The following is a 115,343-nucleotide window of genomic DNA, read 5'->3' on the forward strand; positions in this document are numbered from 1 at the left end:
AGAAGCCGCTGGTCGACTGGAGGCCCTCCGTCCTCCACCCCAAACTGGGCGCCAATGAGTCCGTACGGACGGATCTGGCGGACAATCCGCCGGTCCGGGTGCTGGACCGCGACGGCGAGGAGCTGCGGCAGGGCCGCTATCCCTCGCTCGACCCGGTGCTGATCGCGCTGCGCGCGAGATACGGGGCCGACGCGGGTGGCACGGCCCGGGTGGAGGTCTCGGCGGTCAAGCCCGACGGGACCGCCGGAGCCACGCTGCATGTGGTGACGAAGGGCACCCCGGGCACGCTGCGCACGACTCTCGACGCCGGGGTGCAGAAGAGCGCGGAGAAGGCGGTGGCCACGCGCGACGGCGCCTCCGTGGTGGCGCTCAAGCCCAGCACCGGGGAGATCCTGGCGGTGGCCAACTCCGACCAGGCCGAGTTCAACGCCGCGTTGCAGGGGCAGACGGCGCCGGGCTCCACGTTCAAGATAGTCACCGCGGCCACCCTGCTGGAGGCGGGCAAGGTCAGCCCGAGCCGCCCGGTGCCGTGTCCGAAGACGGCGGCGTACGCACAGGGCATGACGTTCCACAACGTGGAGGACAGCGAGAACCCGGCCGCCACCTTCGCGCAGGACTTCGCGGCGTCCTGCAACACCGCGTTCGTCTCGCTCGCCGGGGCCGTGCCCGATGGCGCGCTGGCCCAGGAGGCGCGGACCGTGTTCGGGCTCGGGCTGAACTGGCGGGTGGGGGTCACCACCTTCGACGGCGAGGTGCCGAACGGAAGCGGCGACGACAAGGCCGCGGCCATGATCGGCCAGGGCACGGTCCAGATGAACCCGCTCACGATCGCCTCGGTCGCGGCCACGGCCCGGACGGGCACCTTCAAGCAGCCCGTTCTCGTGCCGCGCTCCGTCGACCACCGGGAGATCGCCACCAGCGACCGCAGCCTCGGCCCGGCCACCGTCTCGCAGCTGAAGGCCATGATGCGGCTGACCGCGACCAGCGGCACCGCCGCCCGGGCGATGTCCGGGCTCACCGGGGACATCGGCGCCAAGACGGGTTCGGCCGAGATCGACGGCCAGCCCAAGACCAACGCCTGGTTCACCGCCTACCGGAACGATGTAGCGGCCGCCGCCGTGGTCACCGGCGGTGGGCACGGCGGGGATGCCGCCGGGCCCGTCGTCCGCGCGGTACTCAAGGCGGGCTGAGCCTGCCGCTCAGCCCGCCCCCAGCTGCCCCGACGCTTCGTACAAGGGTTGGTCGAAGGGGTTGTCCATGGTCTGGCCCACACTCTAGCCTGGCGCGGCACCCGCGACACAGCAGTACCCGCCCACGCAGAGGGGATTCCGGCGTGAAGCGCACGTCCCGCGATATACGCACCGCCAACCGCTACGGGGTGCTGCGTCATATCGTGGCCCGATCCCCCGTCTCCCGGCAGGAGGTGGCCGCCGCCACCGAGCTGAGCCTGGCCACCGTCGCGAACCTCGTCGGGGAGCTGCTCGACCTCGGGATGCTGGTCGAGGTCGGCTACGAGGACTCCGACGGCGGCCGGCCGCGCGGACTGGTCGCGGTCAACTCCTCGGGCGGCGCGCTGATCGGCGTGGACGTGGCGGAGACGTACATCCATGTCGAGCTGTTCGACCTGGCACTGACCGTCCTGGCCCGCGCCGACGAGGAGTTGCGCCCGGAGGAGAACGACCCGGCCAAGGTGGTGGCGCATATCGCCGCCGCCGTCTCCTCGGTGGTCGAGCGGGCGGACGTGGCCGCGGACCGGGTGCTGGGCGTCGGCGTCAGCGTGCCGGGCCAGGTGGACCGCGAGGGCGGGGTCTCGGTCTTCGCCCCCAACTGGGACTGGCATGACGTCCCGCTGCTGCGGCTGCTGGCCGAGCACATCCCGCACCCCCTCCACCTCGACAATCCGCTGCGCGCCTGCACGGTGGCCGAGCAGTGGTTCGGGGCGGCGCGCGGGCGGAACGACGCCGTGGTGGTCAACCTGGGTACGGGCGTGGGGGCCGGGCTTGCGCTCGGCGGCACCCTGCACCGCGGGGTCAGCAACAGCGCCGGGGAGTGGGGACACACCACCCTCATCCTGGACGGACGACAGTGCCACTGCGGCAACCAGGGCTGTGTGGAGACCTATGTCGGCGCCCCCGGCATCATGCGGAATCTGCGCGAGCTGAGCCCGGACAGCCCGCTGCTGCACCCGGACGACCAGACGGCCACCATCGAGGCGCTCGGCCGGGGCCTCGCGGAGGGCGATCCGGTGGCCCTGAAGGTCGTGCGGGCCACCGCACGCTACCTCGGCGCCGCCCTGGCCGATCTCATCAACCTGCTCAACCCGGAAGTGATCGTGCTCAGCAGCTGGGTGGCGGCGGCCCTCGGTGAGCCGCTGCTCGCCGAGGTGCGGGAGGCGGTGGCGGTGCGCGCGCTGCGCCGCCCGCTGGCGAACACCGAGATCGTGCTGTGCCCGATCGCGTCCAACCCCGTGAGCCTCGGCGCGGCGACCTTCGCCCTGGAGGGCTCGCTCGCGTCGGTGGGCCTGAAGAACCGCCGCACCACGCCGAGGAACCGCGGCACAGCCTGAGGGGAACCACAGCCCGCGGGGTTTCGGCCTCGCTTCCATACCCCTTTCGTTCGACGCCTCGAACCGCCCGGCACCGTCCTGACGGGACGTCACCACCCTTACCGCGTCCACTTCGTCCAACCCCTTGCCGAAGTCTTCGTCTATGGCTAACGTCCCGCTGCACCAAGGAACGTGACGGAACCTGGCGGCGACGGAGACGAGGACGTCATATGTCGAACATCAGCAGAGGCAGAGGCAGAGACTGGGACCGCCGCGGCGTGCTGCGCGCGATGAGCGGAGTGGCGGCCCTCGGCGGACTCGCCGCCTGCGGTTCGAACACCGGCCGCTCGGGCGGCGGCGGTAAGTCGATCAAGCAGATGTACCACGCCTATGGAGAGCAGGGCACCCAGCAGGCCGCGAAGAAGTTCGCCGACGCCTACGACAAGGCCGAGGTCACCATCGAATGGGTGCCGGGCGAATACGAGTCGAAGCTGGCGACCACCCTGCTGGGATCCGGGGCCCCGGATGTCTTCGAATACCACCCCGATCTCCAGCTGGTGCGCTCCCGGCAGATCGTTCCGCTCGATGACATCGTCGCCGATGTCAAGGACGACTTCCTGCCGGAGGACATCACGGCGAATTCCGTGGACGGGAAGATCTACGGCATCCGCATGATCGACGATCCGCAGTTCTTCTTCTACCGCAAGTCCCTCTTCGAGAAGGCCGGGGTCAAGCCTCCGGCCACCTTCGACGAGCTGATCGACGCCGCGCACAAACTCACCAGCGGCAAGGTCAAGGGGCTCTACATCGGCCAGAACCTCAAGACCATCAGCAAGCCGCTGGTGTGGTCCACCGGCCCGCACTATCTGGACGCGGACCACAGAATCGCCTACCACACCGACAATCTCGTGGAGACCCTCACCAAGGCGCGGGAGCTCTACAAGAGCAAGTCACTGCTGCTGGGCGCCCCGACCGAGGTCTGGGACCCGGCCAGTTTCCTCCAGGGCCTGTGCGCCATCCAATGGTGTGGCATCTGGGCGATACCGGCGATCCAGAAGGCGTTCGGCGACGACTTCGGGATCTTCCCCTTCCCCAAGTCCGGTGCCAAGGGGCGCCAGGTGGTCTACAACGGCGGCTGGTCCACCTATGTGTCCGCCAAGGCCAAGGACGTCGACGCGGCCAAGGAATTCGTCAAATGGCTGTGGATCGACCAGAAGAAGTACCAGCAGGAGTGGGCGCTCGACTACGGGTTCCACATCCCCGCGCGCAAGAGCATCGCCGCCGGGGCGGACAAGCTCAAGAGCGGGGTGGCGGCCGAGGCGGTCGAGCTGTTCAACACCCACGGGGTCTTCGACGATCCGTACTGGACCGAGGGGATGTTCAACATCCTGCTCGACGCGGTGGTCAATTCGGTGCGCGACAGCAAGAATCCCGAAGCCGAACTGGACAGCGCCGACAAGAAGATCGAGCGCGCGCTGAAGCAGCTCGGATAGGCCGGCGACCGGAACCGTCATGGCGACCACCACACCCACCCACAGCGCCGCCAAGGGCCGAGCGCCCCGAGGAGCGGCCCCCGCCCGACGACGGCCGCGGGGACTCGGCGGCTCCCGCGGCCGCACCCTCAACTTCTGGCTGTTCACCGGCCCGTTCCTGATCGGGCTGATCGTCTTCGTCTATGTGCCGATCGGCTGGAGCCTCTGGCTGAGCCTGCACAACGCCCAGGGCACCGTCACCCCCACCGAGTTCGTCGGCCTCGGCAACTACGCCGATATGCTCGGCGACGGCGATTTCGTGGACAGTCTCGTCAACTTCACGATCTTCGCCGCGATCATCGTGCCGATCACCTATGCCCTCTCCCTCACCCTCGCGCTGCTGGTCCACCGCATCCGCTTCATGAAGGCGTTCTTCCGGTCGGTCTTCTTCCTCCCCACCGCGTGCAGCTTCGTCGTGGCCTCGCTGGTGTGGAAGATGTCGCTGTTCAACGGGTTGCGCTACGGGATGATGAACACCGTGCTGGGCTGGTTCGGCATCGACTCCGTCGCCTGGCTGGCCTCCCCGCATCCGCCCTGGTACTGGCTGGTGATCTGCTCCGCCCGGCTGTGGCTGCAATGCGGCTTCTACATGATCCTCTTCCTGGCGGCGCTGCAGAACATCCCGCGTGAGCTGTACGAGGCGGCTGCCGTGGACGGCGCGAAATCCGGCTGGCAGACATTCCGCCACATCACCCTGCCGCAACTGCGCGCCACCTCGGTCGCGGTCGTCCTGCTGCTGCTCATCGCGGCGTACCAGGCGTTCGACGAGTTCTACAACATCCTCGACGAGGGCCGGGCCACCTGGGGCCGGCCGCCCCTGGTCGACCTCTATCTCCAGGCGCTCGGCGCCAACCAGGACTACGGCCACGCCAGCGCGGGCGCCCTGATCCTCGCCCTGCTGATCGCCCTGGTGACCCTGGCCCAGGGCAGGTTCCTCGGCTTCGGAAGGGGTGATGAGAAGTGACCGTCACGACGCACGGCCCCACGGGGGCCCGCAAGCGCTCCGCGCGCTCGGTCATGGGCAACACCGGGCTGTACCTCGCCCTCGGCGTGGCGACGGTGCTGTTCCTGGTGCCCTTCTATCTGATCGTCCGCAACGCCCTGTCCACCGACGCGGACATCACCGGTGAGAGCTGGCGGTTCTTCCCCGCCGACCTCCAGTGGGGGAACGTCAAGGAGCTGTTCGACGACCCCTCGGTGCCGTTCGCGAAGGCCCTGTGGAACTCCACGGTGGTGGCCGTGCTGCACACCCTGGGCACCCTGCTGGTCTGCTCCCTGGCCGGATACGGGCTGGCCCGCATTCCGTACCGGCACGCGAACAAGGTGCTGTACGCGGTGCTGTTCACCCTGATGGTCCCGGCGGCCGTGACCTTCGTACCGAGCTATGTGCTGGTGTCCTCGCTCGGCTGGGTCTCCTCGCTGCGCGGTCTGATCATCCCGGGGCTGTTCAGCGGGTTCACGGCGTTCCTCTTCCGCCAGTACTTCCTCGGCTTCCCCAAGGAGCTGGAGGAGGCGGCCCGGGTGGACGGGCTCGGCTACTGGGGCGCGTACTGGCGCATCGTGGTGCCGAACTCGCTCAACTTCTTCGCCGCGATCTCGGTCATCACCTTCATCAGCGGCTGGAACGCCTTCCTGTGGCCCCTGGTCATCGGCCAGGATCAGAGTTCGTGGACCGTGCAGGTCGCACTGTCCTCCTATATGACCGCACAGACCATCAACATCCACCTGATCTTCATGGCAACGGCCGTATCGATCCTGCCACTTGTCCTGGTCTTCGTGTTCCTCCAGCGCTGGCTGGTGCAGGGTGTGGCACAGACCGGTATCAAGGGCTGACCGAGGAGAGTCGATGAGCTCCACGCAGCACACGCCACTGCCCTACTACGAGGACGTCTCCCCCGGCGCGGGAGCGCTGCCGCCCCGCCCCTGGACCCCATCCTCCGACGCCGCGCGGCTGAGCCTGAACGGGACGTGGTCGTTCCGGCTGTCGCCGACCGCCACCGCCGAGGACGACTCCTTCGCCCGCCCCGGCTTCGACGCCCGCGGCTGGGACGAGCTCCCGGTGCCCGGCCACTGGGTGCTGCACGGCCACGGAGCGCCGATCTACACCAATGTGCGCTACCCCTTCCCGGTGGATCCGCCGCGCGTGCCCGACGAGAACCCGACCGGCGACCATCTGCGCGTCTTCGACCTGCCCGGCGACTGGCCGGCCGGCGGGGACGCGGTCCTGCGCTTCGAGGGCGTCGAGTCCTGCGCCCGGGTCTGGCTCAACGGCGAGGAGCTGGGCACTTTCAAGGGCAGCCGGCTGCCGCACGAGTTCGCGGTCGGGGGTCTGCTCCAGCCGTCGGGCAACGTACTGGCCGTACGCGTCCACCAGTGGTCGTCCGGAACCTATCTCGAGGACCAGGACCAGTGGTGGCTGCCCGGGATCTTCCGTGAGGTGACGCTGGAGCACCGCCCCGAGGGCGCGCTCGACGACTACTTCGTCCACGCCAGTTACGACCACACCACCGGCGAGGGCACGCTGCGGATCGACGCCGACCCCGGCGGCCGGGTCACCGTGCCCGAGCTGGGTCTTGACCTGGCCACCGGGGAGAGCGCCACCGTCCCCGTCGAGCCGTGGACGGCGGAGACGCCCCGGCTGTACGAGGCGCGGCTGACCACCGTGGGCGAGAGCGTCTCGCTGCGGGTGGGCTTCCGTACCGTGGTGGTCGAGGACGGGCTGCTCAAGGTCAACGGCCGGCGGGTGCTCTTCCGCGGCGTCAACCGGCATGAGTTCCACCCCGAGAACGGCCGGGCGGTGGACCTCGCCACCATGCGCCGCGATCTGGTGCTGATGAAGCGGCACAACATCAACGCCGTGCGCACCAGCCACTATCCGCCGCATCCGGCCTTCCTCGGGCTCTGCGACGAACTGGGGCTCTGGGTCATCGACGAATGCGATCTGGAGACCCATGGCTTCGTCGACCTGGACTGGCGGAACAACCCGGTGGACGACGACCGCTGGACCCCGGCGCTGCTCGACCGCGCCGAGCGGATGGTCGAGCGGGACAAGAACCACCCGTCGGTGGTGATGTGGTCGCTGGGCAACGAGTGCGGCACCGGGCGCGGGCTGTCCGCCATGGCCGACTGGATCCGGGAGCGCGACCCGTCCCGGGTGATCCACTACGAGGGCGATCTGTCCTGCGCCGACACGGACATCTACTCGCGGATGTACGCGCCGCACGAGGAGGTCGACCAGATCGGCCGGCGCGCCGAGCCGCCGTGGGGCGATCCGGAGCTGGACGCGAAGCGCCGGGCGCTGCCGTTCATCGAGTGCGAGTACGCGCACGCCATGGGCAACGGCCCCGGCGGGCTGAGCGAGTACCAGCGGCTGTTCCAGGAGCATGAGCGCTGCCAGGGCGGTTTCGTCTGGGAATGGATCGACCACGGCTTCACCCGGCGCGCCCCCGACGGCCGCTTCTACCACGTGTACGGCGGCGACTTCGGCGAGGAGCTGCACGACGGGAACTTCGTGTGCGACGGGCTGGTCTTCCCCGACCGCACCCCCTCCCCCGGCCTGATCGAGTACAAGAAGGTCATCGAGCCGGTGCGGATCGAGGGCGACGGGCCCGACGGCACGGTCCGGATCACCAACGGCCATGACTTCGCGGATCTGTCCCACCTCGTCTTCTCCTGGACCTATGAGGCCGAGGGCGAGGCGATCGGCTCGGGTGAGCTGGCGGTGGAGCCGTTGCCCCCGGGCGAGTCCACCGTTGTGAAGCTCCCGGCGCCGCCCGACGCCGAGGCGGGGGCGGAGGCGTGGTGGACGGTCGAGGCGCGGCTGGCGACCGCGACGGCGTGGGCCGAGGCGGGCCATCCGGTGGCCTGGGCCCAGCTCCCCGCCGACGCGCCCGGCACCGGCCGGGCGCGCGCCCTCGCCTCCGGGGCGGCGCCGCGCCGCGACGGCGACCGGATCGTGCTCGGCCCCGGCGTCTTCGACGCGGCCACCGGCGCCCTGACCTCGCTCGGCGGGCTCCCGGTCACCGAACCGCCCCGGCTGGACATCTGGCGCGCGCCCACCGACAACGACAACGGCGCGTCCTGGCAGCCGGACGAGCGCTGGGGCCTGATCTGGCGCCGGTTCGGACTGCACCGGACGCGGCACCGGACCGACGCGGTGGAGACGACTGCGGACGGTGCGCTGACCGTCCGTACCCGCGTCGCGCCCGCCGCCGTGGACATCGGCCTGGAGACGGTCTACCGCTGGACCGCCGACGAGGACGGACGGCTGAGCCTGGCGGTCTCCGTCACCCCGCTGGGCGAGTGGACCTTCCCGCTGCCGCGCCTGGGTCTGCGGTTCGGAGTCCCGGCCGCGCTGGGCGACGCCGAGTGGTTCGGCGGCGGCCCCGGCGAGGCGTATCCGGACACCCGCGCCGCCGCGCGTGTGGGGCGGTGGGCGCTGTCGGTGGACGAGCTCCAGACGCCGTACGTCCGCCCGCAGGAGAACGGCGCCCGGATCGACGTCCGCTGGGTACGGCTGACCGCGCCCGACGGATCGGGGATGCGCATCGAGGGCGAACCGGCCTTCTGGTTCACCGCGCGCCGCTGGACCACCGAGCAGCTCGACGCGGCGGAGCACACACCGGATCTCGAGCCGTCGAACGAGACGGTGTGGGTGAACCTGGACCACGGCCAGCAGGGCATCGGCAGCCAGTCCTGCGGCCCGGGGGTGCTGGAGCCGTACCGGCTGCTCGCGGCCCCGGCGGAGTTCTCCTTCACTTTCAGCCCGCTGGGCTGACCCGGCGGTCACGGGCGCGGCGGTCCGGCGTCAGGTGTCCAGGACCCGGTGCAGGAACTGCTGGGTGCGGGCCTCGGCCGGGCTGCCGAAGACACGCTCGGGCGTGCCCTGTTCGAGGACGACACCGCCGTCCATGAAGACCACGTGGTCGGCGGTGTCCCGGGCGAACCGCATCTCGTGGGTGACGACCACCATGGTCATGCCCTCGTCGGCCAGGGACCGCATGACCCCGGTGACCTCGCCCACCAGCTCCGGGTCGAGGGCCGAGGTGGGTTCGTCGAAGAACATGATGGCGGGATCCATGGCGAGCGCGCGGGCGATCGCCACGCGCTGCTGCTGGCCACCGGACAGCTGGGCCGGATAGGCGTCCGCCTTCTCGGCGAGACCGACCCGGGCCAGCGCCTCCCGGCCGCGCTCCTCGGCCTCCTTGCGGCCCATCTTGCGTACCTTGCGCAACGCGAGAGTCACATTGCCCAGCGCGGTGTGGTGCGGGAACAGGTTGAACTGCTGGAAGACCATGCCGACATGGCCGAAGATCTCGGGTGCGCGCTTGCGGTCGTGCAGGGGGACTCCATTGACCCAGACCTCTCCGCGGTCGGAGCGTTCCAGGTCGCACATGATCCGCAGCAGGGTGCTCTTGCCGGAGCCGCTGGCTCCGATGAGCACCACGACCTCACCCGCGCCGACCTCGATGTCGACGCCCTTGAGGACCTCCAGCTCGCCGAAGCGCTTGTGCACGCCGGACAGGGCGACCTGGGCGGTGGTGGCGGGGGTCCGCTCCGCGGGGGATTTGGTGATCATCAGGCGGTCACGGCCTTTCTCTCCATCCGCCGGACGACGACCGACAGCGGGGAACAGATGACGAAGTACAGGACAGCGATCGCCAGGTACGCCATGCCCGGGTGGCCGTCCCGGTCCACGATGGCCTGGCCCTCGCGAAGCAGTTCGGCGTAGCCGATGACGACGGCGATCGAGGTGTCCTTGACGAGCGAGAGGTACTGCCCCACCAGCGGGGGCAGCACGATGGCCCGGGTCTGGGGCAGGATGACCGACCCGAAGGTCTGGATGCGGGTCAGGCCCAGGACCCGCGCCGCCTCCCACTGGCCGCGCGGGACGGCCTCAATGCCGGAGCGGAAGATCTCCGCGACGTAGGCGCCCTGGAAGAGGGTGAGCGCGAGAAGGGCGGCGCCGAAGACGGAGATGTTCCCGATGCCCAGGTAGGCGGCGCCGAAGTAGATGAAGAGCATCTGCACCAGCAGCGGGGTGCCCCGGAAGACCTCCAGGTAGCAGCGGGCGAGCTGGGCCAGGACCGGGATGCGGCTGGTGCGGATCGCCGCGATGACCAGGCCGAGCAGGGTGCAGGCGGCGATGGCCGCGACGGAGAGCTCGACGGTGGACCACAGCCCGGAGCCGTACAGATCCCGGTTGGACCACAGGACGGACCAGTCCATCACGCCTCCTTGCGGATCAGGACGAGGCGGCGGACCGCGGTCCGCAGGCCTGCCAGGACCGACTGACGGGCGCGGATCGGGCGCAGCGGCGGCTTGAAGGCCGCGCGGCCGATCAGCTCGGCCACCAGCACGACCAGGTTGGTGAGCACCAGGTAGAGCACGGCGGCGATGCCGAACACCTGGATGGTGAGCAGGTTGCGGGCGTTGATCACCATGGCGGTGCCGGTGAGTTCGGGGACGGAGATGGCCGACAGCAGCGACGAGCCCAGGATGATCTGGACGAGTTGGTTGATCACGGCCGGATAGACGTTGCGCAGCGCCTGCGGGAGCACGACGTGCAGGAAGGTCCGGAAGGGGCTGAGGGCCAGCACGCGGGAGGCCTCGCTCTGGCCGCGCGGGACGGCCTGGATGCCGGCCCGGAAAATCTCGGTGAGGTACGCGCCGACGTTGACGCCGAGCGCCGCGATGCCCGCCTGTACGGGGCTGAGCCGCAGCCCGGCCGAGGGCAGGGCGAAGTAGGCGACGAACATCTGGAGCAGCACCGGGGTGTTGCGGATGACCTCGACGTACACAGCGGCCGGGGCACGGACGAGGGCGTGGCGCGACCGGCGGGCCAGGGCGCCCAGCAGCCCGAGGGAACAAGCGAGGACGAAGGCGGCGAGGGACAGCTTCAGGGAGAGCCAGGCCGCTCCGAGGTAGGTGGGCCAGTCCTGGAGGGCGTAGGTCCAGTCGGCGAACATGGGGTTCCTCCACGGGGGGCGGCGGCCGGGGTGCCGCCGCCCGGCAGGGCTCAGTAGGACGGGTTGAGCGGGTAGACGGGCTTGACGCCGAACCACTTCTTGTAGAGGGCCGCGCTCTGGCCGGAGGTGTTGAACTCCCGCAGCCAGGTGTTGATCCACTGCGACCAGTCGGGGTCGCCCTGGCCCACCCCGATCGCGTTGTACTCCAGCGGTACGACCGATTCCTTGGTGACCTTGAGGGCGGGGTCGGCCTTGGCCTGGGAGTTGAGGAAGTTGGAGTCCTCGACCATGGCGTCGGCCTGGCCCTGCTTGACCGCGAGCACTGCCGCCGCCGAAGTGTCGTACTCCTGGATCTGCGCCTTCGGGTTGCCCTCCTTCACCGCGGCGCCGTTGGTGGAGCCCTTGGTGACCGCCACCTTCTTGCCTGAAAGATCCTTTATGCCTGATATGTCGCTGGACTTCTTCACCATCAGCACCTCGCCGGCGACGATGTACGGATCGCTGAAGGCGACCTGCTTCGCACGCTCGGCGGTGGTGGTGAAGTTGCAGATCACGGCGTCCACCTTGTGCGTGCGCAGATTGGGGATGCGGTTGGCGGAGGTGGTGTCGACGATCTTCGCCTTGACGCCCAGTGCCTTGGCCATGGCCTTGGCGACATCGACGTCGAAGCCCTGGGGCTGGTTGGCCTTGTCCGTCGAGCCGAAGGGCGGGAACGTCAGACAGCTGGCGACGCGCAGGGTGCCGCTGCGGGTCACCTTCTGGAGGGTGGAGTTCTGCCCCCGGGTGGCCGAGCTCTGGCTGGAGGAGCAGGCGGCGAGCAGGGAGGTGGTGGCGAGAGCGCTCACGGAGATCGCGGCCATCTTGCGGGCATGAAGGCGTCGTCGTCCCACGGCGGGACTCCAATCGGGGGTGAAAAGAGCGGGACAGATCATCGAGGCCGCGATCGGCGATGACCGTCGGGCTCTGGGGATTCTGCAATGCAGAATCGAATTCCGTAATGGGTGCGCACAAGCTAACCGAGCCGCTCAAGGCCGTCAATGGTTGATTTCGAATTCCGGCATCCGATGCTGCTATGCAAAATCATCGAGGTCGGCTACCGTCCCGGCATGACTTCTCGGCCGGACACCGCTCACGGCGGCCAGGACGACCGGCCCGCCGGGTCCGGACCTGGGCGCAACACCTCGTCGTCGCTGCGCCGCGCCCTGTCCATCGTGATGTTCCTGGCCGAGGACGGCGGGCATCCGCGTGGGCCGACCCTCACCGACCTGGCGAAGGGCCTGGGCCTGAGCAAGAGCACCGTCCTGCGGCTGCTGGCACCGCTGCGGGAAGTGCGCCTGGTGGATCAGGACGCCGAGAACGGGCGCTATCGACTGGGCCCTCAGAATGCCTTCCTCGGCCAAGTCTATTTGGAGCGGCTGGACTTCCGTGAAGCCGCTGCCCCGCATCTGCACGAACTCGTCGAAAGCATAGGGGAGACGATCCACTTGGTGGTCTTCGATCCACCGGAGATCGTTTATATCGACAAGGTCGAAAGCCCCCAGCCGGTGCGCATGCATTCACGCATCGGCAGCCGCCAGCCCGCGTATTGCACCGCCGTCGGCAAGGCGTTTCTCGCCCACTCCTCCAACGCCGTGGTGGAACAGGTGATAGCGCGGGGCATGCCACCCCGCACCCCGGCCACCATCACCTCCGCCGAGCGACTGCACGCCGAACTGGCCGCCGTCCGGGAGCGGGGGTACGCGATCGACGACGTGGAGAACGAGGAGGAGATCCGCTGCGTCGCCGCGCCGGTCTTCGACCACAGCGGGGCGGTCGCCACGGCGATCAGCGTCTCCGGACCCGCCTCCCGCGTCACCCGGGACCGCGTCGCCGAGATCGGGGAGCTCCTCCTCGACTCCACGAAGGCCCTGTCCGGGCGCCTGGGCGGGACGTTGCCGCCCGCTCCTGCCCCATAGTCCGAGTTAAACCGGGTCGTCAACCGGCGTTTTCGGGCAGACAACCGACGGCGACCGCGCTCGGGCCCACGCGGGCCCGCCGCACCTCGCCGTCCCACCAGGTGACCGTCACCAGATGGGTCCCGTCGTCCGCCGGGCCCGCCGCCGCGCGGACCAGGTCGGCCAGCGGGGGCGCGTCGGGGTCGGCCGTCAGGCGGGCGAGGCAGAGGAAGAGGTCGCCCCCGGCGCGGCCCGTCGTCTCTCCGGCCAGCGCGGGGGAGACGGCGCGCCGGGCGAAGGCCGTGGGGGCGGCGGGCAGAACGCCGTCCTTCATCAGGCCGTGGAGCGGCAGCAGTTCGGACCGCGGCCCCTCCTCCTCCGCCGGGGGATCCGCGACCGCCCAGCCCGTCTGGCGGACGGCCCGGCCCGGCGCGGCGCCGGTCACCAGGTGGATCCGGACCTCCACGGCGCCGCGCACCAGCACCAGCGAGGTGACGCACACCTCCTCGCCCTCCTCCGGCTCCTCCCCCACCAGCCGCGCCCGATGGCGCGAGGCGGCCCAGCCGTCGCCCGCGCCCAGCGGCTCAAGCGCGGTGCGCAGGGAGATCCGGCCGCCGTGGACCAGGCCGAAGTGGTTGTCGGGTGCGACGCCGTACGGGAAGGGGCCGGTGGCCGTGGAGTAGGCGAGACGGGCGTAGTGGGGGTCGTCCTGGTCGGGGTCGCCGGGCGGCGGGAGGTGTTCGCTGCCGTGGTTGTGGAGCCGCACCAGACCGTCGCCCGCGGTGGACTGGAGCAGCCAGTTGGGGCCGGGAACGGCGCGCGTCGCGTCCGCGCGCTCGGTGGGTCCCGGCTCCTCGCGCGCCGTCCAGACCTCGTGGTCGGCCGGGAGCAGCAGCCCCAGGAAGCCCTTGGCGGCCCAGTACGGTGAGGCGGGGCCGGAGTACGGCTGGAGGACGCCGTCGTAGGGGCCGTACCAGCCGAGCGAGAGCAGCCCCCGGTCCGTCGTCGCGCCCCGGTCGAGGAAGTGGCGCAGAACGCCGGAGGCGAGGCGGCGGGTGGTTCCGGGGGCGAGCGGGGTGTGGCCGGTGAGGGCGCCCAGCCACAGGGGCGCGGCGGCGGCGAAGCGGTACGTCAGGGAGCGGCCCTGGTGCAGCGGGGCGCCGTCGGCGCCGAAGAGGTGGGCGTAGTCGGCGAGGTGGGTGGCCAGTCGGCGCCCGTAGCGGGTGAGCCGCTCGCCGTCCTGGGACAGCCATGCCTCGAGCGCCGGATACAGGTGCAGGGCCCAGCCGTTGTAGTAGTCGAAGGCGCGGCCCGCGCCGTCGCTGTACCAGCCGTCGCCGGTGTACCAGGGCTCGATGCGCTCCAGCCCGCGCGCCACGGCGGCGCGGGCGGCCTCCGGCTCGATGCCCGCCTCGGCGAGGAAACCGCCGACGGCGACGGGGAACAGCTCCCAGTTGCTGGGCACGGGTTCGGCGGTGAGCGCGTCCACCAGCCAGGCTCCCACCCGCTCCCGGACGCCGTCGTCGAGCCGGTCCCACAGCCAGGGGCGGGTGAGCCGCAGCCCGAGCGCGATGGAGGCGGACTCGACCAGCGGCTGGCCCCGGTCGGTGATCCGGGGCCAGTCCTCGGGTCCGTCGCCGCCGGGGGGTGCGGTGCCGGGGGGTGCGGTGCCGAGGTGTGCGGTGCCGGTGGCGAGCCCGTCCGCGTACCGCTCCAGCAGTCCGCCGGGATCGGCGCCGTGTGCGCCCGCGACGCGGAAGGCGGCCAGCAGAAACGTCCGGGCGAAGCCTTCCAGGCCGTCGGAGCGGGGGCCTGACCAGCTCGGCCGGTCGCCGGGGAGCGGGTAGAGGGCGCCGCCGGGGGACGCGTACGGGGCGACGGCGGCGAGCAGTCCGTCGGCGGCGGCCTCCCAGTGGGCACGGGTCCAGCCGGTACGGGGGCTGAGGTCGCGGTCCTCCGGGGGCAGCGCGAGGTGCGGTGCGAGGTGCGGCGTACGGTGCGGTGCGAGGCCGGTCATCGGAGCACCCCCGCGGGGACGAGGCGCTGGGCACGCAGCTCGCCGAGCACCAGCCGCGCGAACTCGGTGGCCCCGTGGGCGGAGGTGTGGGTATTGTCGCGGGCCTCGTCGTAGAGGTACAGCCGCTTGGACCCCTCGGGGCCGAGCTCCTCCACGAGCCGCTTGGTGAGCGCGGTCAGATCGATGAGCGGTACGCCCCGCTCGGCTGCCAGCGCGCGCGTCTCCCGCGGCAGATTCACCCCGAGGCCGTTGACGTGCAGGGCGGTTGCGTTGTCGAGGGTGCCGTCGTCGTTGAACCAGCGGCGCACGATGGGGGTGACCAGTACGGGCTTGCCGCCGCGCGCCCGTACGCCGTCGAGCAGCGCGCCGAGGTTGGCGCGGTAGTCGGCGGCGGTCGTCTGCTTGTCGTTGTGGGCGAACTGGACGAGGACGGTGTCTCCCGGGCGGATCAGCGGACGCATGGTGCCGAAGAGCCGGGGGTCGGCGAGGAATGAGCCCGAACTCTCGCCCGAGTCGGCGTAGTTGGCGACCGACAGGCCGCGCCGGAAGAACTGCGGCAGCTGCTGGCCCCACCCGGTGTACGGGGCGGTGAGCTGGTCGCACACGGTGGAGTCCCCGGCGAGGAAGAGCTGGTGGTGGCGGCCGGGGGCGGCTTCGGTGACCTTGGACATCTCGCTGACCCTGGCGACCTCGGTGACCTTCAGACCGGCGAGGCGCGGCGCGTCACCGCCGAAGGCGAGGTCGAGCCCGGGGCTTCCGCTGGGCCCGGTGGGCTCCCCCTCCGGCTCCCGTACGTTCACGGTGAAGGAGCGGATGAGCCGCTGCCCGGCGGCGGTCGGCGTGGCGGCGAGCATCGTCCGCCGTGACTCGGCGGTGACGCCGGTGCTGCCCGCCCGGGCGCCGCCGAGGACCGCCGTCACGTCGTACGTCCCCGGCGGGACATCGGCATGGCAGACGATGGGCGCGGTGCCGGTGCACCGCGGGACGACCGCGGCCGTGGCTGGGCTTTCATCGGGCCCGGAGTCCCCGGCCCAGGCCGGGGCGACCGGCAAGGCGGCGAGGCAGGCGGTGGCGGCCAGCAGTGCGGTACCGGCGCGTCTCATGGAGGCTCCTCGGCTCGGCTCAGTTCGGCGATGGAGGTTCGCCGATGGCGGGGGAAGCTACGGTCGGCCGCCTGACCATACGCCGTGTCGGCAAGCGCTTGCTAGAGGGGCCCAAACGTCAGCGGGGGCCGCCCAAGAGGCGGCCCCCGCAAGGGTTTTCCGCCGGACGCGGACGGTCGTACGCGGCTTACCCGTTCCTGCCCCGCAGGGCATCGAGCGCCCGGTCCGCGTGCACGCCCATCCGGAACTCGCTCTTGACGATCTCCAGCACCTTGCGATCGGTATCGATCACAAAAGTGACCCGCTTGGTCGGCACCGCCGCGATCCCGCGCTTCACCCCGAACCGCTCCCGCACGGTCCCCTCCGGATCCGACAGCAGCGGATAGCCGAAGGAGTACGCATGGGCGAACTCCGCCTGCTTCTCGACCGAATCGGCACTGACCCCGACCGGCTGGGCACCGAGCTCCTTGAACTCCGCCGCGATGTCCCGGAAGTGGCACGCCTGTTTGGTACAGCCGGGGGTGAAGGCCGCCGGATAGAAGAACAGCACCACCGGGCCGTCCGCCAGCAGCCCGCTGAGCGAACGGACGGTGCCGCTCTCATCCGGCAGTTCGAAGTCCTCGACCACATCACCGATGTCCATGAGGGCACGCTACCGGCCGACGCGCCCGGCGGAGCATCAGTAGCGCAACCGGGCGGTGTGGCCGTCGATACGCAGGATGCATTCGGTGAACAGCGCCATCGACGGACTGTCGTCCGTGGGGACCAGCCGCAGCCCGAGGTCCATGATGGACCGGATGACCTGGGCGGTACGGCTTCCGTCGGGATCCTGCCCGCGCAGCGCGGACCACGCCTCGAACTGCGCCCGGACCGTTTCCCACGCCGGACCCGGCGTGAAGTGACATAGAAAAACCGGCTGGTCGACCCCGTACTGGCGTAACTCGCCGACTGCGGCCTCACCTTGCATAAGCCACCATGTGGCACTCATCTCGTCCCTAACTCCGTACACGGGAGTGGATACCCATCATACGGGTGCGGACGTCCAACGAGGACCGACTCCACATCAGGGGCCCGTCCCAGCAGCCGCTCGTCCGCTCCCGGCCGGGCCACGCACCGGCCGCCGCCGAACCACTGCCGGAGCCGCCCGGGGTGTGGTCGAGATCGTACGGATCGCGGGTGAGCCCGGGAGCGGTCACGGCGAACTCGGCGGTGACGGTCTTGACAAAGGCCTGGAGCGAGCCGGTCCAGTCGACGTAAGCCCCCCGGCCCGAGCCGGCCTGTAGTGCGTAGGCACCAGGGCACGTGCGTGGCTGGTCCGGGTGCACCAGGGGAAGACGGCGGCGGGGGACGATGCCCCGTCGGGGCGCCGGAGGGAAGTGTGGGAGGCGCGTGAATCCCGCGCGATTCCCCTTGCCTAGCGGTGTCTGGAGTGATCAACAGGTGGCTACATTTCTTTACCGGATCGGACGGTGGGCCTTCCGGCGCCGCCGGCTCGTGGGTGGTCTGTGGCTGGGTGTCCTGGTGCTGGCCATCGCCGCCGCCGGCATGGCGCCGGAGGGGAAGGAAGAGGACATCTCCATGCCCGGCACCGAGTCGCAGAAGGCATTCGACCTGCTGGACGAGCGCTTCCCCCAAAGCAACTCCCAGGGCGCCGAGGCCCGCTTGGTGTTCCAGGCGCCGGACGGGCAGCGGGTGACGGCCAGGGAGAACAAGGCGGCCGTCGAGAAGACGCTCGGCTCGCTGGACGGGGGCGATCAGGTCGCGTCGGCCACCGACCCCTATGAGACCGGCGCCGTCAGCGAGGACGGCACCATCGCCTACTCCACGATCACCTACAGCGCGGACGCCGTCGACCTGACCGAGCCGACGAAGAGCGCCATCGAGGAGGCCGCGAACCAGGCCCGGGACGCCGGGCTGACCGTGGAGATCGGCGGCTCGGCCCTGGACTCGGAGGCGGAACCGGGCGGTACGACGGAGATCATCGGCGTGGCGGTGGCGGCGGTGGTGCTGGTCCTCGCCCTCGGGTCGCTGGTCGCGGCCGGATTGTCGCTGCTGACCGCCCTCGTGGGCGTGGCCATCGCCTTCGGCCTGGTCTCCGCGCTGGCCGTTCCGCTGGGCCTGACGTCCACCGTCGCCATCCTGGCGCTGATGCTGGGGCTGGCGGTCGGCATCGACTACGCGCTCTTCATCACCACCCGCTTCCGCGACGAGCGCGCCGAGGGCAGCGAGCCGGAGGAGGCCGCCGGCCGGGCGGTGGGCACGGCCGGATCCGCTGTCGTCTTCGCCGGCGCAACCGTCTTCATCGCCCTGGTCGGGCTGGGGGTCGTCGGAATCCCCGAACTCACCAAGATAGGCATGGGCGGTGCGGGCGCCGTGGCCCTTGCCGTACTCGTGGCACTGACCCTGGTTCCCGCGCTGTTCGGCTTCTTCGGCCGCCGGGTACTGTCCCGCGCCGTCCGCAAGGCACCCTCGTATCGCCGGTCGGGAAGCGAGCCGCACCGGATGCCCACCGCGGCCGGCCGGCCTGGTCTCGGCACCCGCTGGGCGCGGTTCGTGCTGCGCCGGCCGGCTGCCGTGCTGCTGACCGCCGGACTCGGTCTCGGCGCCGTCGCCGTACCGGCGCTGAGCCTCGAACTCGGGCTGCCCGGAGACGAGTCCAAGTCGGTGGAGACCACCCAGCGCCGTGCCTACGACCTGCTGTCGACAGGCTTCGGCCCCGGCTTCAACGGCCCCTTGACCGTGGTCGTGGACACGTCGAAGTCCGGGGACACCCGGGCCACCACGGATCTGGTCGTCAAGACGATACGGGGAGTGGACGGGGTCGCGTCGGTCGGTGATCCGGTGCTCAGCCGGACCAAGGACACGGCCGTCCTCACCGCCGTCCCGCGGACCGCGCCGAACAGCGGCGAGACCAAGGATCTGGTGCACGCGATCCGGGGCGCGCTCTCCGGCGTCGAGGCCGACACGGGCGCCGGCATCCTGGTGACCGGCACCACCGCGATGAACATCGACATCTCCGAAGCCATGTCCGACGCCCTCATCCCCTATCTGACCGTGGTCATCGGCCTGGCGGTGCTCCTGCTGACGGTGGTCTTCCGCTCGGTCCTGGTCCCGGTCAAGGCCGCGCTCGGCTTCCTGCTGTCGGTGGGTGCCGCCTTCGGCGTCCTCGTCGCCGTGTTCCAGTGGGGCTGGGGGGCGGACCTGATCGGCATCGAGACGACCGGACCGGTCATGTCGCTGATGCCGATCCTCATCATCGGAATCGTGTTCGGTCTCGCCATGGACTACGAGGTCTTCCTCCTCAGCCGGATGCGGGAGGCCTACGCCCATGGCGCGTCGCCCGCTGAGGCGGTCGTGGGCGGCTTCCGGCACAGCGGACGTGTGGTGGCCGCGGCGGCGATCATCATGGTCAGCGTGTTCGCCGGATTCATCGGAATACACATGCCGACCATCCAGACGATGGGCGTCGGCCTGGCCGCCGCCGTCGCCTTCGACGCCTTCGTGGTCCGGATGGCGATCGTGCCCGCGGTGCTGGCACTGCTGGGCCACCGGGCCTGGTGGCTGCCCCCTATCCTGAACCGTGTGCTGCCGAATGTGGATATCGAGGGTGAGAAGCTGAGCCGGCGTGTCCCGGCCTCCGCGACCGAGCCGGACGCAGCGGTGCCGCCGCTCGCCATCGGCCAGCACCGGCACTGAGCCGGCCATGACGAACACGGGTGGCGGTGGCCCGCGACCACGCGGCACGTGGTGGCGGGAGGGAGCGATCATTGCGACGGCGTTCGCGCTCTGTCTGCTCGGCGGCGCGTTGCGGGACGGCAGCACGCTGTCACCGCCGCCTGCCGCCGCCTACTTCATCGCCTTGGTGTCCTGTGCCGTGCTGCCCGTGCGGCACCGGGCACCCCTGGCCGCCATGGCGGCCACGACCGCGAGCGGCGTACTGGCGCCGCAGTTGGGCCTCCTGCTGAGCCCGCTCATCGTGGCCCCCGCCGTGATCACCGCCTACTCGCTCACCGTGCGCACCGAGCGGCACGCGGCGAGCGCCTTGTCGGTCACCTCCGCGGCGCTGCTGGTCGCCTTCACCCCCCTGTTCGGGGCCCTCTCGTGGAAGGACGCGAGCAGGATGGGAGCGGTGGCGGCGTTCCCGCTGGTGGCCGGCGTACTCGGGCACTCGGTGCAGAACCGGCGGGCCTATCTGGCGGCCGTGGAGGAGCGGGCCCGGCAGGCCGAGAAGAGCCGGGACATCGAGGCGCGCCGGAGAGTGGCCGACGAGCGGGTGCGCATCGCCCGGGAACTGCACGACCTCGTGGCCAGTCAGATCACCCTGGCCAACGCGCAGGCCTCGGTCGCCGCCCACCTCTTCGACGCCCGCCCGGAGCAGACCCGCACGAGCCTGAAGGAGCTCATCGAGACCACCGGCCACGCGCTCGACGAACTGCGGGCCACGGTCGGTCTACTGCGTCAGTCCGGGGACGCGGACGCGCCCGCCGGACCGACGCCCGGCCTTTCCCGGCTTCCCACACTCCTCGAGTCCTTCCGCCGCGCCGGTCTGGAGGTGTCGGTGCACCAGGAGGGCACGGCCAGGCCGCTGCCGCCGGGAGTGGACCTCACCGCCTACCGCATCGTCCAGGAGGCCCTGACCAACGTGACCAAGCACGCCGGTACCGGTAGCGCCCGGGTGCGCCTCGTCTGGAGCCGCGATCGCGTGACCATCACCGTCGCCGACGACGGAGGGGGCGCCCGTACGGCACGGACCGCGGCCACGGGACGGGGTGGGTCCACGGGCCCGAGCGCTTCCACGGTGCCGGAGCGTCCGCCCGGTTACGGTCTGATCGGGATGCGTGAACGTGCCACCGCGGTCGGGGGACACCTCTCCGCGGGCAGGCGCCCGGAGGGCGGCTTCCTCGTCTCCACCCAGCTGCCCCTCCCGCCCGCCAAGACACGGAGGACTGACGGGGCGGCGTGGACTGACGGGGCGACAACCATCGAGGGGCGGATGGCCGACGGGGCGACGGGCGACGGAGGGGCCGGGGATGCGCCATGACGCTCCGGGTGCTGCTCGCCGACGATCAGGCCCTGCTGCGCGGTGCCTTCCGGATGCTTCTCGACAGCGCCGACGACATCACCGTGGTCGGCGAGGCCGCCGACGGCAGGGAGGCGGTGAGACTCGCCCGTGAGCTGCGCCCGGACGTGGTGATCATGGACATTCGCATGCCCGAGGTGGACGGTCTCACCGCCACGTCGGAGATCTGCGCGGACCCGGGACTGCGTGCCAGCCGCATCCTGATCCTCACCACGTACGAGACCGACGAGTACGTCGCCCAGGCGCTGCGCGCGGGGGCCGGTGGCTTCATCGGCAAGGGCATCGGGGCCGAGGACCTGCTGGACGCCGTGCGTACGATCGCCGCCGGCGACACTCTGCTGTCCCCCGCCGCGACCCGCTCCTTGGTCGCCCGTTTCCTGGCCACCCCCGACCACACCCCGCAGCACCACCCCGAACGGCTCGCCGTGCTCACCCCTCGGGAACGCGAGATGGTGGCCCTGGTCGCGACCGGCCTGTCCAACCAGGAGATCGCCGAGCAGATGTTCCTCAGCCCCTTCACCGTCCGCGCCCATGTGCAGCGCGCCATGACGAAGCTGGAGGCCCGCGACCGGGCGCAACTCGTCGTCATCGCCTACCAGACGGGGTTGGCCCACGCCGCCCCCGACGGCGGCACGGACCGCCTGTCATGACGTCTCGCCCGCACCGCCGCGCCGCACCTGCGTATCAGGTCACGGCATCGGGGCGAATTCGGGCAGCGTGAGGGCCGAGTGGGCCGGTCGTGGTGTCGCGGAGGGCATGGTGACGAGCCCACGCAGCATGGTGTTGCGTTGCTCCAGGGCCCGCGCCGTGGTGGGGAAGAGCGTGGCCGCACCGTTGTCGACCAGTGCCTGATTCATGGCGACGAACTCGCGGACGTCGCGCTCGTAGGCGGCGAAGGCCGCGGTGTGGTCCCGGTTCGTGGCCAGGGCGCCCGCGAGCATGTAGGCACCGACCAGCGCGAGGCTCGAGCCTTGTCCGGTGAGGAACGAGGGTGCGTACGCGGCGTCGCCGACGAGCGCGACACGGCCGCTGGACCAGTGGGGCATGCGGATCTGACCGGCCGTGTCGAAGAACAGGTCATCCGCGTCGCGCATGGCGCCCACCATGCCGGGGACCTCCCATCCCGCGCCCGCGAAGACCGTGGCGACCAGGTCCCGCTGGGCGTCGGGGTTCCGGAGGGCGTCGAACGGCGGCTCCGGTTGGTGAAAGGTCAGAAAGGCGTGCAGCTCGTCGTTGTCCCCGACGGCGTAGAGGGCCGCGGCTTTCCCCGGCGTGTTCCACATCATGACCTCATGGGCGAGCCCGAAGGTGTTCGGCATGGTGAATATGGCGAAGCAGTAGCCGAGGTAGCGGTGGAACTGTTCTTCGGGGCCGAACAGGGACTCCCGGGTGTGTGAGTGCATACCGTCGGCGCCGACCACCAGGTCGAACGTGCGCCGTCGCCCACTGTGGAAGGTGACGTCGACGCCTTGTCCGGACTGGTCGAGGGTGGCGATGGAGTCGTTGAACAGGAATTCCGCGTCGTCGCGGACTTCTCCGTAGAGGATCGCGGCCAGATCGCCACGACGCACCTCGAGATCCTGTCCCTCGACGCTGCCCGCCACGGCGTGCGCGTCGACCGAGGCCACTTCACCGCCATCGGAGTTGAGGAAAGTGCAGCGCCGCGAGTCGATGTGCGCGTCCCACAGCCGCGGCAGTATCCCCATCCGCCGGACCACCTCTATCGCGGTACCGCGGATGTCGATCGGGTAACCACCGTCGCGCAGCGCGCCTGCCTTCTCCACCACGGTGACCGCGCATCCGGACCGGTGCAGCCAGTACGCCAGCGCGGGTCCGGAGATACTGGCCCCGGAGATCAGGACTGTGCGCTTCGCGGTGGTACTCACATCCATCGGCAGACCGGTGGGTGTCATGCGTGGGCTCCCTTTTTCCTCGTGATACGGACGACGAGCAGTGACAACGCGGCGACGAGGCCGGCGACGGCGAACCCTGTGACGAAGCCCGATTCGGCAGGCAGACCCGTCGCCGAGTCGGCCCCGGCGTCGAGGATCGCGGCGGCGATCTGGGCGCCAAGGGCGAGGCCGATCACGCGTGTCACCACGAGCACGCTGGTGGCGATGCCGGTGTCCTTGGTCTCGACGGCGGCGGCAGCGCTGGTGAGCAACGCCGTGGTACCGGCGCCCGCGGCTATCGCGGCCAGCGCCTTCGCGAGGACGAGCTGCCATTCCGCGGTGTGCAGCGACACCAGGGCGATCATTGTGGCCGCCGTGACGACGGCGCCCACGCCGACCACGGCACGCAGACCGAAACGCCGCGCCGTGATCCCGCCGACCGAATCGCTCACCGCCCCGGCGATGGCGCCGGGAAGCAGGAACAGTCCGATGTCGGTGGTGCTGGCTCCGAAGCCGTACCCGTCGCCCGGTACCCCGAACAGTTGTAGGAGCAGAAAGCTGACCATCCCGAAACTGGTGGTGATGACGATGGTGAGCATGCACGCATGCCACATCGCGGGCTTTGCCAGCATGCGCAGGTCGACCATCGGCGAGACTGCCCGGCGCTCGACGACAACCCATCCGGTCGCAAGGGCGGACACGACCACCGCGAGGGCCCCGACCGCGAGTGGCGGCAGGCCGTCGTCGCCCGTCACCCGCACGAGCCCGAGCATGAACGCGAGCAACGTGCCGCTCAGCAGAACCACGCCTGGCCAGTCGAACCTGTACTCCGATTCGATCGGCGGATCATGCGGCATCAACCGGGCCACGACCAGAGTCATCGCGATGATCACGATCGTCGGCAGCGCGAACATCCAATGCCAGGAAAGTCCTTCCGCCATCGGCCCGGCAGTCAACGTTCCCACCATGGCGCCACCCGTGAACAGCGCCATGACCACCCCCATCCCCAGCTGTGACTCCCCTGCCGGGAGGTGTTCGCGCACCAGGATGAAGGAAAGGGGCAGCGCACCCACCATGGCGCCCTGCAACACCTGGCCGAGCAACAACACCGACATGTTCGGCGCCAGGCCGGCCAACAGACCACCGGCCGAGACCAGGGCCATCAGCCGGACCAGCACCCGCTTTCCGCCGTAGCGGTCGCCGAGCTTGCCCGCGACGGGTGCGACGGCGGCGCCGGTGATGAGCACCGCGTTGGAGATCAGTGCCCCTTCGCCGGAGCTGACCCCCAGCTCACGTTGCAGCAGCGGGAGCGCGGGATCCACCACTGTCTGGAGGGTGCCGAGGGCGAGTGCCAAGATGCCGAGGGCACCGATCGACAGCCTCCCGATGCGGACCGGGGGCGGAGAAACCACAGCTTGGGACATAGACGTCCTCTTCATCGTTGGTTGCGAGTTCATCGTTGGTCGCGAGCAGGTGCGTGAACCTGCTTGATGTGTGCGCGATGCGCGGGATTCACGCGCCTCCAACACTTCCCTTTGGCGCCCCGACGGGGCATCGTCCCTCGCCGCCGTCTTCCCCTGGTGCACCCGGACCAGCCACGCACATGCCCTGGTGCCTGCGCACTACAAGGCCGGCTCGGGCCGGTCGGACGGAGGGTGTATTGCCAGGAGCGTGCTCGCCCTCGTCGCGGGCATCGCCGTCGACGACGGACTGCTACGGCTGGACGAACCCGTGTGCGGCTCCGTGGAGTGGCCCCAGTGCGCGGATGAGCACGGGCGGCGGAGCACCTGGCGGCAGCTGCTGGACCAGACGGGCCGGAGGGAGGGCGAACCGTGGGGGAGGCCGACGGGTGGACGCCCAGAGCGTCCGCGAGGGGACGGAGTCGGCGGGCGGGCCGCCCGGTGAGGGGTGGGCCTACAACGATGTGCGGGTGAATCCGACGGCGCTCGCGTCCGGCGGCGGCCACTGGGGCGGCGGGCTGTGGATCAGCGCCCTCGACCTGGCCCGTATCGGCCAACTCTGACTGAACGGTGGGGAGTGGGCCGGGCGCCGGATCGTGTCACGGCGCTGGGTCGCGGCGCTGTGGACGCCGGGTGCCGTCAAGCCGGAGTACGGCCTGTCTCACGCTGGGATGCCGATGTGGAAGCCCGCGTCGCGGCGGTCTCGGAGGCGGTCCGCCCCTGCTGATGACACCCGCGAGAACACCGCTCAGCGGGCTTCCACATCGGCAGCAGGTGTCAGCTGCCGCCCGTCACCTTGACGTAGTCGACGACGAGCTGCTGCGGGAAGGAGGTGTTGCCGTCCGGGTCGCCGGGCCAGTAACCGCCGACGGCCAGGTTGAGGATGATGTAGAAGGGGTGGTCGAAGACCCAGCGGTTGCCGTTGAGGTCCGAGGGCGTGCGGGTCTGGTAGACGTTGCCGTCGACGGACCAGGTGATCTTGTTCGGCGACCAGTCGATGGCGAAGGTGTGGAAGCCGTCGGAGAACTTGCCGCCGTTGGGGAGGGTGTAGCCGGCGCCGATGCCGCCCGAGCCGGAGTAGCCAGGCCCGTGGATGGTGCCGTGGACGGTGCTGGGCTCGAAGCCCACGTTCTCCATGATGTCTATCTCGCCGCAGTTGGGCCAGCCCGCGCTGCCGATGTCGTTGCCGAGCATCCAGAAGGCGGGCCACATGCCCTGGCCCTGCGGCAGCTTCATCCGGGCCTCGACATGGCCGGAGGCCGTGGTGAACTTCTGGGAGGTGTTGAGGCGGGCGGAGGTGTACTCACACCGGCCGTACCAGCAGTTGTAGTTGGCCGGGTTCTCCTTGCGGGCGGTGATGACGAGGTTGCCGTTGCCGTCCAGCGCCGCGTTCTTGTTGCCGTCGGTGTAGTACTGCCGCTCGTGGTTGTTGACGTTGTCGCCGGTCTCCAGGCCCCACTTGGAGCCGTCGACCGCGCTGCCCGCCGCACCGTCGAAGTTGTCGGTGAATTCGGCCGCGGCGGCCTTGGTCCGGGCGGTCTCCGTGGTGGCGGTGGCCGGAGCGGTGAGCCAGGGGGTGGCGGCGAGTGCGGTCGCGGAGAGCAGACCGATCACGGTGTTTCGCAACGTACTTCTCATGGAAACGGTGGTGCCTTCCTGTGTGGGGGATGGGACCGGTGGGTGCCGGTCCGGTGGGGGAAGGTGTGCGTCCGGCGGTGGGGGCCGGGGCCGGGGTCCGCGGGCGCTACGGCACGGGCATACGGGTGATGGCGGCCGCGCGCGTCAGCGCTCCGGGAGGGCGACAGACGGGAGGGGGGCGCGTCAGCGCTCCTTGAGCGGAGGTGGTGGGGCGACGGGCGGGCCGGTGCGCGCCCTCCGTCAGGAAGTGGCGGACGGACAGGGCGGCGGCGCCGAGCGCCACGGCGTGGGGGGAGCCGTGGGTGATGACGCTCGCGGAGACGCCGGAGCCGATGAGCGCGACGACGGCGTGCTGGACGCCGCGGCCCGCGCCGAACCACATCTCGGCCCGGCCCGGGGCCTCCGCGCCGCGGACGGCGGTTTCCGCTCCGTGGGGTCCGGAGGCTAACGGGTAGACGGCACCGGCGCGTTGGGTGAGGGCGAGGTCGAACAGCCCGACGCGGACCCGGGTATCGGCGACCTCGGTGGTGGCGCCGAGCCCCGTTCGGCGGACGAGCTCCTGGCGGCTGAGCGGAGCGTGCAGGCGCAGCGTCCACGGCAGCGAGGAGCGGCTGCCGCGCCGCGGATCGCGCACGGTGGTGCGCAGCGAGGGCTGGGCTGCCTGCGCCTTGGCCGTCATCGGTCACCTCCGGGGAGACACAATGTCCAGCCCTGTTCGATGCATGTCAATAGGTCTGGACCTTCTTGCATCAAAGAATTTGATGCGGGGTCCGACCCAACTCCCCCTGAACCGACAGAAGTCGAACCCTCAGCGCGCTCCACCGGTGGCGAGGAAGTGCGCCAGTGGAAGTGTGGCCGCGCCCAACGCCACCGCATCGGGCCCCAGTTCGGCCAGCCCGATCTCGGTCTGCGCGTACGGCCGGCGCAGTGCGTAGGAGGCGGTGGCGGCCCGGATCGTGGGGAGGACGCGGCCGCCGAGGAGCAGTCCGGCCCAGCCGCCGAGGATGATCCGCTCGGGGTTGAAGAGGTTGATCAGGTCGGCGATACCGGCGCCGAGGTAGGCGGCGGTCTCCTCCAGCACCTCACGCGCCCGCGCCTCGCTCCCGGCGGCCCCCACGATCGCGGCGAACGCGGCCTGCTGGTCCTCACCGGCGCCGTCCACGCCGCCCGCACCGCTCTCGGCGACACCGTCCGCGCCGTCCTTACCGCCATCACCCGCGCCGCCCGCACCCGCTTCGCGCGCCCCGTGCCCGTAGCGGTCGAGCACCGCCTGGGCCCCGACGTACGCCTCCAGACAGCCGACCGCACCGCATCGGCACGCGCGCCCGCCGACCTGGACGACCGTATGCCCCCACTCCCCCGCGCTGCTGGTCGCACCCCGGTACGGCACCCCCGCGGTCACGATGGCCGCGCCGACACCGGAGCCGATCAGCGCGATCACCGCGTTGTCCGCGCCGCGCCCCGCCCCGAACCACATCTCGGCCTGCCCCTGCGCGGTGGCGCCGTTGTCGATGAACAGCGGCAGATCGGTGCCGGTGCGCAGCAGCCGCTCCAGCGGCACCGCGTCCCGCCCGGCGGTCGGGCCGTGGACGAGGATCTCGTCCCCCTGCTCGACGAGGCCGGGGACGCCGACCCCGACGCCGATGACCGTGCCCGGCGAGGCACCGCTCTTGTCGACGACCGCGTCGAGGCCGGTGAGGATGTGGCCGACGACCGGTTCCGGATCCCGCTCCAGCCCGCCCGGCGTCAGCGGATGCTCCCAGCGGGCCAGTTCCGTCAGGGAGAGGTCGAACAGCTCCACGCGGACATGGGTCTCGCCGACGTCGACCCCGATGAGATGGCCGCCGCCCGGCGCGACCCGCAGCAGCGTGCGGGGGCGGCCGCCGTCGGAGTCGACGGATCCGGCCTCCTCGACCAGTTCGTCGGCGAGCAGTTCGCCGACGACATTGCTGACCGAACCGGAGCTGAGCCCGGTGAGCACCCCCAGTTCCTGACGGCTCACCGGGCCCCGGAAGTACAGCTGGCGCAGCAGTGTCGAGCGGTTGCCGCGCCGCAGGTCGCGGACGGTCCGTCGGTTCATCTGACCCATCGGGCTCCTTCCCCCTGCCCGAACCTACCGGACGCGGCCGCTCTTGACGCCGACTGGTTTCACCGCTTAACTCACGGTCTGAATGAAGTCTCGCGCTTCACTTTTTGAACGGTCAAGGGCGGTTGACGGCCAACGGGGCGACTGAGTGGCACTGCCTCATGACCGCCGTACGGCTCACTGCTCCGCGCCCGGGGCCTCAAAGAGCGCGAGCAGATCCTCCCGCCCGAACATCCGCGCCGTCTCGACGGCCGAGGGCGATCCGGCGCGCGGGTCGGCGCCCTTGGCCAGCAGCACCCTCAGCACCTCCGCCTCACCCTTGAACGCGGCCCCCGCGATGGGGGTCTGACCCCGTTCGTTCACCCGATTGGGGTCGGCGCCGCGTTCGAGCAGGGCCGACACCGCGGCGGGATGGCCGTAGTAGGCCGCGAGCATGAGCAGGGAATCGCCCTTGTCGTTGGTGAGGTTGGCCGGGACGCCCGCGTCCACGTAGGCGGCGAGCGTATCGGTGTCACCCTGCCGGGCCAGGTCGAAGACCTTGGCCGCCAGCTGGAGCACCTCCGGGTCGTGGGCGGGCTCGCTCTCGGGGTTCGATTCGGTCATGGCCTGTCGCCTCCGGCTTCGCTGCCTGGGTATGTGATCACCCACCCTAAGGACGGCGGCCGGGACACCCGCGCAGGCGGCCACCCCGCCCCGGCGGCCGGTCGGCTCGTAGCGCCACGCCTCCATGGTGATGATTACACCGATAATCCACCCAATTGCACCTTTCGCCCGATGGATACATGCTGTGATCCTTGAACCACTCATGGTGACTGACCGTCCCCCATCAGCCAGGAGACCGTGATGATCCTGTCCATTTCCGGCGTCGTACTGCTCGGCATCATCGTCTTCATCTTCTTCCGCAAGGACGGCCTGAAGGGGTCGCACGCGGTCATCTGTGCGCTCTTCGGCTTCTATCTCGCGTCCACCGCGATCGCTCCGAGCATCAAGGCGGGTGGCGCGAGCCTCGCCAGCCTCTTGGGTGGGATCAAGATCTGACGTGGGCCGGAGACCGCTCCCCCGCCTCCGCCCCGGCAGCGCCGGGGGCACCCCGCTCGTCCCGCCCGGCCGCGGCCGGGCGTTCGCCCGCAGCACTGCCGACGGCGTCGCCGATGTGCTCCAGCCGCTGGTCGCGCTCTCGCGCGGGTTGCGCGTGCTCGCCGCCGCCGGGCGGCGCAAGTGGATGGAGCTGCCGGGCGACCGCCGCGGACCGGTGTTCACCCTCGTGGTCGCCTGCGGCTTCGTCCTCTTCCTGGTGCCGTACGGGCCACTGGCCGCGGCGATCAGCCTGATCGGCGCGGCGGGCTGGGCCGGGCGGGGGCGCGCCGGCGCCGCATCGGAGACGCCCGCCGACGGGACCGAGCGGCTGCGCACGCTCTACGAGGCGCTGGTGCCGTACTTCTCCGCCTCCGAGGACCCCAGCCCGCTCTACAGCCATGGCGGCGACTGGTCCGAGGCGTTCGACTCCTTCGCCTTCGACGAGAGCGGACGGCTCACCCGGCTGCGCCTCCACTACCCGGCGTACTTCACCGATGGCGAGCCCGCGGCCCGCACCCGGATCGAGCAGCTGCTGTACGCGAAGTCGGGACGCGGCCGTGAATATCTGTTCGAGTGGGACGAGGAGGCCAACAACCTCACCCTGACCGTGCTGCCCGCCCTGTCCACCGCGATCCACGCCCAGCGCTTCGTCACCGCGCCCGGGGAGACGGTGCTGGGCTTCACCGACCCCTCGTCGGTGCAGCGGACGCTTCCGGTGCTGACGGGGCCGGAGACGTGCGGGGAGGGCGAGGAAGGCGAGGGGAGCACGGAGGGTACGGGGGGTACGGGGGAGGTCGGGCTCAAGGAGGCGGCAGGGGACGGGCCGGAGACCCATGACGTACCGCCGGTGGTCTGGCGCACCGGCCCTCGCTCGACCGAACCGCATCTGCTCGCGCTCGGCCAGCCCGGCAGCGGCACCACGACCCTGCTGCGCTCGATCGCGCTACAGGCGCTGCCCCACGGCGAGGTGCTGGTGGTGGACGGCGGCGGCACCGGCGAGTACGCGTGTCTGAGCGGACGCACGGGGGTGCTGGCCGTGGAGTGCGGGCCGGCCGGGGTGCTGGCCACGCTGGAGTGGGCGGGCCATGAGACCGAGCGCCGGCTGATCGCGGCCAACCGCGCCCGCCAGCTGCGGCACGCGCCGCCTGAGGACATCCAGCGCCCGCTGTGGATCCTGCTGGACCGGCCGTCGGTGATGAGCCATCTCGCGGCGGCGGACGGCCGTACCGATCCACAGGACCTGCTGGCCGTGCCGCTGCGGCACGGACGGGCGGCGAACGTACGGGTGGTGGTGGCCGATCAGCTGGACGCCGCGGAGGCGCTGAGCGAGGCCGTACGGAGCCATACCCGGGCCCGGGTGGTGCTGGGCCCGGTCTCGTCCGAGCAGATCACGGCCGTCCTCGGGGCGCCGCCGCGCACCACGCCGACGCCCGAGATGCCTCCGGGCCGCGGCTATGCCCGTCTCGGCGCGGGCCCGGTGCACCGCCTCCAGGTGCCGGCCACGCCCGATCCGTACGACGAGGCGGCCGGCGAGGCCGAGCGGCAGGCGGTGCTCCGGCTGCTCCCGGCCCCGGACCCGGCGGCGCCCCCGGCCCCGGCACCCGTCGGGGCTTAGCCACCGAGGCCCCGTAGGGCTGCCGCACCGGGGCGGGTCACGGCGGGTCGGGCCAACGTCACGGCCACGGCGCCTTACAGCGAGTCAGGCCACATACGTCCGCGGCGCCTCCGCCTCGATCGTGGCGCCCGTGGCCACCAGGTCGGCGGCCGAGGCCAGCCGGGTGGCGGCCTTCTCGGCGACCGCTCCCCCGACCGTGAACGGCAGCCGTACGTACCCCTCGAACGCGCCGTCCACCCCGAAGCGGGGCCCCGACGGCACCCGGACCCCCAGCCGGGCGCCCGCCTCGGCGATGCGCGAGCCGGAGAGGCCGCCGGTGCGGGCCCAGAGGGTGAGCCCGCCGTGCGGGACGGTGAACTCCCAGTCGGGCAGATGGCGCCGGAGGGCGTCGACGAGCGCGTCGCGGTTGCCGCGCGCGAGCTCCCGGCGGATCTCGATGGCCTCCTCCCAGCCGCCGGTGTTCAGCAGCCAGGCGACGGCGAGCTGTTCGATGACCGGGGTGCCCAGGTCCGCGTAGGCGCGGGCGGCGACCAGGCTGCGGATGACATCGGGCGCGGCACGCACCCAGCCGATCCGCAGCCCCGCCCAGAAGGTCTTGCTCGCCGAGCCGACGGTGATCACGGTGCTGCCCGCCGGGTCGAAGGCACAGACGGGCCGGGGCAGCTCCACCTCGTCGTCCAGGCGCAGCTCGGCCATGGTCTCGTCGGCGATCAGGACCGTTCCGGCGGAGCGGGCGGCGTCGACGAGCTGGCGGCGCTGGTCCTCGGTGGCGAGTGCGCCGGTGGGGTTGTGGAAGTCGGCGACGACGTAGGCCAGCCGGGGCGCGGCGGCGCTGAGCACCTGGCGCCAGGAGGGGATGTCCCAGCCCGCGAGCCGGTCGGCCATGGCGACGGGGACGAGCCGGGCGCCCGCCTCGCGCATCAGCTGGAGGATGTTGGCGTAACTGGGCGATTCGACGGCGACCCGCTCCCCGGGCCGGACCATCAGCCGGCAGGCGGCGGCGACGGCCCCCATGGCGCCGGTGGTGACCATGATCTGCTCGGGCATGGTCGGTATGCCGCGGGCGGTGTAGCGGTCGGCGAGCGCCTGGCGCAGGGCGGGCAGCCCGGCGGGGTAGTCGCCGTGGGTGTGGGCGTAGGGCGGCAGTTCGTCCAGGGCTCCGCGCATGGCGCGGGTGAGCCAGGGCTCGGGGGCGGGCAGCGCGGCACAGCCGAGGTCGATCACGGAGGCCGCGGCCTCGGGCGGGAGCGGATCGAGCCCCCGAGTGGGCAGCGGGCTTCCGGCGGGCATGGCGGTCCAGCTCCCGGCGCCGCGCCGGGACTCCAGGAACCCCTCGCCGCGCAGCGCCTCGTAGGCGGCGGCGACGGTGGTACGGCTGACCGCGAGCGCCGCGGCGAGCTCGCGCTCGGCGGGGAGGCGGGCCGCGACCGGGACCCGGCCCTCCAGGATGAGCAGCCGTACGCCGTCGGCGAGGGAGCGGTAGGCGGGGACGCGGCGGCCCCCGGTCAGTGAGGCCGCGGCCCCGGCGGCCACGCCGTCGCGGGTGTGCTGTGACCCGAGCAGCCGGGCCAGTTGGGGTGCCCCGACAGCGGACGTCCATGGACTCATCGAATGCGGTCCACCTTTCGGAGATTGGCCGTGGAACTGGACTGGTTCCAGGCCCCAGAGTGACATGCCGCAGGCCACTCACACCAGGAGCACGCGTTGTCCGACCTTCCACGCCGCCGCCTTCCACGCCGCCTCGCCCAGCTCTACGTGGGGCTGGTGCTCTACGGCGTGTCCATGGGGCTCCAGTTGCGTGCCACGCTCGGTCTCGACCCGTGGGACGCCTTCCACCAGGGCGTCTCCGAGCACACCTCGCTGTCGATCGGCACGGTGACGGTCGTCGTCGGCGTCGCCGCGCTGCTGCTGTGGCTCCCGCTGCGCCAGCGGCCGGGTCTTGGCACCGTGTCGAACGTGCTGGTGATCGGGCCTGTGATGGACGGCACACTGTGGCTGACACCGGAGCCGGAGGCGCCGGCGGTGCGGATTCCGCTGCTGCTCTTCGCGATCGTGCTGTGCGGGGCGGCCACCGGGCTCTACATTTCGGCGCGGTTCGGGCCGGGCCCGCGGGACGGGCTGATGACGGGGCTGCACCGGCGCACCGGGTGGTCGATCCGGCTGGTGCGGACCGGGATCGAGCTGGCGGTGCTGGCCACCGGCTTCGTGCTGGGCGGCTCGGTGGGGGTGGGCACGGTACTGTTCGCGCTGGCCATCGGGCCGCTGTCGCAGTTCTTCCTGCGTGTCTTCGCGATTCCCGCACCCGCCGGGACGGGCTCTGGGATCGTGGCGCGCGGCGGCGCCGAGACCCAGGTCCGGGACCTGATTTAGGGCTGGGGCCGTCGGGGCGGTAGTGTACGCCCTTGGCCTACCAGGCGGACCGTTACTGCGCGCTAAAGTACCAGAAACGCTGGGTGACATCTGCTGCCAGATGTGACAAACCGGGCGCCTGTGGGTAGAACAACGGGGCGGCACGACGGGCGACGCATGTCCCAATACGGGAATCTTCACCGCCGACCGGACGTTGACCGGATGACGACGACAGCGACACCTGTCCTGTGGGCGACAAGCCCGGGAGGCACGATTCATGAGTGAGCGAGCTCTTCGCGGCACGCGACTCGTGGTGACCAGCTACGAGACCGACCGCGGCATCGATCTGGCCCCGCGCCAGGCGGTGGAGTACGCATGCCAGAACGGCCATCGATTCGAGATGCCGTTCTCGGTAGAGGCGGAGATCCCGCCGGAGTGGGAGTGCAAGGCGTGCGGCGCCATGGCACTCCTTGTCGACGGCGACGGTCCAGAGGAGAAGAAGGGCAAGCCCGCGCGCACGCATTGGGACATGCTCATGGAGCGGCGCACCCGCGAGGAGCTGGAGGAGGTGCTGGCCGAACGGCTGGCGGTTCTGCGCTCCGGTGCCATGAACATCGCCGTGCATCCGCGGGACACCCGTAAGTCTGCCTGAACCGAGCGGCAGACTTGAGATAACAACTGAAGCACAAGGGCCGGGGCCACTGCCGAGCAGTGGCCCCGGCCCTTGTGCGCCCTTCGCGGCGGCTGGGCCGTGGCTCAGTCGCGCGGCCGCAGCCCGGGGCCCGGCTCTCCGTCGCCGTCCCGGCCCCGGTCGTCCCCGTCCCGTATCACCTCGCCCTGGATGACGGTGCCCTGCTCCGGGCGCTCCTGCCCGTCCCGGCGCTCCCACTGCTCACGGGCCTGGCGGAACGGGTCGGACGGCGATCCGGGGACAAAGCCCATCCGGCGCGACAGCGCGCTCTCCGCGCGGCGCCGCAGCAGCGCCCGGGTCGGCGGGAACAGGCACACCAGCGCGGCCACGTCCGAGATCAGCCCCGGCACCATGAGCAGCAGCCCGCCGAGCATCGTGAAGGAGCTTCCCGGCCGCGCGGCGGGCTCCTCGGCGTCCGGCCGCATCGACCCGGCCAGGCTCTGCCACGCCCGGCGGCCACCGCGCTTGACCACGGCCCCGCCCACCACCACGCCCGCGACCAGCAGCAGGAAGACGGTCAGCCCGCCGGCGACGTCCGCCACCAGGGTCAGCAGCCAGATCTCCAGCACCAGCCAGGCGGCGATCCCCAGCGGTACGAAGGTGCGGGCGCGTGAGCGCTTCGGGCGGGTCGGGTCGCTCTGCTGCGATGCGCCGGTCATCATGCCTCCAAGTGTGCCGGGGCCCGTGACCGATGCGGAGCGCGGGTCGCATGGCCAAGGGGATCGAGGGGATCTCACCGGTTCCAACGCGCGAGGGGTCCCGATGAGTCCAGGAGTCCTTGAGGAGAACGGGCGGAATCCGCGAAAACGCGAGGTATCGGCGGCGGCGGGCCGGGTACCCGCCGCCGACGGAGGTGTCGAATGACGGCTGTGCTGGAGGTCCTCGTGTGGTGGGCGGCGCTGACCGGGACCTGGCTGGTGCTGATCAGCACCGTGGACCCCCTGGAGCTCCTGGCCGGGTCGGCCGCCGCGCTGGCCGCCGCCATGCTCGCGCGTGCCGGGCGCCGGGCGGTGACGGACCGTTGAGCACCTCCGACGGCTGGCTGGCGGCGGCGCTGGTGCCGCTGCTCGCGCTCGTACCGGTGCTGTGGCGGATCGCCCACGGCTCGCCGAAGGACCGGCTGATCGGCCAGAACCTCACCTCACTGCTGGCCGGTCTGGTGCTGCTGCTGGCGGCGCAGGGCTTCCACCGGACCTCGTACAACGATGTGGCGCTGGTGGTGAGCGTGCTCGGCCCCACCGGAACGCTGATCTACGCCCGCTTCCTGGACGTCCTGCCCGACTCCCGGCTGGTGCGCTGGACGGCGCTGGTGGGGGTGCCCGCCACGGTGCTGCCGCTGTGCGTGGCGACCGGGCCCGGCCGGGCCATGGTGAAGCTGCTGCTGATCGGCGCGCTGCTGATCGCGGGCAGCGTGGTGACCAGCGGCCGCGGCGGTAAGGGGGGCGTCACGGCATGACCGATGTGCTGATCGCCGTGGCGCTGCTGCTGGTCGCGGGCGCCGCCACCGCCGCCGTGCTCAACCGGGACCCGGTGCGGCAGGCGCTGGTGCTGTCCTTCCTCGGGCTGACGCTGGCCCTGCTGTTCACCTTCCTCCAGGCGCCGGACGTCGCGCTCTCGCAGCTCGCCGTCGGCTCCGCGGTGACGCCACTGATGATCCTGCTGACCGTGCGCAAGGTGCGGCGCCGCCCGGGGAGCGGCGGCGACGGCATGGACAAGCCGGCGGGCCGGAAGCGATGAGCTCCCGGGTCCGGCTGTGGGTCTTCCTGGTGGGCGCCGCCGGGTTCGCCGCGCTGTTCGCCGCGGCCTGCTCCGACCTGCCGGCGTTCGGCACCGTCCCCCATCCGTACGGCGCCCGGGCCGTGCACGCCGCCCTGAGCCATCACACGGCCAATGTCATCGCGTCCGTCAACTTCGATCTGCGCGCCTTCGACACACTCGGCGAGGAGACCATCCTCTTCTCGGCCGTCACCGGCACCGTGGTGCTGCTCCGCCAGGCCCGGGACGAGCGCCGTAAGGACCCCGAGCCCGCCACGGTCCGTCCCCCGGTACGCCGGTTCGCGCTGCTGACGCTGCCGTTCGCGCTGCTGGTGGGCCTCTATGTGATCGCGCACGGCCAGATCAGCCCGGGCGGCGGCTTCCAGGGCGGGGTGGTCACCGCCACCGCGCTGCATCTGCTCTACATCGCCGCCGACTACCGGGCCCTGGAGCGGGTCCGCCCGCTGACCCTCTACGAGATCGGTGAGGCCGCCGGGGAGGCGGCGTACGTGATCACCGGGCTCGCGGCCGTCCTCGCGGGGGCGGCGTTCCTGACCAACGTCCTGCCCTTCGGCACCCTCGCGACCCTGTCCTCCGGCGGCACGGCGATGGTGCTCAACGCGGCCGTCGGTCTGGAGGTCACCAGCGGGATCGTGGTCCTGCTGGCCCGATTCCTGGACCAGGCGGTGGAGATCGAGGAGCCCGGGGAAGACGACGGGAGCCCGCGGGACACAGGAGACAGCGGGGGCAACGGAGACGACGAGAGGGAGCCAGCGTGACGGTCCTGCCGTATCTGGTCGCCGGATGGATCTTTCTGATCGGTGTGTACGGGCTGGTGACCAGCCGGGACCTCATCCATGCCGTGGGATGCCTGGCCGTCACCCAGACCTCCACCTATGTGCTGCTGCTCGCCGTCGGCTACCGGAACGGCGGCACCGCCCCGGTCTTCGCCGACGCGCCCACGGACAGCCGCGTGGTCGACCCGGTCGTCCAGGCGCTCACCCTCACCGACATCGTGGTCGGCGCGACCGTGACCGCGCTGCTGCTCGCGCTCGTCGTCCAGCTCCGCAAACGCCATGGCACGGTCGACCCGGACGCCCTGTCCGAGCTGAAGGGCTGACCGGGTGGACACCGCACGACTGCTGCCCCTGGTGGTGGCGGTGCCGCTGCTGGGCGCGGCCGTGCTGGTGGCCACCGGACGGCGGCTGCCCCGGCTCGTCTCCGACATCGTGGGCTGCGCCTTCGCCGCCGCCACCGCCGCCATGGCGCTCCTGGTGCTGTTCCGGGCCGGTCATCCCGGACCGGGGACATATCCGGTGGAGTGGGTGGGCGGCTGGCAGCGGGTGGGCATCGTACTGGTCGGCGATCCGCTGGGGGCCGGGCTCGCGGCGCTGGTCTCGCTGCTCGTCGTCGCCGTCCTCGTCTACTCCTGGCGCTACTTCGAGGAGCCGCCGCGCCGTCACACCGGCTCCTTCCCCGCGCTGGTCCTGGTGTTCCAGGCGGGCATGTGCGGTTTCGCGCTGACCGGCGACCTGTTCAACGCCTTCGTCTTCTTCGAGCTGATGGGCGCGGCCGCCTACGCGCTGACCGGCTTCCGTGTCGAGGAGCCCAAACCGCTACAGGGCGCGCTGGCCTTCGGGGTGGTGAACTCCCTCGGCGGCTACGTCACCTTGCTGGGCATCACACTGCTGTACGCGCGCACCGGGGAGCTGGGGTTCGCCCAGATCGGGCGGAGGCTGGACACCGACGGGCCGGACGGGCTGGTGCTCACCGCGTTCGTCCTGGTGACGACCGGACTGCTGGTGAAGGCGGCCGCCGTTCCGTTCCACTTCTGGCTGCCCGACGCACACGCGGTCGCGCCGACGCCGGTGTGCATGCTGCTGTCCGGGGTGATGGTGGAGCTCGGTGTCTACGGGGTCGCCCGGGTCTACTGGACGGTCTTCTCCGGGCCCGGCGGGCTCTCCCACCCCGATTTCACCCGCGCCCTGCTGGTGCTGGGCGTCCTCACGGCGCTGCTGGGCGCGGTGATGTGCTGGCAGCAGCGCCATCTCAAACGGCTGCTGGCGTTCTCGACCGTGGCCCACACCGGGCTGTTCCTGATCGGCGTCGCCGTGCTGACCCCGGAGGGCATCTCGGGCACGGCGCTGTATGTGCTGGGCCACGCGGGTGTGAAGGCGTCGCTCTTCGCCTGCGCCGGGGTACTGCTGGACCGGTACGCGACCGTGGATGAGTACGAGCTGTTCGGCCGGGCCCGGGAGCTGCCGGTGGTCGGCGCGCTGTTCGGGTTAAGCGGGCTGGGCCTGTGCGGGCTGCCGCCGTTCGGCTCCGGGCTCGGCAAGGCCGCCGCGGAGGAGGCCGCGGGGCACACCGCCGTATGGCTGCCCGCGCTCTACGTGCTGGTGTCGGCGGTGACCGGGGGCGCGGTGCTGCGCGCCGGGCTGCGGATCTTCGGCGGAGTGGGCCGGCGGCCCCGGGACGAGGAGGAGGAGGGCGGCCCGGAGACCACCGGCGAGGAGGAGCCCGAGACCGCGGGCCGCCTCGGGCGCATCCCGGTGCCACTCCTGGCGGTGCCCGCCGCGCTGCTGGCCGCGTCGCTGGCGCTCGGGGTGATCCCGGCCGTCTGGTCCGCGGTCGGCCGGGCCGGGGCGCTGTTCACCGACTCCGGCGGCTACCGTCGGACGGTCCTCGACGGACCCGCCGCGGCCGCCCCGGCGCATCCGCCACCGCACTGGCAGCTGACCGGGATCCTGCTCGGGCTGCTCTCCGCGGCCCTCGCCATCACCCTGGCCACACTGGCGGTACGGCGGCCGGTCCACACCGGGACGGCCGCGCTACTCGCGCCCGTACGACGACTGCAGTCCGGGCATATCGGCGACTACGTCGCCTGGCTGATCGCCGGGACGGCGCTGCTCACGGTGTTGACCGTCCCGGGGGTCCGCTGAGCCGCCGGGACCGGGGCGCGCCCGGTCCCATGGGTCAGCGGTCAGCGGTGGCGCAGTGCCGAGATCAGCTGGCTCTTGGACATCTGGGATCTGCCCTCGATGCCCGCCTTCTGGGCCTCGCGGTACAGATCCTCCTTGGTCCGCGTCTCCATGCCGCCCGACTTGGCGCCCCCGCGGGCCGCCATGCGGCGCCCCGGCGTCTTCCCGCTCTTGGCGGTCGCTTTGGCCATGTTCCGCCTCCTTCCGCCTCAAGTGTCCGGTACGGGGCGGAACATCGCTCGCGGGACTACTCCGAGCGGAGCGTCGCCCGGTCGCGGGGTTCGGAGAACCGGGCCCGGAGTCCGGGGTTTCGGAGAACCGGGCCCGGGGTCCGGGCCTAGGACTCCCTGGAATCCTTGCGGCCCAGCACCTTGTTGACCCGCGAGCCCACACCCCAGGACATCACCCGCCAGGCCGCCTCCGTGACGATGTCGCGGCTCATCTTGCTCTCGCCGCGCTCGCGTTCGATGAAGGTGACCGGGACCTCGATGACGTGGAAGCCCGCCTTGATGGCCCGCCAGGCCAGGTCGATCTGGAAGCAGTAGCCCTGGGAGGCGACTTCGTCCATGCCGATGCCCTCGAGCGTCTCCTTGCGGAACGCCCGGTAGCCCGCCGTCATGTCGCGGATCGGGACGTCGAGGAGCAGACGGGAGTAGGTGCTGCCGCCCCGGGAGATGAACTCGCGGGACTTGGGCCAGTTGACGATGCGGCCGCCGGGCACCCAGCGGGAGCCGATCACCAGATCCGCGCCCTTGAGCGCGGTGAGCAGCCGGGGCAACTCCTCGGGCTGGTGGGAGCCGTCGGCGTCCATCTCCACCAGCACGCCGTAGCCGTGCTCGATGCCCCAGCGGAATCCGGCCAGATAGGCGGCGCCCAGGCCCTCCTTGCCCTTGCGGTGCAAGACCTTGACGTGGTCGTCCTCGGCAGCCAGCTCATCGGCGACCTTGCCCGTGCCGTCCGGGCTGTTGTCGTCCGCGACGAGGATGTGCGCGTCCGGAACCGACTCCCGGACCCGCGCGACGATCGGCTTGATGTTCTCCGCCTCGTTGTAGGTCGGGATGATCACCAAGGTCGTACCGAGCGGACCGTACTTCCGCCGGCCACCGTCGTCCTGGCCCTCGTTGCTACGGCGCGGCTCCTCGGCCTCGGCGCCGGTCTCCTCGGCCTTCGCGCTCGGCTCGTCGGCCTTGGTGCCAGGCTCCTCGGCCTCGCGTGCGTCGCTCACGGCTACTGCCCCTTCTTGTCCGTACGTCCCCGACGGCCGATCATGATCGCGGCCGCGCAGGACAGAACGCCCACCATAGCGAGCACCCACTCGGGGGTCGCACCGACGCGGTCGGCCAGGGTCTTGCCGTCACGCAGCGGGATGCGCGCGGTGAGCACATCTTGCGTGAATTCTTTCGTCCGCTGCTCGATCGTGCCATCCGGGGAGACCACGGCGCTGATCCCGCTGGTGGCCGCGGTGATCACCGGCCGACCGTGTTCGATCGCCCTCAGCTTGGACATGACCAGCTGCTGCTCGGGCTGGCCGCTGCGTCCATAGGTGGCGTTGTTGGTCTGGACGACGATCGCCCGGGCGCCCGCGTTGACCGTGTCGCGCACGATCTCGTCGTAGGCGACCTCGAAGCAGATCACGTCACCGAGCCGCGCCGGGCCGACGTTCAGCACACCGGTGTGGTCGCCGGGGTAGAAGTCGCGGGGCACCCGCTGCAGCCGGGTGATGACCTTGCTGAGCTCCTGGCGGAAGGGGACGTACTCGCCGAAGGGCACCGGGTGCTGCTTGGTGTACGAGGCGCCGGGGCCGCTCTTCGGGTCCCAGACGATGCCCTGGTTCTCCACATAACCCCGTTTGGTCGGATGGTCGACCAGGGCGCCGACCAGCACCGGAACGCCGATCGACTTCACGGCCTCGTCGATCCGGGCGTATGCCTCCCGATACTCGAAGGGATCGAGGTCGGAGGCGTTTTCCGGCCATATGACGAGATCGGGCTTGGCGATCCGGCCCGCCCTGACGTCCTTCGCCAGGTTCAGGGTGGCCTTCACATGGTTGTCGAGGATCATCATCGGGCGGCCCAGGAAGTCCATACCGGGCTGCTGCACATTGCCCTGGACGACGGCGATGTCGACCGAGTCGTCGGCGGCGGTGGGGATCGGCACCGCGAATCCGGCGGCCGTCACGGCGGCCGCGACGGCCACGGCCCCGGCGGCGGGCAGGGCGCGGCGCGGCGAGAAGCCCCCGGCGCCGCGCAGCCGCCACAGGGTGAGCGCGGCACCGGCCAGCGCCCCGCCCGTCAGGGCGACGCCGAAGGTGACCAGCGGAGCGCCGCCGAGCGCGGCGAGCGGGGTGTAGGGCGAGCCGGTGTTGGCGAAGGCCAGCCGGCCCCAGGGGAAGCCACCGAAGGGCACGCGGTCGCGGGCCCACTCCTCGGCGACCCACAGACAGGCCGTCCACAGCGGCCACAGGGCCGGTACGGGCAGCCGGGAGACCAGGGCCAGGCCCGCCCCCATCAGCGCGAGGAAGGCCGCCTCGATGACGGACAGGCCCACCACCGCGTCCCAGCCCACCACGCTGAGCCACTTCAGCAGCAGCAGGAAGAACGGCACCCCGAAGGCGAAGCCCGTCCAGGCGCCCTGGCGGGCGGTCCGGCCGTGGGTGAGCAGGGCCAGGGCGGCGACGGCCACCAGGGACAGCGGCCACACCCCGAACGGCGGGAAGGCGAGGCCGAGCGCGAGCCCGCTGACCGCCGCGAGGGCGCTGCGCCGTGCCTCCCGGCGGGCGAGCAGGCCGAGGCGGCGCAGCCGGCCGGGCCGCCGCTCCCCGGCGGACGACGCGGCGGACGCCTCGGGGGACGGCGCGGAGACGGCTGTGGGGGCGGAAGCGGCCCCGGGGGCGCTGGAGGCGGCACCGGATGCGCCGGCACCGGACGCGGCGGCACCGGGGCGGGCGGCCCCAGGCGCGGCAGACCCGGTCGCGCCGGATTCGCCGCCCTCGACGGCGTCACGGCCCCCGACGGCGTCACGGCCCTCGACGGGCTCACGTCCCCCCACGGCGTCACCGCCCTCAGCGCCATCGGCGCCCTCCGTGGGCGGCGTGGCGGCGGAGCCGGTCGTCCGCTGACCCGGTCGGTCTGCGTCCGGCCCGGTGGGGGCGGCTTCGGCGGTGGTGTCGGAACCCGATGGCACGGTGCGGCCTTCCTACAGGTCGTGCTGTGGTGAAGTGACCGTATAACGCGGGCGCGCGAAAGTGGTCCCGAGGTGCGGATTGTGACCTCGGGGTGGAGAAACGCTTCGGCCGTGACGGGGGTTCCCTCCCCCGGCGGCGGCCCCGCCCCCGCGTCGGGGGGCGGGCCGCCGGTGTGCGCGTGCGGAGTGGGGGCCCGACGCCCTTCGGGCCGACCTGGGACCCGCTGGCTGCGGATCGACCGAGAGCCGTTGTCTACTGAGCGTCCGGGCCCCTCCCGGGTCGCACCTGCCGACCCGGCGATCCCTCCCTCGCCCCCGTGCACTGGACCTGGCTCCCAGTGGTGGCGCACCACGGCGGCGCGTCTCCCTCTGGCCCAGCGGCGTTCGACGACTGCGTGAAGATTCCCCGGTCGGGCGTCCTGTGGTGGACGAGGCCGAACCTACCGGCCACCGACCGCACCCTGTCAACAGCCACATGACCTGCGCCGTTTCCTCAAATGACCAGGTCAGTACGGACGGTGTTCAGATGCCACGACAGGCCGGGGGCTCATCGTTCGGCGGTACGGGGCACCCGGGCGTCACTCGTCCGGCCGGAGGTGGACGGTGCGTCCGCCCACCACCGTGCGCACGCAGACGGGCAGTTGACCGCCGGGAGTGAGGTCGGGCAGACCGGGGGTGCCGGAGCGGGGATCGGTGGACCATCCGGCGACCCGCGTGTCGGGCACCTGCACGACGAGTTCACCGGTCCGCCAGATCGCGTAGTCGGCGGGCGCGCCGGGCGCCAGCACGCCCGCGTCGTCCCGTCCGACGGCCCGCCAGCCGCCGCGGGTGTGGGCGGTGAAGGCGGCGCGGACGGAGATCCGGTGCTCCGGGGTGCGGTGGAAGGCGGCGGCGCGCACGGTGCCCCAGGGGTCGAGCGGGGTGACGGGGCTGTCGGAGCCGAGCGCCAGAGGCACTCCGGCGCGCAGCAGCGCCGCGTAGGGGTTGAGGGTGCGGGCCCGCTCGGGGCCGAGCCGCTGGGCGTACATGCCGTCCTCGCCGCCCCACAGGGCGTCGAAGGCGGGCTGTACGGAGGCGGTGAGGCCGAGGTCGGCGAAGGCCGCGATGGTCTCGGGGGTGAGCATCTCGGCGTGTTCGACGCGGTGGCGGGCGGCGCGGACGCGGGCGAGCCCGACCGTGTCGGCGGCGGCCCGTACGCCCTCGACGACGGCGGTGACGGCGGCGTCGCCGATGGCGTGGAAACCGGCCTGGATCCCGGCCTCGGTGCAGGCGGTGACATGGGCGGCGACGGCCGCCGCGTCCAGGTAGGCGGCGCCGGTGTGCGGCGTGTCGGCGTAGGGCCGGTGGAGACACGCCGTGTGTGAGCCGAGCGCCCCGTCGACGAAGAGGTCGCCCGCCGCGCCGATGGCGCCGAGGTCGCGCACCTTGTCCAGGTCGGAGGCGCCGCTCGCGGCCTCGGCCCAGTAGCCGTACACCCGCGGCCCCGGCTCCCCGGCGGCGAGCTCGAGCAGCCCGGTGAGGTCGTCCTCGGAGGAGATGTCGGGCCCGGCGCATTCGTGGAGGGTGCCGATGCCGAGCGAAGCGGCGCGGGCGAGGGCGGCCCGCTGGGCGTCGGCGCGCTGCCGCTCGGTGATGACCGCGTGGGCGGCGGCGCGTACGGCGTGGTGGGCGGCGCCGGTCAGCGGCGTGTCGGGGTGGTGCCCGGCCAGTTCCGACACGCCGGGGACGAGGTCGAGCAGCGCGGTGGTGACGACGGCGGAGTGCACATCGATTCGGGTGAGATACAGGGGTCGGCCGCCGGTCGCCCGGTCCAGCTCGGCCCGGGAGGGCGGCCGCCCCTCGGGCCAGCGGGCGGCGTCCCAGCCATGGCCGAGCAGCACCCGGTCGGCGGGGTGGGCGGCGGCGTGGGCGCGCACCAGCTCCAGCGCGTCGGCGAGCGTACGGGCGCCGGTGAGATCGAGTCCGGTGAGGGCGAGCCCGGTCGCGGTGGTGTGCACATGCGCATCGGTGAAGGCGGGCGTCACCAGTGCCCCGTCCAGCTGGATGACCTCGTCGACACCGTCCGCGAAGCCGTCCGCGGCCCCTTCGGAGCCGACCCAGGCGATGGTGCCGCGCTCGACGACCATCGCGGTCGCGAATGGATCGGCGGGGCTGTGGACCTCACCTCCGCGCAGCAGGACGGTACGGCCTTCGGGGGCCTGGGCGGGGGTGGGGTCGTTCACGGCGGGCTGCCTCGATGGGGGTATGCGATGAGGGCGGTCGGACGGGCGTTCAGACGCGCGGCGGGCGGGCCTCGTAGGGCGTGGAGAGGACCACGGTGGTGCGGGTGGAGACACCTGCCAGCGAGCGGATCCGGCTGAGCAGGTGCTCCAGCTCCAGCGGGGTCGCGACGCGCACCTTGAGGATGTAGTTCTCGTCCCCCGCGACGCTGTGGCACGCCTCGATCTCGGGCACCTCGGCGAGCCGCTCGGAGATGTCGTCGGGCGCGCTGGGGTCGAAGGGTTTGACCGAGATGAACGCGGTAAGGGGAAGCCCGACGGCCTCGGGGTCCACGACGGCGGCATAGCCGCGGATCACGCCCCGCTGCTCGAGACGGCGAACCCGCTGGTGCACGGCCGATGTGGACAGGCCGGTGGCCTTGCCCAGGTCCGTGTAGCTCATCCGGCCGTCCTTGACGAGCAGCTCCACGATCTGTCTGTCCAACTCCTCCACAGCCGCTCACCTTATGTGGTCGGGAGGGCTCCGGCACAACGGGTGGGCACCGGGCGGGCACAGCGGACATAGACACCGCTACGCCGCACCTGCACCGGGCATGTGACGAACACCACATGCCCTCATGGGTGTCCTATGAGATGCGGCGATTACCTATGCGGCCGCGAGGGAAATGCTTGCTGTGGTCGAGGCCGACGCGCCTGGCCAGCCCACCCGAGGGGGAAACTCATGCCTCATCTCGAGCGCCTCGACGCAGGCGACATCGATACCCACGAGATCCACGACACCTATGAGATGTTCCGGGTGATCTGCCCGGACTGCGCGCGCCCCATCGCGCTCCTCGCCGACGAGGACGTCCTTCCCGAGCACGCGCTGTGCTCGTCCCCGTGGGACCCGTTCGGGCTCACGGTCTGCGCAGGCACCGGCCGCCGGGTGGCCGACGCCGAGCCCGCCGACGCGTCGCTGGACGCGCGCGAGCGGGACGCCGCGCTGCTGCTGACGCTTCCGGCGGGCCTGGACTGGCGGACGCAGCCGTTCTCCCACCTCGGCGGCCCCGGCTCCCGGCCCGTGCGCCTTTTCTAGGGCCCGGTTCTCCCTCAGCTACCGCTGGGAGGTGCCCCCCGGCCGGGGCATACGCGAAACGGCGGGGGGCGCGGGTCGCGCCCCCAACCGACACACCGGCCTCAGCCGACCTCAGGTCCCGCGAGAGCGCGGGCGATGACCACCCGCTGGATCTGGTTGGTGCCCTCCACGATCTGGAGGACCTTCGCCTCGCGCATATAGCGCTCGACCGGGAAGTCCGCCGTGTAGCCGTATCCGCCCAGCAGCTGGACGGCGTCGGTGGTGATCCGCATCGCGGCGTCCGTGCAGAACAGCTTGGCCATCGCCGCCTGCTTGGAGAACGGCCGCCCCGCGTCCCGCAGCCGTGCCGCCGTCAGGTACAGGGCGCGCCCGGCCTCGATCTGCGTGGCCATGTCGGCGAGCATGAAGCGCAAGCCCTGGAAGTCGGCTATCGGCCGGCCGAACTGCCGCCGCTGCGCGGTGTACGCGAGCGCCTCGTCCAGCGCCGCCTGGGCGACGCCGACGGCGCAGGCCGCGATGCCGAGCCGGCCCGCGTCGAGGGCGGACAGGGCGATCGCGAACCCCTGGCCCTCCTCGCCGATGCGGCGGGCGTCGGGGACCCGCACCCCGTCGAGGTGGATCTGGGCGGTCGGCGAACCGGCCATGCCCATCTTGTGCTCGGGTGCGGCCGCGGAGAGCCCGGGGGCGTCGGCGGGCACGAGGAAGGCGCTGATGCCGCGGGTGCGCTCGGGGCCGGTGCGGGCGAGCACGGTGTAGAAGTCCGCGATGCCGCCGTGGGTGATCCACGCCTTGGTGCCCTCGAGGGTCCAGATGTCCCCGTCGCGGGTGGCCCGGGTGGTGAGTCCGGCCGCGTCGGAGCCGGAGGAGGGCTCGGAGAGGCAGTACGCGCCGAGCAGTCCGCCGCCCAGCATCGCGGGAAGGTGCTCGGCCAGCTGCTCCTTGCTGCCGTAGCCGGCGAGGGCGTGGCAGGCCAGGGTGTGGACGCTGACGCCGAGGCCGACGGTCAGCCGGGCCGCGGCGAGCTCCTCGAGGACCTGGAGGTAGACCGCGTACGGCTGGTCGCCGCCGCCGAACTCCTCGGGGTGGACCAGCCCCAGCAGCCCGGACTCGGACAGCAGGGTGAACAGCTCGCGGGGGAAGCGCCCGGCGGCCTCCTCCTCGGCGGCCCGGGGCTTGATCTCCCGTTCGATCAGCTCGCGGACGAGCGAGATCAGGTCGCGGGCCTCTTCGGTGGGCAGCTCACGCTCCACCGGCTGTGGGCCGTGATCGTTCATGGCGGCGCTCTCCTCTCCCCTGGTCAGGCGCTTCGGCGGCGTGCGCCGGGGTGAGGCGGCGCCACCGGTGATGCTGCCGCCGGCTGGTCGGCCCGTCGGATCGCGAACGGCGATGACCTGCACTGCGGCGGTTGGAGTATGCCCGATCCGGAGCCTTCCGGTACCGGTCGCCCGATCTTCAACCAAATTCGCACATGGGCACCCACCACCTTCCTCCACGCACTCCCACCAACGTCGCACGCATGGAGCAAATTGGCCCAGACCATTGACCCCACTGGTCTAGTCCTTCTACCTTTTCCCCACCCTGCCCTGCGCGTTCATGTCAAGCTGTGGGCAGGTCGTCGGGCAGTTCACTCTCCCCTCACCCCCACCGAGGAGATTCCATGCTCAGACCAGGCAGACTGTCCGCCGCGCTCGCGGCGATCTGTACGGCGGTCCTGACCGCCACTCTGCTCGCGGGCTCGGCAGCGGCCGGTGAACCCCGGAGCGCCGACATACCCCAGGCCACGGCCGAGGCCGCCGAGACCCCCACGACGAAGGCCGCCGGGAACAAGGTGGTCGGCTACTTCACCGAATGGGGCATCTACCAGCGCAACTACCACGTCAAGAACGTCGAGACCTCGGGCTCGGCCGCCAAGCTCACCCACATCAACTACGCCTTCGGCAATGTCACCGGCGGCAAGTGCGCCATCGGCGACGCGTACGCCGACTACGACAAGGCGTACGACGCGGCGAGCAGCGTCGACGGCCGGGCCGACACCTGGGACGCGGGCGCCCTGCGCGGCAACTTCAACCAGCTGCGCAAGCTCAAGAAGCTCCATCCCGGCCTGAAGGTGCTGTGGTCCTTCGGCGGCTGGACCTGGTCGTCCGGGTTCACCGAGGCCGCCAAGAACCCCGCGGCCTTCGCCCAGTCCTGCTACGACCTGGTCGAGGACCCGCGCTGGGCGGATGTCTTCGACGGCATCGACATCGACTGGGAGTACCCCAACGCCTGCGGCCTCTCCTGCGACACCAGCGGTAAGGACGCCTTCAAGAACCTGATGTCCGCCGTGCGCGCCAAGTTCGGTTCGTCCAACCTGGTGACCGCGGCGATCACCGCCGACGCCTCCTCCGGCGGCAAGATCGAGGCCGCCGACTACGCGGGCGCCGCGCAATACGTCGACTGGTACAACCCGATGACGTACGACTTCTTCGGCGGGTGGGCCGCGCAGGGCCCCACCGCCCCGCACTCCCCGCTCAACTCCTACAACGGCATTCCGCAGCAGGGCTTCAACACCGACGCCGCCATCAGCAAGCTCAAGGGCCTCGGCATCCCGGCCTCGAAGCTCCTGCTGGGCATCGGCTTCTACGGACGCGGCTGGAGCGGCGTCACCCAGGACGCCCCCGGTGGCACGGCGACCGGCGCCGCGCCCGGCACCTACGAGGCGGGCATCGAGGACTACAAGGTGCTCAAGGGCTCCTGCCCGGCGACCGGCACGGTCGCGGGCACGGCCTACGCGCACTGCGGCAACCAGTGGTGGAGCTATGACACCCCCGCCACCATCGCCGGGAAGATGAACTACAAGCAGCAGCAGGGCCTCGGCGGCACCTTCTTCTGGGAGCTCAGCGGCGACACCGCGAACGGTGAGCTGATCAAGTCCATCAGCTGACCCCAGTCACACCAGCGCCCCTGATCGACGCGGGCGGGGAGCCATCACCGGCTCCCCGCCCGCTTCGTCGTGCGCGCCCGCGCACAACCCGCCCATCAGTGTCAAGCGTTCAAGCGGCGCACGAGGGGGCGCGAGGAGCGTATGCGGAGAAGGCCCCCCGATAACGCCGCGTATCCCCCGTGAACGCGCTCCGTCCGGGGCTCGTACCTCAACGCGGCTTGTTCTGGCTATTGCGGGGCATCCGCCCCACAAGGAAATCTGAGCGCACGGGTGGCCCGCTCCACTCCGCGCGCGTGAACCAAAGGAACGATCATGAGCTCCGAGCAGTGCCCGAGCTGTGGCGGCCAACTCGCCGTGAACCAGGACGGGTGGAAGATCTGCCACTCCTGCGGCTATGCCTCCCCGCCCGGGGTCGTCCCCGCGCCCTCCCTGCCCGCGCATACCTGACCTGCCGACTCCTCCCGCCGTCCGATCCGTGAAAGCCTGAGACCCCGCACCTCCCCGTTCCGCCCCTCCCCGTACCGCTGAGCGAGGCACCATGGTCAATCCCTGGCTGGCGATGGCGTCAGGCACCGACCCCGCTGAGCGCACCCGCGATGTGCGCCGCGCCCATGAGGCGTTTCTGACGGAGGGGGCGGTGAGTCCGGCCGTACGGCCGGTGGTCGCGGAGTCCTGGCGGCGCTCGGCAGACGCCCGGGTCACCCAGGAGTGCAAGGCGCCGATCGACCTGATGGACGACGCGCTGGACACCTACCGCGCGGACCATCCGCTGGCCCGGGTGATGCCGCTGTTCCGGGAGTTGCTGGGCACCATCGCCTACGACGGGGCCCATCTGCTCGCGGTCTGCGACGAGCAGGGCCGGCTGCTGTGGGTGGAGGGGCACGCGGGGGTACGGAACCGGGCCGAGGGGATGAACTTCGTGGCCGGGGCGCGCTGGGACGAGCGCCACGCGGGCACCAACGCGCCAGGAACGGCGCTCACCGTCGACCACGCGGTGCAGATCTTCGCCACCGAACACTTCAACCGCAGTGTGCAGCCGTGGACCTGTGCCGCCGCCCCGCTCCACGATCCGCACACCGGGCGGCTGCTGGGCGCGGTGGACATCACCGGCGGGGACCATCTGGCCGCCCCGCACAGCCTCGCCCTGGTCCAGGCGACCGCCCGCGCCGCCGAGGCCCAACTGGGCGCCGAGGCGCCGCGGACACGCGAGCCGCGGATCTCGCTGACGGCGCTGGGGCGGGACGAGGCGCTGCTGGTCGTCGACGGGCGGCGGCTGCGGCTCGGACGGCGGCACAGCGAGATCATGGTACTGCTGGCCGGCCATCCGGAGGGGCTGTCGGGCGACCGGCTGACGCTCGAGCTGTACGGTCCCCGGGCCGACGACCGCTCCCCGGTGACGCTGCGGGCCGAGCTGTCCCGGCTGCGCCGCCTGGTGGGCCCGCTGCTGGGCTCGCGCCCGTACCGGCTCTGCGCACCCGTGCGCACCGATCTGGGGGACGCCGCCGAGGCGTTGACCTCGGGCGACGCGTACACGGCGATACGGGCCTACACGGGGCCGCTGCTGCCGCTGTCGGAGGCGCCGGGGGTGTGCCGGATGCGGCGGGTGCTGGAGGACGGGCTGCGGCGCGCCGTGCTGTCCCACGGCGATCCGGAGCTGCTGCGGCGCTGGGCGCAGACGCCGTGGGGCGAGGACGATCTGGAGGTCGCGGAGGCGCTGCTGACCAGCCTTCCGGCGCATGCGCCCGGGCGGGCGGCTCCGGCGGCGCGGGTGCGGCGGCTGCGGGAGCTGTACGGGCTGCCGGGCGGGGCCCACCAAGTCGGCCATGAGGGCGAAGCCCTGCGCCGCCAAGGCGGCCATGAGCACGGAGCTCTGCGGCAAGGGGGCGTCCACCGGGACGCAACGTCGGCGCAACGTGGCCGCGCCTAGCCTCCCCGTCGGCTCCGCCCGTGTCGGCGCGGGCGGAGCCTGGACGCGCACACGAACGACGCGTCCGGCAAACGGGACCCACCACGCGTACACCAGGGAGGCCGCCCCATGACGCGTTTCGCAAGCCCCGGCTCCGAGGGCTCGGTCGTCACGTATCAGCCGCGCTATGACCACTGGATCGGCGGGGAGTACGTCACCCCGGCCCAGGGCCGCTACTTCGAGAACCCCACCCCCGTCAACGGGCAGCCCTTCACCGAGATCGCCCGGGGCACCGCCGAGGACGTCGAGCGGGCCCTGGACGCCGCCCATGCGGCCGCCCCCGCCTGGGGCCGTACGGCGCCCGCCGAGCGCGCCTCGGTGCTGCTGAAGATCGCCGATCGGATGGAACAGAACCTGGAGGCCCTCGCGGTCGCCGAGAGCTGGGAGAACGGCAAGCCGGTACGGGAGACGCTGGCCGCCGACATCCCGCTCGCCATCGACCACTTCCGCTACTTCGCGGGAGCCATCCGGGCCCAGGAGGGCAGCCTCTCCGAGATCGACCACGACACGATCGCGTACCACTTCCATGAGCCGCTGGGCGTGGTCGCCCAGATCATCCCGTGGAACTTCCCCATCCTGATGGCCACCTGGAAGCTGGCCCCGGCGCTGGCCGCGGGCAACGCGGTGGTGCTGAAGCCGGCCGAGCAGACCCCCGCCTCGATCCACGTCTGGATGGACCTGGTGGCCGATCTGCTGCCACCGGGTGTGGTCAACATCGTCAACGGTTTCGGCGTGGAGGCCGGAAAGCCGCTGGCGTCCAACTCCCGGGTGGCCAAGGTCGCCTTCACCGGCGAGACCACCACCGGCCGCCTGATCATGCAGTACGCGAGCGAGAACCTGATCCCGGTCACCCTGGAGCTCGGCGGCAAGAGCCCGAACATCTTCTTCGACGATGTGTCGGCCACCGACGACGACTTCATGGACAAGGCCCTGGAAGGGTTCACCATGTTCGCCCTCAACCAGGGCGAGGTGTGCACCTGTCCCTCGCGCGCCCTGGTCCAGGGCGGCCACTACCAGGCGTTCATGGACGCGGCCGTGGCCCGTACGGAGAAGATCACGCAGGGGCATCCGCTGGACACCGACACCATGATCGGCGCCCAGGCGTCCAACGACCAGCTCGAGAAGATCCTGTCGTACCTGGACATCGGCCGGCAGGAGGGCGCCCGCGTCCTCACCGGCGGCAGCCGCGCCGAGCTCGGCGGTGAGCTGGAGGGCGGCTACTACGTCGAGCCCACCATCTTCGAGGGCGACAACCGGATGCGGGTCTTCCAGGAAGAGATCTTCGGGCCGGTGGTCGCGGTGACGCGGTTCGGCGACTTCGACGACGCGATCGGGATCGCCAACGACACGCTCTACGGGCTGGGCGCGGGGGTATGGACCCGGGACGGCTCGACCGCGTACCGGGCCGGGCGCGCCATCCAAGCGGGCCGGGTGTGGACCAACTGCTACCACGCCTACCCGGCGCACGCCGCCTTCGGCGGCTACAAGCAGTCCGGGATCGGCCGCGAGACCCACAAGATGATGCTGGACCACTACCAGCAGACGAAGAACCTGCTCGTGTCGTACTCGCCGAAGAAGCTCGGCCTGTTCTAGCCGAGGCGCCGCCACGACCGTGCGGAGGGCGCCTGACCCCCAGGGGCCGGGCGCCCCAGCGCGCGCAGCGCGGAGCGGGCGGCGTTGTGGCCGCTCATGCCGTGGGCACCGGCGCCCGGTGGAGTGGCCGCGGAGCAGAGGAAGACCCCCGGCACGCCCGTACGGTACGGATCGGGGACCATCCGGGGACGCGTCACCAGCTGGAGCGGGGTATTGGCACCGGAGATGATGTCTCCCCCGACGTAATTGGCGTTGTACCGCTCCAGTTCCGCGGTCGACATGGCCGTCAGGGAGACGATCCGCTCCCGTGTTCCGGGTGCGAAGCGCTCGAACTGCCGCAGCATGGCCGAGGTGGCGTCTCCCGCGTAGCCGTGCGGCACATGCGCGTAGGCGGAGACGGGGTGGATGCCACCGGACGAGCGGCCGGGGTCGGCCAGGTACTGCTGCGAGACCAGCATGAAGGGCCGTTGGGGCATCCGGCCCCGGTGCACCTCCCGCTCACCATGGGCGATCTCCTCGAAGCTCCCGCCCAGGTGCACGGTGCCCGCCCGGCGGCAGTGCTCGGCGCGCCACGGGATCCCGCCCTCGACGGCGAGGTCCAGCTTGAACGCCCCGGGGCCATGGCGGAAACGGGCGTAGGCCCGCCGGACCCGATCCGGCAGCCGGTCGCCGATCACCTCCGCCGCGGCGGCCGGGACCAGGTCGAGCATGACGGCGTCGGCCGGGGGCAGCTCCTCGAGGGAGCGGACCCGCACACCGGTCTCGATGCGCCCGCCCGCCTCGGTGAGGAGCGCGGCCAGTGCGTCGGTGATGGCGCGTGAGCCGCCCTTGGCCGCCGGCCAGCCGAACCGGTGCCCCATCGCGATGATCATGAGCCCGATGGCTGCCCCGACCGGCTGGGTCAACGGGCCGAACAGGTGTGCCGCCACCCCGCCGAAGACACCGCGCGCCTCGTCGGTGCGGAACCGCTTGGCCACCAGCGTCGCGGGTTGAAGAGCACGGAGGCCGAAGCGGACGAGCCGGAGCGGATGGCGGGGCGCCCGTGCCAGGGGGCGCATGACCGCGTCGGCGAGCACCTCCGCGTCCGCCGCAAGCGGCCCGAACAGCCGCCGCCAGGCGTGGCCGTCCGCGCCGAGCCCGTCCGCCGTCCTCCCGACCGACCGGTACAGCGCGCCCGCGCCACCGGAGTCCAGCGGATGCGCGAGGTCCACCTCGGGCCACAGCCACTCCAGCCCGTACGGCTTCAGGTCCAGCGAGCGCAGGAACGGCGAGCCGGCGCCCACCACATGCGCCGAGGAGCAGTGGTCGAACACCACACCGGGCACGCCGAGTTCACCGCTACGGGTGCCCCCGCCGATGGTGTCCGCCGCTTCGAGCACGGTGACCCGGAAGCCGCTGAGGGCCAGGGTGACGGCGGCGGCCAGCCCGTTCGGACCGGCCCCCACCACGATGGCTTCGCCGCTTCCCGTACGGGACCTCATGGGTCCAGTCTGGCAGCTCACACGGGCATGTCCTCCTTGGCGGGGCTGTTGTGGTACGCGGCGACGCGCCACTCGCCGTCCTGCTTGACCAGCGCCCAGGTGGAGCGGATGGCGTTCTCCGCGGTCACCTCCGTCTCTCCGGCCGTCAGCACGGCCCCACGGACGACGGCCACCGCGGCGCTGTCGCCCAGCAGCCGCACCTCCAGGACGTCACCGACTATCCGACTGCCCTTGTACGGGCCCTGGAACGCCTCCCCCATACGGGTTGCGATCTCTTCCCGGCCCTTGCGCAGATACCCGAAAGCGATCATGGTCGCATCGGCGGTGAACACATCGCCCAGCGCCCGCGCGTCCAGCTCCGACCAGGCCGCGCCCAGCCGCTCCAACGCGGCGACCACGGCCTTCTTCTCGGTCTCGGTCTCGGTCTCGCTCTCCACCATCGGGGTCCTTCCCTCGTACGTCTCGTCCGTGTACGCCTCGTCCGTGTACGTCTCGTCCGTGTACGTCTCGTCCGTCGTGGGTGCGGGGAGTCCGGTGTGCTCGGCGGGAAGGTCGTACCGCGCGGGATGGCGAGGGCCTCGCAGCAGCGCCCTGAGCGTGCGGGCGTTGAACACCTCCCGGGGCGGGGTGGTGAGGGTGAGCGCCTTGAACAGGGCCTGGGAGGCGACCGGATCACAGGCGGCGGTGATGCGCAGCCGGTCCGAGCAGCGCCGCAGCACCTTTCGCCGCGCGGACGGCGCGGGCCCCTTCGCCCCCGGATAGCGAAGGTCCTCGTTGGACGCCATCGCCCACGCGATGTCGGTGGCGCGGATCACCGCTTCCTGAGTCCGGCCGTAGCCCTCCTCGTCGAGCGGGCCCCGCGCGAGCTCTTCGCGCAGGGTGACCGCGCTCAGCGCCGCCGCGGTCACGCCCTGGCCGTACAGCGGGTTGAAGGTGGTGGCCGCGTCGCCGAACACCAGGAAGCCGGTGGGGCGGGTCCGCAGCCTGTCGTAGTGGCGGCGGTGATTGCCGGTGTTCTGGAAACCGGAGATCCGGCTCATGGGCGTGCCCTGGGAGATGAGTTCGCTCATGAGCGGGTGGCGCAGGGTCTGGGCATAGCGGAGGAAGCCTTCCTCGTCCAGGGGAGGGTGGGCGCCCCTGGTGCCCGCCAGGGTCACCATCCACGTCCCGTCCTCGACGAGCATCATGCCCCCGACCCGGGCCGGGCCACCGCTCCGCGGGTCGCCCTGCAAGGCGATCAGGGGGAACCTGCGCCCGGTGGCCTCGTCCGGAGGGCGGATGACACGGCTCGCGTAGGCCAGCCCCGCGTCGACCACCGTGGCGGGCACCTCGGGCAGGCCCAGTTCGCTGAGCCACTGCGGCGCCTTGGAACCGCGGCCGGTGGCATCGATGACCAGGTCCGCGTCGACGCTCTCGCGCTCCCCGGTGCCGCGGTGGCGGATATGGGCCCCGGACACCCGCCGTGCGTCGCCGATCAGCCCGGTGACCTCGGCGCCTTCCAGGATCCGGACGTGCGCATGGCCCAGCAGGGCACGGCGCACGATGTGTTCGGCCAGAGGTCTGCTGACTCCGACCGTGAAGTGTTCGCCCGGATACTGGCGCATCCAGCCGTGCGGGCCGTAGAACAGCGCATGCGTCGGCATGGATATCCGGTGGGCACCGGCCGCGAAGAGGCTCTCCAGCGTGCCCGGGAGCAGGGTGTCGATGGCCTGGACACCGCTGGACTGGAGACCGTGGAGATGACGGCCCTGAGGCACGCCCTTGCGCACCTCGGGCCCGTCGGGCAGCCGGTCCCGTTCCACGACGGTGATGGTGTCCGCGTACTCGATGAGGGCGGCCGCGGCGAGCAGTCCGGCCACGCCGCCACCGAGTACGAGTGCGCTGACGAGCCTGCGCGAACCTTTCACACCATCACTTCCCTTTTCATGGTTGGTACCGGGCTGCTGCTGCCCGGCGGGCGGCCGGTGATCTCTTTCTCCGGGCCGCGCGTGTTCTCCAGGCCGCTCGTGTTCTTCGCGCCGCTCATGTTGTCCGGGCCCCTCGTCGGGGCCCGGTGGCGTCAACTCCGGCTCTGCTCCGCCCGGTTCATCGCCTCGATCAGGCTCTTGGGCCGCATGTCGGTCCAGTTCGCCTCGATGTAGTCCAGGCAGGTCTTGCGATCCGTCTCCTGGACCACGACCTCCCAGCCGGCCGGGACCTCCGCGAAGGCGGGCCAAAGCGAGTGCTGGCCCTCGTCATTGACCAGAACCAGGAAGGTGCCGTCGGGGTTGTCGAACGGATTGGTCATCGTCTGACTCCTCGGGTCAGGGCGGGCTTCACGAGCCGCTCGATTGCTTGTCTTCGGACCGGACCGATGGAATGTGCGTCGGCGGGCGCCTGGCCGCCACCCCTCACAGCCAGCCGCAGCGGACCGCCTGCACACCCGCCTCGAAGCGGCTGTGGGCGCCCAGGCGCGCCATGAGATCGGCCACCGCGCGGCGTACGGTGCGCAGCGAGATGCCCAGCTTGCGGCACATCGACTCGTCGGTGAATCCGCTGGCGAGGAGGCGCAGCAGATCGCGCTCCCGGGGCGAGAGCCCCTCCCGGTCCCGCTGCGCGGGCTCGTCCCAGGGAGTGGCCGTGACCCAGAAGTGTTCGAAGATCGTCCGCAGTGCCGCCACCGCCTCGTGCCCGTTCAGCTCGAGCGCGCCGCGGGTGGCGTCGTCGGGGTCCAGTGGCACCAGGGCGATGTGCTCGTCCACCAGCGCCATGGGGGTCGGGAGGACGGGGACGGTACGGATCCGCCCGCCGAGGGAGGCGAGCCACCGGGCGGCCCCCAGCTCCGTGGAATCGCCGCGGAAGCTGTCCTGATGAACGGCCCGGATGGAAATTCCGCGCTCCGCCACCACCCGCTCCCATTGGTTTCCCTGCTCCACGGAATTCGGAAGCTGGACATAGGAAGAGGAGAAGATGCGGCACTCCTTGGCGGCCCGTCCGCACAACTCGCGCAGCCGCGTATGCACGGCATCGGCCCCGTCGAACCGGCGGACGGCTCCGACGTATTCCTCACCGGCCTCGTAATTCCGGGTCACCGAGGAGACCATGGATCGGGCCTTCGCTATCTGCAACCGGCGCGCCGTGAGGTCGTCCCCGGATCCCAGCTCCTCGTGGAGACCCTCGCGGAGGTCTTCGCGTAGGCCTTCGCGGAGAGCGGAGTCCTCGCAGGTCAGGGTGGCTCGCCCGGCCACCAGCGGGTGTTCGGCCAGCTCCGCGTGGACCGCGCGGACTTCGGCTTCGGAAAGGTCCAGTCGGCGGGCGATCTCACCGACATCGAGTGAAGGTTGAACAAGCGAAAGCCGATACACGGCAACCGCACGCCATTCAAGTCCCCGTTCCTTGAGCATCCAACCCCCAGAAGATCACCAAGTCAATTCGATTATCACGTCGGACTCCTGGCGCCGCAACGAATGACAACCGGGATGAGCGGGCGATACCGGCCGCGGATCGCGAGTGGACCGCTCGGCTCTATGGACGTTCTCCGGCGATCAGCACATAACCGGGAAGCCCTCCGCCGGGCCGCACTTCCACGCCCTCCTCGGGCCCGATCAGCTGATTGACGAGCCCCTCGCCGACCGCCCGGACCAGTGCCTCACGATGCGGCGCGAGCAGATCCTTGAGCTTGGTCTGAATGGGCAACGGCACGATCGTGTGATCCGACACATCGTCGATCTCCAGCAGCCGGAGACCCGCCCGGTCGAACAGCTCCTGGTAGTCGTCGAGGTCGACCGCCGTGACGATCTCGCTTCCCTCGAGCGGCCAGTCGTGCCCGGGGCGGTGGAACATATCGGCGACGGCCAGCCGGGACCCCGGCTTGAGCACCCGCGCCACCTCCTTCAGCGCGCGCTCCTTCTCCGGCATGTGGATGAGTGACTCGAAGAGCCATGCCGCGTCGAACGAGGCGTCGGCGTACGGCAGTTGCATGGCGTTGGCGTACTCGAAGCGCACCCGGTCCGCCAGTCCGGCCTCGTTCGCGCGCGCGGTGGCCTGCTCCACCTGGCGGCGGCTGACCGAGATGCCGTGCACCTCGACGTCACAGGCGCGGGCCAGGCTCATCGCGGGCTGACCCACTCCGCAGCCCACATCGAGGATCCGCTGTCCGGGCCGGGGGGCCAGCCGCTTGAGCATCTGCCGTGTCAGCTGCTCGGTGGCGGTGGCCAGGTCGGCCTCGTCGTGCTCGTCGTTCCAGTACCCGAGGTGCAGATTGCTTCCCACGGGCAGGTCGCTGTCGCTCAGCACGGCGTGCAGCGCGCTGAACTCGTCGTAGCGATCCCCTACTTGAGCGATATTGCTCTGTGCCGCCGTTGACATCCGAACTGCCTCTCCGATGCGTCAAGTGGTGTGCTGGTCACGCCGTCGCCCGGCGCCCTGTATTGCCCTGTGCGCCGCTTCCTGGCGCCGCGCATCCGCGTTCAGCCCACGGCCCGCGCCGCGGCACGGCCCGCCGCACGGCCGGTCAGCAGACATCCGCCGAGGAACGTCCCCTCCAGCGAGCGATAGCCGTGCACTCCGCCACCGCCGAATCCGGCCACCTCACCCGCCGCGTAGAGACCCGGGACGGGCTCGCCGGTGCCGGTCAGCACCCGGCTGGACAGGTCGGTCTCCAGACCACCGAGGGACTTGCGGGTGATGATGTTCAGCCGCACCGCGATGAGCGGACCGGCCTTGGGATCCAGCAACCTGTGCAGCGGGGCCACCTTCCCCAGCTTGTCGCCGAGGTAGTTTGCCGCTGCCCGGATCGCGTTGATCTGAAGGTCCTTGGAGAACTTGTTGACCGTCTCGCGATCACGGGCGACGATCTCGCGCCGGAGCTCGGCCTCGTCGATCAGCGGCTCGTCGGTCAGCGCGTTCATCCCGCGCACCAGCGAGGCCAGATCCCGCTCCACCACGAAGTCCACACCGTGCTGCCGGAACGCCTCCACGGGGCCGGGCGGGTCGGGGCGGAGCCTGCCGAGCACTCCCCGGACGCTCTTCCCCGTGAGGTCGGGGTTCTGCTCCGACCCCGAGAGGGCGAACTCCTTCTCGATGATCTTCTGGGTCAGTACGAACCACGAGTAGTCGTAGCCCGTGCTCATGATGTGCTTGAGCGTGCCCAAGGTGTCGTACCCGGGGAAGAGCGGCACCGGCAGCCGCTTCCCCGTAGCATCCAGCCAGAGGGACGAGGGGCCCGGCAGAATACGGATACCGTGGCGGGGCCAGATGGGATCCCAGTTCTGGACCCCCTCGTTGTAGTGCCACATCCGGTCGCCGTTGATGACCCGCCCCCCGGCCTTCTCCGTCACCTCGAGCATGTGCCCGTCGACATAGGCGGGAACGCCGGCGATCATCCGCCGAGGGGGGTTGCCCAGCCGCTCCGGCCAGTTCCTGCGGACGAGATCGTCGTTGCCGCCGATGCCACCGGAGGTGACGATGACCGCCTGGGCACGGAGCTCGAAGGCGCCCACCACCTCACGTGAGCTGGCCGCCCCCCGCTGCACCTCGTCGGGCGCCAGCAGATCACCGGACACCGTGTCCACGGACCCTGCGGTGCGCGACAGCCCGGTGACCCGGTGGCGGTACCGCAACTCGACCAGGCCCCGGCCCCGGGCGGCCAGGACCCTGCGAACGAAGGGCTCCAGCAGACCCGGCCCGGTGCCCCAGGTGATGTGGAACCGGGGCACCGAATTGCCGTGCCCGGACGCCGCGTAGCCACCTCGTTCGGTCCAGCTGACGAGGGGGAAGAAACGCACTCCCTGTTCCCTGAGCCAGGACCGCTGCTCCCCGGCGGCGAAGTCCACGTACGCCTCCGCCCAGCGACGTGGCCAGTGGTCCTCCGGCCGGTCGAATTCGGCGCTCCCGAGCCAGTCCTGCAGCGCCAGCTCACGGCTGTCCCGGATGCCCATGCGGCGCTGCTCCGGAGAGTCCACGAGGAAGAGGCCGCCGAAGGACCAGAACGCCTGACCGCCCAGCGAGTTCTCACCCTCCTGGTCGAGCACGATGACCTTGCGGCCCGCGTCGGCCAGTTCGGCTGCGGCGACCAGACCGGCCAGCCCCGCACCGACCACGATGACGTCGGCGTCGTATGACATGTCTTCCTTCACCTCGGATCGGCGTCGCCGCTGGGCGGCGGTGGGGTGGACGGGCAGCGGCATGGCGGGCGGATGGGGTTTCCGGTTGACTCCGGATGGGTTTCCGGTTGACTCCGGATAGGGTTTCCGGTTGGCTCACGTCCTCGCCTGGACACGGCTCCTGACCTGGTCGAGATAGGGCAGGGCCGCGCGAATCTCATCGCCGGTCACACCGAAGTCCACGAGGCAGGCGACTTCGTTCACGCCGGCCTGCGCCAGCTTTTCCACGGAACGGACGCACTTGTCGACGGAGCCGAACAGCGATGCGGTGCGGAAGTAGCGTTCAAAGGCGAAGTTGACCACCTGTTCATGGTCCACGCCCTTCAGATCGCTCCACTGATTGCGCCAGAGGTCGAAGGAGGACTTGAGATACGCCTTGAAGGGCTCCTTCACGATGTCACGTACCTTCTTGTCGCTCTCGCCGGCGAAGGTGTGCATCATCAGGGTGACCGTGCCGCCCGCCGGATCGAGACCGTTCTTGGCGCGGGCCGCCCGATACACCTCGACGTTCGCCGCCACTTCCTCCACCTTCTGGAAGAGCAGAGCGGTGAGGATGTTCAGGCCGCGCGCCCCGGCCTCCTCGAACGTGGCCCGGCTGCTGGAACATGTCATCCAGAGGCCGGGCTCTGGCTGCATCGGGCGAGGGTAGCTGAGGACCTCGACGCTGTCGCCCTCCCCATTGACCCGCTTCACCGGCTCCCCGCGCCACAGACCGCGGATCTCGTCGATCCCGTCCATCGTCAGCTTCCGGCGCTCCTGGTAACGGTCCGGCGCCAAGACGAAATCGTTCGGCGCCCAGCCCGTACCGAAGGCCAGATCGACGCGGCCGCGGGAGAGGTTGTCCACCAAGGACCAGTTCTCCACGACTTCCAGCGGATCGTGAAGGGGAACGACCACGCTTCCCGCGCGCAGCCGTATGTTGCGCGTCACGGTGGCGAGGGCTGCGGCCGTCAGAGCCGGATTCGGATACGCGCCGCCGAATCGATGAAAATGCCGCTCAGGCATCCAGAGCGCCCTGAAGCCGTTCTCATCGGCAAACCGCGCCGTATCCAGCAGCAGGTCGTATTCCGCGGACGCATCCGTGACCTCGCGGTTCGCAAAGTACAAGACGCTGAATTCCATCGACACCACTTCCCCGTTTGAATCCGTCGTAGGTGACTCGGGCGTCCGCGCTGCCGACTCTAACCATGAGCAGGCGGCTCGGACAAGGGTTCGCCGGACACCGGATAATTCGCTGTCGGCTTGCTGTCGGCGCGCTTTCGACACGCTGTCGGCAGGCAATGTCCTTCTGATTTTCCGCAGCCCAAAGATAACCCTTCCTGCTTCGTTGATCACAGCGGATGGCCTGCGAATTCGGGCTCACGCATTCGCTGGGGTCTTGTCATTTGGCGCCGGGGCCGGTGGCCACTTATGGCCAAAATTGGCCACTCGTGGCCACGGAGGCCCCGCGTAGGTCAACTGAGTACGTCGATGCCTTCGCTTGAACTCATCTCGGCTCCTTCACCGCGAGACGCCTGGGCAGGGTCCTGGCCATGGCCCCGGTCTTGGCCCTGGTCAGGGTCCTGGCTCTGGTCAGGGTCCTGGCTCTGGTCAGGGTCCTGGCTCTGGTCCTGCTTTGCGAATTGATTGAGCACGTCCTCCAGTCGGCCAAGCGCCAGGGACCGGTCCTCATTGACCAGTGACGCGAGGGAAAGCGTTTCCCGGAGTTTTTCGATCTCCGCCAGTACGGCGTGGGGGCCGGCGGTGTTGGACTCTGTGGCGCCGGGAGAGCTGGGAGAACTGGAAGAACTGGGCGGGTTGGGCGGGTTGAGAGAGCCGGGAGACGTGGCCGCGAGAGTATTCAGCTCGTCTGCGAGATGGACCGCGAGATCGGCCGGGGTTGGATGGTCAAAGACCATCGTCGTGGACAGCCGCAGCCCCGTGGCGCTGCCGAGCTGGTTCCGCAGCTCGACGGCCGTCAGGGAATCCAACCCCATTTCGAGGAATTCGCCTTCGAGGTCGATGTCTCCGGAGTCCCTGTGCCCCAGAACGGTCGCGGTCGAGATGCGGACGAGGTCCAGCAGAAGCCGCTCACGCTCCTCCGGGCTCGCTCCCAGAAGCCTGTCCCGCCATTGCTTCGCGCCGCTCTGCCCGGTCGCGGCCTTGCGGAGAGGCGTACGTATCAGGTTCCGCAGCATTGCCGGGACCGGCACTTCCGGATGAGCCTGGTGGGACGTCAGGTCCATGCGCACCGGCATCACATGCGCACGTCCCACGCTTTGAGCGGTGTCGAAGAGGGCGAGACCTTCTTCGGTGGTGAGCCCGGTAGTGCCGCCGCGGGCCATACGGGCGATGTCGGTCTGGCTCAGGTTCTGGGTGATTCCGCTGGCCTGTGCCCACAGGCCCCAGGCGAGGGAGAGGGCGGGCAGACCATGGGCGTGGCGGTGCTGGGCCAGGGCATCGAGGAAAGCGTTGGCCGCCGCGTAACTGCCCTGCCCACCAGCACCGAGAGTGGAGGCGACCGAAGAGTAGAGCACGAACGCCTCCAGACCCATGTCCCGGGTCAGCTCATGCAGATGCCAGGCCCCATCCACCTTCGGCCCAAGCACCCGCTGAACACGCTCATCACTCAACCCCTCGACCACACCGTCATCCACCACCGCTGCGGTGTGGACCACCCCCCGCAACGGAAACCGTGCCGGAACGGCAGCCAGCAACTCGCGTACCGCTTCCCGGTCGGCCACATCACACGCAACCACCGAAACCGACACCCCGGCCGCCTCCAACTCAGCCACCAGCTCCGCCACCCCCGGAGCATCCGGACCCCGACGGCTGGCCAGCAACAGATGCTCCACCCCGTGCCCGACCACCAGATGCCGAGCCATCACACCCGCCAGCACACCCGACGCCCCCGTCACCAACACCGTCCCACCGGAGACCAACCGCTCAGACGCCTCGCGAGCCCCTGTGGACTTGACCACACGGGAGAGGCGCGGGACCAAAACCATGCCGCCCCGGACCGCCAGCTGGGACTCCTCACCAGCGGCGACAGCCCGGACCACCACATCGGCCGCAACGGCACTGATCTCCCCCACATGATCGGGACCGCGGTCAGGGCCGAGGTCAGGGCCGCGGTCAGGGCCGAGGCCAGGGTCGAGATCCAGCAGGAAGAAACGGCCCGGATTCTCGGTCTGCACCGACCGCAACAGACCCCACACCGGAGCCCGCACCAGATCGCCCACATCCTCCCCAGCCTCCGTGGCAACCGCACCACAGGTGACCACCACCAGACGAGACCCGAACAAACGCTCCTCACCCAACCACCACTGCACCACAGACAACACAACGGAAAGCGACTCCCGCACCCCAGCAACCACATCACCATCACCACCACCCGCCAGGCAGGACAACACCACCGTCTCCGGCACCACCCCACCCCCATCGAGCGCACTGATCAACGCCGACACATCCGCATAACGAACACACACCCCACCCGCACGACCCACCGCCTCACCCAACCCCGCATCCGGCCCCACAACCGCCCACGAACCCCCAGACGCATTCGATGGGCCGGAGAAGTCCACGGACCGCCAGTCCAACTGGAACAGCGAGTCGTAACGGCTGGTCTGGGCGGCCTGCAACTGCTCAGCCGAGATCGGCCGCAAAGCCAGCGACTCGATGGACACCACCGGCTGGCCGGCTGCGTCCGCCACTTCCAGCGCTACAGCGTCCGACCCCGCACGGGTCAACCGCACCCGCACCACCGACGCACCCGAGGCATGCAACCGCACCCCCGACCACGCAAACGGAATACGCGCAGCCTCCTCACCCTCATCCGAAGCGATCAACGCCACCGCATGCACAGCCGCATCCAGCAACGCCGGATGCACCCCAAACCCCTCCACCTCACCAACCCGCTCCCGCGGAAGACGAACCTGAGCGAACACCTCCTCACCACGCCGCCAGACCGCCTCCAACCCCCGAAAAGCCGGACCATAATCAAACCCACGCTCGGAGAAACGCTCATAAAACGCATCCAGATCAGCCACCACCGGCTCAGCACCCACCGGCGGCCACTGCTCCAACACCACCCCACCACCAATCCAGCCCTCCACCACCAACGAACCCGTGGCATGGCGAACCCACACGGCATCACCGGCGAACTCTTGATCCTCCGGGCGTGAGTACACCGCGACCGGCCGGACACCCGACTCATCCGGCTCCTCCACCACGACCTGAAGCTGGACGCCACCTTCCTCCGTAAGGATCAGCGGTGCCTCCAGCGCCAGCTCATCCACCCGACCACAACCGACCCGATCCGCCGCACGAACCACCATCTCGACGAGGACGGTCCCGGGTACCAATACGGTCTTGAGCACCTGGTGGTCGACGAGCCACGGATGCGTACGCAGGGACACACGGCCCGCGAACACCCGCCCTCCCTCAGCAAGGGGAATGGCCGCTCCCAGCAGTGGGTGTTCGACGGTTTCCAGGCCGAGGTCGGTAGCGTCGGCTGTGTGGTGGGGGGCGTCGAGCCAGTAACGCTGCCGCTGGAAGGCGTAGGTGGGCAGGCCCAGGTGGGCCCCGGGGGCACTGCTGTCGCTCCCGCCGAGTACAGGGGTCCAGTCGATAGACGCGCCTGTGGTGAACTGCCTCGCCAGGCAGGTCAGCACGGCGTTCACCTCGGGCTGGTCCCGGCGCAGGGAGGCGATGACCTCCGGCTCAGCGTCAGAGCCGTCCTCGCTGTCGGCATCGATGTGGCTGGCCAGGCAGTTGTGGGCCATGGCGGTCAGAACGCCGTCGGGTCCCAGTTCCACAAACCGTGTCACCTGACCGTCCTCGGCCAGCCACTCCACACCCGGCCCGAACAACACCGCCTGCCGGACATGACGCACCCAGTACTCCGGCGAACACACCTCCTCCGCCTCTGCCGGTCGACCCGTCACATTCGAGACCACCGTCACCCGCGGAGGAGCAAACGACAGTCCTTCCAACACCTGCCGGAACCCGTCCAGCATCGGCTCCATCAACGCCGAGTGGAACCCATGCCCCACCCGCAGACTCTTCACCTTCCGGCCCAGACCACGCCAATACTCGGCCACCCGGGCCACGGCAGCCCCCTCACCGGAGACCACCACCTGATCCGGCCCATTAACCGCCGCAACCTCCACCACACCCACAAGCCCGCCGGACTGGGCCCGCAAGTCCTCCAGAGCCTGCCCCATCTCCTCCACGCCAGCCTGGACCGAGGCCATCGCCCCACCGGATGGCAGATCCTGCATCAACTGCCCCCGGGCCGCGACGAGCGTGCAGGCATCCTCCAACGACCACACCCCCGCCACATACGCCGCCACCACCTCACCAATGGAATGCCCCGCCAGGAAATCCACCCGCACCCCGAAAGACTCCATCAACCGAAACAGCGCCACCTCCAACGCAAACAACCCCGCCTGCGTAAACACCGTCCGATCCAACAACCCCCCACCCTCACCACCACAAGCAGCAGCCTCGGCAAAGACCACCTCCCTCAACGGCCGCTCCAACAACCCATCGAAGCGTTCACACACCTCATCGAACGCCGCCGCGAACACAGGAAAGGCCTCATACAACTCCCGCCCCATGCCCGCCCGCTGACTCCCCTGACCGGAGAACAACACCGCCACACGCCCACCCGACCGCACACGCCCAGTAACCACACCACCACCAGCACCACCGACGGCAGCCGCCGCCAGCCTCTGAAGCCCGGCGGTCAGCTCCTCCACATCCGAGCCCAGAACGACAGCGCGGTGCTCGAACACCGCACGAGAGCCCACCAGAGCACGCCCCACGCCTGCCACATCCACGCCACCACCATCAGCCTGGGCAGCACGCACGTACTCCAGCAACCGACCCGCCTGAGCCGCCAACGCCCCCGCGCTACGCCCCGACACCACCCACGGCGTCACACCACCGCCAGCGGAAGCCACCTCCACACTTGAGGCCTCATACACCGGTGCTTCCTCAAGGATGACGTGAGCATTGGTCCCCGAGACGCCGAAAGAAGACACCCCAGCCCGCCGGACCCGCTCCCCGCGCGGCCAGGCGACAGCCTCGGTCAGCAGCTGCACCGCCCCCGCATCCCAGTCCACATGCGATGACGGCTGGTCCACATGCAACGTGCGCGGCAGCACCTCCCGGTTCAGGGCCATGACCATCTTGATCACACCACCCACACCAGCAGCCGCCTGCGCATGGCCGATGTTCGACTTCAACGACCCCAACCACAACGGCCGACCACCCTCACCACGCTCCTGCCCATACGTGGCCAGCAGCGCCTGCGCCTCAATCGGGTCACCAAGCGTCGTACCGGTCCCATGCCCCTCGACGGCATCCACATCCGCCGCCGACAACCGGGCACCAGCGAGGGCCTGCCGGATCACCCGCTCCTGCGACGGACCATTCGGCGCCGTCAACCCATTCGACGCACCATCCTGATTCACCGCGGAACCACGCACCACCGCCAACACCCGATGCCCCCGCACCCGAGCATCCGACAACCGCTCCAACAACAACACACCCACGCCCTCACTGAACCCGGTCCCATCCGCCGCGTCCGCGAACGCCTTGCACCGGCCGTCGGCCGCCAGGCCACGCTGCCGGGAGAACTCCACAAACGTCCCCGGCGTCGACATCACCGCCACACCACCCGCCAACGCCATCGAACACTCACCATTGCGCAGCGCCACGCTGGCCTGATGCAACGCCACCAGAGACGACGAACACGCCGTATCCACCGTCACCGCAGGACCCTCAAGCCCAAACACATACGCCACACGCCCGGACATCACACTGGCCGTGTTACCCGTCAGCGCATAGCCATCGCTGCCCTCTGGATGCCGCTGAAACCGGGACAGGTAATCCTGACCTTGAGTTCCGACGAACACGCCGGTCTCGGTGCCACGCACATCAACCGGATTGATTCCCGCGCTCTCCATGGCCTCCCAGGACGCTTCCAACAGCAGTCGCTGCTGCGGATCCATGACCAGTGCCTCACGCGGAGAAATCCCAAAGAACTCAGCGTCGAAATCGGCCGCATCATGCAAGAAGCCGCCGCGCAGCTCGGCTGGAGCCGACTCCTGATCCGAGTCCTTGTCGTCCAGGACCCCGGCCGACCAGTCACGATCGGCGGGGAACGCGGAGATGGCATCCACCCCGTCCGCCACGAGCCCCCACAGGTCATCCGGTGAGCTCACATCACCTGGATACCGGCAAGACATACCGACGATGGCTATCGGCTCGCGCGCCCGCTCCTCAACCTCACGCAAACGAGCGCGAGCCTCACGCAAGCCAGTCGTGGCGCGCTTGAGGTGTTCAAGTACCGTGGAGTCTTCCATGGGCCCTGCCCTTTCACTGGAGAGTCACTGATTCGCTCAGAAAGTTCCAAGTTCGTCATTGAGCAGCTTGAGAACTTGGTCCATATCGGCTGATTCCAAGTCGTCACTCCGTGCCTGCGCGCCATCGTCCAGCCGTGAATCCCCCAATGCCAGAATGAGCCCCTTGAGGCGTGCTGAGATCTGAGCCCTCTCGTCCTCTCGGTAGCGCAGCCGAGAGAGAGTGACTTCCAGCTTGTCAAATTCAGCCAGCACAGTGCGTGCGGACATTTTCGTTTCACTCTGGCCAACGCCACGAATCTGAGAATCCAGGTAGTGGGCAACCGCGAGCGGTGTCGGATGGTCGAAGACCAGCGTCGTCGGCAGACGCATCCCCGTGGTTGTGCTGAGCTGGTTGCGGAGCTCGACCGCGGTAAGCGAGTCGAAGCCCAACTCCTTCAATGCTCGGTCAGGGTCTATACCGGTGTGACCGCCGTGCCCCAGGACGGACGCGGCGTGGGTAAGGACCAGATCCAGCAGGAGCTGCTCTCGTTGCTCAGGCGCGGCCAGAGCCATCTGCTCCTTCCATGCCTCCGCACTCTGCTGACCAGCCGCGACCTTGCGATACGGCGCTCGAACCAATCCCCTCATCAACGCTGGAACCGCGTCGTCGCGCTTCCTGGTCGCCTTCAGGTCCACCTTCGTCGACAACACATGGGGCCGCTCCGTTGCCAAGGCAGCGTCGAGTAGGCCGGCGGTCCTCTCCCGTGCGATGTGGCCCCAGGCGAGGGAGAGGGCGGGCAGGCCGTGGGCGTGGCGGTGCTGGGCCAGGGCGTCGAGGAAGGCGTTGGCCGCCGCGTAACTCCCCTGCCCACCGGCCCCCAGGGTGGCCGCGGCAGAGGAGTACAGCACGAACGCCTCCAGGCCCATGTCCCGGGTCAGCTCATGCAGATGCCAGGCCCCATCCACCTTCGGCCCAAGCACACGCTGAACACGCTCATCACTCAGCCCCTCCACGACACCGTCATCAACGACCCCCGCCGTGTGCACCACACCCCTGAGCGGCGCATCCCCCGGAACACCAGCCAGCAGCTCACGCACGGCTTCCCGGTCGGCCACATCACACGCGACGACCGTGACCGACGCCCCAGCCGCCTCAAGCTCAGCCACCAACTCCACCATCCCCGGGGCGTCCGGCCCCCTACGGCTGGCCAGCAGCAAACGCTCCACCCCGTGCCCGACCACCAGATGCCGGGCCACCACACCCGCCAGCACACCCGACGCCCCCGTCACCAACACCGTCCCGCCCGAGACCAGTCGGGTAGACGCCTCGGGATCCACCGCGGACTTGGCCACACGCGACAAGCGCGGGACCAGGACCATGCCGCCCCGGACGGCCAGCTGCGGCTCCTCACCAGCGGTGATGACCCGCACCACCGCGTCCGCCGCAACGGCGCTGATCTCGTTGCCGTGGTCGGGGCCGCGGTCAGGGTCGAGGTCCAGCAGGAGGAACCGGCCGGGATTCTCGGTCTGCACCGACCGCGACAAGCCCCACACCGGAGCCTGCACCAGATCGGCCACATCCTCCCCGGCCTCCGTGGCGACCGCACCACAGGTGGCCACCACCAGACGAGAAGCAACCAACCGCTCCTCGCCCAGCCACGACTGCACCGAAATCAGCACAGCGGAAAGCGACTCCCGCACCCGAGTGGCCAGGCCGTCGCCAGTGCTCGTCGGGCAGGACAGGACCACGGTCTCGGGTACCGACTCGCCCTCATCGAGCGCGCTGATCAGCGCGGGCACATCCGCATAGCGGGCGTACGATCCGCCCGCGCGGACCACCGCCTCACCCAGCCCCGGATCCGGCCCCACGACCGCCCACGAACCCCGAGCAACAGCCGAAGCTGACGTGGCCACCGGCTGCCAGTCCAGCTGGAAGAGCGAGTCATAACGGCTGGTCTGAGCCGCCTGCAACTGCTCAGCCGAGATGGGCCGCAGAGCCAGGGACTCGATGGACAGCACCGGCTGACCCGCCGCGTCCGCCACCTCCAACGACACAGCGTCCGACCCCGCCCGGGCCAGTCGCACCCGTACCGCCGACGCACCCGAGGCATGCAACCGCACCCCCGACCACGCAAACGGGACACGCACCGAACCCGACCCCAACTCCACATCCGGCTGCTGCTCGAAGTCGGCCAAGGCCACGGCATGCAGGACCGCGTCCAGCAGTGCGGGATGGATTCCGAACCGCTCCACCTCACCAACCCGCTCCTGCGGAAGACGGACTTGAGCGAACACCTCCTCACCACGCCGCCAGACCGCTTCCAATCCCCGAAAAGCCGGACCATAACCAAACCCACGCTCAGCGAGCCCGGCATAGAACCCCTCCGGATCGGACATCACCACCTCAGCGCCCACCGGAGGCCACTGCTCCAACACCACCCCACCACCAGCAGACTCCCCCGTCGCCAGCATCCCGCTCGCATGAGAGCTCCACACCGCGTTATCGGAGCCCGTCGCATCCTCGAAGTGCGAGTAGACCGCAACCGGCCGCAGTCCAGTCGCATCCGGCTCGTCGACCACGACCTGAACCTGGACACCGCCCTGCTCGGGCAGAACCAACGGCGCTTCCAGCGTCAGCTCCTCCACCCGACCGCAACCGACCTGATCGCCCCCACGGAAGACCAACTCGACCAGCGCAGCTGGTGGCACCAGCACCGATCCCAAGACCTGGTGGTCGGCGAGCCATGGGTGTGTCTCCAGCGAGATACGTCCGGTGAAGAGCTGCCCACCTTCGGCGAGGGGGACCGCAGCTCCGAGGAGAGAGTGTTCAAGGGTTTCCAGGCCCAGGCCGGTGGCATCGGCCGTCACGGTCGGGGCATCAAGCCAGTAACGCTCCCGCTGGAACGCATACGTCGGCAACGACACCAACGCCCCAGCACCCGACCCGTCCACCCCACCCAGAACAGGTTTCCAGTCGACGGCCACCCCGTGGACGTGCAACTGGGCGAGGGACGTCAGAACCTGCCTGAGTGTGTCCTGGTCCCGGCGCAACGTCCCGGTCACCACCGCCTGACCACCAGCGGCCTCCACCACCTCCTCCACACCCACCATCAACACCGGATGCGCACTGGCCTCAACAAAGACCCCATAACCCTCAGCGACCAGAACACCCACCGCCTCAGCGAAACGCACCCGCTGCCGCAGATTCCGGAACCAATACCCGTTGTCCATCTCCCCGGGCGAGACCCACTCCCCGGTCACCGTCGACAACAACGGCACCCGCTCGCCACCATCCCGAGGACTCAAGCCGTCCAGAACCTGGGCCAGCTCGGCACGGATCTGCTCAACCTGCGCGGTGTGGGAGGCGTAGTCCACCGGGATCCGGCGCGCCCGCACCCCCTGCTCCTCACACACAGCCCGCACCCGCTCCACCGCCTGCGCAGGCCCGGCCACCACCACCGAACCAGGACCATTGACCGCAGCCACCTCCACCCCACCCCAGACACCAGCCTCAACCTGATCCATCGCCTCCCGCTCGGACACGGCCACCGACAGCATCCCGCCCTGCCCCGCCAGACGCTCACCGATCAACCGCGACCGCAACACCACCACCTTGCACGCATCCTCCAACGACAACACACCCGCCACATACGCAGCCGCCACCTCACCCTGGGAATGCCCCACCACCGCCGCCGGCTCCACACCAAACGACCCCCACACCCGCGCCAGAGCCACCATCACCGCGAACGACACCGGCTGCACCACATCCACCCGATCCAACGACGGCGCCCCCACCTCCTGCCGCAACACCGCCTGAACGGACCAGTCCACCCACCGTGACAGCGCCCGCTCACACTCAGCAATCCCCTCAGCGAACACCACCGACTCATCCAGCAAACGCCCACCCATCCCCACCCACTGCGCACCCTGACCAGGAAAAACAAACACCGGCCGACCCACCCCCGACCGCACACGACCCACCACACCACCACCAACAACCTCACCCCGCGCCAGGCTCCCAAGCCCAGCAGCCAGCTCCCCCACATCCGAACCCAAAACCACCGCCCGATGCTCAAACACCGCACGCGAACTCACCAAAGCACGCCCCACACCCACCGCATCCACGCCACCACCGTCAGCCTGGGCAGCACGCACATGCTCCAGCAGCCGACCCGCCTGAGCCGCCAACGCCCCCGCACTACGCCCCGACACCACCCACGGCACCACCCCAGGCGCTGCACCCTCACCATCAGGCAGCTCACCAGCCGGGGTGTGCTCCACCAGCGCCTGGACCGCCGGTGCTTCCTCCACGATGACGTGGGCATTGGTCCCCGACACACCGAAGGAAGACACACCCGCCCGCCGCACCCGCTCCCCGCGCGGCCAGGCAACAGGCTCGGTCAGCAGCTCAACCGCTCCCGTGTCCCAATCCACGTGCGAGGACGGCTGGTCCACGTGCAACGTGCGCGGCAGCACCTCCTGGTCCAAGGCCATGACCATCTTGATCACACCACCCACACCAGCAGCCGCCTGCGTATGACCGATGTTCGACTTCAACGACCCCAGCCACAACGACCGACCACCCTCCCGGCCCTGCCCATAGGTGGCCAGCAGCGCCTGGGCCTCGATTGGATCGCCGAGTTTCGTGCCGGTGCCGTGGCCCTCGACCGCGTCCACATCCGCCGCCGACAGCCGGGCGTTGGCCAGCGCCTGCCGGATCACCCGCTCCTGCGACGGACCATTCGGCGCCGTCAACCCATTCGACGCACCATCCTGATTCACCGCAGAACCACGCACCACCGCCAACACCCGATGCCCCCGCACCCGAGCATCCGACAACCGCTCCAACAACAACACACCGACACCCTCACCCCAACCAGTGCCGTCCGCCGCCTCGCCATACGCCTTGCACCGACCATCCACCGACAGACCACGCTGACGGGAGAACTCCACAAACGTCCCCGGCGTCGACATCACCGCCACACCACCCGCCAACGCCATCGAACACTCACCACCACGCAACGCCACACTCGCCTGATGCAACGCCACCAACGACGACGAACACGCCGTATCCACCGTCACCGCAGGACCCTCAAGCCCAAACACATACGCCACACGCCCCGACGCCACACTCCCAGCACTCCCCGACCCCAAATAACCCTCAAGATCCGCCGGAAGAACCGCCAACCTCGAGGCATAGTCGTTGTACATCACCCCCATAAACACACCCGTCGCCGACCCACGCAGCCCAGCCGGATCAATCCCAGCCCGCTCCATCGCCTCCCACGACGCCTCCAACAACAACCGCTGCTGCGGATCCACCGCCAACGCCTCACGCGGAGACATCCCAAAAAACTCCGCATCAAAATCCGCCGCCTCATGCAAAAACCCGCCCGACCGCACATACGACGTCCCCGCATGCGCCGGATCCGGGTCATACAACCCCTCCAAATCCCAACCACGATCCACCGGAAAACCAGAAATAGCATCCGTCCCACCCGCCACCAACTCCCACAACCCCTCCGGCGACGCCACACCACCCGGATACCGACACCCCACCCCCACAATCGCAATCGGCTCCGCCGCATCCACACCCACCACAGCCGGCACCGCAACAGCGGCATCCGACCGCACACCCGCACCCAGCCGACCGTCCAGATACCTGGCAATGGCCGAAGGCGTCGGATAGTCAAAGATCAGTGTGGTCGGGAGTCGAAGCTCGGTAGCCGTTCCAAGCTGATTGCGCAGTTCGACCGCGGTCAAGGAGTCGAAGCCCAGGTCCCTCAACGCGCGGTCGGCGTCGATTCCAGCAGGATCCGCATGCCCCAGCACCGTCGCCACATGAGAACGAACCAGCTCCAGCAGCAACCGCGCACGCTCATCCGGCGCCACACCCGCCAACCGATCCCGCCACCCACCAGACCCATCCCGCCCCACCGCAACCCGGCGCACCGCACCCCGCACCACATTCCGCAACAACGCCGGAACCGACACACCACCACGCCCACGAAACGCCCGCACATCCACACGCACCGGCAACACCACACCACGCCCCACACCCAGTGCCACATCGAAAAGGGCGAGACCCTCTTCGGTGGTGAGTCCGGTGGTGCCGCCGCGGGCCATGCGAGCGAGGTCAGTCTCGCTGAGGTTCTGGGTGATTCCACTGGCTTGAGCCCACAACCCCCAGGCGAGGGAGAGGGCGGGCAGGCCGTGGGCGTGGCGGTGCTGGGCCAGGGCGTCGAGGAAAGCGTTGGCCGCCGCGTAACTCCCCTGCCCACCGGCCCCCAGGGTGGCCGCGGCAGAGGAGTACAACACGAACGCCTCCAAGCCCATGTCCCGGGTCAGCTCATGCAGATGCCAGGCCCCATCCACCTTCGGCCCAAGCACACGCTGAACACGCTCATCACTCAGCCCCTCCACGACACCGTCATCAACGACCCCCGCCGTGTGCACCACACCCCTGAGCGGCGCATCCCCCGGAACACCAGCCAGCAGCTCACGCACCGCTTCCCGGTCGGCCACATCACACGCGACGACCGTGACCGACGCCCCAGCCGCCTCAAGCTCAGCCACCAACTCCACCATCCCCGGCGCGTCCGGCCCCCTACGGCTGGCCAGCAGCAGATTCTCCACCCCGCGCTCGACCACCAGATGCCGAGCGAGCAGACCCGCCAGCGCACCCGACGCCCCCGTCACCAACACCGTCCCGCCCGAGACCAGTGGCGTAGACGCTTGGGGAGTCGCAGGCTTCGTCACGCGAGACAAGCGCGGAACCAGGATGATCTCGCCCCGGACCGCCAGCTGCGGCTCCTCGCCAGCGGCTAGGGCCCGCACCACTGCGTCCGCCGCAACGGCACTGATCTCGTCGCCGTGCTCGGGGTCGTGGTCCAGCAGGAGGAACCGGCCGGGATTCTCGGTCTGCACCGACCGCAACAGACCCCACACCGGAGCCCGCACCAGATCGCCCACATCCTCCCCAGCCTCCGTGGCAACCGCACCACAGGTGACCACCACCAGACGAGACCCGAACAAACGCTCCTCACCCAACCACCACTGCACCACAGACAACACAACGGAAAGCGACTCCCGCACCCCGGCAACCACATCACCATCACCACCACCCGCCGGGCAGGACAACACCACCGTCTCCGGCACCACCCCGCCCCCATCGAGCGCACTGATCAACGCCGACACATCCGCATAGCGAACACACGCCCCACCCGCACGGCCCACCGCCTCACCCAACCTGGCATCCGGCCCCACGACCGCCCACGAACCCCCAGACGCGTTCGATGGGCCGGAGAAGTCCACGGATTGCCAGTCCAACTGGAAGAGCGAGTCGTAACGACTGGTCTGAGCCGCCTGCAACTGCTCAGCCGAGATGGGCCGCAAAGCCAGCGACTCGATGGACACCACCGGCTGACCCGCCCCATCCGCCACCTCCAACGACACAGCGTCCGACCCCGCACGGGTCAACCGCACCCGCACCACCGACGCACCCGAGGCATGCAACCGCACCCCCGACCACGCAAACGGAACACGTACGGCTTCCTCGTCCTCGTCCTCGTCCTCGTCCGAAGCGATCAACGCCACCGCATGCAAAACGGCGTCCAGCAACGCCGGATGCACCCCGAACCCCTCCACCTCACCCACACACTCCCGCGGAAGACGAACCTGAGCGAACACCTCCTCACCACGCCGCCAGACCGCCTCCAACCCCCGAAAAGCCGGACCATAACCAAACCCACGCTCAACGAACCCGGCATAAAAACCCTCCGGGTCCGACATCACCACCTCAGCACCCACCGGCGGCCACTGCTCCAACATCCCACCACCACCAGCAGACGACGGCTCCTCCACGGCCAACAACCCACGCGCATGGCAGTTCCACACCGCATCGTCCGCGCTCGCCGCATCCTCGAGATGCGAGTAGACCGTAACCGGCCGCAGACCAGCCGCATCCGGTTCCTCGACCACCACCTGAACTTGGATCCCACCCCGCTCGGGCAGGACCAACGGCGCCTCCAGCGTCAGCTCCTCCACCCGACCGCAACCCACCTGGTCGCCCGCACGGATCACCAACTCGACCAACCCGGCTCCCGGAACCAGCACCGATTCCAGCACCCGGTGATCAGCCAGCCACGGGTGCGTCTCCAGCGACAGCCGGCCCGTAAGGTAAAGCGAATTGTGTGCCGCGGATTTCAACATCGCACTGAGCAGCGAATGGTCAACATGCCCCTGCCCGATGCCGGTGGCGTCAACTGTTTGGATCGGAGCATCGAGCCAGTACCGTTGCCGTTGGAAGGCATAAGTGGGCAGGTCCAGGCGAGGCACCGAGGCATTGGTGGCAACGCCCAACGCGGGTGACCAGTCGATAGACGCGCCAGTAACGAACTGCCGTGCCAGGCAGTTCAACAGGGCCTGCACTTCCGGCTGGTCCCGGCGCAGGGAGGCGATGACCTCCGGCTCAGCGTCAGAGCCGTCCTCGGTTTCGATGTGGTGGGCGAGGCAGTTGTGGGCCATGGCGGTCAGAACGCCGTCGGGTCCCAGTTCCACAAACCGTGTCACCTGACCGTCCTCGGCCAGCCACTCCACACCCGGCCCGAACAACACCGCCTGCCGCACATGACGCACCCAATACTCCGGCGAACACACCTCCTCCGCCTCTACGGGCCTACCCGTCACATTCGAGACCACCGTCACCCGCGGACGAGCAAACGACAGCCCCTCCAGCACCTGCCGGAAACCATCCAGCATCGGCTCCATCAACGCCGAGTGGAACCCATGCCCCACCCGCAAACCCTTCACCTTCCGGCCCAGACCACGCCAATACTCAGCCACCCGGGCCACGGCAGCCCCCTCACCGGAGACCACCACCTGATCCGGCCCATTAACCGCCGCAACCTCCACCACACCCACAAGCCCGCCGGACCGGGCCCGCAAATCCTCCAGAGCCTGCCCCATCTCCTCCACGCCAGCCTGGACCGAGGCCATCGCCCCACCACCAGGCAGATCCTGCATCAACTGCCCCCGGGCCGCGACGAGCGTGCAGGCATCCTCCAACGACCACACCCCCGCCACATACGCCGCCACCACCTCACCGATCGAATGCCCCGCCAGGAAATCCACCCGCACCCCGAAAGACTCCATCAACCGAAACAGCGCCACCTCCAACGCAAACAACCCCGCCTGCGTAAACACCGTCCGATCCAACAACCCCCCACCGTCAGGAACAGCCACGTCGGCAAAAACCACCTCCCTCAACGGCCGCTCCAACAACCCATCGAAGCGTTCACACACCTCATCGAACGCCGCCGCGAACACAGGAAAGGCCTCATACAACTCCCGCCCCATCCCCGCCCGCTGACTCCCCTGACCGGAGAACAACACCGCCACACGCCCACCCGACCGCACACGCCCAGTAACCACACCACCACCAGCACCACCGACGGCAGCCGCCGCCAGCCTCTGAAGCCCGGCGGTCAGCTCCTCCACATCCGAGCCCAGAACCACGGCACGGTGCTCGAACACCGCACGAGAGCCCACCAAAGCACGCCCCACGCCCACCACATCCACGCCACCACCATCAGCCTGGGCACCACGCACGTACTCCAGCAACCGACCCGCCTGAGCCGCCAACGCCCCCGCACTACGCCCCGACACCACCCACGGCACCACCGCAGACGGCACACCCCCACCACCGGAAACCACCTCCACACCCATGGCCTCATCCACCGGCGCTTCCTCAAGAATGACGTGCGCGTTGGTCCCCGAGACGCCAAAGGAGGACACACCCGCCCGCCGCACCCGCTCCCCACGCGGCCACGCCACAGCCTCAGCCAGCAACTCAACCGCACCCGCATCCCAATCCACATGCGATGACGGCCGATCCACGTGCAAGGTACGCGGCAGCACCTCACGGTTCAGGGCCATGACCATCTTGATCACACCACCCACACCAGCAGCCGCCTGCGCATGGCCGATGTTCGACTTCAACGACCCCAACCACAACGGCCGACCACCCTCACCACGCTCCCGCCCATACGTGGCCAGCAACGCCTGCGCCTCAATCGGGTCACCAAGCGCCGTACCGGTCCCATGCCCCTCGACCGCGTCCACATCCGCCGCCGACAACCGCGCATTCGCCAGCGCCTGCCGAATCACCCGCTCCTGCGACGGACCATTCGGCGCCGTGAGTTGGCTGCTCTTACCGTCCTGGTTGACCGCCGAGCCACGCACCACCGCCAGGACGTGGTGTCCCTTCTCCCGAGCGTCGGACAGCCGCTCCAGCAACAGCACACCGACACCCTCACCCCAACCAGTGCCGTCCGCCGCCTCGCCATACGCCTTGCACCGACCATCCACCGACAGACCACGCTGACGGGAGAACTCCACAAACGTCCCCGGCGTCGACATCACCGCCACACCACCCGCCAACGCCATCGAACACTCACCATTGCGCAGCGCCACGCTGGCCTGGTGCAACGCCACCAGAGACGACGAACACGCCGTATCCACCGTCACCGCAGGACCCTCAAGCCCAAACACATACGCCACACGCCCCGACGCCACACTCCCAGCACTCCCCGACCCCAAATAACCCTCAAGATCCGCCGGAAGAACCGCCAACCTCGAGGCATAGTCGTTGTACATCACCCCCATAAACACACCCGTCGCCGACCCACGCAGCCCAGCCGGATCAATCCCAGCCCGCTCCATCGCCTCCCACGACGCCTCCAACAACAACCGCTGCTGCGGATCCACCGCCAACGCCTCACGCGGAGACATCCCAAAAAACTCCGCATCAAAATCCGCCGCATCATGCAAAAACCCGCCCGACCGCACATACGACGTCCCCGCATGCGCCGGATCCGGGTCATACAACCCCTCCAAATCCCAACCACGATCCACCGGAAAACCAGAAATCGCATCCGTCCCACCCGCCACCAACTCCCACAACCCCTCCGGCGACGCCACACCACCCGGATACCGACACCCCACCCCCACAATCGCAATCGGCTCCCGCGCGCGCTCCTCAACCTCGCGCAGGCGCCCCCGAGCCTCACGCAGGTCAACGGTGGCTCGCTTGAGGTACATACGTAGCTGCGCCGCGTCCGCCATCGAGGAATTGCCTTCCTAGAAGATGTGGGCCAAGGGTCCAGAGGAGCTATACGTGTTACAGGTCGCCGTCGAGGAGTTCGAACAGCTCCTCATCAGTCGCTGCTTCGATGCTCTCGGCGTCGGTGACGTCACCCGTGCCGCGCTTCTTGAACTGAGTCAAAACATCCGTCAATCGACCAGCCGCCATGGAATGCTCCTCGTCGGCCAGGGAAACGTTGCCGAGCATCGTGTGGAGCTTCTCGATTTCCGCCAGCACGCCGTGTGCGCTGTTCCGTTCCGTTTTCGAGGCACTGTCGCCGAGGCGTGAGGTCAGATACTTCGCTAGGGCTATGGGAGTCGGATGATCGAAGACCACGGTAGTAGGCAGCCGAAGGCCTGTTGCCGTACCGAGGTGATTACGTAGTTCCACCGCGGTGAGGGAATCCAAGCCCATTTCGAGGAGCCCGGCCTCCGCGTCGATGTCGTGGGGATCGGTTCGTCCCAGCACGGTGGCAAGGTGGGTACGGACCAGGTCGAGCAGCAGTTGCTCCCGCTCTTCGGGAACCGCCATGGCGATCCGCTCGCGCCACTCGGTGCCCGAGCCACCACCGTGCCCGGCCGCTGCCTTCCGGACCGGCCCGCGCACCAACTGACGCAGCACCGGCGGTACCGGCACCGGCCGATCCCCCAACGCCTTCAGGTCCATCCGCACCGGCATCACCGCAGCGCGGCCCACCTGCATCGACCGATCAAACAGCGCCAAGGCATCTTCAGTGGCCATCGGCACGATTCCCGAGCGATGAGCACGGGCCGCGTCAGCAACGCTGAGGTTTTGGGTCATCCCGCTGGCCTGTGCCCACAGGCCCCAGGCGAGGGAGAGGGCGGGCAAGCCGTGGGCGTGGCGGTGTTGGGCCAGGGCGTCGAGGAAGGCGTTGGCCGCCGCGTAACTCCCCTGCCCGCCAGCCCCGAGTGTGGCCGCGACGGAGGAGTACAGCACGAACGCCTCCAAGCCCATGTCCTGGGTCAGCTCATGCAGATGCCAGGCCGCATCCACCTTCGGCGCCAGCACCCGCCGGACACGTTCCTCGGTCAGTCCCTCCACGACGCCGTCGTCAACGACCCCCGCGGTGTGCACCACACCCCTGAGCGGCACCTCCGCCGGAACACCAGCCAGCAGCTCACGTACCGCTTCGCGATCGGCCACATCACACGCGGCGACCGTGACCGACGCCCCGGCCGCCTCCAGCTCGGCCACCAACTCCGCCGTCCCCGGGGCATCCGGACCCCTGCGGCTGGCCAGCAGCAGATGCTCCACGCCGTGCTCAGCCACCAGGTGCCGGGCCACCACGCCCGCCAGCGCACCCGACGCCCCCGTCACCAAGACCGTCCCGCCCGAGACCAACGGCGCAGACGCCTCGGAGGCCGTCGCGGGCTTGATCACGCGAGACAAGCGCGGGACCAGGACGGTCTCGCCCCGCACCGCCAACTGGGACTCCTCACCACCGACGAGCGCCCGCACCACCGCGTCCGCTGCAGCAGGGCTGATCTCGTTGCCATGGTCGGGGTCGTGGTCCAGCAGGAGGAACCGGCCGGGATTCTCGGTCTGCACCGACCGCAACAGACCCCACACCGGAGCCTGCACCAGACCCGCAATGCCCTCACCCACCCCAGGTGCAACCGCACCACAGGTGACCACCACCAGACGAGAAGCAACCAACCGCTCCTCATCCAGCCACCGCTGCACCGAAGACAGCACAGCGGACAGCGCCTCTCGCACCCCGACAACCACGTCCTCGCCACCGCTCGTCGGGCAGGACAGCACTACGGTCCCGGGTATGGCCTCACCCTCATCGAGCGCGGTGATCAACGCGGACATGTCCTCGTACCGGGCGCACGCCCCGCCCGCACGCACCACCGCCTCACTCAGCCCGGCATCCGGCCCTACGAGCGCCCACGAACTCTCAGCAGCCGATGCCCGGGGAGAGTCCAGAGGTTGCCAGTCCAGCTGGAACAGCGAGTCGTAACGGCTGGTCTGGGCGGCCTGCAGCCGCTCAGCTGAGATGGGCCGCAGGGCCAGGGACTCGATGGACACCACCGGCTGGCCGGCTGCGTCCGCCACCTCCAATGCCACCGCGTCCGACCCCGCCCGGGTCAACCGCACCCGCACCACCGACGCACCCGAGGCATGCAACCGCACCCCCGACCACGCAAACGGAACACGTACGGCTTGCTCGTCCTCGTCCTTGTCCGAAGCGATCAACGCCACCGCATGCAAAACGGCGTCCAGCAACGCCGGATGCACCCCGAACCGCTCCGCCTCACCCACACACTCCTGCGGAAGACGAACCTGAGCGAACACCTCCTCACCACGCCGCCAGACCGCCTCCAACCCCCGAAAAGCCGGACCATAACCAAACCCACGCTCAGCGAGCCCGGCATAGAACCCCTCCGGATCGGACATCACCGCCTCAGCGCCCACCGGAGGCCACTGCTCCAACACCACTCCACCACCAGCAGCAGACTCCCCCGCCACGAGCAACCCGCTCGCATGAGAGCTCCACACCCCGTCGACCACATCTGGACGAGACCGCATCTGTACGCTGCGACGCCCGTCCTCTTGTGCCTCGCCGACCACAACCTGAAGGTGGACGCCGCCCCGCTCCGTAAGGATCAGCGGATCCTGAAGAGTGAATTCCTCCACCGCGGCACAGCCCACATGAGCCGCGGCGCTCAGAGCCAACTCGACCAGTGCCGCTCCCGGCACCAGCGCCGATCCCAGCACTCGATGATCAGCCAGCCATGGATGCGTCTCCAGCGACAGGCGCCCAGTGAGGAAGACCCCACCGCCGGCGGGCGGCTCCAGAGCGGCTCCGAGCAGTGGGTGTTCGACGATTTCCAGGCCGAGGTCGGTCGCGTCGGCCGTGTGGTGCGGGGCCTCGAGCCAGTAACGCTGCCGCTGGAAGGCGTAGGTGGGCAGCTCCAGGCGAGCTCCCGGGGCGTTGCTCTCACCGAGCGCGGGGGCCCAGTCGATAGACGCGCCCGTGGTGAACTGCCTCGCCAGGCAGGTCAGCACGGCGTTCACCTCGGGCTGGTCCCGGCGCAGGGAGGCGATGACCTCCGGCTCATTGCCGGAACCAGGATCGTTGTGGTGGGCGAGGCAGTTGTGGGCCATGGCGGTCAGAACGCCATCCGGTCCCAGTTCCACAAACCGTGTCACCTGACCGTCCTCGGCCAGCCACTCCACACCCGGCCCGAACAACACCGCCTGCCGCACATGACGCACCCAATACTCCGGCGAACACACCTCCTCCGCCTCTACGGGCCTACCCGTCACATTCGAGACCACCGTCACCCGCGGAGGAGCAAACGACAGCCCCTCCAGCACCTGCCGGAAACCATCCAGCATCGGCTCCATCAACGCCGAGTGGAACCCATGCCCCACCCGCAGACTCTTCACCTTCCGGCCCAGACCACGCCAATACTCAGCCACCCGGGCCACGGCAGCCCCCTCACCAGAGACCACCACCTGATCCGGCCCATTAACCGCCGCAACCTCCACCACACCGCTGAGCCCGGACCGGGCCCGCAAGTCCGCCAGAGCCTGCCCCATCTCCTCCACGCCAGCCTGGACCGAGGCCATCGCCCCACCAGATGGCAGATCCTGCATCAGCCGCCCCCGGGCCGCGACGAGCGTGCAGGCATCCTCCAACGACCACACCCCCGCCACATACGCCGCCACCACCTCACCAATCGAATGCCCCGCCAGGAAATCCACCCGCACCCCGAAAGACTCCATCAACCGAAACAGCGCCACCTCCAACGCAAACAACCCCGCCTGCGTAAACACCGTCCGATCCAACAACCCCCCACCGTCAGGAACAGCCACGTCGGCAAAGACCACCTCCCTCAACGGCCGCTCCAACAACCCATCAAACCGCGCACACACCTCATCGAACGCCGCCGCGAACACAGGAAAGGCCTCATACAACTCCCGCCCCATGCCCGCCCGCTGACTCCCCTGACCGGAGAACAACACCGCCACACGCCCACCCGACCGCACACGCCCAGTAACCACACCACCACCAGCGCTCGCCGTGCTCGCGGTCTCGCCCTCCGCCAGGCCCTTAAGCCCAGCCTCAACCTCGTCCACATCCGAGCCCAGAACCACAGCGCGGTGCTCGAACACCGCACGCGAACTGACCAGAGCACGCCCCACACCCACCACATCCACACCACCACCAACAGCCTGGGCACCACGCACGTACTCCAGCAACCGACCCGCCTGAGCCGCCAACGCCCCCGCACTACGCCCCGACACCACCCACGGCACCACCGCAGACGGCACACCCCCACCACCGGAAACCACCTCCACGTCCATGGCCTCATCCACCGGCGCTTCCTCAAGGAGAACGTGGGCATTGGTCCCCGAGACGCCAAAGGAGGACACACCAGCCCGCCGCACCCGCTCCCCACGCGGCCACGCCACAGCCTCAGCCAGCAGCTCAACCGCACCCGCATCCCAGTCCACATGCGAGGACGGCTGGTCCACATGCAAGGTACGCGGCAGCGCCTCCCGATTCAGGGCCATGACCATCTTGATCACACCACCCACACCAGCAGCCGCCTGCGTATGACCGATGTTCGACTTCAACGACCCCAACCACAACGGCCGACCACCCTCACCACGCTCCCGCCCATACGTGGCCAGCAGCGCCTGCGCCTCAATCGGATCACCCAACCGGGTCCCCGTCCCATGGCCCTCAACCGCATCCACATCCGCCGCCGACAACCGCGCATTCGCCAGCGCCTGCCGGATCACCCGCTCCTGCGACGGACCATTCGGCGCCGTCAACCCATTCGACGCACCATCCTGATTCACCGCAGAACCACGCACCACCGCCAACACCCGATGCCCCCGAGCCCGAGCATCCGACAACCGCTCCAACAACAACACACCAACACCCTCACCCCAACCAGTGCCGTCCGCCGCCTCGCCATACGCCTTGCACCGACCATCGGCCGACAGACCACGCTGACGGGAGAACTCCACAAACGTCCCCGGCGTCGACATCACCGCCACACCACCCGCCAACGCCATCGAACACTCACCACCACGCAACGCCACACTCGCCTGATGCAACGCCACCAGAGACGACGAACACGCCGTATCCACCGTCACCGCAGGACCCTCAAGCCCAAACACATACGCCACACGCCCGGACATCACACTGGCCGTATTGCCTGTCATCACATATCCGTCAGCACCACTCGGCACGGTCGAGAAGCGAGCCAGGTAATCCTGGTTATTGGCTCCGATGAACACGCCGACGGGCGTTCCCGTCAGTTCGGAAGGGTTGATCCCAGCAGTTTCTATGGCCTCCCAAGACGTCTCCAGCAGCAGCCGCTGCTGCGGATCCATGGCCGACGCCTCACGCGGAGAAATACCGAAGAACTCCGCATCGAAGCCCGCCGCGTCGTCGAGGAATCCGCCGCTCATCGCATAGGTCTTGCCGGACCGATCGGGATCCGGGTCGTAGAGGTTCTCAAGGTCCCAGCCACGGTCGGAGGGGAATCCGGAGATCGCGTCCACCCCACCGGCTACCAGGTCCCACAACTGCTCGGGCGAACCCACGCCACCCGGGTACCGGCACGCCGCCCCCACGATGACGACGGGGTCAGTGCCTGCATCGTCCTCCGCCTGATCTCCTGGAGGCGTGGCCACGGGCCGCCTGCCGGAGGTTTCAGCCCCGTCTTCCCCGAACAGTCGCACCCGAAGATGGGCGACAAGAGCAGCAGGGGTGGGATGGTCGAAAACCACTGTGGTGGGCAGGGCCAGCCCGGTAACAGCATTGAGCCGGTTACGCAGCTCAACCGCCGTCAGGGAATCGAATCCAAGATCCTTCAGAGCGCGGTTCGCGGCGATATCTCCGGCGTCGCCATAATTCAAAACGGCCGCGATATGTGTGCGAACCAGCTCGACCAGCAACCGCTCCCGTTCCTCAAAAGAAGCCTCGGTGAGTTGCGTCAGCCAGGCAGACGTATTCTCCCCCGCCGACGGACGAGTCTCCTCGATCGCCCGCGCCGCCTCCGGCAGATCCATCAGCAGCGGGCGAGTGCGGGCCGCGGTGAATCCCGGAACAAAGCGCTCCCAGTCCACATCGGCCACGGTCACCGATGCCTCGTCCGCCTCCCATGCCTGCTGCAATGCCATGACAGCCAGTTCCGGTGGCATCGATCGCAGTCCGCGACGCCGCACCATCTCCTCGGCGGCGTCGACCACAGCCATACCGGCATCGGCCCATGCGCCCCATGCGATCGAGGTCCCGGCCAATCCGAGAGCCCTGCGGTGTTCGGCCAGGGCATCGAGGTAGGCGTTGGCGGCCGCGTAACTGCCCTGCCCGCCACTCCCCCAGGTAGCGGCGGCCGAGGAGAACAGCACGAAGGCGTCGAGCTCCCTCTCCCGAGTCAGCTCATGGAGGCATCGCGCGCCCGTCACCTTCGCATCGAGCACATCGGCGAAGCTCTCCAAGCCGGTCTCGACCACCGGTCGAAGGTCGCCGCCTGATCCGGCGGTGTGCACCACCGCGGACAGCGGGTATTCGTCGGGAAGAGCGGCCAGCAGAGTACGTACCGCTTCCCGGTCGGCGACATCGCATGCGGCCACGGTCACGGAGGCTCCCGCGGCCTCCAGCTCGGCCACCAGCTCGGCTGCTCCTGGAGCCGCGGGTCCGCGCCTGCTGACCAAGAGAAGGTGTGCCGCTCCCGCCTCGGCCAGCCAACGAGCGACATGCCCGCCCAACGCGCCGGTGCCACCTGTGATCAGCACCGTGTCGCGCGGCCGCCAGGCCCCGCCGAGCGCGGCGCTCGGCTCTCCGGTCCGGGCCCGTACGAGGCGCCGTACAAAGGCTCCCGACGTCCGAATCGCGACTTGGTCCTCACCGGCGGAGGAAGCGAGGGCAGCAAGCCATCGCCGTGCCGCCCGGTCATCCAGCACATCCGGGAGGTCGATCAGACCACCCCACGATTGAGGGTGTTCCAGTCCGATGACCCGGCCGAGTCCCCACACCATCGACTGCACTGGCGAGGGCAGCGCATCGGAACGGCCTACCGCGACAGCGCCCCTGGTCATCAGCCAAAGGGGCAGGTCCATAGCAAGGTCGCTGAGCGCGTGGACAAGGGTCAGCGTCGCCGCCGCGCCGGCTGGAGCCGCTTGGTAAACGGGTTCCGGTCCTTCGTCCAAGGCGAGGAAGGACAGCACCCCGGCCACGGAGGTCGTACCGCCCTCGGTGTCTTCCTCGGCGTCATGGCGGGCGACGGCGGCACGAATGTCCTCGGCCAGGGCCACCCGGTCGGCTCCAGCACCGGCGGATACCTCGAGAGGCACCACGGACGCCCCGCTGCGGGCCAATACGGTGAGGGCGTCGTGAACCCACGTCGTCATGGCGCGGGATCCAGCAGGCACAACAGCAAGCCATGGCCCCGTGGGCTTCGGGTCGGCACCGCCACTCGCGCCGGACTCAACGATCGGCTTCCATACGACCCGATAGCGCCAGTCATTGACCGTGGAGCGCCGGTTCTCCCTACGATGCCAATCCGCCAGAACAGGCAGAGCCTCATGGAACCGGGGCTCACGTTCGTCGCCTGCCAGTCCCAGAAGGGCCGACACCGCTTCGGTGTCCTGCTCATCCACGGCAGACCAGAAGCGCGACTCTTGGGCCGACGCCGTCGTGGTCGGGCCTTCGACGGTCTTCGCCTGGGCCTCGGGCCAGTAGCGTTGACGTTGGAAGGCGTAGGGGGGCAGATCCAGGCGAGCCTGCGGGGCGTTGCTGTCGCAGTCGCCGAGTACGGGGGCCCAGTCGATGGGGGCGCCGGTGGTGAACTGCCGTGCCAGGCAGGTGAGTACGGCATTGACCTCGGGTTGATCCCGGCGCAGGGAGGCGATGACCTCCGGCTCAGCGTCAGAGCCGTCCTCGGTTTCGATGTGGTGGGCGAGGCAGTTGTGGGCCATGGCGGTCAGGACGCCGTCGGGTCCCAGTTCCACAAACCGTGTCACCTGACCGTCCTCGGCCAGCCACTCCACACCCGGCCCGAACAACACCGCCTGCCGCACATGACGCACCCAGTACTCCGGCGAACACACCTCCTCCGCCTCTGCCGGTCGACCCGTCACATTCGAGACCACCGTCACCCGCGGAGGAGCAAACGACAGCCCCTTCAGCACCTGCCGGAACCCGTCCAGCATCGGCTCCATCAACGCCGAGTGGAACCCATGCCCCACCCGCAGACTCTTCACCTTCCGGCCCAGACCACGCCAATACTCGGCCACCCGGGCCACGGCAGCCCCCTCACCGGAGACCACCACCTGATCCGGCCCATTAACCGCCGCAACCTCCACCACACCGCTGAGCCCGCCGGACTGGGCCCGCAAGTCCTCCAGAGCCTGCCCCATCTCCTGTGGCGTGGCCTGGACCGAGGCCATCGCCCCACCACCAGGCAGGTCCTGCATCAACTGCCCCCGGGCCGCGACGAGCGTGCAGGCATCCTCCAACGACCACACCCCCGCCACATACGCCGCCACCACCTCACCAATGGAATGCCCCGCCAGGAAATCCACCCGCACCCCAAAGGACTCCATCAACCGAAACAGCGCCACCTCCAACGCAAACAACCCCGCCTGCGTAAACACCGTCCGATCCAACAACCCCCCACCGTCAGGAACAGCCACGTCGGCAAAGACCACCTCCCTCAACGGCCGCTCCAACAACCCATCAAACCGCGCACACACCTCATCGAACGCCGCCGCGAACACAGGAAAGACCTCATACAACTCCCGCCCCATCCCCGCCCGCTGACTCCCCTGACCGGAGAACAACACCGCCACACGCCCACCCGACCGCACACGCCCAGTAACCACACCACCACCAGCACCACCGACGGCAGCCGCCGCCAGCCTCTGAAGCCCGGCGGTCAGCTCCTCCACATCCGAGCCCAGAACCACGGCACGGTGCTCGAACACCGCACGCGAACTCACCAAAGCACGCCCCACGCCCACCACATCCACGCCACCACCATCAGCCTGGGCACCACGCACGTACTCCAGCAACCGACCCGCCTGAGCCGCCAACGCTTCCGCACTGCGCCCCGACACCACCCACGGCGTCACACCACCACCGGAAACCACCTCCTCACTCGGGGCTTCCTCTGCCGGTGCTTCTTCGAGAACGACGTGGGCGTTGGTTCCGGACACGCCGAAGGAGGACACACCCGCCCGCCGGACCCGCTCCCCACGCGGCCAAGCCACAGCCTCGGTCAGCAGCTCCACCGCGCCCGCATCCCAGTCCACATGCGAGGACGGCTGGTCCACATGCAAGGTACGCGGCAGCATCTCCCGGTTCAGGGCCATGACCATCTTGATCACACCACCCACACCAGCAGCCGCCTGCGTGTGACCGATGTTCGACTTCAACGCTCCCAGCCACAACGGCCGACCGTCTTCCCGACCCTGCCCATAGGTGGCCAGCAGCGCATGTGCCTCGATCGGATCGCCGAGCTTCGTTCCGGTGCCGTGCCCCTCGACGGCGTCCACGTCCGCTGCCGACAGCCGGGCGTTGGCCAGCGCCTGCCGGATCACCCGCTCCTGCGACGGACCATTCGGCGCCGTCAACCCATTCGACGCACCATCCTGATTCACCGCAGAACCACGCACCACCGCCAACACCCGATGTCCCCGCACCCGAGCATCCGACAACCGCTCCAGCAACAGCACACCAACACCCTCACCCCAACCCGTACCATCCGCCGCCTCGGCAAACGCCTTGCACCGGCCGTCGGCCGCCAGGCCACGCTGACGGGAGAACTCCACGAATGCGATGGGTGTGGACATCACTGTCGCCCCACCAGCCAGGGCCATCGAGCACTCACCACTGCGCAGCGCCACACTCGCCTGGTGCAGGGCCACCAGCGACGAGGAACACGCGGTGTCCACCGTCACCGCCGGACCCTCAAGGCCGAACACATAGGCAAGGCGGCCGGACATGGCACTGGCCGTGTTACCCGTCAGAAGGTACCCATCACCGTCTTCGGCGTCGTGCTGGAACCGCGAAAGGTAGTCCTGACCATTGGCTCCGATGAATACCCCGACTGGTGATCCGCTCAGCTCGGAAGGGTTGATCCCGGCAGCCTCTATGGCTTCCCAGGACGTCTCCAGCAGAAGCCGCTGCTGCGGATCCATCGCCAGCGCCTCACGCGGAGAAATACCGAAGAACTCGGCATCGAAATCCGCCGCATCATGCAGGAACCCGCCACTCACGGCATAGGTCTTCCCAGGCCGGCCTGGATCCGGATCGTACAGATCCTCCAGCCCCCACCCACGATCGGCAGGGAACCCGGAGAGCGCGTCTGCCCCGTTGGCCAGCAGAGTCCAGAGCTCATCCGGTGACGCGGCATTCCCCGGATACCGGCAGGCCATGCCGACGATGGCAATCGGTTCGTGTGCACGGTCTTCCAACTCACGCAGACGCCCACGGGCATCGCGAAGGTCGGCCGTAGCACGCCGCAGATAATCGAGAGTCTTCTCGTCAACCGACATGGTTCTATCCCGCCTTCCTTTACGCCCGGAGATCCTTAACGTTCCAGCTCGCCGTCGAGAATGCTGAATAGCTCATCAGCCGATGCAGTGCCGAGGTCTTCGGTATCCGACCCGGAATTCCTGCCCCACTTAGTGATGAGTCCGCGTAGGCGCGTGGAAACGACGGCCGCCTCGGCATCGGCCCAGTCAATGCCGGCAAGGGCCGCTTCCAATTTGTCGATCTCGCTCATGATGCCCTGCGCAGTGGTCTGCGAAGACCCGTCGATCTGCTTGAGCAGAACGTTGGCAATGGCCGCTGGAGTCGGATGGTCGAAGACCAGAGTGGTCGGCAGACGTAGTCCGGTGATGTTGCTGAGCTGGTTCCGGAGCTCGACCGCGGTGAGGGAGTCGAAGCCCAACTCCTTGAGCGCTCGCTTCTCCTCGATTCCGTACGGATCGGTTCGTCCCAGCACCGTGGCAACGTGGGTACGCACCAGGTCCAGCACCAGCCGCTCCCGCTCTTCCGGAACGACCATGGCGACCCAGTCGCGCCACTCGGTGCCCGGGGCACTCCCCTTCCCGGCCGCCGCCTTCCGGATCGGCCTGCGCACCAACTGACGCAGCACCGGCGGTACGGGCATCGACCGGTCCCCGAACGCCTTGAGGTCCAACCGCACCGGTAGCACCGCGGCACGGTCCGCGTGCATCGACCGATCAAACAGCGCCAAGGCATCCTCAGTGACCATCGGAATGATCCCCAACCTGTCCATACGGGCGAGGTCTGTCTCGTTGAGGTTCTGGGTGATTCCGCTGGCCTGTGCCCACAGGCCCCAGGCGAGGGAGAGGGCGGGCAGGCCGTGGGCGTGGCGGTGCTGGGCCAGGGCATCGAGGAAAGCGTTGGCCGCCGCGTAACTCCCCTGCCCACCAGCACCGAGAGTGGAGGCGACCGAAGAGTAGAGCACGAACGCCTCCAGACCCATGTCCCGGGTCAGCTCATGCAGATGCCAGGCCCCATCCACCTTCGGCCCAAGCACCCGCTGAACACGCTCATCACTCAACCCCTCGACCACACCGTCATCCACCACCGCTGCGGTGTGGACCACCCCCCGCAACGGAAACCGTGCCGGAACGGCAGCCAGCAACTCGCGTACCGCTTCCCGGTCGGCCACATCACACGCAACCACCGAAACAGACACCCCGGCCGCCTCCAACTCAGCCACCAGCTCCGCCACCCCCGGGGCGTCCGGACCCCGACGGCTGGCCAGCAACAGATGCTCCACCCCGTGCCCGACCACCAGATGCCGAGCCATCACACCCGCCAGCACACCCGACGCCCCCGTCACCAACACCGTCCCACCGGAGACCAACCGCTCAGACCCCCCAGGAGCCCCTGCGGACTTGACCACACGGGAGAGGCGCGGGACCAGAACCATGCCGCCCCGGACAGCCAGCTGGGACTCCTCACCAGCGGCGACAGCCCGGACCACCACATCGGCCGCAACGGCACTGATCTCCCCGACATGATCGGGACCGCGGTCAGGGCCGCAGTCAGGGCCGAGATCCAGCAGGAGGAACCGGCCGGGATTCTCGGTCTGCACCGACCGCAACAGACCCCACACCGGAGCCCGCACCAGATCGCCCACATCCTCCCCAGCCTCCGTGGCAACCGCACCACAGGTGACCACCACCAGACGAGACCCGAACAAACGCTCCTCACCCAACCACCACTGCACCACAGACAACACAGCGGAAAGCGACTCCCGCACCCCCGCAACCACATCACCATCACCACCACCCGCCGGGCAGGACAACACCACCGTCTCCGGCACCACCCCACCCCCATCGAGCGCACTGATCAACGCGGACACATCCGCATAGCGGGCGTACGATCCGCCCGCGCGGACCACCGCCTCACCCAACCCGGCATCCGGCCCCACCACCGCCCACGAACCCCCAGACGCATTCGATGGGCCGGAGAAGTCCACGGATTGCCAGTCCAGCTGGAAGAGCGAGTCGTAACGGCTGGTCTGGGCGGCCTGCAGCTGCTCAGCCGAGATGGGCCGCAAAGCCAGCGACTCGATGGACACCACAGGCCGGCCGGCTGCGTCCGCCACTTCCAGCGCTACAGCGTCCGACCCCGCACGGGTCAACCGCACCCGCACCACCGACGCACCCGAGGCATGCAACCGCACCCCCGACCACGCAAACGGAACACGTACGGCTTCCTCGTCCTCGTCCGAAGCGATCAACGCCACCGCATGCACAGCCGCATCCAGCAACGCCGGATGCACCCCAAACCCCTCCACCTCACCAACCCGCTCCCGCGGAAGACGAACCTGAGCGAACACCTCCTCACCACGCCGCCAGACCGCCTCCAACCCCCGAAACGCCGGACCATAACCAAACCCACGCTCGGAGAAACGCTCATAAAACGCATCCAGATCAGCCACCACCGGCTCAGCACCCACCGGCGGCCACTGCTCCAACACCACCCCACCACCAACCCAGCCCTCCGCCACCAACGAACCCGTGGCATGGCGAACCCACACGGCATCGGCCGCTTCGAGGCGAGATTGCACATAGATGCTGCGCAAACCGTCTTGTCCCGCCTCGCCGACCACAACCTGAAGCTGGACACCACCCCGCTCCGGAAGGGACAACGGATTCCCGAGAGTGAGCTCCTGGATTCCCTCGCATCCCGCGCGATGCGCAGCGGTCAGCGCCAACTCGGCCAGCGCAGCCAGTGGCACCAGCACCGACCCCAAGACTCGGTGGTCAGCCAGCCATGGATGGGACTCCAACGAGATACGTCCGGTGAGGACATGTCCTTGATCCCCAAGGGGGACCACGGCTCCGAGGAGGGAGTGTTCAAGGGTTTCCAGGCCCAGGCCGGTGGCGTCGGTTGCCGCGGGCGGAGCGTCGAGCCAGTAGCGCTCTCGCTGGAAGGCATACGTGGGCAGGTCCAGCATCGGTGCGCGGCCGTCTCCCTCAGCGCTGTCGTCCGTGACCACCGCGCCGAGGGCAGGTTTCCAGTCGATGGCCACCCCGTGGACGTGCAACTGGGCGAGGGACGTCAGAACCTGCCTGAGTGTGTCCTGATCCCGGCGCAACGTCCCGGTCAGCACCGCCTGACCACCAGCGGCCTCCACCACCTCCTCCACACCCACCATCAACACCGGATGCGCACTGACCTCAACAAAGACCCCATAACCCTCAGCGACCAGGACACCCACCGCCTCAGCAAAACGCACCCGCTGCCGCAGATTCCGGAACCAATACCCGTTGTCCATCTCCCCGGGCGAGACCCACTCCCCGGTCACCGTCGACAACAACGGCACCCGCTCGCCACCATCCCGAGGACTCAAGCCGTCCAGAGCCTGGGCCAGCTCGGCACGGATCTGCTCAACCTGCGCGGTGTGAGAGGCGTAGTCCACCGGGATCCGGCGCGCCCGCACCCCCTGCTCCTCACACACAGCCCGCACCCGCTCCACCGCCTGCGCAGGCCCGGCCACCACCACCGAACCAGGACCATTGACCGCAGCCACCTCCACCCCACCCCAGACACCAGCCTCAACCCGATCCATCGCCTCCCGCTCGGACACGGCCACTGAGAGCATCCCGCCCTGCCCCGCCAGACGCTCACCGATCAACCGCGACCGCAGTGCCACCACCTTGCACGCATCCTCCAACGACAACACACCCGCCACATACGCAGCCGCCACCTCACCCTGGGAATGCCCCACCACCGCCGCCGGCTCCACACCAAACGACCCCCACACCCGCGCCAGAGCCACCATCACCGCGAACGACACCGGCTGCACCACATCCACCCGATCCAACGACGGCGCCCCCACCTCCTGCCGCAACACCGCCTGAACAGACCAGTCCACCCACCGTGACAGCGCCCGCTCACACTCAGCAATCCCCTCAGCAAACACCACCGACTCATCCAGCAAACGCCCACCCATCCCCACCCACTGCGCACCCTGACCAGGAAAAACAAACACCGGCCGACCCACCCCCGACCGCACACGACCCACCACACCACCACCAACAACCTCACCCCGCGCCACCGCCGCAAGACCAACCTCAAGCTCCCCCACACCCGAACCCAAAACCACCGCCCGATGCTCAAACACCGCACGCGAACCCACCAAAGCACGCCCCACACCCACCACATCCACACCACCACCATCAGCCTGGGCAGCACGCACATGCTCAAGCAGCCGACCCGCCTGAGCCGCCAACGCCCCCGCACTACGCCCCGACACCACCCACGGCACCACACCAGGCATCACCACGGGCACCACGCCCCCACCAGCAGACTCCTCCGCCGGTGCTTCCTCGATGATGACGTGCGCATTGGTCCCGGACACACCAAAAGAAGACACACCCGCCCGCCGCACCCGCTCCCCACGCGGCCACGCCACAGCCTCAGCCAGCAACTCCACCGCACCCGCGTCCCAATCCACGTGCGAGGACGGCTGGTCCGCGTGCAACGTGCGCGGCAGCACCTCACGGTTCAGGGCCATGACCATCTTGATCACACCACCCACACCAGCAGCCGCCTGCGTATGACCGATGTTCGACTTCAACGACCCCAGCCACAACGACCGGCCACCCTCACGCTCCCGCCCATAGGTAGCCAGCAGCGCTTGCACCTCGATCGGATCGCCGAGTTTCGTGCCGGTGCCGTGGCCCTCGACCGCGTCCACATCCGCCGCCGACAGCCGGGCGTTGGCCAGCGCCTGCCGGATCACCCGCTCCTGCGACGGACCATTCGGCGCCGTCAACCCATTCGACGCACCATCCTGATTCACCGCAGAACCACGCACCACCGCCAACACCCGATGCCCCCGCACCCGAGCATCCGACAACCGCTCCAACAACAACACACCGACACCCTCACCCCAACCAGTGCCGTCCGCCGCCTCGCCATACGCCTTGCACCGACCATCGGCCGACAGACCACGCTGACGGGAGAACTCCACAAACGTCCCCGGCGTCGACATCACCGCCACACCACCCGCCAACGCCATCGAACACTCACCACCACGCAACGCCACACTCGCCTGATGCAACGCCACCAACGACGACGAACACGCCGTATCCACCGTCACCGCAGGACCCTCAAGCCCAAACACATACGCCACACGCCCCGACGCCACACTCCCAGCACTCCCCGACCCCAAATAACCCTCAAGATCCGCCGGAAGAACCGCCAACCTCGAGGCATAGTCGTTGTACATCACCCCCATAAACACACCCGTCGCCGACCCACGCAGCCCAGCCGGATCAATCCCAGCCCGCTCCATCGCCTCCCACGACGCCTCCAACAACAACCGCTGCTGCGGATCCACCGCCAACGCCTCACGCGGAGACATCCCAAAAAACTCCGCATCAAAATCCGCCGCATCATGCAAAAACCCGCCCGACCGCACATACGACGTCCCCGCATGCGCCGGATCCGGGTCATACAACCCCTCCAAATCCCAACCACGATCCACCGGAAAACCAGAAATCGCATCCGTCCCACCCGCCACCAACTCCCACAACCCCTCCGGCGACGCCACACCACCCGGATACCGACACCCCACCCCCACAATCGCAATCGGCTCCGCCGCATCCACACCCACCACAGCCGGCACCGCAACAGCGGCATCCGACCGCACACCCGCACCCAACTCCTGGTCGAGGTAAGAGGCGACAGCGCGTGGGCTGGGATGATCGAACGCCAAGGTGGTCGGGAGGCGAAGCCCGGTGACCGCCCCAAGCTGATTACGCAGTTCGACCGCGGTCAAGGAGTCAAAGCCCAGATCCCTCAACGCGCGGTCGGCGTCGATTCCAGCAGGATCCGCATGCCCCAGCACCGTCGCCACATGAGAACGAACCAGCTCCAGCAGCAACCGCGCACGCTCATCCGGCGCCACACCCGCCAATCGATCCCGCCACCCACCAGACCCATCCCGCCCCACCGCAACCCGGCGCACCGCACCCCGCACCACATTCCGCAACAACGCCGGAACCGATACACCACCACGCCCACGAAACGCCCGCACATCCATACGCACCGGCAACACCACACCACGCCCCACACCCAGTGCCACATCGAAAAGGGCGAGGCTTTCTTCGGTGGTTACGGGGGTGATGCCGGTTCGGTTCAGGCGCGCGTGGTCCTCGTGGCCCAGGTGGCCGGTCATCCCGCTGTCCTGCGCCCACAGACCCCAGGCCAGGGACACCGCAGGCAGGCCCTGGGCCTGACGGTGCTGAGCCAGAGCATCCAGGAAGGTATTGGCCGCAGCGTAATTGGCCTGCCCCGCATTGCCCAACACACCCGCCGCCGAGGAGAACAGGACGAACGCCGCCAAGTCCATCTCCTGGGTCAACTCATGCAGATGCCAAGCCGCATCCACCTTCGGAGCCAACACCCGCTCAATCTGCTCCTGACCCAGCCCCTCCACAGTCGCGTCATCCAACACACCCGCGGCATGCACCACACCCCGCAACGGCACACCCACCGGAATACCAGCCAGCAACTCACACACCGCATCACGATCGGCCACATCACACGCGGCCACAGTGACCGACGCCCCAGCCGCCTCAAGCTCAGCCACCAACTCCACGATCCCCGGCGCATCCGGGCCCCTGCGGCCGGCCAGCAGCAGATTCTCGACCCCGTGCTCGGCGACCAGATGCCGGGCCACCAAACCGCCCAGCGTTCCAGTACCACCGGTGATCAACACCGTCCCCGGGCCCCGCCACCGGTCGGTCAGCTCCGCAGCACCAGCTCCACTGACGCGTGCCAGGCGGGCGCACCGCACCACATCCCCACGCACCGCGAGCTGGGGCTCGCCACACGCCACCAACCCACCCACCACACCAGCATCAAGACCCACACCACCATCACACTCGCCTGCGACAACATCAGCGAGCACGAACCGGTCCGGATGCTCAGCCTGCGCACTACGCACCAAACCCCACACCGCCGCACCCGCAAAACTGCCCACCAACTCACCCGGCTCCACCACCACCGCACCACTGGTCCGCACCAGCAGACGACTCCCCGACCACCGCTCATCGGTGACAAACATCCCCAACACCGCAGCGGTCTCCCGCACCACCCGATGAACCCCACCCACCACACCACCAGACCCCACACCCACACCCACACCCACACCCGCATCCGCATCCGCACCCGCATCCGCATCCGCATCCGCATCCGCATCCGCAGGAACAGTCAGAACCACCACATCCGGCACCACCCCACAACCCGCCAACCGCTCCAAACCCACCACATCCCCACCCGACAACGACGCCACCACCGGACCCACCACCGCACCCCGCACCCCATCCGCAGGAACCACCTGCCACTCCACCTCAAACAAACAATCCCGACCCGCACCCACCGCCGCCAACTGCCCCACCGACACCGACCGCACCATCAACGACTCCACCACACCCACAAACCGGCCATCCCCATCCGCCAGATCAACCGCAACCTCATCCACACCCACCGACCGCACACCCACCCGCAACCGAACAGCACCCCGCCCCACCAACCGCACACCACTCACCGCAAACGGCAACCTGACCTGCCCCGACCCCTCACCCAAACCCTGCCCACCCACAATCAACAAAGCCTGAAACGCCGCATCCAACAACGCCGGATGAACCCCAAACCCCCCACCATCAACCCCCTCCGGCAAACACACCTCCACAAACACCGCATCACCCAACCGCCACGCCGCCCGCACCCCCCGAAACAACGGCCCATACTCATAACCCCGACCAGCAAAACCCGCATAAAGCTCATCCGGATCCAACGCCATCGGCTGGGCTCCGGCCGGCGGCCACTGTTCGAACACCGCCTGGTGCTGCTCGTCTTGGTGCGGGACTCCGAGCAGACCGCTGGCGTTCCGGGTCCATGCGGACTCGGCAGACGTTTCCCCGGTCTCAACGCGGGAGTGGACAGAAACCGGCCGGAAGCCCGATGCATCGGCTTCTTCAACGGCGACCTGGACCTGGACACCGCCCTGCTCGGGCAGAACCAGCGGGGCCTCCAGCGTCAGCTCCTCCAGCCGATTGCAACCAGTGTGTTCACCGGCGCGGGTCGCCATCTCCACCAGCGCCGCCCCCGGCACCAGCACCGCCCCCATCACCTGGTGGTCGGCCAGCCACGGATGTGTCTGCAGCGACAGCCGACCCGTAAGCAGGACCGCCTCGCTGCCAGCAGTGTCGACTACGGCTCCGAGGAGGGGGTGCTCAAGAGTTTCCAGGCCAAGGCCGGTGGCATCGGTTGCCGCAGGCGGAGCGTCGAGCCAGTAGCGCTCTCGCTGGAAGGCATACGTGGGCAGGTTCAGCATCGGTGCGCGGCCGTCTCCCTCAGCGCTGTCGTCCGTGACCACCGCGCCGAGGGCAGGTTTCCAGTCGACGGCCACCCCGTGGACGTGCAACTGAGCGAGGGACGTCAGAACCTGCCTGAGTGTGTCCTGGTCCCGGCGCAACGTCCCGGTCACCACCGCCTGACCACCAGCGGCCTCCACCACCTCCTCCACACCCACCATCAACACCGGATGCGCACTGACCTCAACAAAGACCCCATAACCCTCAGCGACCAGAACACCCACCGCCTCGGCAAAACGCACCCGCTGCCGCAGATTCCGGAACCAATACCCGTTGTCCATCTCCCCGGGCGACACCCACTCCCCGGTCACCGTCGACAACAACGGCACCCGCTCGCCACCACCCCGAGGACTCAAACCATCCAGAACCTCGGCCAGCTCGGCACGGATCTGCTCAACCTGCGCGGTGTGGGAGGCGTAGTCCACCGGGATCCGGCGCGCCCGCACCCCCTGCTCCTCACACACAGCCCGCACCCGCTCCACCGCCTGCGCAGGCCCGGCCACCACCACCGAACCAGGACCATTGACCGCAGCCACCTCCACCCCACCCCAGACACCAGCCTCAACCTGATCCATCGCCTCCCGCTCGGACACGGCCACCGACAGCATCCCGCCCTGCCCCGCCAGACGCTCACCGATCAACCGCGACCGCAGTGCCACCACCTTGCACGCATCCTCCAACGACAACACACCCGCCACATACGCAGCCGCCACCTCACCCTGGGAATGCCCCACCACCGCCGCCGGCTCCACACCAAACGACCCCCACACCCGCGCCAGAGCCACCATCACCGCAAACGACACCGGCTGCACCACATCCACCCGATCCAACGACGGCGCCCCCACCTCCTGCCGCAACACCGCCTGAACGGACCAGTCCACCCACCGTGACAGCGCCCGCTCACACTCAGCAATCCCCTCAGCGAACACCACCGACTCATCCAGCAAACGCCCACCCATCCCCACCCACTGCGCACCCTGACCAGGAAAAACAAACACCGGCCGACCCACCCCCGACCGCACACGACCCACCACACCACCACCAACAACCTCACCCCGCGCCAGGCTCCCAAGCCCAGCAGCCAGCTCCCCCACATCCGAACCCAAAACCACCGCCCGATGCTCAAACACCGCACGCGAACTCACCAGACCACGCCCCACACCCACCACATCCACACCACCACCGTCAGCCTGGGCAGCACGCACAAACTCCAGCAGCCGACCCGCCTGACCCGCCAACGCCCCCGCACTACGCCCCGACACCACCCACGGCACCACCGCAGACGGCACACCCCCACCAGCGGAAACCACCTCCACGTCCATGGCCTCATCCACCGGCGCTTCCTCAAGAATGACGTGCGCGTTGGTCCCCGACACACCAAAAGAAGACACACCAGCCCGCCGCACCCGCTCCCCACGCGGCCACGCCACAGCCTCAGCCAGCAACTCCACCGCACCCGCATCCCAATCCACATGCGAGGACGGCTGGTCCACATGCAAGGTACGCGGCAGCACCTCCCGGTTCAGGGCCATGACCATCTTGATCACACCACCCACACCAGCAGCCGCCTGCGCATGGCCGATGTTCGACTTCAACGACCCCAACCACAACGGCCGACCACCCTCACCACGCTCCCGCCCATACGTGGCCAGCAGCGCCTGCGCCTCAATCGGATCACCCAACCGGGTCCCCGTCCCATGGCCCTCAACCGCGTCCACATCCGCCGCCGACAGCCGGGCGTTGGCCAGCGCCTGCCGGATCACCCGCTCCTGCGACGGACCATTCGGCGCCGTCAACCCATTCGACGCACCATCCTGATTCACCGCAGAACCACGCACCACCGCCAACACCCGATGCCCCCGCACCCGAGCATCCGACAACCGCTCCAACAACAACACACCAACACCCTCACCGAACCCCGTGCCATCCGCCCCCTCGGCGAACGCCTTGCACCGGCCGTCCACCGACAGGCCGCGCTGGCGGGAGAACTCCAGGAAGAGGCCCGGAGTGGACATCACCGTCGCTCCACCGGCCAGGGCCATCGAGCACTCACCGCTGCGCAGCGCCGCACTCGCCTGGTGCAAGGCAACCAACGACGACGAACACGCGGTGTCCACCGTCACCGCCGGACCTTCGAGCCCGAAGGTGTACGCCAGGCGCCCCGACGCCACGCTCCCCGCGCTGCCGGAGACCAGGTAGCCCTCGAGCTCACCCGGGAACTTCCTCAGCCTGGAGGCGTAGTCGCTGTACATCACGCCCATGAACACGCCCGTGGCCGACCCACGCAGCTCAGCCGGATCGATCCCGGCCCGCTCCATCGCCTCCCACGACGCCTCCAACAACAACCGCTGCTGCGGATCCACCGCCAACGCCTCACGCGGAGACATCCCGAAGAACTCCGCATCGAAGTCCGCGGCATCGTTCAGGAAGCCACCATCGATGGCATAGCTCTTCCCCGCGCGGTCCGGGTCCGGGTCATACAGGGCCTCCAGGTCCCAGCCACGATCGACCGGGAAGCCGGAAATGGCGTCCGTCCCGTCGGCCACCAACTCCCACAACTCCTCGGGCGAGGACACACCACCCGGATACCGGCAGCCCACGCCCACAATCGCGATCGGCTCCGTGTCCACGCCCACCACAGCGGGCGCCACATCGGCGCCATTCGAGCGCTCACCCGCGCCCAACCGCCCGTCCAAGTACGTGGCGATGGCCGAAGGCGTCGGATAGTCGAAGACCAAGGTGGTCGGGAGTCGAAGCCCGGTGGCCACCCCTAGCTGATTGCGCAGTTCGACCGCGGTCAGGGAGTCAAAGCCCAGATCCTTCAACGCGCGATCGCCATCCACGGTGTCCGCGGTCGAGTGGCCCAGCACCTTGGCGATGTGAGTACGAACGGTGGCGAGGATGAGGTCGTACCGCTCGGCGTCGCCGAGATCCGCCACCCGCTGCTGAAGAGTCGCTGCCGTCGTGGCACCCGCGCGACGTACCGAGGACTTCACCAATCCTCGGTACAGGCTCAAGAGGGCGCCGCCGTTCGCCACATGCCTCTGAACCGCCGTAAGAGAGAGGCGGGCCAGCAGGACCGAAGGGCGATTGCCGTCGACGGCCATGTCGAGCAGGGACAGGCCTTCTTCGGTGGTCATGGGGGTGATGCCGGTGCGGTTCAGGCGCGCGTGGTCCTCGTGGCCCAGGTGGCCGGTCATCCCGCTGTCCTGCGCCCACAGACCCCAGGCCAGGGACACCGCAGGCAGGCCCTGGGTTTGACGGTGCTGAGCCAGAGCATCCAGGAAGGTATTGGCCGCAGCGTAATTGGCCTGCCCCGCATTGCCCAACACACCCGCCGCCGAGGAGAACAGGACGAACGCCGCCAAATCCATCTCCTGGGTCAACTCATGCAGATGCCAAGCCGCATCCACCTTCGGAGCCAACACCCGCTCAATCTGCTCCTGACCCAGCCCCTCCACAGTCGCGTCATCCAACACACCCGCGGCATGCACCACACCCCGCAACGGCACACCCACCGGAATACCAGCCAGCAACTCACACACCGCATCACGATCACTGGTGTCACATGAGCGGATCGTCACCCGGCCGCCCAGCTCCTCGATCTGCTCACACAGCTCCGGTGCTCCCGGCGCATCCAGGCCTCGACGGCTGACCAGCAGCACATGCTCTACGCCATGCTCGGCGACCAGATGGCGAGCCACCGATCCGCCCAGCGTTCCAGTACCACCGGTGATCAACACCGTCCCCGGGCCCCGCCACCGGTCGGTCAGCTCCGCAGCACCAGCTCCACTGACGCGTGCCAGGCGGGCGCACCGCACCACATCCCCACGCACCGCGAGCTGGGGCTCGCCACACGCCACCAACCCACCCACCACACCAGCATCAAGACCCACACCACCGTCACACTCGCCTGCGACAACATCAGCGAGCACGAACCGGTCCGGATGCTCAGCCTGCGCACTACGCACCAAACCCCACACCGCCGCACCCGCAAAACTGCCCACCGACTCACCCGGCTCCACCACCACCGCACCACTGGTCCGCACCAGCAGACGACTCCCCGACCACCGCTCATCGGTGACAAACATCCCCAACACCGCAGCGGTCTCCCGCACCACCCGATGAACCCCACCCACCACACCACCAGACCCCTCACCCACACCCACACCCGCATCCGCATCCGCATCCGCATCCGCATCCGCATCCGCAGGAACAGTCAGAACCACCACATCCGGCACCACCCCACAACCCGCCAACCGCTCCAAACCCACCACATCCCCACCCGACAACGACGCCACCACCGGACCCACCACCGCACCCCGCACCCCATCCGCAGGAACCACCTGCCACTCCACCTCAAACAAACAATCCCGACCCGCACCCACCGCCGCCAACTGCCCCACCGACACCGACCGCACCATCAACGACTCCACCACACCCACAAACCGGCCATCCCCATCCGCCAGATCAACCGCAACCTCATCCACACCCACCGACCGCACACCCACCCGCAACCGAACAGCACCCCGCCCCACCAACCGCACACCACTCACCGCAAACGGCAACCTGACCTGCCCCGACCCCTCACCCAAACCCTGCCCACCCACAATCAACAAAGCCTGAAACGCCGCATCCAACAACGCCGGATGAACCCCAAACCCCCCACCATCAACCCCCTCCGGCAAACACACCTCCACAAACACCGCATCACCCAACCGCCACGCCGCCCGCATCCCCCGAAACAACGGCCCATACTCATAACCCCGACCAGCAAAACCCGCATAGAGTTCGTCAACGTCCACGGGAGCGGCCCCGGGAGGAGGCCAACTAGCACCGCTGAGCGCGCCGGAGACACGCTCCACATCAACCGCCGCGCAACTGGATCCCGTCGCATGGCGCTTCCAACCCAGATCGACATCATCGGAATCCATCCGCGAGTGAATGCTGAACTCGCGCTGACCGTCCTGTTGGGCCTCCCCGACGACCACCTGTAGGTGAACGGTCTCCCCTTCGGGGACTGCGAGAGGTGCTTCAAGGGCGATGTCTTCTATGCCCTGTTGACCCACGTGCGTCACCGCGTGCATCGCCAACTCGATCAGCGCGGCTCCCGGCACCAGCACGGTTCCCCAAACCTGGTGGTCGGCGAGCCATGGGTGTGTCTCCAGCGAGATACGTCCGGTGAAGAGCCTCCCACCTTCGGCGAGGGGGACCGCAGCTCCGAGGAGAGAGTGTTCAAGAGCCTCCAGGCCCAGTCCGGTGGCATCGGCCGTCACGATCGGGGCATCAAGCCAGTAACGCTCCCGCTGGAACGCATACGTCGGCAACGACACCAACGCCCCACCACCCGACCCGTCCACCCCACCCAGAACAGGTGCCCAATCGACGGCCACCCCATTGACATGCAACTCAGCCACAGAGGCCACAACCTGCCCCAGCGTGTCCTGGTCCCGGCGCAACGTCCCGGTCACCACCGCCTGACCACCAGCGGCCTCCACCACCTCCTCCACACCCACCATCAACACCGGATGCGCACTGACCTCAACAAAGACCCCATAACCCTCAGCGACCAGAACACCCACCGCCTCAGCAAAACGCACCCGCTGCCGCAGATTCCGGAACCAATACCCCCCATCCATCTCCCCGGGCGAGACCCACTGCCCGGTCACCGTCGACAACAACGGCACCCGCTCACCACCACCCCGAGGACTCAAACCATCCAGAACCTCGGCCAGCTCGGCACGGATCTGCTCAACCTGCGCGGTGTGGGAGGCGTAGTCCACCGGAATCCGGCGCGCCCGCACCCCCTGCTCCTCACACACACCCCGCACCCGCTCCACCGCCTGCGCAGGCCCGGCCACCACCACCGAACCAGGACCATTGACCGCAGCCACCTCCACCCCACCCCAGACACCAGCCTCAATCCGATCCATCGCCTCCTGCTCGGACACGGCCACCGACAGCATCCCGCCCTGCCCCGCCAGACGCTCACCGATCAACCGCGACCGCAACACCACCACCTTGCACGCATCCTCCAACGACAACACACCCGCCACATACGCAGCCGCCACCTCACCCTGGGAATGCCCCACCACCGCCGCCGGCTCCACACCAAACGACCCCCACACCCGCGCCAGAGCCACCATCACCGCAAACGACACCGGCTGCACCACATCCACCCGATCCAACGACGGCGCCCCCACCTCCTGCCGCAACACCCCCCGCACAGACCAATCCACCCACCGCGACAACACCCGCTCACACTCAGCAATCCCCTCAGCGAACACCACCGACTCATCCAGCAAACGCCCACCCATCCCCACCCACTGCGCACCCTGACCCGGAAAAACAAACACCGGCCGACCCACCCCCGACCGCACACGACCCACCACACCACCACCAACAACCTCACCCCGCGCCACCGCCGCAAGACCAACCTCAAGCTCCCCCACGTCCGAACCAAGAACAACAGCACGGTGCTCAAACACCGCACGCGAACTCACCAAAGCACGCCCCACACCCACCGCATCCACACCACCACCATCAGCCTGGGCAGCACGCACATGCTCAAGCAGTCGGCCCGCCTGAGCCGCCAACGCCCCCGCACTACGCCCCGACACCACCCACGGCACCACCCCAGGCATCACCACGGACGCCACATCACCACCAGCAGACTCCTCCACCGGCGCTTCCTCAAGAATGACGTGCGCATTGGTCCCGGACACACCAAAAGAAGACACACCCGCCCGCCGCACCCGCTCCCCACGCGGCCACGCCACAGCCTCGGTCAGCAACTCAACCGCCCCCGCGTCCCAATCCACATGCGAGGACGGCTGGTCCACGTGCAACGTGCGCGGCAGCACCTCCCGGTTCAGGGCCATGACCATCTTGATCACACCACCCACACCAGCAGCCGACTGCGTATGACCGATGTTCGACTTCAACGACCCCAGCCACAACGGCCGACCGCCCTCACCACGCTCCTGCCCATACGTGGCCAGCAGCGCCTGCGCCTCAATCGGGTCACCGAGCGTCGTGCCGGTCCCATGGCCCTCGACAGCGTCCACATCCGCCGTCGTCAGCCGGGCGTTGGCCAGCGCCTGCCGGATCACCCGCTCCTGCGACGGACCATTCGGCGCCGTCAACCCATTCGACGCACCATCCTGATTCACCGCAGAACCACGCACCACCGCCAACACCCGATGCCCCCGCGCCCGAGCATCCGACAACCGCTCCAGCAACAACACACCCACGCCCTCGCTGAACCCGGTCCCGTCTGCCGCGTCCGCGAACGCCTTGCACACCCCGTCCATCGCCATGCCACGCTGTCGGGAGAACTCCAGGAAGAGACCCGGGGCCGACATCACCGCCACGCCACCGGCCAGGGCCATCGAGCACTCACCGCGGCGCAGCGCCGCACTGGCCTGGTGCAGGGCCACCAACGACGACGAGCAGGCCGTGTCCATCGACAGCGCCGGGCCCTCGAGACCGAGCACATACGCCACTCGGCCGGAGGCGACACTCTGCCGGCTGCCGTTGAGCAGGTACCCCTCGAGCTCACCCGGGAAGGTGCTCAGGCGCGAGGCATAGTCGTTGTAAATGACGCCGAAGTAGACACCGGTCGGGGTGCCGCGCAGCTCAAGGGGGTTGATTCCGGCGGTCTCGATCGCTTCCCATGACGTCTCCAGCAGCAATCGTTGCTGCGGGTCCACCGCCAGCGCCTCACGCGGCGACATTCCGAAGAACTCCGCGTCGAAGTCGGCGGCATCGTGCAAGAACCCGCCCTTCCGCACATACGAGGTGCCCGCATGTGCCGGGTCCGGGTCGAACATGTTCTCCAGGTCCCAACCGCGGTCGGTGGGGAAGTCCGAGATGGTGTTCCGGCCGTTCGCCACCACGTCCCACAGCTCATCGGGCGAGCTCACCCCGCCGGGGTAGCGGCAGGCCAGACCCACGATGGCGATCGGGTCGTCGGCATCGCGCCGGTCGTCGTCCTCCGTCGCGCCAGCCGAGGCGTGGGAAGCGTCAGCGACGTCGCCCACGATCCGAGACCTCACATAGCGCGCCAGCGCGGCCGGGTTCGGGTAGTCGAACAGAACCGTCGACGGGAGGCGAACCCCTGAGCGCTCGGTCAGGTTGCTGATCAGCTGCTGACGCTTCTCCCGGTAGACACCGAGAGAGCGGAAGGAGGCCTGCTCGGCGATGTCTTCTGGGCTGCGTGAGCCGAGTATCCGAGCGATCTCTTCACGTACCAGGGCGAGCACTATCTCGAACTGTCGCTTTTCGGACGCATCAGAGAGTAGATCGCGCAGCTCAGTATCCGTGAGTACTCGCCTATCCCGCATAGCAAACCCTTCCAACGCCACCGGAATTACGCCATATCAGGTGTGGACAAGCCCGCCAGTCGTCCAGCCGGAAACCGGCCAACGGACTCTTAAGAGGTCGTGCCAAAAGGGCCGGAACAGCTGGACTCCGACCTCAATCAGTTGCCCGATTCACCGAATTTATTCACTGAGAGATGCGCTCCGCGACGAAACGGGCGACATCGGGCAGCTGTTCAGTGAGGTAGAAGTGGCCGCCTGGGAAGACCATCAGCTCGAAGTCCCCGGTGGTGTGCTTTCCCCAGTCCTCCGCCTCGTCGGAGGTCACTCGCTCATCGGAGACACCGATAACCGTGGAGATAGGGCATGTGACCCTGGTGTCGGGAGTAACCACATAGCCTTCAATCGCCTTGTAGTCGCTACGGATGGCGGGCAGGATGACGCGAAGGGCATCCTCATCGGCGAAGATCCCGGAGTTTGGACCGTTCAGCGCCTTGAGGTCCGCTATGAGCTGGGCGTCGTCCGTCCGCAGCTTCTCGTCACGGTGTCGTGAGGGAGCGGGGCGGGCCGATGCGAACAGCCATCGCGGGCTGATCCCGTCCTTCTCTTCGAGGCGTCGCGTCACCTCGAATGCCAGCACCGCGCCCATACTGTGCCCGAAGAAGGCCAGCGGGCGATCGTCGAGGACCCGCACATCCTCGAAGATGAGGTCGGCCATTTCCTCGACGCTGTCTATGCACGCGTCCCGGTGACGGTCCTGCCGTCCCGGGTACTGAACCGCCAGGACTTCCGCCGATACGTTCAGCCCTCTTGCGAAGGGAAAGAAGAAGGTGGCGGCGCCACCCGCATGAGGAAAGCAGATCAGTCGGACGTCTTGAGGAGACTCGCCTCTCCGAAAGCGGCGAAGCCAACGCCCAGGGCGTACCTCGGCTGCACCCACGTGCTCCATCCCTTCAATGACCGGTTCCGGCGACCGCACGGTGGTACCCGATGCCAGTAGCCGAAAGGGCTCGGATGAACGGACCCACCCCCGCTTCACAGCCTCCGCCCAAAAACATTTTCGACGCTACAAGCCATCCGCCAACCAGAGAAAGGGTCATCTCTGCACAGGCCAACTGGTGGCCATGGCACGGATGCACAGGTGCGTGCGGCGCGGACGGTCGTGACCAGCGGACACGGCCATGCGGACGCGCTGCAGCGAGCGGTCTCGGCCCCTTCCCGGGCGCCCCTCCCGGGGTCCGGACAGAAGTTCCGGACAGCGGCCCGGATAGGCCGGATTCAACGGTTTTCCCGGCGTATGACTCCTCACGGGCGATGGCAGGAGAGTGCCATTTGGCTTGTGCATGCGTTGCCATGGCCGGATACGCGGCAGCATGGAGGGGCCCGTTGAGTGAACGGTGCGCCCGTGTACCGCTTCGGGGCTGTCACCGGGCGCACTGGGCGCACTGGGAGATCGAGCAGCATTGAGCAGGAAAGAAGCGCCATGAAGGTGTGGATCGACCAGAGCAGATGCCTCAACAGCAGACAGTGCGAGGAAACCGCACCGCGCGTGTTCTCGATCGCGGACGACAGTCTCGCCTATGTGCGCCAGAACGGCCGGCTGCTGGGCCAACCGGGCGGCGAGACATGTCAGGCGAATGTCCCCGATGAGGACCAGGACGCTGTCGATAGGGCGGCCTACGAGTGCCCGGGGCAGTGCATCCACGTCATCGAGGAACCGTAGACAGGCCCGCGTCAAGAGAGCCCCTGCCGAATAGGAGACCATCGCATGTCTGCCGCCGAGAGCACCGATGAGAGCATTCCGCGCCTGCCCTTCGACCAGTCCGGTCTGATGGAATTGCCGCCCCGGTTCGCCGAGCTGCGGGAGAACGATCCCATCGTCAAGGTCCGCACCCCCGTCGGCGATCCGGCGTGGCTGGTCACCCGGCATGAGGATGTGAAGAAGCTCATCTCCGACGCGCGTTTGGGCCGCTCGCATTTCGATCCACCGAACGCGCCGCGCTACAGCGCGGCGGTCATTCTCGGCGGCCCGCGGGGCGAGTACGAGACCGAGGTCGTCGACCACACCAAGGCACGGCAGGTGCTGATTCCGTCGTTCAGTGCCCAGCGGATGCGTTCCCTGCGGCCGCGGATCCAGCGGACGGTGGATGAGCTGCTGAGCCGATTCCAGGAGCTTCCGCAGCCGGCCGACTTCCACCAGGAGATCGCGAAGCGGCTTCCGGTGTTTGTCATCAGCGAACTGCTGGGCATTCCCTTCGCCGACCGTGAGCAGCTCGGTACCTGGTCGCAAGGCACCTTCCACACCAGCGACCAGCAGCTCGCCGTCACGGCCATGCTGGAAATGCGTGAGTACATCGCGAAGTTCATCGAGCTCAAACGCGCCGAACCGGCCGACGATGTCATCACCGACCTGGTCCTCAAGCAACAGGAGACGGGATTCCCGCCGGACGACGCCATTCAGACATACGTATCGACGCTGATCATCGCCGGTTTCGAGACCAGTGTGTCGTTCACCGACTACGGCACCCTGCTGTTCCTGCGGAATCCGGACCAACGGGCGCTACTGGAGGCGGATCCCGGCCTGGCTCCCCGCGCCGTGGAGGAGATCCTGCGGTTCGCGCCGGCTTCGGATGCCTGCATCACCAGGTACGCGCGGACGGATTTCGAGTACAAGGGGACGCGGATCTCCGAAGGGGATCTGATCGCGCTGAGCCCGCAGACGGCCAACCGTGACCCCCGCGTCTTCCGGGAGCCGGAGCGTTTCGACATCACGCGGAACGAGAACCCGCATATGACGCTCGCCTACGGCCTGCACTACTGCATTGGCGCCCCGCTGGTCCGGGTCATGCTGGACGTGCTGTACCAGACGCTGTTCGCCCGCCTTCCCGGGCTGCGACTCGCGGTGCCGATCGACGAGCTGGTGTCCAGGAACAACGTGCTGACGGGAGGGCTCACCTCGCTGCCCGTGGCCTGGTGACCGACGCACGAGGAGCCTGAGCAGGCGCCCCGGCGAGAGCCCGTCCGCGGGCGCGACCGGGGCGCCTTCTTCATGCCGCCAGGTCGCCGTGCCGCCAGTTCGCCACACCGCCGTAGTGCCACACCGCCGTACCGCCGTACTGCCGTACCGCCGGGTACTGCACCGCCGTACCGCCGTACCGCCGTACCGCCCAGCGCGTACGGCGCCGCGGAGCGCCGAGCCCTGATCATCCACGCATCCACGGGCATACCTGGCCGGTGGCAGGACAGTGCCACTCGGATCTTGAGACGGCGCCGATGCGGCGCGGGACGGCAGAATGATGTCGGGGCTGCGTTAACGGGGAGGTTGCTGCGGTGTGCAGTGCCAGTAATGAAGTCTCACCAGAGATCAGGGCGGCCCTTTTCCGCCACAGCCAGGGACCAGTGGCTGTCGGGCGGTCATTACGGAAGTTCGCCAGCGCGGCTTTCGGCATCATGTCGGCCATGCCGCCGTGCTTCTGTCCGCCAGGGTCGGCCTCCGGGCATTCTCCGGCCTGAACAGCGCCTTCAGCGCGACGTCCGCCGCGCACCTCATCCTGCGTGTGCGCTCTCGTATCACTGCTGCGGTGCATCACTTCCTGCTTCGGTGCAGCACCTTTCATGGACCATTGAACATCTTCGTCACGGGGGCATCGGTGCCAAGTTTGGGTTCACTGTGCGAAAAACCGGCCTTAGGGCTGCATTTCCTTGATGCTGTCGACCGCGACTCCTTCCGGGCCCGCACGGTGCTGGGTGTCTGGCTGTCCGATCCGGAGTCGGAGAGGAACATTCGTCTCCTGGACACCGGGCTGCGCGATCTGCTGGTCATCGTGGCGTCTGATCAGCCGTGGCTGACCGATCCGGCCGCCGCCGAGCACCGGATCCGCATCCTGGCGCGCAGCGGGTCGGCGGGACTTGCGATCATGCGTACCACTCCGCAGGACGTGCCCGAGACCGTACTGGTGAATGCCAGGAAACACGGTGTGCCGCTGCTCGTCGGCAGCGAGGAGCTGTGCGGATCGGAGGTGGCGCAGGTCGTCAGCCGTGAGCGACTGCGGGAGTACGAGGACCGAGCTCAGCAGCTGGAGGAGATGCTGGACCAGATACGGCGGCCGGGGAGGCAGAGGCACCACAAACTGCAGACCCTGCTCGACCGGCTGGCCAAGGCGGTGGAGGGGTCGGTGCGCCTGGTCGACCCGCACAAGGCCGTGCTGAGGTCCGAATTGAGCGCGGGGGGCCCGCTGGTGGAGCCGCCGACCGCAATGGTGGCGCGCATCGTGGGCGGAGAAGTGGGAGCCGCGTCCATCAACCATGGGAAGCACAGCGTGCGGCTCTACTCGATCGGCTATCACCCACCCCACATGGTTCTCATCGTGGTGCGCGACCAGGACTTCAACGAGTCCACCGAGAAGATCATCGCGCGCTCCACCGTGCTGCTGAGCCTGCTGATACGCGCGGAGGAGATGGACAGCGACCAGTACCGGCTGCAGCAGACCATGAGCTCGATGCGGGCCGCGGTGCTTCATCTGGCACTGAACGGCCTCACCCAGCTCGCCCAGGAGATCGGCCAGTCGCTGTACCCGGGGCTGTTCTCCGCCGATCAGGTCCGGGTGCACCTCATCACCTGTGGTGAGCGGGAGCTGAACGCCACGGCCTCCAAGCTGGAGAACGCACTGCGGCGGCAGGCCCTGGTCGTCCGTTCGCCGTTCCGTTCCGATCAGCTCTTCGTCGTCACACCCGAGTGGCCGTCCGCATCCGCATCCGCGTCCTCTTCCTCGCCCTCGCCCTCGCCCTCGCCCTCGCCCTCGCCCTCGCCCTCGCCCTCGCCCTCGCCCGGTGAGGATCGTGGGACGAGTGTCGTCCAGCGGCTGCACGACCTGGTGGCCGACGTTCCGGGGCTCAGGATGGGCGCCAGCCACCCCAAGCCGCTGGCGAGCCTCGAAGAGGCACACCAAGAGGCACATCGCGCCCTCACCATGGCGGGGAACAGTCAGGAGAAGCTGGTGACGGCGGCCCGGGAGGAACCCGGTCTGTCCTTCTTCCTCGACCCGGGCGCCGGCCAGGCGTGGGCAGAGGCTTTCCTCCGCCCGCTCGACAACCTCGCCCCCGCCGTACGGGAGAGCATTCTGCGAACGATCGATCTGTCCCTGCGGTTCTCCCGTCTCGATGTGGCGAAGGCCATTGGCTCTCATCGCAACACGGTGGCGGCGCGCATCGCGAAGGTCAGTGAGCTCCTCGCCCTGGATCTCACCTGCCTGCCCGACCGGGCCGTGCTCAGCCTCGCGCTGGAGCTCCGGGCCTTGCCTCCCCATAGGCCCCATACAGCCCACACAGCCCATACGGCCCGTACGAACCATACGGCGAACGCGGTGTCCGGTGAGCGAAGCCTCGGCGATCTGCTGGCGGACGATGGCGCCCAGGAATGGGCCCGGATCTACCTCGGACGGCTCGACGCGGATCGCAGAGAGCTACGGCGGACGCTGGCGGCGTGGGTGGCCTGCGGCGGCAACGTGGAGCAGACCGCGCAGAAGGTCGGCATCCATCTGAAGACGGTCCGCAACCATCTCCGCGCGGCCGAGAGCCTGCTCAACTGCCGCCTCCTGGGAACCCCTGGGCACACGCATGACCTGGTGCTGGCCATGTATGCCCTGGGGGTCGCCCAGATCCTGCCCGACCACCTGGTACGGTCCCCCTCCCGTCGGCTGCGCGCGGCGTGACCTGCGCCTTCACTCCCGTACTCCGCGTGTTCCGGTGTGCTCCTCATGCTTCCCGTGTTCCGACATCGCGAGCGACGACGGTGCCGATCTCGTTCGCCGCCGCGGTGTCGAGCATCTCCGAATGGGTGCAGCCGATGTCGACGATCCTGATGTCCCCTTCCACATAACGCCGCCAATCCAGGGGGTCGCCCGTCCTCGCGTCGCTCTCCGGTATCGCGGCCCGCACCAGGATGACGTCGCCCTTGACGACGGGAGGAGTGTGGCGCGTCATCATGTCGAGATTCGTCCGGTAGGCCCGGTAGATGCCGTCCACGTGCTCCTCGCTGACCACGTTCTCGAGGAGAGGTGGCCGCCACAGTTCGTCGTCCGCCACCGGGTCGTACTGGTTCCGGGCGACCCGCAGCAGATCCTCGACCACTTCCCTGCGGGACGGGTACCAGAGCGGTTCGCTGCTCTGCCGCTCGATGGGATACGCATCCAGGAGGAACAGCCGATCGACCCGTTCCCCCATGGCCTCGATGCGTGCGGCCATGGCGTGCGCCACCAGTCCGCCAAAGGACCAGCCCAGGAGGTTGTACGGGCCCGAGGGCTGGATCGACCTCATCGTGGCCACGTAGTCGTCCGCCATCTCGTCGATGCTCGGCGCCGCCTCCCGCGACACATCCAGACCACGGGCCTGAAGTGCGTAGAGGGAGAGGCTGCCGACGGCGTGTCCGGCCAGCGCCTGGTAGGCCCAACCGATACCACTCGCCGGATGCACACAGAACAGCTTGGGTGTGTCCGGCTCGGACCTGATGGCCAGGACGGCGTCGAAGTCGTGTGAGCTTTCCCCGTCGTCCAGGAGGCGAGCGAGCCGAGCCGGGGACGGGGCCTGGAACAGGGCCTGCATGCCCAGCCGGGCGCCGGTCTCCGCGCGCAACCGACCCATCAAACGCATGGCGAGGAGGGAATGGCCGCCCAACGCGAAGAAGTCGGCGTCGGCGGGGACGCGGGGCAGGCCAAGCACCTGGGCGAACAACCCGCACAGCAGCTCTTCTGTTGGGGTGGCTGGTGCGCGGCCGGGGGCCGGGGTGTAGTCCGGGGCGGGGAGCGCCTTGCGGTCCAGCTTCCCGTTCGCCGTCAGCGGCAACCGCTCCAGAACCACAACGGCCGAGGGCACCATGTGCTCCGGCAGCACACCCGTCAGGAACTCCCGCAACTCCGTCACCACCGGACCAGACCCGCCCACCGGCACGGCATAGCCGACCAGCCGCCGGTCCCCGGGACGGTCCTCACGCACCGCCACGGCGGCCCGTTCCACGGACGGATGCGACGCCAGCGCCGCCTCCACCTCACCCAACTCGATACGGAAACCCCGCACCTTCACCTGATCGTCCACCCGACCAACGAACTCCAGCCGCCCATCCGCTCGCCATCGCACCAGGTCCCCGGTCCGGTACATCCGCGCCCCGGGCTCGGCGAAAGGACACGCCACAAACCGCTCCGCCGTCAGCCCCGCACGCCCCGCATACCCCCGCGCCAACCCCGCACCCGCCACATACAACTCACCCACCACACCCGGCGGCACCCACCCCAAACCACCATCCAGCACATACAGCGAACTGTTCGACAACGGACGACCCAGCGGCGGCACACCCCGATCAGCGGAGTCGAGAGCAGCACTGGCGGACCAGATCGTGCACTCGGTCGGACCATAGAGATTAACCACCTCAGAACCCAACTCACCCAACCGCCCAGCCAGCTGTGCTGGCAGTGCCTCACCACCGGCCAGCACCCGCAACCCCTGCAACATCTCCGGAGCCTGGGAAGCGATGGCCTGCCACAACGTCGGCGTGGCCTGCATCACCGACACCTGCCACCGCTTGACCAACCCCGCCAACGCCACCGGATCACCCACCTCCACATCCGAAGCCACCACCACCCCCGCCCCACACACCAACGGCAAAAACACCTCCAACGCCGCAATATCAAACGAAACCGTAGTCACCCCCAACAACCTGTCAGCAACCCCCAACTCCACCCGCTCCCCCACCGCAGCCAAAAACCCCCCAACAGCCGCCCGAGACACCACCACACCCTTCGGAACACCCGTCGACCCCGAGGTATAGATGACATACGCCGGATGCCGAACATCAAGCGAACCCATGCGATCACCGTCCGCCAAGTCGGCGGCCGAAGCCTGAGCCAGAAGCCGCTGCGTCCGCTCATCATCCAGCACCAACAACCCATCGTTCTCACGCCGGGGTACCCGCCCAGCCGTCTCCGCCGTGGCCAGCACCACCCCCGGCCGAGCATCGTCCAGCATGAAGGCGATCCGGCTCACGGGATAGCGCGGATCAATCGGCACGTACGCCCCGCCCGCCTTCACCACCGCCAACAACGCCACCACCATCTCCACCGACCGCGACACCACCAACCCCACCCGCGACTCCGGCCCCACCCCCAACCCCACCAACACCCGAGCCAGACGATTCGCCCGCTCATTCACCTCCCCATACGACACCACACACCCCCCACACACCACCGCCACCGCATCCCGATCACGCCGCACCCACCCCTCAAACAACCCCGGCAGCACATCAACAGCGCTTTCACCCATCGCATCGGGCCCATCCCCACCCCAGCCCGTCAGCTGCTCCCGCTCCTCCCCGCTGAGCACATCGATCCGCCCCACCAGACACCCCGGATCAGCGGCAATCGCCTCCAGCACCCGCACAAAACGAGCCGCGATCACCTCCACCGCATCCCGGTCGAACACATCAGGCCGATACCCCCACCGCACCTGAAGCCGCTCACCAGGAATCACCGTCAACGCCAACGTGTAATGCGTCGCATCCCGGCCCCCGCTGGCCCGCACGGTCACGCCGCTGTCTCCCAGAGCCCCCGAAGCCGCGTCGGACACCACCGGATAGTTCTCAAAGATCACCACCGTGTCGAACCGGGCCCCCGCACCCACCGCAGCCTGAATCTCCGGCAACCCCACGAACTGATACTCCGACAACCGCGCCTGCGCCTCCTGCAACCCCGACAACAACCCCAACACCCGCACCCCCGCCCCCGCACCGACCCGCACCGGCACCGTATTGATACACAACCCCACCAACGACTCCGCACCCGCCAACTCCACCGGCCGCACCGCCACCGTCGCCCCGAACACCACATCCTCACGCCCCAACAACCGACCCAACACCACACCCCACGCCCCCTGCACCAGCGTGTTCAACGTCAGCCCCAACTCCCGCCCACACTCCACCAACCGCCCCGTCAAACCCCCCGAAACCTCACACCACACCTCACCCGGCACCACCCCACCACCACCAGAAACCACCGGCCCCAACACCGACGCCTCCTCCACCCCCGCCAACACCCCACACCACGCCGCAACCCCCGCACCCCGATCCCGCGACCCATACCACGCGAGATAGTCGCGGTACGGCGTCGGCCTGGGCAGTGCGGACTCCTCGCCCGGCCGCTCGTACAGGGCGAACAGATCCCGCACCACCAGCGGAGTGGACCACCCGTCCAGCAGGATGTGGTGATTCGTCATCACCAACCGGAAACGCTCCTCGCCGAAACGGAACAACGCGAACCGCAGCAACGGCGGCCGCGCCAGATCAAACCGATCGACCCGGTCCTCCGCCAGCCACCGCTCGAAGACATCCCGCGCCTCCGCCTCCCCCAGCCCCCGCAAATCCTCCTCCCGCCACCGCACCCGCACCCGCGCCCCACCAGGCACCACCTGAACCGGCACCGACACACCCTCATGCACAAACCCCGCACCCACATGCGGATACCGCCGCAACAACCCCTCCCCGGCCGCACGCAACCGCACCGCATCCACCGAACCCTCCAGGTCAAAGACCAGCTGCACCATGTACACATCCGGCGCACCATCGTCATAAACCGCGTGAAACAGCAACCCCTCCTGCAACGGGGTCAGCGGCAGGATGTCGTCAGCCTCGGGGATCAGTGCCTCGACGTGTTCGATCTCGGCTTGATCGAGTGGGACCAGCGGCAGGTCGGAGGGTGTGCGGCCACCGGACGTGGGATGCCTGAGATGGGCGATCAGTCCGTCCACGGCCGTGCACCATGCCTCGGCGAACCGGCTGACCTCCGCTTCCGTCATCAGGTGGCCGGCCCAGGCCCAGGTCGCCGTGAGGCGCGGACCGTCGGGGGTGTCCTCGGTGAGTGCGTTGATGTCGAGGCAGTGGGTGAGGGCCAGATCGGGGTCGGAGCCGCCGCCGAGGGCCGTACTCTCCTTCGCGTAGGGCCAGTTGGCGGATCCGCTGCCGGTGTACCGGCCCAGGTAGTTGAAGCCGATGCGCGGTGTGTTCAGCGCCGCGAGCCGGGGTCCGGTGCGGGGGTTGAGGTAGCGCAGCAGACCGTAGCCGATGCCGTGGTCCGGGACGCGGAGCTGTTCCTTCACGCGTTTGAGTGCACCGCTCAGGCCGGCGGCGCCGGTTGCCACGTCGGTCCAGTCCACGGGGCCCGCGTCGAGGCGTACCGGATACATGCTGGTGAACCAGCCGATGGTACGCGTCAGATCCAGGGCCTCGGCGATGTCTTCGCGGCCGTGTCCCTCGACGTTAACCAGCAGGGCG

65 protein-coding genes (2 of these 65 cut by a window edge) are annotated in these 115,343 nt (G+C 69.1%); 29 read left to right on the forward strand and 36 right to left on the reverse strand.

Annotation, left to right across the window (positions count from 1 at the left end; translation table 11 throughout):
• From ACMTAK_RS10835 to ACMTAK_RS10860, 6 genes are all read left to right on the forward strand, one after another.
• Positions 1-1,190: the 3' portion of a penicillin-binding transpeptidase domain-containing protein gene (locus ACMTAK_RS10835; RefSeq protein ID WP_413806018.1), read on the forward strand. 412 nt of this gene lie to the left of the window's left edge; 1,190 of the gene's 1,602 nt are visible here — the last part of the coding sequence; its start codon lies off the left edge, out of view; it ends in the stop codon at positions 1,188-1,190.
• Positions 1,191-1,333: 143 nt separating this feature from the next.
• Positions 1,334-2,566, forward strand: coding sequence for an ROK family transcriptional regulator (locus ACMTAK_RS10840; RefSeq protein WP_413806019.1), 1,233 nt, complete (start codon positions 1,334-1,336; stop codon positions 2,564-2,566).
• Between the two features lie 209 nt (positions 2,567-2,775).
• Positions 2,776-4,038 carry an ABC transporter substrate-binding protein gene (locus tag ACMTAK_RS10845; RefSeq protein WP_413806020.1) on the forward strand — a complete coding sequence of 421 codons (1,263 nt, stop codon included), beginning with the start codon at positions 2,776-2,778 and terminating at the stop codon, positions 4,036-4,038.
• 19 nt (positions 4,039-4,057) lie between these two features.
• The gene (locus ACMTAK_RS10850; RefSeq protein WP_137981080.1) at positions 4,058-5,041 is read left to right on the forward strand and encodes a carbohydrate ABC transporter permease; all 984 of its coding nucleotides are present in this window, start codon (positions 4,058-4,060) and stop codon (positions 5,039-5,041) included.
• Between the two features lie 53 nt (positions 5,042-5,094).
• Complete coding sequence (locus ACMTAK_RS10855) at positions 5,095-5,910, forward strand: carbohydrate ABC transporter permease (protein ID WP_262704238.1); 816 nt, start codon at positions 5,095-5,097, stop codon at positions 5,908-5,910.
• Positions 5,911-5,923: 13 nt separating this feature from the next.
• The gene (locus ACMTAK_RS10860; RefSeq protein WP_413806021.1) at positions 5,924-8,854 is read left to right on the forward strand and encodes a glycoside hydrolase family 2 TIM barrel-domain containing protein; all 2,931 of its coding nucleotides are present in this window, start codon (positions 5,924-5,926) and stop codon (positions 8,852-8,854) included.
• 30 nt (positions 8,855-8,884) lie between these two features.
• Here ACMTAK_RS10860 and ACMTAK_RS10865 read toward each other — a convergent pair whose 3' ends face one another.
• The 4 genes from ACMTAK_RS10865 to ACMTAK_RS10880 are packed head-to-tail and all read right to left on the reverse strand — an operon-like array spanning position 8,885 to position 11,935.
• A complete protein-coding gene (locus ACMTAK_RS10865; protein WP_413806022.1) occupies positions 8,885-9,655 on the reverse strand; it encodes an amino acid ABC transporter ATP-binding protein in 771 nt (256 codons plus the stop codon).
• Entirely contained in the window at positions 9,655-10,305 is a 651-nt protein-coding gene (locus ACMTAK_RS10870) for an amino acid ABC transporter permease (RefSeq protein ID WP_037965080.1), read from the reverse strand. The genes ACMTAK_RS10865 and ACMTAK_RS10870 overlap by 1 nt, the downstream gene beginning before the upstream one ends.
• Positions 10,305-11,045 carry an amino acid ABC transporter permease gene (locus ACMTAK_RS10875; RefSeq protein WP_037965082.1) on the reverse strand — a complete coding sequence of 247 codons (741 nt, stop codon included), beginning with the start codon at positions 11,043-11,045 and terminating at the stop codon, positions 10,305-10,307. Before ACMTAK_RS10875 ends, ACMTAK_RS10870 begins: the two co-directional genes overlap by 1 nt.
• Positions 11,046-11,095: 50 nt before the next feature.
• Complete coding sequence (locus tag ACMTAK_RS10880) at positions 11,096-11,935, reverse strand: ABC transporter substrate-binding protein (RefSeq protein ID WP_413806023.1); 840 nt, start codon at positions 11,933-11,935, stop codon at positions 11,096-11,098.
• Between the two features lie 216 nt (positions 11,936-12,151).
• On the opposite strand from ACMTAK_RS10880, the gene ACMTAK_RS10885 reads away from it, so the two are divergent.
• On the forward strand, positions 12,152-13,000 hold the full coding sequence (locus ACMTAK_RS10885) for an IclR family transcriptional regulator (protein WP_413806024.1): 849 nt from the start codon (positions 12,152-12,154) through the stop codon (positions 12,998-13,000).
• A 19-nt stretch (positions 13,001-13,019) separates the two neighbouring features.
• Here the strand turns inward: ACMTAK_RS10885 and ACMTAK_RS10890 are convergent, their stop codons facing one another.
• From ACMTAK_RS10890 to ACMTAK_RS10905, 4 genes are all read right to left on the reverse strand, one after another.
• A complete protein-coding gene (locus ACMTAK_RS10890) occupies positions 13,020-14,996 on the reverse strand; it encodes a DUF2264 domain-containing protein (protein WP_413806025.1) in 1,977 nt (658 codons plus the stop codon).
• Positions 14,993-16,099 (reverse strand): rhamnogalacturonan acetylesterase, encoded by a 1,107-nt coding sequence (locus ACMTAK_RS10895; RefSeq protein WP_413806026.1) that lies wholly within the window; start codon positions 16,097-16,099, stop codon positions 14,993-14,995. Before ACMTAK_RS10895 ends, ACMTAK_RS10890 begins: the two co-directional genes overlap by 4 nt.
• A gap of 187 nt (positions 16,100-16,286) precedes the next feature.
• Positions 16,287-16,742: a peroxiredoxin gene (locus tag ACMTAK_RS10900; RefSeq protein WP_020866894.1), complete on the reverse strand. Its 456-nt coding sequence runs from the start codon at positions 16,740-16,742 to the stop codon at positions 16,287-16,289.
• Positions 16,743-16,778: 36 nt separating this feature from the next.
• Positions 16,779-17,087 (reverse strand): hypothetical protein, encoded by a 309-nt coding sequence (locus ACMTAK_RS10905; protein WP_044581063.1) that lies wholly within the window; start codon positions 17,085-17,087, stop codon positions 16,779-16,781.
• A 452-nt stretch (positions 17,088-17,539) separates the two neighbouring features.
• Here ACMTAK_RS10905 and ACMTAK_RS10910 point away from each other — a divergent pair, with 452 nt between their 5' ends.
• The 3 genes from ACMTAK_RS10910 to ACMTAK_RS10920 are packed head-to-tail and all read left to right on the forward strand — an operon-like array spanning position 17,540 to position 21,829.
• On the forward strand, positions 17,540-19,795 hold the full coding sequence (locus ACMTAK_RS10910; RefSeq protein ID WP_413806027.1) for an MMPL family transporter: 2,256 nt from the start codon (positions 17,540-17,542) through the stop codon (positions 19,793-19,795).
• A 7-nt stretch (positions 19,796-19,802) separates the two neighbouring features.
• Entirely contained in the window at positions 19,803-21,140 is a 1,338-nt protein-coding gene (locus tag ACMTAK_RS10915; protein WP_413806028.1) for a sensor histidine kinase, read from the forward strand.
• Positions 21,137-21,829: a response regulator transcription factor gene (locus tag ACMTAK_RS10920; RefSeq protein WP_413806029.1), complete on the forward strand. Its 693-nt coding sequence runs from the start codon at positions 21,137-21,139 to the stop codon at positions 21,827-21,829. The genes ACMTAK_RS10915 and ACMTAK_RS10920 overlap by 4 nt, the downstream gene beginning before the upstream one ends.
• Positions 21,830-21,868: 39 nt before the next feature.
• Here ACMTAK_RS10920 and ACMTAK_RS10925 read toward each other — a convergent pair whose 3' ends face one another.
• Together ACMTAK_RS10925 and ACMTAK_RS10930 are read right to left on the reverse strand one after the other, a co-directional pair.
• Entirely contained in the window at positions 21,869-23,092 is a 1,224-nt protein-coding gene (locus ACMTAK_RS10925; RefSeq protein WP_413806030.1) for an FAD-dependent monooxygenase, read from the reverse strand.
• Positions 23,089-24,495, reverse strand: coding sequence for an MFS transporter (locus tag ACMTAK_RS10930; protein ID WP_413806031.1), 1,407 nt, complete (start codon positions 24,493-24,495; stop codon positions 23,089-23,091). The genes ACMTAK_RS10925 and ACMTAK_RS10930 overlap by 4 nt, the downstream gene beginning before the upstream one ends.
• Positions 24,496-24,920: 425 nt before the next feature.
• On the opposite strand from ACMTAK_RS10930, the gene ACMTAK_RS10935 reads away from it, so the two are divergent.
• On the forward strand, positions 24,921-25,094 hold the full coding sequence (locus tag ACMTAK_RS10935) for a hypothetical protein (RefSeq protein ID WP_413806032.1): 174 nt from the start codon (positions 24,921-24,923) through the stop codon (positions 25,092-25,094).
• A gap of 214 nt (positions 25,095-25,308) precedes the next feature.
• Here ACMTAK_RS10935 and ACMTAK_RS10940 read toward each other — a convergent pair whose 3' ends face one another.
• From ACMTAK_RS10940 to ACMTAK_RS10955, 4 genes are all read right to left on the reverse strand, one after another.
• Positions 25,309-26,169: a glycoside hydrolase family 16 protein gene (locus ACMTAK_RS10940; protein ID WP_413806033.1), complete on the reverse strand. Its 861-nt coding sequence runs from the start codon at positions 26,167-26,169 to the stop codon at positions 25,309-25,311.
• Between the two features lie 106 nt (positions 26,170-26,275).
• The gene (locus ACMTAK_RS10945; RefSeq protein ID WP_413806034.1) at positions 26,276-26,848 is read right to left on the reverse strand and encodes a hypothetical protein; all 573 of its coding nucleotides are present in this window, start codon (positions 26,846-26,848) and stop codon (positions 26,276-26,278) included.
• A 129-nt stretch (positions 26,849-26,977) separates the two neighbouring features.
• A complete protein-coding gene (locus ACMTAK_RS10950; RefSeq protein ID WP_413806035.1) occupies positions 26,978-28,258 on the reverse strand; it encodes an ROK family transcriptional regulator in 1,281 nt (426 codons plus the stop codon).
• Between the two features lie 174 nt (positions 28,259-28,432).
• Positions 28,433-28,858 carry an ankyrin repeat domain-containing protein gene (locus tag ACMTAK_RS10955; protein WP_262704175.1) on the reverse strand — a complete coding sequence of 142 codons (426 nt, stop codon included), beginning with the start codon at positions 28,856-28,858 and terminating at the stop codon, positions 28,433-28,435.
• Between the two features lie 240 nt (positions 28,859-29,098).
• Here ACMTAK_RS10955 and ACMTAK_RS10960 point away from each other — a divergent pair, with 240 nt between their 5' ends.
• Complete coding sequence (locus ACMTAK_RS10960) at positions 29,099-29,293, forward strand: hypothetical protein (RefSeq protein WP_020866907.1); 195 nt, start codon at positions 29,099-29,101, stop codon at positions 29,291-29,293.
• Between the two features lies 1 nt (position 29,294).
• Positions 29,295-30,947: an RraA family protein gene (locus ACMTAK_RS10965; RefSeq protein WP_413806036.1), complete on the forward strand. Its 1,653-nt coding sequence runs from the start codon at positions 29,295-29,297 to the stop codon at positions 30,945-30,947.
• A gap of 84 nt (positions 30,948-31,031) precedes the next feature.
• Here ACMTAK_RS10965 and ACMTAK_RS10970 read toward each other — a convergent pair whose 3' ends face one another.
• Positions 31,032-32,555: an SCO1417 family PLP biosynthesis transcription factor gene (locus tag ACMTAK_RS10970; protein ID WP_413806037.1), complete on the reverse strand. Its 1,524-nt coding sequence runs from the start codon at positions 32,553-32,555 to the stop codon at positions 31,032-31,034.
• A 96-nt stretch (positions 32,556-32,651) separates the two neighbouring features.
• On the opposite strand from ACMTAK_RS10970, the gene yczE reads away from it, so the two are divergent.
• Both yczE and ACMTAK_RS10980 read left to right on the forward strand, forming a co-directional pair.
• Positions 32,652-33,317: a membrane protein YczE gene (gene yczE / locus ACMTAK_RS10975; RefSeq protein WP_461773809.1), complete on the forward strand. Its 666-nt coding sequence runs from the start codon at positions 32,652-32,654 to the stop codon at positions 33,315-33,317.
• Between the two features lie 256 nt (positions 33,318-33,573).
• Positions 33,574-33,948 (forward strand): RNA polymerase-binding protein RbpA, encoded by a 375-nt coding sequence (locus tag ACMTAK_RS10980; protein WP_014056358.1) that lies wholly within the window; start codon positions 33,574-33,576, stop codon positions 33,946-33,948.
• Positions 33,949-34,052: 104 nt separating this feature from the next.
• Here ACMTAK_RS10980 and fxsA read toward each other — a convergent pair whose 3' ends face one another.
• A complete protein-coding gene (fxsA, locus tag ACMTAK_RS10985) occupies positions 34,053-34,649 on the reverse strand; it encodes an FxsA family membrane protein (RefSeq protein ID WP_413806038.1) in 597 nt (198 codons plus the stop codon).
• 198 nt (positions 34,650-34,847) lie between these two features.
• Here fxsA and ACMTAK_RS10990 point away from each other — a divergent pair, with 198 nt between their 5' ends.
• From ACMTAK_RS10990 to ACMTAK_RS11015, 6 genes are read left to right on the forward strand one after another with little or no spacing between them, the layout of a single operon-like run.
• Positions 34,848-35,012, forward strand: a complete 165-nt coding sequence (locus ACMTAK_RS10990; RefSeq protein WP_413806039.1) for a hypothetical protein — start codon at positions 34,848-34,850, stop codon at positions 35,010-35,012.
• Positions 35,009-35,443 carry an MrpF/PhaF family protein gene (locus ACMTAK_RS10995; RefSeq protein ID WP_413806040.1) on the forward strand — a complete coding sequence of 145 codons (435 nt, stop codon included), beginning with the start codon at positions 35,009-35,011 and terminating at the stop codon, positions 35,441-35,443. The genes ACMTAK_RS10990 and ACMTAK_RS10995 overlap by 4 nt, the downstream gene beginning before the upstream one ends.
• Positions 35,440-35,724, forward strand: a complete 285-nt coding sequence (locus ACMTAK_RS11000; RefSeq protein ID WP_413806041.1) for a Na(+)/H(+) antiporter subunit B — start codon at positions 35,440-35,442, stop codon at positions 35,722-35,724. Before ACMTAK_RS10995 ends, ACMTAK_RS11000 begins: the two co-directional genes overlap by 4 nt.
• A complete protein-coding gene (locus tag ACMTAK_RS11005) occupies positions 35,721-36,521 on the forward strand; it encodes an MnhB domain-containing protein (protein WP_413806042.1) in 801 nt (266 codons plus the stop codon). The genes ACMTAK_RS11000 and ACMTAK_RS11005 overlap by 4 nt, the downstream gene beginning before the upstream one ends.
• Positions 36,518-36,862, forward strand: coding sequence for a sodium:proton antiporter (locus ACMTAK_RS11010; RefSeq protein WP_413806043.1), 345 nt, complete (start codon positions 36,518-36,520; stop codon positions 36,860-36,862). The genes ACMTAK_RS11005 and ACMTAK_RS11010 overlap by 4 nt, the downstream gene beginning before the upstream one ends.
• A gap of 4 nt (positions 36,863-36,866) precedes the next feature.
• Positions 36,867-38,684 (forward strand): complex I subunit 5 family protein, encoded by a 1,818-nt coding sequence (locus ACMTAK_RS11015; protein WP_413806044.1) that lies wholly within the window; start codon positions 36,867-36,869, stop codon positions 38,682-38,684.
• Between the two features lie 41 nt (positions 38,685-38,725).
• Here the strand turns inward: ACMTAK_RS11015 and ACMTAK_RS11020 are convergent, their stop codons facing one another.
• From ACMTAK_RS11020 to ACMTAK_RS11040, 5 genes are all read right to left on the reverse strand, one after another.
• Positions 38,726-38,914 (reverse strand): rho termination factor, encoded by a 189-nt coding sequence (locus tag ACMTAK_RS11020; RefSeq protein ID WP_413806045.1) that lies wholly within the window; start codon positions 38,912-38,914, stop codon positions 38,726-38,728.
• Between the two features lie 146 nt (positions 38,915-39,060).
• On the reverse strand, positions 39,061-39,792 hold the full coding sequence (locus ACMTAK_RS11025; RefSeq protein WP_413812854.1) for a polyprenol monophosphomannose synthase: 732 nt from the start codon (positions 39,790-39,792) through the stop codon (positions 39,061-39,063).
• A 158-nt stretch (positions 39,793-39,950) separates the two neighbouring features.
• The gene (lnt, locus tag ACMTAK_RS11030; RefSeq protein ID WP_413806046.1) at positions 39,951-41,906 is read right to left on the reverse strand and encodes an apolipoprotein N-acyltransferase; all 1,956 of its coding nucleotides are present in this window, start codon (positions 41,904-41,906) and stop codon (positions 39,951-39,953) included.
• Positions 41,907-42,484: 578 nt separating this feature from the next.
• Entirely contained in the window at positions 42,485-44,032 is a 1,548-nt protein-coding gene (locus ACMTAK_RS11035; protein ID WP_413812855.1) for an amidohydrolase, read from the reverse strand.
• 145 nt (positions 44,033-44,177) lie between these two features.
• On the reverse strand, positions 44,178-44,618 hold the full coding sequence (locus ACMTAK_RS11040; RefSeq protein ID WP_020866923.1) for an Lrp/AsnC family transcriptional regulator: 441 nt from the start codon (positions 44,616-44,618) through the stop codon (positions 44,178-44,180).
• Between the two features lie 228 nt (positions 44,619-44,846).
• Between ACMTAK_RS11040 and ACMTAK_RS11045 the strand changes: the two genes are divergently transcribed.
• Complete coding sequence (locus ACMTAK_RS11045; protein WP_413806047.1) at positions 44,847-45,200, forward strand: hypothetical protein; 354 nt, start codon at positions 44,847-44,849, stop codon at positions 45,198-45,200.
• A gap of 101 nt (positions 45,201-45,301) precedes the next feature.
• Here ACMTAK_RS11045 and ACMTAK_RS11050 read toward each other — a convergent pair whose 3' ends face one another.
• Complete coding sequence (locus tag ACMTAK_RS11050; protein ID WP_413806048.1) at positions 45,302-46,474, reverse strand: acyl-CoA dehydrogenase family protein; 1,173 nt, start codon at positions 46,472-46,474, stop codon at positions 45,302-45,304.
• 383 nt (positions 46,475-46,857) lie between these two features.
• On the opposite strand from ACMTAK_RS11050, the gene ACMTAK_RS11055 reads away from it, so the two are divergent.
• The 4 genes from ACMTAK_RS11055 to adh all read left to right on the forward strand — a co-directional run bounded on the left by ACMTAK_RS11055 (position 46,858) and on the right by adh (position 51,682).
• Entirely contained in the window at positions 46,858-48,123 is a 1,266-nt protein-coding gene (locus ACMTAK_RS11055; protein WP_413806049.1) for a glycoside hydrolase family 18 protein, read from the forward strand.
• A gap of 312 nt (positions 48,124-48,435) precedes the next feature.
• Positions 48,436-48,570 (forward strand): hypothetical protein, encoded by a 135-nt coding sequence (locus tag ACMTAK_RS11060; protein WP_262704163.1) that lies wholly within the window; start codon positions 48,436-48,438, stop codon positions 48,568-48,570.
• A 91-nt stretch (positions 48,571-48,661) separates the two neighbouring features.
• Positions 48,662-50,050 (forward strand): GAF domain-containing protein, encoded by a 1,389-nt coding sequence (locus tag ACMTAK_RS11065; RefSeq protein WP_413806050.1) that lies wholly within the window; start codon positions 48,662-48,664, stop codon positions 50,048-50,050.
• A gap of 108 nt (positions 50,051-50,158) precedes the next feature.
• Entirely contained in the window at positions 50,159-51,682 is a 1,524-nt protein-coding gene (adh, locus tag ACMTAK_RS11070; protein ID WP_413806051.1) for an aldehyde dehydrogenase, read from the forward strand.
• Here the strand turns inward: adh and ACMTAK_RS11075 are convergent.
• From ACMTAK_RS11075 to ACMTAK_RS11135, 13 genes are all read right to left on the reverse strand, one after another.
• The gene (locus ACMTAK_RS11075; RefSeq protein WP_413806052.1) at positions 51,679-53,163 is read right to left on the reverse strand and encodes a phytoene desaturase family protein; all 1,485 of its coding nucleotides are present in this window, start codon (positions 53,161-53,163) and stop codon (positions 51,679-51,681) included. The genes adh and ACMTAK_RS11075 overlap by 4 nt on opposite strands.
• Positions 53,164-53,180: 17 nt before the next feature.
• Positions 53,181-55,070 carry an SgcJ/EcaC family oxidoreductase gene (locus ACMTAK_RS11080; RefSeq protein ID WP_413806053.1) on the reverse strand — a complete coding sequence of 630 codons (1,890 nt, stop codon included), beginning with the start codon at positions 55,068-55,070 and terminating at the stop codon, positions 53,181-53,183.
• Positions 55,067-55,189, reverse strand: coding sequence for a hypothetical protein (locus tag ACMTAK_RS11085; RefSeq protein ID WP_413806054.1), 123 nt, complete (start codon positions 55,187-55,189; stop codon positions 55,067-55,069). The genes ACMTAK_RS11080 and ACMTAK_RS11085 overlap by 4 nt, the downstream gene beginning before the upstream one ends.
• A 33-nt stretch (positions 55,190-55,222) precedes the next feature.
• Complete coding sequence (locus ACMTAK_RS11090) at positions 55,223-55,450, reverse strand: MbtH family protein (protein ID WP_413806055.1); 228 nt, start codon at positions 55,448-55,450, stop codon at positions 55,223-55,225.
• A 103-nt stretch (positions 55,451-55,553) separates the two neighbouring features.
• Positions 55,554-56,507: a helix-turn-helix transcriptional regulator gene (locus ACMTAK_RS11095; protein WP_413806056.1), complete on the reverse strand. Its 954-nt coding sequence runs from the start codon at positions 56,505-56,507 to the stop codon at positions 55,554-55,556.
• 160 nt (positions 56,508-56,667) lie between these two features.
• Positions 56,668-57,510 (reverse strand): SAM-dependent methyltransferase, encoded by an 843-nt coding sequence (locus tag ACMTAK_RS11100; protein WP_413806057.1) that lies wholly within the window; start codon positions 57,508-57,510, stop codon positions 56,668-56,670.
• Positions 57,511-57,611: 101 nt separating this feature from the next.
• On the reverse strand, positions 57,612-59,267 hold the full coding sequence (locus tag ACMTAK_RS11105) for an FAD-binding dehydrogenase (RefSeq protein WP_413806058.1): 1,656 nt from the start codon (positions 59,265-59,267) through the stop codon (positions 57,612-57,614).
• 135 nt (positions 59,268-59,402) lie between these two features.
• Positions 59,403-60,428: a MupA/Atu3671 family FMN-dependent luciferase-like monooxygenase gene (locus tag ACMTAK_RS11110; RefSeq protein WP_413806059.1), complete on the reverse strand. Its 1,026-nt coding sequence runs from the start codon at positions 60,426-60,428 to the stop codon at positions 59,403-59,405.
• A gap of 332 nt (positions 60,429-60,760) precedes the next feature.
• Positions 60,761-66,658, reverse strand: a complete 5,898-nt coding sequence (locus ACMTAK_RS11115; RefSeq protein WP_413806060.1) for a type I polyketide synthase — start codon at positions 66,656-66,658, stop codon at positions 60,761-60,763.
• Positions 66,659-66,694: 36 nt separating this feature from the next.
• Positions 66,695-77,761 carry a type I polyketide synthase gene (locus ACMTAK_RS11120; protein ID WP_413806061.1) on the reverse strand — a complete coding sequence of 3,689 codons (11,067 nt, stop codon included), beginning with the start codon at positions 77,759-77,761 and terminating at the stop codon, positions 66,695-66,697.
• A gap of 55 nt (positions 77,762-77,816) precedes the next feature.
• Entirely contained in the window at positions 77,817-88,361 is a 10,545-nt protein-coding gene (locus tag ACMTAK_RS11125; protein WP_413812856.1) for a type I polyketide synthase, read from the reverse strand.
• 2 nt (positions 88,362-88,363) lie between these two features.
• On the reverse strand, positions 88,364-104,974 hold the full coding sequence (locus tag ACMTAK_RS11130; RefSeq protein ID WP_413806062.1) for an SDR family NAD(P)-dependent oxidoreductase: 16,611 nt from the start codon (positions 104,972-104,974) through the stop codon (positions 88,364-88,366).
• Positions 104,975-105,218: 244 nt separating this feature from the next.
• Entirely contained in the window at positions 105,219-105,980 is a 762-nt protein-coding gene (locus tag ACMTAK_RS11135; protein ID WP_413812857.1) for a thioesterase II family protein, read from the reverse strand.
• A gap of 534 nt (positions 105,981-106,514) precedes the next feature.
• On the opposite strand from ACMTAK_RS11135, the gene ACMTAK_RS11140 reads away from it, so the two are divergent.
• The 3 genes from ACMTAK_RS11140 (at position 106,515) to ACMTAK_RS11150 (ending at position 110,742) form a co-directional block, all read left to right on the forward strand.
• Positions 106,515-106,754, forward strand: coding sequence for a ferredoxin (locus ACMTAK_RS11140; RefSeq protein WP_413806063.1), 240 nt, complete (start codon positions 106,515-106,517; stop codon positions 106,752-106,754).
• Positions 106,755-106,799: 45 nt separating this feature from the next.
• Positions 106,800-108,008 (forward strand): cytochrome P450, encoded by a 1,209-nt coding sequence (locus tag ACMTAK_RS11145; RefSeq protein ID WP_413806064.1) that lies wholly within the window; start codon positions 106,800-106,802, stop codon positions 108,006-108,008.
• A 682-nt stretch (positions 108,009-108,690) separates the two neighbouring features.
• Entirely contained in the window at positions 108,691-110,742 is a 2,052-nt protein-coding gene (locus tag ACMTAK_RS11150; protein ID WP_413806065.1) for a helix-turn-helix domain-containing protein, read from the forward strand.
• A gap of 43 nt (positions 110,743-110,785) precedes the next feature.
• Here ACMTAK_RS11150 and ACMTAK_RS11155 read toward each other — a convergent pair whose 3' ends face one another.
• Positions 110,786-115,343, reverse strand: the 3' end of a protein-coding gene (locus ACMTAK_RS11155; RefSeq protein ID WP_413806066.1) for an amino acid adenylation domain-containing protein. The gene runs 11,936 nt beyond the window's last position; the window shows 4,558 of its 16,494 coding nt (coding positions 11,937-16,494); its start codon lies beyond the right edge, outside the window — the gene reads right to left on this strand; it ends in the stop codon at positions 110,786-110,788.

Source organism: Streptomyces lacaronensis (assembly GCF_047337785.1).
GTDB classification, from domain to species: domain Bacteria; phylum Actinomycetota; class Actinomycetes; order Streptomycetales; family Streptomycetaceae; genus Streptomyces; species Streptomyces lycopersici.

Bases quoted from the DNA above. Each gene is read 5' to 3' on its own strand.
- ACMTAK_RS10925 (WP_413806030.1), bottom strand. From the start codon at position 23,092: ATGACACCCACCGGTCTGCCGATGGATGTGAGTACCACCGCGAAGCGC.
- ACMTAK_RS11065 (WP_413806050.1), top strand. From the start codon at position 48,662: ATGGTCAATCCCTGGCTGGCGATGGCGTCAGGCACCGACCCCGCTGAG.
- ACMTAK_RS11075 (WP_413806052.1), bottom strand. From the start codon at position 53,163: ATGAGGTCCCGTACGGGAAGCGGCGAAGCCATCGTGGTGGGGGCCGGT.
- ACMTAK_RS10845 (WP_413806020.1), top strand. From the start codon at position 2,776: ATGTCGAACATCAGCAGAGGCAGAGGCAGAGACTGGGACCGCCGCGGC.
- ACMTAK_RS11090 (WP_413806055.1), bottom strand. From the start codon at position 55,450: ATGACCAATCCGTTCGACAACCCCGACGGCACCTTCCTGGTTCTGGTC.
- ACMTAK_RS11100 (WP_413806057.1), bottom strand. From the start codon at position 57,510: ATGTCAACGGCGGCACAGAGCAATATCGCTCAAGTAGGGGATCGCTAC.
- ACMTAK_RS10955 (WP_262704175.1), bottom strand. From the start codon at position 28,858: ATGACCGAATCGAACCCCGAGAGCGAGCCCGCCCACGACCCGGAGGTG.
- ACMTAK_RS10870 (WP_037965080.1), bottom strand. From the start codon at position 10,305: ATGGACTGGTCCGTCCTGTGGTCCAACCGGGATCTGTACGGCTCCGGG.
- ACMTAK_RS10865 (WP_413806022.1), bottom strand. From the start codon at position 9,655: ATGATCACCAAATCCCCCGCGGAGCGGACCCCCGCCACCACCGCCCAG.
- ACMTAK_RS10860 (WP_413806021.1), top strand. From the start codon at position 5,924: ATGAGCTCCACGCAGCACACGCCACTGCCCTACTACGAGGACGTCTCC.
- ACMTAK_RS10895 (WP_413806026.1), bottom strand. From the start codon at position 16,099: ATGAGACGCGCCGGTACCGCACTGCTGGCCGCCACCGCCTGCCTCGCC.
- ACMTAK_RS10905 (WP_044581063.1), bottom strand. From the start codon at position 17,087: ATGAGTGCCACATGGTGGCTTATGCAAGGTGAGGCCGCAGTCGGCGAG.
- ACMTAK_RS10980 (WP_014056358.1), top strand. From the start codon at position 33,574: ATGAGTGAGCGAGCTCTTCGCGGCACGCGACTCGTGGTGACCAGCTAC.
- adh (WP_413806051.1), top strand. From the start codon at position 50,159: ATGACGCGTTTCGCAAGCCCCGGCTCCGAGGGCTCGGTCGTCACGTAT.
- ACMTAK_RS11005 (WP_413806042.1), top strand. From the start codon at position 35,721: ATGAGCTCCCGGGTCCGGCTGTGGGTCTTCCTGGTGGGCGCCGCCGGG.
- ACMTAK_RS11045 (WP_413806047.1), top strand. From the start codon at position 44,847: ATGCCTCATCTCGAGCGCCTCGACGCAGGCGACATCGATACCCACGAG.
- ACMTAK_RS11050 (WP_413806048.1), bottom strand. From the start codon at position 46,474: ATGAACGATCACGGCCCACAGCCGGTGGAGCGTGAGCTGCCCACCGAA.
- ACMTAK_RS10940 (WP_413806033.1), bottom strand. From the start codon at position 26,169: ATGAGAAGTACGTTGCGAAACACCGTGATCGGTCTGCTCTCCGCGACC.
- ACMTAK_RS10850 (WP_137981080.1), top strand. From the start codon at position 4,058: ATGGCGACCACCACACCCACCCACAGCGCCGCCAAGGGCCGAGCGCCC.
- ACMTAK_RS11085 (WP_413806054.1), bottom strand. From the start codon at position 55,189: ATGAGCGGCGCGAAGAACACGAGCGGCCTGGAGAACACGCGCGGCCCG.
- ACMTAK_RS10900 (WP_020866894.1), bottom strand. From the start codon at position 16,742: ATGGACATCGGTGATGTGGTCGAGGACTTCGAACTGCCGGATGAGAGC.
- ACMTAK_RS11140 (WP_413806063.1), top strand. From the start codon at position 106,515: ATGAAGGTGTGGATCGACCAGAGCAGATGCCTCAACAGCAGACAGTGC.
- ACMTAK_RS10920 (WP_413806029.1), top strand. From the start codon at position 21,137: ATGACGCTCCGGGTGCTGCTCGCCGACGATCAGGCCCTGCTGCGCGGT.
- ACMTAK_RS10930 (WP_413806031.1), bottom strand. From the start codon at position 24,495: ATGTCCCAAGCTGTGGTTTCTCCGCCCCCGGTCCGCATCGGGAGGCTG.
- ACMTAK_RS10960 (WP_020866907.1), top strand. From the start codon at position 29,099: ATGATCCTGTCCATTTCCGGCGTCGTACTGCTCGGCATCATCGTCTTC.
- ACMTAK_RS11135 (WP_413812857.1), bottom strand. From the start codon at position 105,980: ATGGAGCACGTGGGTGCAGCCGAGGTACGCCCTGGGCGTTGGCTTCGC.
- ACMTAK_RS11120 (WP_413806061.1), bottom strand. From the start codon at position 77,761: ATGGCGGACGCGGCGCAGCTACGTATGTACCTCAAGCGAGCCACCGTT.
- ACMTAK_RS10915 (WP_413806028.1), top strand. From the start codon at position 19,803: ATGACGAACACGGGTGGCGGTGGCCCGCGACCACGCGGCACGTGGTGG.
- ACMTAK_RS11020 (WP_413806045.1), bottom strand. From the start codon at position 38,914: ATGGCCAAAGCGACCGCCAAGAGCGGGAAGACGCCGGGGCGCCGCATG.
- ACMTAK_RS10970 (WP_413806037.1), bottom strand. From the start codon at position 32,555: ATGAGTCCATGGACGTCCGCTGTCGGGGCACCCCAACTGGCCCGGCTG.
- ACMTAK_RS11105 (WP_413806058.1), bottom strand. From the start codon at position 59,267: ATGTCATACGACGCCGACGTCATCGTGGTCGGTGCGGGGCTGGCCGGT.
- ACMTAK_RS10990 (WP_413806039.1), top strand. From the start codon at position 34,848: ATGACGGCTGTGCTGGAGGTCCTCGTGTGGTGGGCGGCGCTGACCGGG.
- ACMTAK_RS10855 (WP_262704238.1), top strand. From the start codon at position 5,095: ATGGGCAACACCGGGCTGTACCTCGCCCTCGGCGTGGCGACGGTGCTG.
- ACMTAK_RS11110 (WP_413806059.1), bottom strand. From the start codon at position 60,428: ATGGAATTCAGCGTCTTGTACTTTGCGAACCGCGAGGTCACGGATGCG.
- ACMTAK_RS11115 (WP_413806060.1), bottom strand. From the start codon at position 66,658: ATGGAAGACTCCACGGTACTTGAACACCTCAAGCGCGCCACGACTGGC.
- ACMTAK_RS11035 (WP_413812855.1), bottom strand. From the start codon at position 44,032: ATGGTCGTCGAGCGCGGCACCATCGCCTGGGTCGGCTCCGAAGGGGCC.
- ACMTAK_RS11145 (WP_413806064.1), top strand. From the start codon at position 106,800: ATGTCTGCCGCCGAGAGCACCGATGAGAGCATTCCGCGCCTGCCCTTC.
- ACMTAK_RS11055 (WP_413806049.1), top strand. From the start codon at position 46,858: ATGCTCAGACCAGGCAGACTGTCCGCCGCGCTCGCGGCGATCTGTACG.
- ACMTAK_RS10875 (WP_037965082.1), bottom strand. From the start codon at position 11,045: ATGTTCGCCGACTGGACCTACGCCCTCCAGGACTGGCCCACCTACCTC.
- ACMTAK_RS11000 (WP_413806041.1), top strand. From the start codon at position 35,440: ATGACCGATGTGCTGATCGCCGTGGCGCTGCTGCTGGTCGCGGGCGCC.
- ACMTAK_RS10945 (WP_413806034.1), bottom strand. From the start codon at position 26,848: ATGACGGCCAAGGCGCAGGCAGCCCAGCCCTCGCTGCGCACCACCGTG.
- ACMTAK_RS10950 (WP_413806035.1), bottom strand. From the start codon at position 28,258: ATGGGTCAGATGAACCGACGGACCGTCCGCGACCTGCGGCGCGGCAAC.
- ACMTAK_RS11060 (WP_262704163.1), top strand. From the start codon at position 48,436: ATGAGCTCCGAGCAGTGCCCGAGCTGTGGCGGCCAACTCGCCGTGAAC.
- fxsA (WP_413806038.1), bottom strand. From the start codon at position 34,649: ATGATGACCGGCGCATCGCAGCAGAGCGACCCGACCCGCCCGAAGCGC.
- ACMTAK_RS10885 (WP_413806024.1), top strand. From the start codon at position 12,152: ATGACTTCTCGGCCGGACACCGCTCACGGCGGCCAGGACGACCGGCCC.
- ACMTAK_RS10890 (WP_413806025.1), bottom strand. From the start codon at position 14,996: ATGACCGGCCTCGCACCGCACCGTACGCCGCACCTCGCACCGCACCTC.